Origin of the sequence: Leptospira sarikeiensis, from assembly GCF_004769615.1 — a bacterium.
Lineage (GTDB): Bacteria > Spirochaetota > Leptospiria > Leptospirales > Leptospiraceae > Leptospira_B > Leptospira_B sarikeiensis.
In genome coordinates this window covers 460,916-576,258 of record NZ_RQGF01000028.1, presented here as the reverse complement: position 1 = coordinate 576,258, position 115,343 = coordinate 460,916, and the positions used below count along the sequence as shown (strand labels likewise).

At 39.9% G+C, this 115,343-nt stretch carries 113 protein-coding genes, 1 tRNA gene and 1 rRNA gene (2 of these 115 running past the window's edge); 65 read left to right on the top strand and 50 right to left on the bottom strand.

The genetic code is table 11. The annotated features are described in order from the left end of the window. From ligA to EHQ64_RS13880, 11 genes are all read left to right on the top strand, one after another. Positions 1-1,885, top strand: the 3' portion of a protein-coding gene (ligA, locus tag EHQ64_RS13930) for an NAD-dependent DNA ligase LigA (protein WP_135650597.1). The gene continues 89 nt to the left of window position 1, outside the view; the window shows 1,885 of its 1,974 coding nt (coding positions 90-1,974); the start codon falls outside the window, past its left edge; it ends in the stop codon at positions 1,883-1,885. Positions 1,886-1,988: 103 nt separating this feature from the next. Beyond that, the gene (locus EHQ64_RS13925) at positions 1,989-2,180 is read left to right on the top strand and encodes a cysteine-rich CWC family protein (protein WP_135650188.1); all 192 of its coding nucleotides are present in this window, start codon (positions 1,989-1,991) and stop codon (positions 2,178-2,180) included. A 147-nt stretch (positions 2,181-2,327) separates the two neighbouring features. Next, positions 2,328-4,220, top strand: a complete 1,893-nt coding sequence (locus tag EHQ64_RS13920) for an AMP-dependent synthetase/ligase (RefSeq protein ID WP_135650186.1) — start codon at positions 2,328-2,330, stop codon at positions 4,218-4,220. A 20-nt stretch (positions 4,221-4,240) separates the two neighbouring features. Continuing rightward, positions 4,241-5,857, top strand: coding sequence for an acyl-CoA dehydrogenase family protein (locus EHQ64_RS13915; protein ID WP_135650184.1), 1,617 nt, complete (start codon positions 4,241-4,243; stop codon positions 5,855-5,857). 106 nt (positions 5,858-5,963) lie between these two features. After that, positions 5,964-6,395, top strand: coding sequence for a MaoC family dehydratase (locus EHQ64_RS13910; protein ID WP_135650182.1), 432 nt, complete (start codon positions 5,964-5,966; stop codon positions 6,393-6,395). An 18-nt stretch (positions 6,396-6,413) separates the two neighbouring features. Next, positions 6,414-7,952 (top strand): thiolase C-terminal domain-containing protein, encoded by a 1,539-nt coding sequence (locus EHQ64_RS13905; RefSeq protein WP_135650180.1) that lies wholly within the window; start codon positions 6,414-6,416, stop codon positions 7,950-7,952. A gap of 331 nt (positions 7,953-8,283) precedes the next feature. After that, positions 8,284-8,604, top strand: coding sequence for a hypothetical protein (locus EHQ64_RS13900; protein ID WP_135650178.1), 321 nt, complete (start codon positions 8,284-8,286; stop codon positions 8,602-8,604). A 61-nt stretch (positions 8,605-8,665) separates the two neighbouring features. Further along, entirely contained in the window at positions 8,666-8,911 is a 246-nt protein-coding gene (locus tag EHQ64_RS13895) for a hypothetical protein (RefSeq protein ID WP_135650176.1), read from the top strand. A 348-nt stretch (positions 8,912-9,259) separates the two neighbouring features. Further along, the gene (locus EHQ64_RS13890) at positions 9,260-9,514 is read left to right on the top strand and encodes a hypothetical protein (RefSeq protein ID WP_135650174.1); all 255 of its coding nucleotides are present in this window, start codon (positions 9,260-9,262) and stop codon (positions 9,512-9,514) included. Then, positions 9,511-10,629, top strand: coding sequence for a suppressor of fused domain protein (locus EHQ64_RS13885; RefSeq protein ID WP_135650172.1), 1,119 nt, complete (start codon positions 9,511-9,513; stop codon positions 10,627-10,629). The genes EHQ64_RS13890 and EHQ64_RS13885 overlap by 4 nt, the downstream gene beginning before the upstream one ends. A 52-nt stretch (positions 10,630-10,681) precedes the next feature. Beyond that, the gene (locus tag EHQ64_RS13880; RefSeq protein ID WP_425460431.1) at positions 10,682-11,317 is read left to right on the top strand and encodes a hypothetical protein; all 636 of its coding nucleotides are present in this window, start codon (positions 10,682-10,684) and stop codon (positions 11,315-11,317) included. A gap of 535 nt (positions 11,318-11,852) precedes the next feature. Here the strand turns inward: EHQ64_RS13880 and EHQ64_RS13875 are convergent. The 12 genes from EHQ64_RS13875 to EHQ64_RS13820 form a co-directional block, all read right to left on the bottom strand. After that, positions 11,853-14,213, bottom strand: coding sequence for a PP2C family protein-serine/threonine phosphatase (locus EHQ64_RS13875; protein ID WP_135650169.1), 2,361 nt, complete (start codon positions 14,211-14,213; stop codon positions 11,853-11,855). Beyond that, positions 14,210-15,409: a hypothetical protein gene (locus EHQ64_RS13870; protein WP_246048791.1), complete on the bottom strand. Its 1,200-nt coding sequence runs from the start codon at positions 15,407-15,409 to the stop codon at positions 14,210-14,212. The genes EHQ64_RS13875 and EHQ64_RS13870 overlap by 4 nt, the downstream gene beginning before the upstream one ends. 80 nt (positions 15,410-15,489) lie before the next feature. Beyond that, entirely contained in the window at positions 15,490-16,641 is a 1,152-nt protein-coding gene (gene argJ / locus EHQ64_RS13865; protein ID WP_135650165.1) for a bifunctional glutamate N-acetyltransferase/amino-acid acetyltransferase ArgJ, read from the bottom strand. A gap of 132 nt (positions 16,642-16,773) precedes the next feature. Further along, the gene (locus EHQ64_RS13860) at positions 16,774-18,165 is read right to left on the bottom strand and encodes a HAMP domain-containing sensor histidine kinase (protein WP_135650163.1); all 1,392 of its coding nucleotides are present in this window, start codon (positions 18,163-18,165) and stop codon (positions 16,774-16,776) included. Next, entirely contained in the window at positions 18,155-18,859 is a 705-nt protein-coding gene (locus tag EHQ64_RS13855) for a response regulator (protein WP_135650161.1), read from the bottom strand. Before EHQ64_RS13855 ends, EHQ64_RS13860 begins: the two co-directional genes overlap by 11 nt. Before the next feature lie 235 nt (positions 18,860-19,094). Continuing rightward, positions 19,095-19,505, bottom strand: coding sequence for a hypothetical protein (locus EHQ64_RS13845; RefSeq protein ID WP_135650157.1), 411 nt, complete (start codon positions 19,503-19,505; stop codon positions 19,095-19,097). Continuing rightward, positions 19,502-19,870 carry a hypothetical protein gene (locus EHQ64_RS13840; protein ID WP_135650155.1) on the bottom strand — a complete coding sequence of 123 codons (369 nt, stop codon included), beginning with the start codon at positions 19,868-19,870 and terminating at the stop codon, positions 19,502-19,504. The genes EHQ64_RS13845 and EHQ64_RS13840 overlap by 4 nt, the downstream gene beginning before the upstream one ends. Next, entirely contained in the window at positions 19,851-20,438 is a 588-nt protein-coding gene (locus EHQ64_RS13835) for an RNA polymerase sigma factor (protein ID WP_135650153.1), read from the bottom strand. Before EHQ64_RS13835 ends, EHQ64_RS13840 begins: the two co-directional genes overlap by 20 nt. A 51-nt stretch (positions 20,439-20,489) precedes the next feature. Next, a complete protein-coding gene (locus EHQ64_RS13830) occupies positions 20,490-20,882 on the bottom strand; it encodes a hypothetical protein (RefSeq protein ID WP_135650151.1) in 393 nt (130 codons plus the stop codon). Continuing rightward, positions 20,879-21,055, bottom strand: coding sequence for an LIMLP_16695 family PerRB-regulated protein (locus EHQ64_RS20250; RefSeq protein ID WP_167882405.1), 177 nt, complete (start codon positions 21,053-21,055; stop codon positions 20,879-20,881). Before EHQ64_RS20250 ends, EHQ64_RS13830 begins: the two co-directional genes overlap by 4 nt. Before the next feature lie 231 nt (positions 21,056-21,286). Continuing rightward, positions 21,287-21,928: an NUDIX hydrolase gene (locus EHQ64_RS13825; protein WP_135650149.1), complete on the bottom strand. Its 642-nt coding sequence runs from the start codon at positions 21,926-21,928 to the stop codon at positions 21,287-21,289. Beyond that, positions 21,921-23,090 (bottom strand): ribonuclease D, encoded by a 1,170-nt coding sequence (locus EHQ64_RS13820; protein ID WP_135650147.1) that lies wholly within the window; start codon positions 23,088-23,090, stop codon positions 21,921-21,923. Before EHQ64_RS13820 ends, EHQ64_RS13825 begins: the two co-directional genes overlap by 8 nt. Positions 23,091-23,130: 40 nt before the next feature. Between EHQ64_RS13820 and purF the strand changes: the two genes are divergently transcribed. After that, positions 23,131-24,597, top strand: a complete 1,467-nt coding sequence (purF, locus tag EHQ64_RS13815) for an amidophosphoribosyltransferase (RefSeq protein WP_135650146.1) — start codon at positions 23,131-23,133, stop codon at positions 24,595-24,597. Between the two features lie 13 nt (positions 24,598-24,610). On the opposite strand, the gene EHQ64_RS13810 is transcribed toward purF, so the two are convergent. Then, a complete protein-coding gene (locus EHQ64_RS13810; RefSeq protein WP_135650595.1) occupies positions 24,611-25,612 on the bottom strand; it encodes a hypothetical protein in 1,002 nt (333 codons plus the stop codon). Beyond that, positions 25,596-26,069, bottom strand: coding sequence for an LIC13259/LIC11441 family protein (locus tag EHQ64_RS13805; RefSeq protein WP_135650145.1), 474 nt, complete (start codon positions 26,067-26,069; stop codon positions 25,596-25,598). Before EHQ64_RS13805 ends, EHQ64_RS13810 begins: the two co-directional genes overlap by 17 nt. A 180-nt stretch (positions 26,070-26,249) precedes the next feature. On the opposite strand from EHQ64_RS13805, the gene EHQ64_RS13800 reads away from it, so the two are divergent. The 12 genes from EHQ64_RS13800 to EHQ64_RS13745 all read left to right on the top strand — a co-directional run bounded on the left by EHQ64_RS13800 (position 26,250) and on the right by EHQ64_RS13745 (position 39,307). Then, on the top strand, positions 26,250-26,570 hold the full coding sequence (locus EHQ64_RS13800) for a (2Fe-2S) ferredoxin domain-containing protein (RefSeq protein WP_135650143.1): 321 nt from the start codon (positions 26,250-26,252) through the stop codon (positions 26,568-26,570). Between the two features lie 15 nt (positions 26,571-26,585). Further along, the gene (locus EHQ64_RS13795; protein ID WP_135650142.1) at positions 26,586-27,614 is read left to right on the top strand and encodes a zinc-binding dehydrogenase; all 1,029 of its coding nucleotides are present in this window, start codon (positions 26,586-26,588) and stop codon (positions 27,612-27,614) included. Then, complete coding sequence (locus EHQ64_RS13790) at positions 27,614-28,186, top strand: LEA/WHy family protein (RefSeq protein WP_246048768.1); 573 nt, start codon at positions 27,614-27,616, stop codon at positions 28,184-28,186. The genes EHQ64_RS13795 and EHQ64_RS13790 overlap by 1 nt, the downstream gene beginning before the upstream one ends. After that, entirely contained in the window at positions 28,176-28,484 is a 309-nt protein-coding gene (locus tag EHQ64_RS13785) for an LIC13255 family lipoprotein (protein ID WP_135650138.1), read from the top strand. The genes EHQ64_RS13790 and EHQ64_RS13785 overlap by 11 nt, the downstream gene beginning before the upstream one ends. After that, positions 28,484-28,981: a hypothetical protein gene (locus EHQ64_RS13780; protein WP_135650136.1), complete on the top strand. Its 498-nt coding sequence runs from the start codon at positions 28,484-28,486 to the stop codon at positions 28,979-28,981. Before EHQ64_RS13785 ends, EHQ64_RS13780 begins: the two co-directional genes overlap by 1 nt. Before the next feature lie 3 nt (positions 28,982-28,984). Continuing rightward, positions 28,985-29,395 (top strand): DUF3293 domain-containing protein, encoded by a 411-nt coding sequence (locus tag EHQ64_RS13775; RefSeq protein WP_135650134.1) that lies wholly within the window; start codon positions 28,985-28,987, stop codon positions 29,393-29,395. A 73-nt stretch (positions 29,396-29,468) separates the two neighbouring features. Next, positions 29,469-30,410: a DUF1175 family protein gene (locus tag EHQ64_RS13770; RefSeq protein ID WP_135650132.1), complete on the top strand. Its 942-nt coding sequence runs from the start codon at positions 29,469-29,471 to the stop codon at positions 30,408-30,410. 10 nt (positions 30,411-30,420) lie between these two features. Then, the gene (locus EHQ64_RS13765; protein WP_135650130.1) at positions 30,421-35,037 is read left to right on the top strand and encodes an alpha-2-macroglobulin family protein; all 4,617 of its coding nucleotides are present in this window, start codon (positions 30,421-30,423) and stop codon (positions 35,035-35,037) included. Beyond that, positions 35,015-35,689, top strand: a complete 675-nt coding sequence (locus EHQ64_RS13760; protein WP_135650128.1) for a YfaP family protein — start codon at positions 35,015-35,017, stop codon at positions 35,687-35,689. The genes EHQ64_RS13765 and EHQ64_RS13760 overlap by 23 nt, the downstream gene beginning before the upstream one ends. A 50-nt stretch (positions 35,690-35,739) precedes the next feature. Then, complete coding sequence (locus EHQ64_RS13755) at positions 35,740-36,405, top strand: DUF2135 domain-containing protein (RefSeq protein WP_135650126.1); 666 nt, start codon at positions 35,740-35,742, stop codon at positions 36,403-36,405. 5 nt (positions 36,406-36,410) lie between these two features. Next, positions 36,411-37,505 (top strand): penicillin-binding transpeptidase domain-containing protein, encoded by a 1,095-nt coding sequence (locus EHQ64_RS13750; RefSeq protein ID WP_135650124.1) that lies wholly within the window; start codon positions 36,411-36,413, stop codon positions 37,503-37,505. Next, on the top strand, positions 37,502-39,307 hold the full coding sequence (locus tag EHQ64_RS13745; protein WP_135650123.1) for a hypothetical protein: 1,806 nt from the start codon (positions 37,502-37,504) through the stop codon (positions 39,305-39,307). The genes EHQ64_RS13750 and EHQ64_RS13745 overlap by 4 nt, the downstream gene beginning before the upstream one ends. Here EHQ64_RS13745 and EHQ64_RS13740 read toward each other — a convergent pair. The 4 genes from EHQ64_RS13740 to murA are packed head-to-tail and all read right to left on the bottom strand — an operon-like array spanning position 39,304 to position 43,158. After that, complete coding sequence (locus EHQ64_RS13740) at positions 39,304-40,023, bottom strand: hypothetical protein (RefSeq protein ID WP_135650121.1); 720 nt, start codon at positions 40,021-40,023, stop codon at positions 39,304-39,306. The two genes, EHQ64_RS13745 and EHQ64_RS13740, sit on opposite strands and share 4 nt — an antisense overlap. Further along, positions 40,020-41,201 (bottom strand): SpoIID/LytB domain-containing protein, encoded by a 1,182-nt coding sequence (locus tag EHQ64_RS13735; RefSeq protein ID WP_135650119.1) that lies wholly within the window; start codon positions 41,199-41,201, stop codon positions 40,020-40,022. The genes EHQ64_RS13740 and EHQ64_RS13735 overlap by 4 nt, the downstream gene beginning before the upstream one ends. Then, entirely contained in the window at positions 41,198-41,863 is a 666-nt protein-coding gene (locus EHQ64_RS13730) for a 4Fe-4S dicluster domain-containing protein (protein WP_135650117.1), read from the bottom strand. The genes EHQ64_RS13735 and EHQ64_RS13730 overlap by 4 nt, the downstream gene beginning before the upstream one ends. Continuing rightward, complete coding sequence (gene murA, locus EHQ64_RS13725) at positions 41,860-43,158, bottom strand: UDP-N-acetylglucosamine 1-carboxyvinyltransferase (RefSeq protein ID WP_135650115.1); 1,299 nt, start codon at positions 43,156-43,158, stop codon at positions 41,860-41,862. The genes EHQ64_RS13730 and murA overlap by 4 nt, the downstream gene beginning before the upstream one ends. 191 nt (positions 43,159-43,349) lie before the next feature. On the opposite strand from murA, the gene lnt reads away from it, so the two are divergent. Beyond that, positions 43,350-45,131, top strand: a complete 1,782-nt coding sequence (lnt, locus tag EHQ64_RS13720; protein ID WP_135650113.1) for an apolipoprotein N-acyltransferase — start codon at positions 43,350-43,352, stop codon at positions 45,129-45,131. On the opposite strand, the gene EHQ64_RS13715 is transcribed toward lnt, so the two are convergent. Together EHQ64_RS13715 and EHQ64_RS13710 are read right to left on the bottom strand one after the other, a co-directional pair. Further along, on the bottom strand, positions 45,128-46,279 hold the full coding sequence (locus tag EHQ64_RS13715) for a hypothetical protein (protein ID WP_135650112.1): 1,152 nt from the start codon (positions 46,277-46,279) through the stop codon (positions 45,128-45,130). The two genes, lnt and EHQ64_RS13715, sit on opposite strands and share 4 nt — an antisense overlap. A 122-nt stretch (positions 46,280-46,401) precedes the next feature. Then, positions 46,402-46,836, bottom strand: coding sequence for an LIC_13246 family protein (locus EHQ64_RS13710; RefSeq protein WP_135650110.1), 435 nt, complete (start codon positions 46,834-46,836; stop codon positions 46,402-46,404). Positions 46,837-47,119: 283 nt separating this feature from the next. On the opposite strand from EHQ64_RS13710, the gene EHQ64_RS13705 reads away from it, so the two are divergent. The 6 genes from EHQ64_RS13705 (at position 47,120) to EHQ64_RS13680 (ending at position 50,988) form a co-directional block, all read left to right on the top strand. Further along, positions 47,120-47,653 (top strand): RNA polymerase sigma factor, encoded by a 534-nt coding sequence (locus EHQ64_RS13705; RefSeq protein ID WP_135650108.1) that lies wholly within the window; start codon positions 47,120-47,122, stop codon positions 47,651-47,653. Between the two features lie 16 nt (positions 47,654-47,669). Next, complete coding sequence (locus EHQ64_RS13700; RefSeq protein ID WP_135650106.1) at positions 47,670-47,996, top strand: hypothetical protein; 327 nt, start codon at positions 47,670-47,672, stop codon at positions 47,994-47,996. 9 nt (positions 47,997-48,005) lie between these two features. Beyond that, the gene (locus EHQ64_RS13695; RefSeq protein WP_246048767.1) at positions 48,006-48,359 is read left to right on the top strand and encodes a VOC family protein; all 354 of its coding nucleotides are present in this window, start codon (positions 48,006-48,008) and stop codon (positions 48,357-48,359) included. Positions 48,360-48,503: 144 nt separating this feature from the next. After that, positions 48,504-49,079, top strand: coding sequence for a hypothetical protein (locus EHQ64_RS13690; RefSeq protein WP_135650102.1), 576 nt, complete (start codon positions 48,504-48,506; stop codon positions 49,077-49,079). Between the two features lie 68 nt (positions 49,080-49,147). After that, positions 49,148-50,344 (top strand): NADP-dependent isocitrate dehydrogenase, encoded by a 1,197-nt coding sequence (locus tag EHQ64_RS13685; RefSeq protein WP_100722563.1) that lies wholly within the window; start codon positions 49,148-49,150, stop codon positions 50,342-50,344. 20 nt (positions 50,345-50,364) lie between these two features. Beyond that, the gene (locus tag EHQ64_RS13680; RefSeq protein ID WP_135650100.1) at positions 50,365-50,988 is read left to right on the top strand and encodes a hypothetical protein; all 624 of its coding nucleotides are present in this window, start codon (positions 50,365-50,367) and stop codon (positions 50,986-50,988) included. 4 nt (positions 50,989-50,992) lie between these two features. On the opposite strand, the gene EHQ64_RS13675 is transcribed toward EHQ64_RS13680, so the two are convergent. Both EHQ64_RS13675 and mazG read right to left on the bottom strand, forming a co-directional pair. After that, positions 50,993-51,799: a response regulator gene (locus EHQ64_RS13675; protein WP_246048766.1), complete on the bottom strand. Its 807-nt coding sequence runs from the start codon at positions 51,797-51,799 to the stop codon at positions 50,993-50,995. Positions 51,800-51,955: 156 nt separating this feature from the next. After that, positions 51,956-53,158 (bottom strand): nucleoside triphosphate pyrophosphohydrolase, encoded by a 1,203-nt coding sequence (gene mazG / locus EHQ64_RS13670; protein ID WP_135650098.1) that lies wholly within the window; start codon positions 53,156-53,158, stop codon positions 51,956-51,958. Positions 53,159-53,329: 171 nt separating this feature from the next. Between mazG and EHQ64_RS13665 the strand changes: the two genes are divergently transcribed. After that, positions 53,330-53,848, top strand: coding sequence for a DUF6580 family putative transport protein (locus EHQ64_RS13665; protein ID WP_135650095.1), 519 nt, complete (start codon positions 53,330-53,332; stop codon positions 53,846-53,848). Between the two features lie 47 nt (positions 53,849-53,895). On the opposite strand, the gene EHQ64_RS13660 is transcribed toward EHQ64_RS13665, so the two are convergent. Beyond that, complete coding sequence (locus EHQ64_RS13660; protein ID WP_135650093.1) at positions 53,896-55,158, bottom strand: LA_2444/LA_4059 family outer membrane protein; 1,263 nt, start codon at positions 55,156-55,158, stop codon at positions 53,896-53,898. Between the two features lie 164 nt (positions 55,159-55,322). Here EHQ64_RS13660 and EHQ64_RS13655 point away from each other — a divergent pair, with 164 nt between their 5' ends. Beyond that, positions 55,323-55,649, top strand: a complete 327-nt coding sequence (locus EHQ64_RS13655; RefSeq protein WP_135650091.1) for a cation transporter dimerization domain-containing protein — start codon at positions 55,323-55,325, stop codon at positions 55,647-55,649. A gap of 54 nt (positions 55,650-55,703) precedes the next feature. Beyond that, complete coding sequence (locus EHQ64_RS13650) at positions 55,704-56,255, top strand: LOG family protein (RefSeq protein WP_135650089.1); 552 nt, start codon at positions 55,704-55,706, stop codon at positions 56,253-56,255. Positions 56,256-56,259: 4 nt separating this feature from the next. Here the strand turns inward: EHQ64_RS13650 and EHQ64_RS13645 are convergent, their stop codons facing one another. The 5 genes from EHQ64_RS13645 to EHQ64_RS13625 all read right to left on the bottom strand — a co-directional run bounded on the left by EHQ64_RS13645 (position 56,260) and on the right by EHQ64_RS13625 (position 60,340). Beyond that, positions 56,260-57,360 carry an ankyrin repeat domain-containing protein gene (locus EHQ64_RS13645; protein ID WP_135650087.1) on the bottom strand — a complete coding sequence of 367 codons (1,101 nt, stop codon included), beginning with the start codon at positions 57,358-57,360 and terminating at the stop codon, positions 56,260-56,262. After that, positions 57,330-58,352 carry an AEC family transporter gene (locus tag EHQ64_RS13640; RefSeq protein WP_135650085.1) on the bottom strand — a complete coding sequence of 341 codons (1,023 nt, stop codon included), beginning with the start codon at positions 58,350-58,352 and terminating at the stop codon, positions 57,330-57,332. The genes EHQ64_RS13645 and EHQ64_RS13640 overlap by 31 nt, the downstream gene beginning before the upstream one ends. A 34-nt stretch (positions 58,353-58,386) precedes the next feature. Further along, positions 58,387-59,571: a M23 family metallopeptidase gene (locus EHQ64_RS13635; protein WP_135650083.1), complete on the bottom strand. Its 1,185-nt coding sequence runs from the start codon at positions 59,569-59,571 to the stop codon at positions 58,387-58,389. A 37-nt stretch (positions 59,572-59,608) separates the two neighbouring features. Then, positions 59,609-59,680, bottom strand: a tRNA-Thr gene (locus EHQ64_RS13630). Positions 59,681-59,707: 27 nt separating this feature from the next. Further along, a complete protein-coding gene (locus tag EHQ64_RS13625) occupies positions 59,708-60,340 on the bottom strand; it encodes a DUF2889 domain-containing protein (RefSeq protein WP_135650081.1) in 633 nt (210 codons plus the stop codon). Between the two features lie 118 nt (positions 60,341-60,458). On the opposite strand from EHQ64_RS13625, the gene EHQ64_RS13620 reads away from it, so the two are divergent. Next, positions 60,459-61,256 (top strand): SDR family oxidoreductase, encoded by a 798-nt coding sequence (locus tag EHQ64_RS13620; RefSeq protein WP_135650079.1) that lies wholly within the window; start codon positions 60,459-60,461, stop codon positions 61,254-61,256. Positions 61,257-61,263: 7 nt separating this feature from the next. Here the strand turns inward: EHQ64_RS13620 and EHQ64_RS13615 are convergent, their stop codons facing one another. Together EHQ64_RS13615 and EHQ64_RS13610 are read right to left on the bottom strand one after the other, a co-directional pair. Then, entirely contained in the window at positions 61,264-62,580 is a 1,317-nt protein-coding gene (locus EHQ64_RS13615) for a formylglycine-generating enzyme family protein (RefSeq protein WP_135650077.1), read from the bottom strand. Positions 62,581-62,641: 61 nt separating this feature from the next. Then, a complete protein-coding gene (locus EHQ64_RS13610; RefSeq protein ID WP_135650075.1) occupies positions 62,642-65,236 on the bottom strand; it encodes a response regulator in 2,595 nt (864 codons plus the stop codon). 223 nt (positions 65,237-65,459) lie between these two features. Here EHQ64_RS13610 and EHQ64_RS13605 point away from each other — a divergent pair, with 223 nt between their 5' ends. From EHQ64_RS13605 to EHQ64_RS13580, 6 genes are all read left to right on the top strand, one after another. Continuing rightward, positions 65,460-66,164 carry a 7-carboxy-7-deazaguanine synthase QueE gene (locus tag EHQ64_RS13605; protein ID WP_135650073.1) on the top strand — a complete coding sequence of 235 codons (705 nt, stop codon included), beginning with the start codon at positions 65,460-65,462 and terminating at the stop codon, positions 66,162-66,164. Between the two features lie 2 nt (positions 66,165-66,166). Then, positions 66,167-69,004: a DEAD/DEAH box helicase gene (locus EHQ64_RS13600; RefSeq protein ID WP_167882404.1), complete on the top strand. Its 2,838-nt coding sequence runs from the start codon at positions 66,167-66,169 to the stop codon at positions 69,002-69,004. A gap of 309 nt (positions 69,005-69,313) precedes the next feature. Further along, positions 69,314-69,715 (top strand): type II toxin-antitoxin system VapC family toxin, encoded by a 402-nt coding sequence (locus EHQ64_RS13595; RefSeq protein WP_135650069.1) that lies wholly within the window; start codon positions 69,314-69,316, stop codon positions 69,713-69,715. A 126-nt stretch (positions 69,716-69,841) separates the two neighbouring features. Beyond that, positions 69,842-72,247 (top strand): phenylalanine--tRNA ligase subunit beta, encoded by a 2,406-nt coding sequence (gene pheT, locus EHQ64_RS13590; protein ID WP_135650067.1) that lies wholly within the window; start codon positions 69,842-69,844, stop codon positions 72,245-72,247. A gap of 4 nt (positions 72,248-72,251) precedes the next feature. Continuing rightward, complete coding sequence (locus tag EHQ64_RS13585) at positions 72,252-72,809, top strand: gamma carbonic anhydrase family protein (RefSeq protein WP_135650065.1); 558 nt, start codon at positions 72,252-72,254, stop codon at positions 72,807-72,809. A gap of 130 nt (positions 72,810-72,939) precedes the next feature. Continuing rightward, a complete protein-coding gene (locus tag EHQ64_RS13580; RefSeq protein WP_135650063.1) occupies positions 72,940-74,097 on the top strand; it encodes a bacteriohemerythrin in 1,158 nt (385 codons plus the stop codon). A 2-nt stretch (positions 74,098-74,099) separates the two neighbouring features. Here EHQ64_RS13580 and EHQ64_RS13575 read toward each other — a convergent pair whose 3' ends face one another. The 4 genes from EHQ64_RS13575 to EHQ64_RS13560 all read right to left on the bottom strand — a co-directional run bounded on the left by EHQ64_RS13575 (position 74,100) and on the right by EHQ64_RS13560 (position 77,178). Further along, a complete protein-coding gene (locus EHQ64_RS13575; RefSeq protein ID WP_135650061.1) occupies positions 74,100-74,765 on the bottom strand; it encodes an LIC_13215 family putative lipoprotein in 666 nt (221 codons plus the stop codon). A 30-nt stretch (positions 74,766-74,795) separates the two neighbouring features. After that, on the bottom strand, positions 74,796-75,194 hold the full coding sequence (locus EHQ64_RS13570; RefSeq protein ID WP_135650060.1) for a DUF3052 family protein: 399 nt from the start codon (positions 75,192-75,194) through the stop codon (positions 74,796-74,798). A gap of 120 nt (positions 75,195-75,314) precedes the next feature. Continuing rightward, on the bottom strand, positions 75,315-75,899 hold the full coding sequence (locus tag EHQ64_RS13565; RefSeq protein ID WP_135650059.1) for a cytochrome C oxidase subunit IV family protein: 585 nt from the start codon (positions 75,897-75,899) through the stop codon (positions 75,315-75,317). Between the two features lie 94 nt (positions 75,900-75,993). Next, entirely contained in the window at positions 75,994-77,178 is a 1,185-nt protein-coding gene (locus EHQ64_RS13560) for a hypothetical protein (RefSeq protein ID WP_135650058.1), read from the bottom strand. Positions 77,179-77,264: 86 nt separating this feature from the next. Here EHQ64_RS13560 and EHQ64_RS13555 point away from each other — a divergent pair, with 86 nt between their 5' ends. The 3 genes from EHQ64_RS13555 (at position 77,265) to EHQ64_RS13545 (ending at position 79,775) form a co-directional block, all read left to right on the top strand. Then, complete coding sequence (locus EHQ64_RS13555; RefSeq protein WP_135650057.1) at positions 77,265-78,059, top strand: LIC13212 family protein; 795 nt, start codon at positions 77,265-77,267, stop codon at positions 78,057-78,059. A 456-nt stretch (positions 78,060-78,515) separates the two neighbouring features. Next, positions 78,516-79,064: a hypothetical protein gene (locus EHQ64_RS13550; protein ID WP_135650056.1), complete on the top strand. Its 549-nt coding sequence runs from the start codon at positions 78,516-78,518 to the stop codon at positions 79,062-79,064. Between the two features lie 132 nt (positions 79,065-79,196). Next, positions 79,197-79,775: a hypothetical protein gene (locus EHQ64_RS13545; protein WP_246048765.1), complete on the top strand. Its 579-nt coding sequence runs from the start codon at positions 79,197-79,199 to the stop codon at positions 79,773-79,775. On the opposite strand, the gene EHQ64_RS13540 is transcribed toward EHQ64_RS13545, so the two are convergent. Continuing rightward, a complete protein-coding gene (locus EHQ64_RS13540) occupies positions 79,772-80,002 on the bottom strand; it encodes a hypothetical protein (protein ID WP_135650054.1) in 231 nt (76 codons plus the stop codon). The genes EHQ64_RS13545 and EHQ64_RS13540 overlap by 4 nt on opposite strands. A gap of 139 nt (positions 80,003-80,141) precedes the next feature. Then, positions 80,142-81,494 carry an MFS transporter gene (locus EHQ64_RS13535; protein WP_135650052.1) on the bottom strand — a complete coding sequence of 451 codons (1,353 nt, stop codon included), beginning with the start codon at positions 81,492-81,494 and terminating at the stop codon, positions 80,142-80,144. 194 nt (positions 81,495-81,688) lie between these two features. Here EHQ64_RS13535 and EHQ64_RS13530 point away from each other — a divergent pair, with 194 nt between their 5' ends. The 5 genes from EHQ64_RS13530 to EHQ64_RS13510 all read left to right on the top strand — a co-directional run bounded on the left by EHQ64_RS13530 (position 81,689) and on the right by EHQ64_RS13510 (position 84,731). Next, positions 81,689-81,916, top strand: a complete 228-nt coding sequence (locus tag EHQ64_RS13530; protein WP_135650050.1) for a (2Fe-2S)-binding protein — start codon at positions 81,689-81,691, stop codon at positions 81,914-81,916. Continuing rightward, positions 81,913-82,575 carry a RibD family protein gene (locus EHQ64_RS13525; RefSeq protein WP_135650048.1) on the top strand — a complete coding sequence of 221 codons (663 nt, stop codon included), beginning with the start codon at positions 81,913-81,915 and terminating at the stop codon, positions 82,573-82,575. The genes EHQ64_RS13530 and EHQ64_RS13525 overlap by 4 nt, the downstream gene beginning before the upstream one ends. A 2-nt stretch (positions 82,576-82,577) precedes the next feature. Then, on the top strand, positions 82,578-83,222 hold the full coding sequence (locus EHQ64_RS13520) for a biosynthetic peptidoglycan transglycosylase (RefSeq protein WP_135650046.1): 645 nt from the start codon (positions 82,578-82,580) through the stop codon (positions 83,220-83,222). Positions 83,223-83,353: 131 nt separating this feature from the next. Continuing rightward, positions 83,354-83,470, top strand: a 5S ribosomal RNA gene (rrf, locus tag EHQ64_RS13515). A gap of 718 nt (positions 83,471-84,188) precedes the next feature. Next, positions 84,189-84,731: a hypothetical protein gene (locus EHQ64_RS13510; protein ID WP_135650044.1), complete on the top strand. Its 543-nt coding sequence runs from the start codon at positions 84,189-84,191 to the stop codon at positions 84,729-84,731. 84 nt (positions 84,732-84,815) lie between these two features. Here EHQ64_RS13510 and gcvP read toward each other — a convergent pair whose 3' ends face one another. The 4 genes from gcvP to EHQ64_RS13490 all read right to left on the bottom strand — a co-directional run bounded on the left by gcvP (position 84,816) and on the right by EHQ64_RS13490 (position 89,866). Beyond that, positions 84,816-87,704 carry an aminomethyl-transferring glycine dehydrogenase gene (gene gcvP / locus EHQ64_RS13505; protein WP_135650042.1) on the bottom strand — a complete coding sequence of 963 codons (2,889 nt, stop codon included), beginning with the start codon at positions 87,702-87,704 and terminating at the stop codon, positions 84,816-84,818. Positions 87,705-87,713: 9 nt separating this feature from the next. Then, a complete protein-coding gene (gene gcvH, locus EHQ64_RS13500; protein ID WP_135650040.1) occupies positions 87,714-88,106 on the bottom strand; it encodes a glycine cleavage system protein GcvH in 393 nt (130 codons plus the stop codon). Between the two features lie 15 nt (positions 88,107-88,121). Beyond that, entirely contained in the window at positions 88,122-89,234 is a 1,113-nt protein-coding gene (gene gcvT / locus EHQ64_RS13495) for a glycine cleavage system aminomethyltransferase GcvT (RefSeq protein WP_135650038.1), read from the bottom strand. A 161-nt stretch (positions 89,235-89,395) separates the two neighbouring features. Continuing rightward, positions 89,396-89,866, bottom strand: a complete 471-nt coding sequence (locus EHQ64_RS13490) for a YiiD C-terminal domain-containing protein (RefSeq protein WP_135650036.1) — start codon at positions 89,864-89,866, stop codon at positions 89,396-89,398. Between the two features lie 193 nt (positions 89,867-90,059). Between EHQ64_RS13490 and EHQ64_RS13485 the strand changes: the two genes are divergently transcribed. From EHQ64_RS13485 to EHQ64_RS13470, 4 genes are all read left to right on the top strand, one after another. Next, positions 90,060-92,084 carry a neutral/alkaline non-lysosomal ceramidase N-terminal domain-containing protein gene (locus EHQ64_RS13485; RefSeq protein WP_135650034.1) on the top strand — a complete coding sequence of 675 codons (2,025 nt, stop codon included), beginning with the start codon at positions 90,060-90,062 and terminating at the stop codon, positions 92,082-92,084. A gap of 243 nt (positions 92,085-92,327) precedes the next feature. Continuing rightward, the gene (locus EHQ64_RS13480; RefSeq protein ID WP_135650032.1) at positions 92,328-92,828 is read left to right on the top strand and encodes a GlcG/HbpS family heme-binding protein; all 501 of its coding nucleotides are present in this window, start codon (positions 92,328-92,330) and stop codon (positions 92,826-92,828) included. A gap of 51 nt (positions 92,829-92,879) precedes the next feature. Further along, entirely contained in the window at positions 92,880-94,103 is a 1,224-nt protein-coding gene (locus tag EHQ64_RS13475) for a hypothetical protein (protein WP_135650030.1), read from the top strand. A 128-nt stretch (positions 94,104-94,231) separates the two neighbouring features. Next, a complete protein-coding gene (locus EHQ64_RS13470; protein ID WP_135650029.1) occupies positions 94,232-95,017 on the top strand; it encodes a dienelactone hydrolase family protein in 786 nt (261 codons plus the stop codon). A gap of 30 nt (positions 95,018-95,047) precedes the next feature. Here the strand turns inward: EHQ64_RS13470 and EHQ64_RS13465 are convergent, their stop codons facing one another. Next, entirely contained in the window at positions 95,048-95,815 is a 768-nt protein-coding gene (locus tag EHQ64_RS13465) for an LBF_0142 family lipoprotein (protein WP_135650027.1), read from the bottom strand. 102 nt (positions 95,816-95,917) lie between these two features. On the opposite strand from EHQ64_RS13465, the gene EHQ64_RS13460 reads away from it, so the two are divergent. From EHQ64_RS13460 to EHQ64_RS13450, 3 genes are read left to right on the top strand one after another with little or no spacing between them, the layout of a single operon-like run. Further along, positions 95,918-96,946, top strand: a complete 1,029-nt coding sequence (locus EHQ64_RS13460) for a synaptic vesicle VAT-1 family membrane protein (protein ID WP_135650025.1) — start codon at positions 95,918-95,920, stop codon at positions 96,944-96,946. Beyond that, positions 96,943-97,881 carry a polyprenyl synthetase family protein gene (locus tag EHQ64_RS13455; protein WP_135650023.1) on the top strand — a complete coding sequence of 313 codons (939 nt, stop codon included), beginning with the start codon at positions 96,943-96,945 and terminating at the stop codon, positions 97,879-97,881. The genes EHQ64_RS13460 and EHQ64_RS13455 overlap by 4 nt, the downstream gene beginning before the upstream one ends. Further along, a complete protein-coding gene (locus tag EHQ64_RS13450; protein WP_135650021.1) occupies positions 97,862-98,644 on the top strand; it encodes a TlyA family RNA methyltransferase in 783 nt (260 codons plus the stop codon). The genes EHQ64_RS13455 and EHQ64_RS13450 overlap by 20 nt, the downstream gene beginning before the upstream one ends. Here EHQ64_RS13450 and EHQ64_RS13445 read toward each other — a convergent pair. Next, on the bottom strand, positions 98,641-100,260 hold the full coding sequence (locus EHQ64_RS13445; protein ID WP_246048764.1) for a flavin-containing monooxygenase: 1,620 nt from the start codon (positions 100,258-100,260) through the stop codon (positions 98,641-98,643). The two genes, EHQ64_RS13450 and EHQ64_RS13445, sit on opposite strands and share 4 nt — an antisense overlap. Positions 100,261-100,502: 242 nt before the next feature. Here EHQ64_RS13445 and EHQ64_RS13440 point away from each other — a divergent pair, with 242 nt between their 5' ends. After that, a complete protein-coding gene (locus EHQ64_RS13440) occupies positions 100,503-100,967 on the top strand; it encodes an LA_3696 family protein (RefSeq protein WP_135650019.1) in 465 nt (154 codons plus the stop codon). Positions 100,968-101,035: 68 nt separating this feature from the next. Here EHQ64_RS13440 and fcpA read toward each other — a convergent pair whose 3' ends face one another. Next, complete coding sequence (fcpA, locus tag EHQ64_RS13435; protein ID WP_135650017.1) at positions 101,036-101,947, bottom strand: flagellar coiling protein FcpA; 912 nt, start codon at positions 101,945-101,947, stop codon at positions 101,036-101,038. A 355-nt stretch (positions 101,948-102,302) separates the two neighbouring features. Between fcpA and EHQ64_RS13430 the strand changes: the two genes are divergently transcribed. The 4 genes from EHQ64_RS13430 to EHQ64_RS13415 all read left to right on the top strand — a co-directional run bounded on the left by EHQ64_RS13430 (position 102,303) and on the right by EHQ64_RS13415 (position 105,652). Continuing rightward, complete coding sequence (locus EHQ64_RS13430; RefSeq protein WP_135650015.1) at positions 102,303-103,148, top strand: ATP-binding protein; 846 nt, start codon at positions 102,303-102,305, stop codon at positions 103,146-103,148. Beyond that, entirely contained in the window at positions 103,148-103,600 is a 453-nt protein-coding gene (gene folK / locus EHQ64_RS13425) for a 2-amino-4-hydroxy-6-hydroxymethyldihydropteridine diphosphokinase (protein ID WP_135650014.1), read from the top strand. Before EHQ64_RS13430 ends, folK begins: the two co-directional genes overlap by 1 nt. 1 nt (position 103,601) lies before the next feature. Then, positions 103,602-104,402 (top strand): 3-methyl-2-oxobutanoate hydroxymethyltransferase, encoded by an 801-nt coding sequence (gene panB, locus EHQ64_RS13420; RefSeq protein WP_135650012.1) that lies wholly within the window; start codon positions 103,602-103,604, stop codon positions 104,400-104,402. 107 nt (positions 104,403-104,509) lie between these two features. Further along, complete coding sequence (locus tag EHQ64_RS13415) at positions 104,510-105,652, top strand: N-acetylneuraminate synthase family protein (RefSeq protein WP_135650010.1); 1,143 nt, start codon at positions 104,510-104,512, stop codon at positions 105,650-105,652. 22 nt (positions 105,653-105,674) lie between these two features. On the opposite strand, the gene EHQ64_RS13410 is transcribed toward EHQ64_RS13415, so the two are convergent. After that, on the bottom strand, positions 105,675-106,022 hold the full coding sequence (locus EHQ64_RS13410; protein ID WP_135650008.1) for an Hpt domain-containing protein: 348 nt from the start codon (positions 106,020-106,022) through the stop codon (positions 105,675-105,677). Between the two features lie 153 nt (positions 106,023-106,175). Here EHQ64_RS13410 and lpxA point away from each other — a divergent pair, with 153 nt between their 5' ends. Then, on the top strand, positions 106,176-106,955 hold the full coding sequence (gene lpxA / locus EHQ64_RS13405; protein WP_135650006.1) for an acyl-ACP--UDP-N-acetylglucosamine O-acyltransferase: 780 nt from the start codon (positions 106,176-106,178) through the stop codon (positions 106,953-106,955). 39 nt (positions 106,956-106,994) lie between these two features. Here the strand turns inward: lpxA and EHQ64_RS13400 are convergent, their stop codons facing one another. Next, positions 106,995-107,759: a M15 family metallopeptidase gene (locus tag EHQ64_RS13400; RefSeq protein ID WP_135650004.1), complete on the bottom strand. Its 765-nt coding sequence runs from the start codon at positions 107,757-107,759 to the stop codon at positions 106,995-106,997. Between the two features lie 211 nt (positions 107,760-107,970). Between EHQ64_RS13400 and EHQ64_RS13395 the strand changes: the two genes are divergently transcribed. Continuing rightward, positions 107,971-108,309 (top strand): TIGR04452 family lipoprotein, encoded by a 339-nt coding sequence (locus EHQ64_RS13395; protein ID WP_135650002.1) that lies wholly within the window; start codon positions 107,971-107,973, stop codon positions 108,307-108,309. A 63-nt stretch (positions 108,310-108,372) separates the two neighbouring features. Here the strand turns inward: EHQ64_RS13395 and recG are convergent, their stop codons facing one another. The 5 genes from recG to EHQ64_RS13370 all read right to left on the bottom strand — a co-directional run bounded on the left by recG (position 108,373) and on the right by EHQ64_RS13370 (position 113,330). Further along, the gene (gene recG / locus EHQ64_RS13390; RefSeq protein WP_135650000.1) at positions 108,373-110,493 is read right to left on the bottom strand and encodes an ATP-dependent DNA helicase RecG; all 2,121 of its coding nucleotides are present in this window, start codon (positions 110,491-110,493) and stop codon (positions 108,373-108,375) included. Further along, complete coding sequence (locus EHQ64_RS13385; RefSeq protein ID WP_135649998.1) at positions 110,474-110,869, bottom strand: hypothetical protein; 396 nt, start codon at positions 110,867-110,869, stop codon at positions 110,474-110,476. Before EHQ64_RS13385 ends, recG begins: the two co-directional genes overlap by 20 nt. Continuing rightward, positions 110,866-111,543 (bottom strand): hypothetical protein, encoded by a 678-nt coding sequence (locus EHQ64_RS13380; RefSeq protein ID WP_135649997.1) that lies wholly within the window; start codon positions 111,541-111,543, stop codon positions 110,866-110,868. The genes EHQ64_RS13385 and EHQ64_RS13380 overlap by 4 nt, the downstream gene beginning before the upstream one ends. A gap of 4 nt (positions 111,544-111,547) precedes the next feature. Beyond that, complete coding sequence (locus EHQ64_RS13375; RefSeq protein ID WP_135649995.1) at positions 111,548-112,546, bottom strand: metallophosphoesterase family protein; 999 nt, start codon at positions 112,544-112,546, stop codon at positions 111,548-111,550. A gap of 91 nt (positions 112,547-112,637) precedes the next feature. Further along, positions 112,638-113,330: a hypothetical protein gene (locus EHQ64_RS13370; protein WP_135649993.1), complete on the bottom strand. Its 693-nt coding sequence runs from the start codon at positions 113,328-113,330 to the stop codon at positions 112,638-112,640. A gap of 166 nt (positions 113,331-113,496) precedes the next feature. Here EHQ64_RS13370 and EHQ64_RS13365 point away from each other — a divergent pair, with 166 nt between their 5' ends. After that, on the top strand, positions 113,497-114,498 hold the full coding sequence (locus tag EHQ64_RS13365; RefSeq protein ID WP_135649991.1) for an NAD(P)H-dependent glycerol-3-phosphate dehydrogenase: 1,002 nt from the start codon (positions 113,497-113,499) through the stop codon (positions 114,496-114,498). A 27-nt stretch (positions 114,499-114,525) separates the two neighbouring features. Further along, positions 114,526-115,343 carry the start of a tetratricopeptide repeat protein gene (locus tag EHQ64_RS13360; protein ID WP_135649990.1) on the top strand. Its footprint extends 1,831 nt past the window's final position, so only the first 818 of its 2,649 coding nucleotides appear in the window; its start codon is at positions 114,526-114,528; the stop codon falls past the right edge of the window.

Below are 115,343 nucleotides of genomic sequence, written 5' to 3'. Positions count from 1 at the left end.
GATGTTCAAAAGACTCCAAGCTTTTGAAGCTGCATTTCCAAATCTCGCGGATCCTGCGAGCCCTACCTTAACCGTAGGTTCCGACTTAGATAAGGATTTCGAAAAATTCACACATAAACTCCCTGTTCTTTCTTTGGAAAACACATATAACGAAGAAGAGTTAATGGAATGGGTCCAAAAGACGGATGCCGAAGGTCTGTATTCCGTAGAATGGAAAATAGACGGAGCATCTCTGATGCTATATTATGAAAACGGAATTCTTGCGAATGGTGTAACTCGGGGTACTGGAGGGGTTGGGGATGATGTTACTGAAAATGTCAGAACGATCCGTTCTATACCATTACGTTTGAGCGAACCAGTATCCATATATCTAAGAGGAGAAGTATATATGACCTTCTCCGACTTCGATGACTTTAACGAGGCTTCCGAAGGTAGATATGCGAATCCTCGAAACTTATCCTCCGGCTCTTTAAAGCAGAAAAATTCTTCGGATGTTGCGAAACGCCCTCTCCGTATTTTTACTTACGATGCATTCTTTCCCGGATCCAAAGCAAAATTCAAGACTCACCAAGAAGTAATGAAGAAGGCAGAAGATCTGAAATTCCCTCTTCCTCCTGACACTAAACTGATCAAGGGTAAAGATATTCCCGCGGCGATCAAAGATTTCAAAAAGAAAAAAGAGAAGGTTGGATTTCCTACAGACGGGCTCGTAATTAAACTGAACGACCTGGCAAAGAGAGAATCTTTAGGTTATACATCTCATTCTCCTCGTTGGGCAAGAGCTTATAAATTCGATGCTCTAATGAAAGAGAGTAAGATCGTAGGGATCGATTATGCGGTTGGAAGAACAGGCAAAATCACTCCAAGAGCGGAGATAGAGCCGATCAGTTTAGCCGGAACAACGGTAACATTCGCGACTTTACACAATCAGGATTATATAGACGAGTTAGGCGTTGGCATAGGCGCGATCGTTCGGATCTCAAAACGTGGAGAGATCATTCCCGCTGTAGAAGAAGTTGTAACTCCAGGAAAAGAAGTCTTTAAGATACCACTTCGTTGTCCTTGTTGTAATACCAAAACAGAAAAGAAAGCGGACTCTGTGGATTATTTCTGCCCCAACCCTGAATGCCCGGATCGAGTGAAGAACGGGATCATATTCTATTGTTCTCGCAAACAAATGGATATAGAAGGTTTGGGAGAGAAGCAGGTAGAATTTTTATACGATCAGAAATACATTAAAGATATAGCGGATCTTTATTCTCTCAAAGATAAAAAAGATAAGCTAATGGAAGAAGAAGGATACGGAGAGAAAAGTGTCTCGATCATTCTAAATGGGATCGAAGGATCTAAGAAAAAAGATTTTCGTTTTGTTCTTTCTTCTTTAGGTTTGAGAGAGATCGGTCCGAAAGTAGCGGAACTACTTACGGAACACGGTTATGATTCTATCGAATCCATTATTTCTGCCGCTAAAAGTCCGAAACAATTGGAAACGGTTTTGGAAATTCCGGGTATAGGCCCTTCTACAATCGAAGCGATCCAAGAAAGTTTTACGGACAAAAGGATCTTATCTCTGATCAATCGCCTTCAAAAAGCTGGATTAAAAATGAAAGCGGATCCGATCCAAAAATCGGACAAACAACCTTTTGCAGGACAGACTTGGTGTGTCTCCGGGTCTTTCGAAAACTTCCAACCTAGAGATAAAGCAATGGACTTAGTTGTTTATTACGGTGGGAAAAAAGTAGGCTCTATCTCATCTAAAACAACTCATCTTTTAGCGGGCCCAGGAGCTGGATCTAAATTGGATAAGGCTCAAGAGTTAGGGGTCCAAGTTGTTTCTGAGGAAGAGTTTCTAAAAATTCTAACTAAAAACAAAATCTCCATTTGAATATTCCGGATCTACTTCGATCTTTTCATAAGCCTATTTGAATTTTAGACTTCGTGTATAGTTTTATGAAAGATTTGAAAGTTTCTCTCTACGAGTAATACATATGACCCAGAAGAAATGTACACGATGTTCAAAAATTTTCGGATGCGGAGTTGATGAAGGCTCATGTTGGTGTTTTGAAATAAAGTTGGACTCAATTGCATTAAACAATATAAGAGAGATGTACACCGATTGTTTATGCAAAGATTGTTTAACAACTTTCGAAACGAACGTAGTTAATCATATAGAAGAATAACATTCGTTATAATTGATGAACGATAGTTCATCATATTTACCTTTTTTAGATCCAAATAAAAATCGATTGAAGCATAGGTCCTTCAAAGTAGTCTTTCCGTCCGGAAGGGAAAAATCCTAATTTTATAAGTATTCTCGGGGGAAGTTTTTGGAAACGGATCAAAAGTATTTTTACGACATGTTGGATAAGACCGCTACGAGGTTTCCAAACAAGGAAAGTTTTTCTCGTAGGACTAAAGACGGAATTAAAGGAAGAACATTTTCCGAGATCAAGTCTTTAACAGATGCATTGATCGCCGGATTGATCGCAGAAGGAATTCAGAAAGACGATAAAATATTATATCTTTGTGATTCAAGTCAGAACTGGATCATTGCTGATATCGCGATCGTAACTTCCGGAGCGGTTTCCGTTCCTCGCGGGACTGATGTGGTAGATGAAGATATTCTATACATAGTAAACCATTCTGAAAGTAAATATGCAATCGTTCAAAAAGAGAAAGATAAACAAAGATTAGTCAATTTGGGATCGAAACTCCCAACATTGAAAAAAGTTTTTGTGATCGAAGATGATATAGGCGATCTCAAGCCGGGCCAAGATACGATCTTAAGTTTGATCGAAAAGGGAAAAGAGTATCTATCTAAAAATCCTGATTCAGTTAAACAAAGAATGAAGGAAAAATCTCCGGACGAACTTGCTACCCTGATCTATACTTCAGGAACTACAGGTGCTCCGAAAGGAGTAATGCTAAATCAGACTGGTTGGATCTCTGCGGTGGAAAAAGTGATCGGTTTTGTTCAGTTAACTTCTGCAGATTCAGGAGTAAGCCTTCTTCCTCCATGGCATGCTTTTGAAAGAGCGATCGAATATTGTATCTTAGAATTAGGAGCAGGATTCCTAGTTTCAAATATTAATAATTTAAAAGAAGATCTGAAGGAATTCCAACCTACATTATTCCCTTCAGTACCTAGGATCTGGGAATCTTTATTTAACGGAATTATAAATAAGGTATCTAAAGAGTCCGCATTCAAAAGAGGGATTTTCAATTTCTGTTTGAAAATAGGGAATTTATGGGCAGTACAAAAAGGAGTTTTGTTCGGATATGATTTCCGGATCGAAAAGCCGAATTTTATTGTTGGAATATTCTCCAAATTACTAGCTCTAACATTCCTAATTCTACTTTCCCCTTTGAAATTATTGGCTATGGTCGTGTTTAAACCGATCCATAAAGCTTTGGGTGGAAAACTTAGAGTTTCCGTTTCTGCGGGGAGTGCACTTCCTTCCGTGGTGGATAAGTTCTTATCTTCGATCGGTTTAATCGTTTTAGAAGGTTATGGAATGACTGAAACTTCCGCAGTACTTTCTATTCGTAAACCGAAACAACCTTCTCCTGGAACTGTAGGAACTCCAATCCAAGGATATGAATGTATCTTAAAAGATGAGCATGGTAAGATTGTGCCTGCCGGAGGAAAGGGAAGCCTTTGGGTAAAATCGAAACAAGTTCTAATGGGATATTATAAACGCCCGGAACTAAACGATGTAGTCTTTGATAAAAATGGGTTCTTCGATACCGGGGACATCATGCGTTTTAATTATAGGAACGAATTGGTGTTTGCAGGAAGAGCGAAAGATACTATAGTGCTTGCCGGAGGAGAAAATGTGGAGCCGGTCCCAATCGAAGACCAGCTTTTAAATTCTCCGTATGTGAATCAAGTTATGGTAACTGGTCATGAAGCAAAACATTTGGTTGTTCTGATCGTTCCGGATTTCGAAAGATTAAAAGCAGAGTTTCCGGATCTTCCGGAAGATGCAAATGTCTGGAATTCTCATCCAAAAGTGAGAGAGATCTTTAAAAAAGAAGTTTCAGAAAGGATTTCCCGCAAGAACGGATTTAAATCCTTCGAGGTAATTCCTCAGAATGCTTTTTATGTGATCCCAAGACCTTTCGATCCTGATAAGGAAATGACCCGCACATTAAAGATAAAAAGAAACGAGATATTAGAAAGTTTTAAAAAAGAAGTTTCCGAGCTTACAAAAAATTAAATCGGAATCGGGAGAGATCGATGTTTTTAAATCCTTATTTAACTTCTTCTGACCTGGAGTTTTACGAAACAGTAAAAGACTTCGCGAAAGAGAAAGTGTTACCTTCCGTTGAGGACAGGGACGAACATAGTGTTTGGGGAGATGATATTTGGAAAGAAATGGGGAATATGGGCCTACTAGGCATCCCCGTTCCGGAAGAATTTGGAGGCCAAGGAGGAACTTGCCTACAATGTTGTATCGCTCAAGAGGCGTTTAACGCAGGTTCATTAGATGGTGGATTCGGTTTATCATGGGGAGCGCATATGATCATCGGCACTCTTCCTATCTTATTCCAAGGGACCGAAGCTCAAAAGAAAAAATATCTACCTAAACTTGCTTCTGGCGAATGGATTGCTGGGCTCGCATTAACTGAGCCAGATTCAGGATCCGACGCCGCCGCGATGAATACATTTGCTACGAAAGTAGATGGTGGCTTCATATTAAACGGAAGCAAACTTTATATTACGAACGGTCCTAACGGCCAGGTATTCATAGTAATGGCAAGAACTACTAAGTCCAGAGGACCGATGGGAGTTTCTGCATTTATAGTAGAATCTCATATGAAAGGTTTTCATGTGAGTAAGGTACTGAAGAAATTAGGCCATAACACTTCCATGACTGCAGAGTTATCTTTCCAAGATATGTTTGTGCCGGATGAAAATCTTTTAGGACCATTAAACTCAGGGTTCGTAAGGATCGGTAAAGGAACACTTGAATGGGAACGAACAGTTTTAGTAGCCGCAGTTCCAGGTGGAATGGAATTCGGGTTAGAACTTTCATTAGACTACGCTTGGAAACGTCATCAATTCGGAAAACCGATCTTATCTTTCTTCGGAGTTCAGGAAAAAATCGCGCGTAACTGGGCGTATCTTTGTGCTTCCAGAAGATTGATCTATTTTGTAGCAAACAAAAAAGACCAAGATCCGACTGCTAGCCTTCCATTTGAAAGTTCTGCATTAAAAGTTTTTGTAACTGAAACGGCTGAAGAAGTAGCAAGTGATGCAGTTCAAATCCACGGTGGAATGGGTTACATGAGAGAATGTCATGTAAGTCGTCAATACAGGGACGTGAGACTTGGAACGATCGGTGGTGGAACTACCGAAGTTCAAAAAAGTATCATCTCTTCTACTTATAAAGGTTTTGATAAGTTGATGGATGTCCTACAACAATCCCAACCGGAAGAGATTCGAAACAAGGCTGAAAAAATCCTAGCGAACACACCGGAAGAAAAAGTTCTCACTGCGGCAAAAGAATTGCTACGTGCAGCTGGAGAACATGCAGACAGAAAGAAAAAACAATCCTTAGAGTTCGGTTTCGCGGACCTTGCAGTATTCGTTTCTACAGTTCAACTTGGATTCTGGGACGCTGCAAATTCAACTGCAGAGTATAAATCCGAAGATAGGCTCAGAGATCTAAAGATCCTAACTTTCTATGCAGGATGTAGATTTTTCAAAAGTGTTCATTTCTTAAAAGAATTGGATGCAGAGAAGACTAAGAACCTAATGAAATTGTTCTCGGAACTTCCTTCTGTTGAAAAAGAAGTGAGTGATTGTGTTGAATTTCTGAAAAACGGAGTTCTTGGAGCTCAACTCGCTTAAAAAGATCGGCCTTTCTTTTTTTATAAAGGAAAGGCCGAACCTTTACAACCTTTCCGACACTTCTTCGGAAAGGCAAAATCCATTATAGAAAAATAAGGAAATCATAATGTACGAAAGAGGAAAAACTTACGACGAGATCCAGATCGGGGATAAGGCGAGTTTTACTAAAACTATCACAGAAACGGATATATATATATTCGCAGGAATTAGTGGTGACTTCAACCCATTGCATGTGGATGAAGAATACGCAAAAACCACTGTATTCGGGACTAGGATCGCTCACGGCGGACTTGCGGCTTCTTTACTTGCTCCAGTGCTTGGGATGAAACTTCCAGGTTTAGGAACTGTTGCTTTGGAAACTTTGACTAAATTTCGTAAACCGGTATATCCGGGTGACACGATTACTTGTACCGTAACCGTTAAGGAAAAGATCCAAAGACTCAAAGCGGTTGCGATGAACATAGAATGGACCAATCAAAAAAAAGAAACGATCGGAAAGGGAGAATGTAAAGTACTACCTCCTTCTACCGAAGCTTAAAATTTTCAGGAGTTATACATGAGTTTTCCAGTTCTTTTAGGTGTTGCGGACAGTACCACTAAAGACTTTTCGGAAGAAGAATACAAATCGTGGAACGGATCCACCAAAGTATTCAATCACTACAAAAAATCCATCAGCACTCTCCTTGATTTTATCGGAATGAAGAATGAAACTCTTGCTTCCGAGATCACCGACTTCGTAAGTATAGAAGCTGCTTCTTTAGGTAAACAAGGATACGGTCATACAGTAAGGATTGCAAACGAACTCGGTTACACTGGAATGAAAGCCCATGTAATCGATCTCGGTGGAGCAAGTGTTACCGGAGCGATCGGACAAGCTAGAACAATTTTAGTAGATAATCCGGATGCAGTCGTGTTAGTCGCTGCAGCTGATGTTCCTAAATCTGCATTTAGACAAGTATCCGATCTAAAGATGGTAAACGAAACAGTTTGTCATCCTGAATATGAGTTGGATAACGGAGCAACTCTAATCGCTATGTACGGACTTCTGATGAAAAGGATGATGTTCGAAGAAGGGATTAGTCTCCAAGACCTGACAGAGATCACGAAAAAATTCAGATCAAACGCGATCACAAATCCTAGATCCGTTTATTATAATCAGGAAATCACTGAAAAACAAATGTCTCGCCCTATCTCGGATCCGTATCCGACTCCTATGATCGCGATCGTAACGGATCATGGTTTTGCTACTCTTCTAATTTCAGAAGAGAAGGCGAATAGTTGGAAGGCGAAAGGTCTCATCCGAAAAGATTTGAATCCGATCTATCTTGCTGGAGCTTCACACGCGGCTCATAGCGAATACTTTATTTTAAAAGGTGGCTTTGCTTCTCCTTCTAAAAATGCTGCTGAAAAACTTTTTGCTCAGTCCGGTTTTCAAAGAGAAGAAGTAGATTACGCTTGGATTTATGACTGTTTTACCGGAATGGTGATCCAACAATCTTCCCAGTATTTTAAATTAGATAAGAAAGATGTGGTAAATTCACTCAAATCTTCCACATTAAAACTTTCTAATGGAAAACAGATCCCGATCAATCAGATGGGCGGTATCTTAAATTATCAAGCTGCTATGTCCATTTCTGCGGCGACAGGACTTGTAGATCTTGCAGTTCAATATGGTATCTATGCTCAAGCGGATCAAGTCGGTAAGGTGCAGGCTTATTCTCCGAAAGTATCACTCTTGGGAGGGAATGGAGGAATAGATAGTATTAACTCTGTCGCATTATTTACTACAGAGGCTCCCACGAATAGAAAATCCAGACCTCCGGAACTTTCTCCTTTAACTTTGAATCGTCCTGGAGCGGATGTTGGAGAGGTCGGAACCATTTGGTCTTCTACAACCGTGAATATGAATCCTGGATTTTCCTGGAAACCTCCGTATTCTTTAGCTCTCGTGAAATTAGGAGAGAATCGTTTCGTGATCGCAAATGTTCACGAGAAAGATGGGACAATCCGCAAAACCGGGGACGAATTGCAATACGACAGAACTCAGGTGAAAATAGAAAAAGAAGGGAGAAGATGGAAGGCGATCCTTTTATAAATCGATCGTTCGTCTTGCAAAACTAAATAGAATTTTTCTAATATTCGGATCTAAAAATCAAAAATAAATTGATTAGAATTATTTTAGGTCCGAAAACTTTTCAGTTAGCTTTGGAAAAAAATTTCCAAATTTGAAGTACGTTTCATTTCTCTTCCGTCAGATTTTTATCTTGGAAAATGAAAATGCCTTTGGGGCTGGTGGTTCTAAAACAAGTAGGGCGAAAAACCAGTCTAATACTTGAGATTGCCTAACTCCGGATAAAACCGGAAAACTGAAAAGAAAATGCGAGAAACGTTTCCAAGATTTTTTCATTGGATAGGAGACGATATTCTTGTTTATCACTGCGGAGAACATTCGGACCGGAGAAGTCAGGACTTTCCTTGGAAAGGAAAGAATTTTGGTGCCGGATTCAAAACATACGGAAGAAAACCCTTCCCTGTCTGCTCATTGGGAAATAGTGGAAGAGTGTTTGGACCTAAGAAAATACTCTAAATTTTTCTATGTCTCTGAAACGGAAGGAAAATGGGGCAGAGGGGACGAAGTTTTAATTTCTACCCAGAGGCCGGTTTCAGATAGATCCGATCCTAAGAATCTGTATTTGGATCGTTTGGATAGTTATAGGGTGTTGGGAATTTTTTTAGAAAAAGAATAAAATACGAGTAGAATAGGAATCGGGAGAAAGTAAGATACGGACCCTAAGCTTTTTAAGTACAATGGTCCAAAAAAAGAAGAAGAAGCCTGCGCCTAAAAAGAAGGCCGCAAAAAGAGCAAAATCAACCTCTCCTAGGGCAAAGAATACTCATATTCCTAGGGATAACGACGTTAAAATGAGTGAAATGGTGGATTTGGCCGCTGAAATATTCGTTCAAACCCTTGAAATCTCTACCAAGATCCCTGACAGACTTAGATCAAAACTAATTAAACAGGTAAAACAGGCCGCAAAAGAGGCCCTTTCCTAAAAAGCTCTCCAGCAGTTTGGGATTTCCTACCTAAATTTAGGAAATTTTTTTCCAAAAACATCCCGTAAACAAGGTGGGATTCCCTGTTTATGTCCGTCGAAAATTATATGGAAACGATGTTTTTAGCAACGGCCCTTTTCTTGATTCTTTTCGAACAATATAAGGAAAGAAAAACTCGAGAAAAGGTTTTTGTAGAACCTTTACGTAACTTCCTTCACCGTTAATCTACGGTCCAAGCGCCGGGCGAAAGGATGCCCCGGCCTTTGTTTTCTCCCCTCAATAAAGTTGGAACCGGCTTGAATCCTTCCGGATACCAGGGATAATGGCCTTGGGCGGATTTCAACTTCTATGAAGAACAAATTACTCACACCTATAAAAGCGGTAGATACCTTCGTAAAATGCAAAAAGGAAGGGGAACGTATTCCTATTCTTGTTTGGGATAGTCTAAGGACTTACCAAAGATGGAATCAGGTGGAGTTGACCGGGCTTTTGAATGCCAGCGCCTATTTTCCGGATATTCTTTTTGAAAAGGATATGGAGAAGAATATCCAGGATCGACTGGATGAATTTAATTCCAGGATCGTGGACATTCCGATTAAATGAATCAAACTGCTGAACCTAAAATTTTATACCAAGAAGCCAATCCTTACGGATCCTTAACCGCGTATTTAGAAGACGACGGACGATCCGTTTATCTCTACTTACAGGCAGAAGAAAGTCTGGAGTTTGCGATCAAATCCGTTTGGGTATGCAATCGAATTGATGCTCCAAAATCTAGAACGGATTTGGATCTAAGATCAGGCCTCGCACCATTCTTAACTGAAGAAGAAGTAACCGATCCAAAAGGACAACCTGAGTTTGATCCTAAAGAAATACATTTTATTTGGTCGGAAGAAGGAAACGGAGTCTCTTTATTCTATAAAGAAGAATTGATCGCGTATCTTCCTCCTTGGTCAGGTGTGAAAGGTTTTCACGGATACTCCAAGTATGCGAAAATAGATGCAATTACCGCGTATCCATTAGGAAATACCGAATACGGTGTGATCCCTGATCGGATCAGCCAGGACAGAAATTTTTGGGAATATAGATCCACGAAAGGAATTTGGAAGAATATACAAGAATCCAGACTTTCTTATCTAGAATATGTCTTCGGTAAACATGTGCAATATTGGTCTGCAGACGGTGGAAAATACCCTCAACTAGGGATCGTAAAGTTTGCTCCGAAAGAAATGCCTGGAGTTTATATTTACTCCACGATTGGAATGAGCGCACAAAATCTTCCTTCAGTAGAGCTGTATCGTAAGGATTACGAAAATTATTCTAGAGTTGAATTGATCTGCGCTGTAAAAGTTTCCGACGAAGATAGATCCGAAAGTTGGGTTCCCCACCAAATCGGAGAGATTATTCGTTATCCTTGGACCATGGGCAAATGGTTCGGACATGGGCATACAATTTCCATGAACAGAAGGGATCCGGAAGCTTTATATCTTACTTTTAGTTCTCTTGCGATCCGTGAGATCGGAAAAGAAGAAGGATTTCCGGAATTAAACGATCTAAAATCTGAAAGACAGAATCCGATCAAATTTTTGGCATTAATTCCAATTGCAGAGGAAGAAAGGGTCTTTATAGAAGCGGAAGGAGCGGATACATTCTTCTCTCTATTAGATTCATCTCAATCTAAATGGATCCACAATCCGGAAAGACAATCTGCAGTTTAATCTAGATCATTTTCAGAAGATGATATCTCAGATAATAAATAATATGGAACGTATGAATAATAAAGTCATCTTTCTTGTATTATTTCTTCTAATGATCACTGCTTTTCCTCTTCTGAATGCTCAAGGACAGGAAAAAAGCGCTTCGATCGATAAAATTTGGGAGAATATCTACTCTCAAGACTATATTTCCGCGAAAAAATTAGTCCAGAAGGAGTTACAAGGCTCTAATTCGGAGTCTCTTCAGCTTCTTTCCTTAATGGAAATCTGTTTGAACGGTCTAGAAAGATACAAACAAGCAGATGAAAGTAGGAAGAAGATCCTTTCTGTTTGGGAAAAAAACCATAAAAAGGCTTATATAGAAGAGAATTATCCCTTAAACCTTGCTACTTGGACAAGAATGGCAGTGGTTACACCGAATGTTTTGGTTTTAGGTGCGGAATATTATCTTCCTTATCCTGTGAATGCAAAGAAAGAAGGCTTCTATTATCATAAATTCACAGCGTACAATCGTTTCAGCAAGCGTGCTAGTAAGTTTTTCAAACTAGAAAACTCTCCAAAGACTGAAAAAGAATATAGATTATTCGAAATTTCGGAAGAAGGAGAGGCTACTCTGGTGAAAAATTACGGAAATACCCTGCCGGATTTCAGAGATGAGATGAAAGATGTTATGAAATATCTTAAACTCTGATCCTTCTCACAAGATTTTCTCCATTAAAGCTCAGTAAATTACGTATTTTTGAGGTAATAAACGTTCTTCACTCGAAGTGAGATCGTTTTTTCTAGACATCCATTACGTAAAACTCGTATTTAAAAGGGAAACTGTTGTATTTTTACAACAGATGGAAGGAAAAATTAGAAAAATCTTAGCCTAGAAGGGCTATAAAAGAAAAAACCCGCCTCAGAGAAGCGGGTTTTAAGCTTCATTTCTTCTATAAACAAGTATAGAAGAGATGTTGTTAAAGTTACTTATTTCTTTTTCGCAACTTTCTTCTTAGCAGCTTTTTTCTTTGCTACTTTTTTCTTAGCTGCTTTCTTGACTGCTTTCTTTTTTGCAACCATTGACGTCCTCCATGTATTAGAACTTTAATGCTCTTCATATAATATGAGAGATCAAGAAAGCTCTTGGATAGTGACATAATTAAGCAATTTACTTTTCATTGTAAAGTATTTTAATTAATTTTAGGAAAAAAATTTTAATAAGTTGATTTCAGATAAGTTGATACTTACTCGGCGACTTCTAGACAAACAAAAGAGATATCATCGCTAGGTTCTTTATAATTTCGGAACTCTTCTAGCGTTTTTTTAATTAGATCTGCTAGTGATTGAGCATCTTTATCATGATTTGAGGATAATATTCTTAAAAGATTCTCTTCTCCGAAGATTTCTTCCTGATCATCGAAGGTTTCTGTCACACCGTCCGTGAATAAAACTAATTTATCTCCGGGATTCAAATGGATCGTTAACAATCTATAATCAGTAGGTAATACACCTAAAACTCTTTGAGTTTCGCTTCTAACTTCTATTTTTCCACCTTTTCGAATACAAATCGGAGGAGTATGGCCCGCATTTACGAATGAAAATGCTCCATCGCTAGCGTTATATATTCCAGCAACCGAAGTCATGAACTCACTTCCTCTATATCTTTCGATGAGGAACAAGTTGATTGCTCTAAAAATATCAGGAAGAGAAGGAGAATTGCCCAATTGACGGCGAATAATTCCTCTTACTGCAGAAACAAGATAACCTGACCCGAGTCCATGCCCTGAAACATCTCCTAAGAATAATAACTGCTTCTTAGGTGAAAGTTTAAGAATATCTAAGTAATCTCCTGAGATTCCTACAGCAGGAAGTGTGAAATAACCTAAATCTACCGACTTTATAGTCTCTAATTCGGGTAAATGAAGGGTTTTATCAAGGACTGAAGCCATATTTAGATCTCGAACGATCCTTTTTTTCTCCACTTCATCTACTAAGAGAGCATAATTCCGGATTAGTAATGAAGCTAAACGAGTACATTCTTTTAAAAATCTTAATTCACCTAGAGTAAAATTCTTACGATTGATCTTTTCTCCGACTAAAAAGACCGCGATTACTTCTTTTCCCTTTTCAAAATTGAATAAAGGATACGCTAGTTGAACTTCCATCTGATTTAAGAACTTAAACACGGATTCTCTTATCCCTAATCCATATGCAAGGTGAGAAGTAACGGTGACTTCGGTATGATCCTCGAAATAGGTCCATATCTCGGAACCGTAAGGGATTCTGACGAAATTAATATTTCTTAGGTCAGTTCTAGGAAATTTATCCGCAGGGATCAGGATTTGAAGTTTTTTTACCTCTAATGCATCTACTAATTTGCGGATCAGACTATTGATCGTGGCTCTCATGGAGATCGGGGCTCCGATCATCACAGACAATTCTTCTAATGCGGTATGAAGTTTCGGATTATTCTTAAAGCTCCAATAATCTATCCACTTATACAATTTATTGTTTAATGATCCAAGAAAGTATGCGGATACGACTACGTAGAATAAATTCCATTCTCTCTGATGTTTCCCTAAAAATCCCGGATTCCAACGAACGAAAAATTCTAAACCGAAAAGATAGCCGAATGTTAAGATCAAAATGGAATAAATAGAAGTTAAGGAAGAACTAAACGCGATCTGAACAGGAACGAGAGAATATGTATAAGTCCCGAATACGATTAATACCGGAAATAAGATCAGCGCAACCATCAGATAAGGGCGGATCATAAAAAAACCTTTTGTAGGCCCTAATTCAGCGATTAGATAAGGAACTATTGTAATTAAGAAAAATGCTAAGACTATGCTCAGCTTTTTGAAAACTTCCTGATAATTTCCCCTATTCCTGAAAGTATGAAATACTAATTGTAAAATACAAAGTCCGGAAGCTAGAACATTGAAGTACATTCCATTTACGGATAAGAACTGAAATAGATCCGGATTTCCTTTCTGAGAAACTCCTACAAATCCCGCAACTAAGGAGAATATAACTTGAGGAGCAAACCATCTAGAAGGGATCTCTTTTCCTCTTAAGCGGAAGGAAACATCTAAGATCAAAAATCCAGTGAAGTATAAAAAGAAGAAGAACGGAAAAAGGAAATCATGGAATGCCAATAGAAAAAAATTAAATAGGAATAATGAGGATAAGGATCCGAATAATAGAAAAATATAAAGATCCCTAGTATAAAAGAAAAACCAAATAGCGACTAGAAAATAAAGTAAGGATAGGAATATATCCGGTAGGAAGTCCTTCAAAACTTCGAAAGAGGACCTCATTACCAAAGAAAGAGTTTTAACTGCACTACCTTCTTTTGCGAAAAAATGAAAAGGATGACCTGATAATCCGTAATCTGTTCCGAGTTTTCGAACAATCTCATATTCGATTAGATCAATTCTCATTCCTAACAGATCCGAATGCGCTCCGTTGGAGACTGCGATCTTTCCATTCGGATAAAAGTAAAAAGGGAGTCTTGCTTCTTTAGAATATGAATTTAGTAATCCCGAAAACAGGATTAAACTGAAGAGAATCACTGAAAGAAATACGATTAGAATATTTCTCACGGAGTAATCCCTAAATGTTGAAAAGAAATGATGTTTCGATCGTTCCAGGTTAGGAATAAAGGGTCTTTTCCAAGAGTTTCAATGTTTTCCCAACCGATAGAAGCAAGATTCCTTTCCGGGTTGGAGGCATCGAACATTTTGAAATTTTTTCCCACAAAACGAAGGGAGATCTTACCGGTTTCCTTCTCTACCATTCCAACGGAGAGATCATATCTTTCCGTCCATGAAATTTCCTTTAAGTTATCTTCTACCAACGACTTGATATGTAAAAGGTTCTTTAATTCTCCATTTAATCTGGATGCATAAAGAGTTCCTAAAATATAACAAAGCGCTAATACGGAGACTGCGTTGGTTACGCTTAAACGTAGAAATATAAAATAGAAATCTCCGTTAGGAGTTTGGAAAAATTCCAGAAGTTCGCCCGGCTCTCTGGACAATAAATCGATCTTAATATCCCCGACCATCGGAGGTTCAGGAGATTCTAAAAATTTCCGGATCTTACCCGCATTCTCCAATTCTTTTCTATATTTTTTATTTTCTGCAATTTGAGAAGATAGGATCTGATTATGAACTGCAAGAGCGCATTTTCCCGCTAAGAAGCTGAGCTCATGCCTTACATTATCCTTTGGAATATTAGAAACTGCTAAAAATCCGAAAAGTTTCTCTCTAAATACGAATGGTAGAATGAAATTCGCTCTTAAACTTACGAAGTCTTCGTTAATGATCTTATTTTGATCCGGTTCACCTATCATTGCTCCGGATCTTTTGTTCAGAATATAAGTAAGTAATGCGGCTCTAGGGTCGATACCTTCTAAGGTATGCACTTTTCTTTGTTTTTTGTGAGCGTATGTATAAAGTTCATAATGGACCAAATCGTTTTTTAGAACTGCTAATTTTCCGAAATTGCTATTTGTAAGCCTTACGAGTTCGGGAAAAACATTTTTGATCAATCCTTCTGAATCGAATCTACGATGAGCAAGTCTTGAAGATCCAGGATCGTCGCTTAAGTATTCCGAAACAAAAGAAGCTTTTAAAAAACCGGATACTTTCTCTTGGATAGGCAGGATCCCAAACACACCGAATACAAGACAGGTTAGTACTGCTATCTCGCTTACGAATTCGATTTCTTTCGGAAGAAGATAGATGCTCAATTCATACAGGCCTAAAACTACGAATACGGAAAGTAATCGTACCATTAAGGTAATCAGCGAGGAGATCAGTCTCAGATCGGAAAATAAGGTTTTCACGTTTCGGGGATTAAGATCGGTCTAAAAATTTAGGTTGTATAGTATGCGTTTTCTTTTACGTAACCTTCGGTTAAGTCGCATCCCCAAAATACCATCTCTTTGTTTCCGGTATTCAATACCACATCGACGAAGATCTCGGAATTCTTTTTTAAATATTCGGATAATTTTTTGAGAGTTTCCGGATCTGCTCCTTTGACAGGTAAACCTCCGAAATAAATTTCCAAAGATTCAAAAGGGATAGGCTCATCAAAAACTTTACCGACTGCCATTACTAATCTACCCCAGTTCGGATCTCCGCCGTATATAGCCGTTTTGATCAACGGAGAATTGAGTATTGATTTTCCGATCTTTCTTGCTTGAGACTCGTCTTTGGATTTTTTGATCCGCACTTCGATCAATTTAGATGCGCCTTCTCCGTCTCTTGCGATCTCTTTTGCAAGATCTATGCAGATTTCGAGTAACGCGGATTTGAATTCATTCGGATCCACTTTTCCTGCGAGGCCGTTCCCTAAGAGCACAACAGTATCGGAAGTAGAAGTGTCAGAATCGATCGTAATACAATTATAACTTAAGTCTGCGCAATCTTTCAGAATGGGATAAAGTTCCCCTTCGATCTCCGCATCCGTAAGAATATAAGAAAGCATGGTCGCCATATTCGGCTCGATCATGCCCGCACCTTTCGCCATTCCGAATATGACAGCGTCTCCTTTGGAAGATTTGATCTTTCTAACGGAAACTTTTTTGCGAGTGTCAGTCGTCATGATCGCTTCCGCTACTTCTTCTAAGTTACCAGGTTTTAAATTCGATTTTGCTTGAGCACATGCAGGAAGTATGACTTGCATCGGTAGAGGAACTCCGATCACTCCTGTGGAAGATGGAAGTACTGAGGTTGTTGAAATTCCTAAAGATTTAGCAATTTCCGAACAGATGAGTCTGGAGTTTTCAATACCTTTCTCTCCTGTCGCAACATTTGAGTTTTTGGAATTGATAACTACAGCTTGTAGAACTCCGTCCTTCACATGTTCTTTTCCAACGATTACTGGAGCGCCTGGAAAATTATTTTTTGTAAAAACGGCCGCGGCTTTGCACGGAATTTCGGAAAAGATGACTCCGAAATCTTTTGTTTTATCTTTTATGCCTATATTCGTTCCGAACGAAAAAAAACCCTTAGGATAATCCATTTTCTAACCTCGATCCCTTAGAGGGATCATCCGACAAGTTTCCCATCAAAACAGCGTCGGTTTTTATATAGATTCTCTATATTCGGTTTAGGGGCTTTTTAGGAAAGTCTATTCCGAGCAAAAGCTCGGATTTCAAAATTCGGAAATTTCAGAATACACTAAAGGAAGAGTGACCGAGAAGATAGTCCCGCCTTCCGGATTGTCAAACACTTTGACCGAGCCATGATGTAGACGTACAATATGTTTTACGATAGAAAGTCCAAGTCCGGTTCCGCCTTCTTTTCTGGAGCGGTTCTTATCTACACGGAAGAATCTTTCGAAAATTCTTTCCTTATCTTCGTCCTTAATTCCGATCCCTTGGTCAATCACCTGAAAATTAACCGAGTCAGGCTCGACCTTGATAATTTTTAATGTGATCGTTTTATCATCGGGAGAATAAGAAGAAGCATTCGAGATCAAGTTCAGAAGCATATGTTCCAATAGAACCCAATCCGCTGCTATGGTGAGAGAAGCGGGCATATCTACTACTAACTTTTGGCCTTTAGGAGAAATGACCCCGTCTACAGTAAAAGAAAGGTTCTCTACTAAAGACTTTAGAGTAAACTCTTCAGGTTGAGCGATTGCACTTTGATTTTCGATCCGAGTGATCGTAAGCATATCTTCTACGATCCTTACCATTCGATCCGTATTTCTGGAGATAGCGTCTAAAAATCTTTTCTCGTGACTTTCTTCTAAAAGTTTTAAACGACCGAGTAAGGTTTCAGTATAACCTTTGATGGAAGTGATCGGGGTTTTTAATTCGTGAGAAGCGTTCTGTACGAATTGTTCTCTGATCAGATAGGATTGTTTTTCTTCGGTAATGTTTCGGATCACCCCGATAAACATGAGAAGATTTCCGTTTGTTCTAAGAGGATACATTTTGATCGCGTAAAAATTTTGGCTTAGATCCAGCTCGGTTTTAGGTTCTCCCTTGCCGGAAAGATTTTTACGAATGAAGTCCAAGAGTCTTGGGTCTTTTACTGCATCTTCTACTTTTCTTGAGCCTGAATTAGGTTCGATTAAGGATGCGGGAATACTTTTGTTTTGAAATACAATAGAGCCTTCTAGATCGACTGAGAAAACTCCTTCTTTCAAGTTTTGTAATACAGAGTCGAACTTCTCTTTTTCGATCGTAAGATCCACGAACTGATGTTTTAAACGTCCGGACATCAAGTTGATGGAAACTGCGAGATCCGCCAATTCTTGGATCTCAGGAAGACTTAATTCAGAACCGAAATCCCCGGCGTTGATCTCGCCGGTTTTCATTTCAATTTGGTTTAAGGTTTGGGTAACACTTTTTGCGATGGAGAAGGACATGTAAAAAGTCCCGAACATCGCAAGAAGGATGTACGCGGAGAAAAGTAGAATCTTTAGTTCGGGGTTGATGAAGTCCTCAAGAAAGAGGACAATCCCCGCGACTGCCATGAGGAAAACGAGTAGAAGCCAGTTACTTAAGAGTAGTTTAGAAAATAAGCTACGCCTCATTAAATCTGTAACCGATCCCGCGGATGGTTTCCAACCTTTCCTTCTCTTCCCCTAGTTTATCTCGGAGTCTTTTAATATTAACATCGACAGCTCTATCCGTCACGTAAATATCCTTTCCCCAAACTTTATCTAAAAGTTTATCTCTGGTAAAAGCTACACCGGTATTGGTCATGAATAAGTAGAGGATCTTATATTCGATCAAGGTAAGATCGATCTCTTCGTTATTAATGAAAACTTTATGAGCTTTTGGGTTCAGGAAAATTTTACCGACAGTGATATTTCCTTCTTGGTCCTGCTCGTCTTCTCCTTCTCCCGATCTTCTTAAGACCGAACGAACTCTTGCAATTAGTTCGCGAGTAGAGAACGGCTTTCTGACATAATCATCAGCGCCTAATTCGAGTCCTAAAACTGCATCCGTCTCTCCGGACTTAGCTGTGACCATAATGATCGGTAGGGAATATTTCTCTTTAATTCGTTTGCAGAGATCCATACCTCCGATCCCTGGAAGCATTAGGTCTAAGACCACCAGGTCGGGTATGTTCTTTTCGATCCTAGGAAGAACTTCCAAGCCGTTCTGGCAAGTGTCTACCTGGTAACCGTTCTCTTCTAAATGAAATTTGATAAGTTCTGCGATATCCTCTTCATCATCTACAACGAGGATTTTTTGGCCTGGGCTGCCGGAAGCATTTTTCATAAATTCGCTGAAGCTCTTTCTCCTACGCCTCGGTAGATTTTTATCGTTAGTCGTCGGGGAGGAGGATCCTTGGATTTGGATAGGTTCCATCCCTCTAAATTGTCAGAAAATCGTTACAAAAGGTTTACACAAACATTACAATCGCCGGAAAAAGATTATCCTGGCCGGATTCTTATGACAACTAGTAAACAAAAAGAAGTCGTTCTTCTGGCTATAGCAGACTGGGAGGCTATTTTTAGCGATCTTTTATAATTTCGTTTAGTTCTCTAATCAGCTTTCTTTGGCGGAAGAGGACATAAAGTGTAAATCCAGAAAACAATGCGAGACCGAGAACATATACCCAGAATAGACCTTTTAGTCTGGTCTGTTCTTCTTCGATAGCTTTGATCGTGGTTAGATGTTCGACTAAGAAAAAATAATTATCTGACTGGGCCCAGGACTTTCTGGCTTCTTCCCGGATCTGAGTGATTAAAACATCCGCTTCCTGCTTACTCATATTTTGGATGAGAGGAAATACGGAGTCCAATTTCATTTCTAAGAACTCTTTCGCGGTTAATTTGGTCCCGGACGATTTTTCTTGGGCACTTAATCCGTTTCCAAAGGAAAGTAATAAAGATAAGGCGATCCCGATGCTAAAAAATCTCATTCGTCGAATCCTAACTTGTTTTTCCATTCCTTAGTATAAGGGCTTCTGTTTTGCACAAGATAAATCCCTATCAATACCGCAAAAAGCAGGAACAAAAACCCACTGGTAGCTAATATCGCATGTAGAAGCCCGGTTTGGAAAAGGAAATTCCAATCGCTAAACAATATAGCAGTTAGAGGAGAAAATGCCAGGATCAGAACCGTAATTAAAATAGTTCGGATATGTTTCAAATGGACAAGGTGAAGCATTACTTTTTTCTTAAGTAATGGGGGTACATTCTCGTTGACCTTCCCCTCGGGAGGTTTAACAAAAAAATCCAATTGTTCCCGTAATTCTTCGGGAAGTTTATCTTTTTCCGTGCTCATCGTCTTTTTTCAGCCAATCGCGTAAGATTTCTTTCCCTCGAAAAATATAACTCTTCAAAGTGTTCATTTTCAAGTTTAAATTTTCGGAAATATCTTTATAGGACATATTCTCGAAGTAGTGTAATGATATCGGTTTTCGATATAATTCGGGCAGCTTTTCCACCAAAGATCTGATTTTTTCCGAGGTCTCTTTTTCCATTACCTCGGATTCTTGAGTGGAGAAATTATCTCCCAGCTTCTCGCTGGATAACGTTTCTATAGGGGAATCTATTTCAGGGTGTTCTTTTCGATATCTACGAATGATCTCGTTTCTTGCAATGGAGAATACCCAAGTGGAGAATTTAGACCTTCCCCTAAATGTAGAAAGGCCTTCGAATGCTTTTAAGAAAACGTCTTGAGTAAAGTCTTCAGCCTCGGCTTCGTTTCGAAATGCTTTTTTGGCTTGGGAATATACCATTGCCTCGTAGTTCAATACGAGTTGTTCGAAAGCTTCGAAATCTCCGGTTAGGACTTTTTGAATGTTGGCCCAGTCCTCCGGATCACATAGGATGGGCTCTTCCGGTTTCATAAAAGGAGTATTAAACCTGTTTTAGTAAGATCGGATCTATATGGATCCGCCTCACTTTTTAGGGGACCATTTATAATAACAAAGTAGACCTAAGCCGGTTCCAAGAGGAACTAATCCCCCAAGCATGGCTAAAGATTTTCCTAATACTAAGATGAAGGTAACAGATAAGGAGATCCCTACAAAAGTTAGGATTAATCCTAAGAAGAAGGAATAAAGACGTAGATCGAATTTTTCCCTTTGATAAAGGCCTGCTTTAATGATCGCCATTCTTTGGCGATACCACCAGAAGAAGAGAAAGAATAATAATAACCATCCGAAGATAATCCCTACGATCGGGATACTGTATAGGATCGCTTTGTATTCTCCACCAAACTGATGAGTTTGGAGAGCGATCCTGATTTCTTCTAGACTGCGAAAAAGAGCTTCTTTCTCTTCCGGGGTCATCTGCTAAGAACCGCCACCCGAATAGAAGAAGTTTCTTCTTTTTTGAAGTAAGGGATTTTTTGCTCTATCCCCGGTCTACCGGCAAGAGACTCATACCAGTCTTCTTCCTTCCAGCTTTCCTTTAAATAACTAGTGCGGATGTCTGAATTAAATAGATCCTTAAATTTGCTCATTGGAATTAACCCCTATGTAAAATGCCTTTCGTGTTTCGAATACGTCCCCGGATGGGATTCAATTATGTCGTATTCAATTTCGGTCCAATTTCAAAATAACTGAAGTTGAAAACCTCGTAGGACTACATTTTTTAGAGACGTAATGGTTAGAAGAAAAATTGGAAGAAAGTGGAAAAAAAGAATCCGCTCTTTTGATTTTGCACACCTGATTTTGGTTAATACGCAAAACAATTATGGAAGTTTTAAGTCCAAGAAAGGTGCCGAACTCATATTAGGGGTTCTTAAAATCGGAGTCCTTTTGAATCCAGCATGTTCTCTTAAGAAGTCCACGATGATCCTTGCGGTCGCTCCCCATAAAAGTCCTTCTTCTATATCAAAGTAAAACACTTCTAAGAAAGGACCGTCAGGCTTTCTTCTGCCTTGGATGCTAAAAAAAGGAGCCTCCCAAAGCCGATCTAACTCGAGTATGATGATCCTTTCCACTTCTTCCAGATTGAATTCAAATGTAAAATCTCCTGAATACTTCGCTAAGAAGGGAGTGATATGAAATCCAGTATGAGTGAGTTGCCCTCTATAATTTCCGATCACGGATAATTCTTCTGTAGGAGCTCCCATCTCTTCTTTCCATTCTCTAAGAGCTGTGATTAGAAGATTATCGTCTTCAGGATCTTTGACTCCGCCTGGAAATGAAATTTGTCCCGGATGAGATGCTAGGTTCGGATTTCTTTTTTGGAGAAGAAAACCATCTTGCCCGTTTTTATGGAACACAGGCATTACAACCGAAGAATGCGCTACGTCCTCGGGTAGATTCGGTTCTCCTTCCGGCAGAAGAGGAAGTTCTTTCTTTAGTCTTTCAAGTTCTAATCTAATCAAATTTCTTTTTGATCGGGACTAAACCGGACAGAGTTGTCTCATACGGTTTAGATTGGATTGCAGCAAGAATAGAAGGCCCGTAATTTTCCACTTTCCATTGGGAGAATATCGCAAGCTCTTTTAGTTCTTCTATCGATTTAGGATTTCGTTTCGCAATCTCCGCGATATTCTTATTAGACGGCATTAAGTTGTGACCCATCCTACGAATAGACATGATTGTTTCTCTCCATTGTCTAAGTCGTTTGAATCTGTCCGCCTCTTCTCCCGATAGGTCCTCGATAGATCTTTTGAATAAGTCGTTTTTTTGGATCGGTGGGCCGCTCGGATTCTTATAAACTTGGAATAAGTTCTCTGCGTCCTTTTTTCCGATGATGTCTACGAGTTTATTCAATTCTCCTCTAGACTTCACTAGTTCTAATACTTTATCATTATTCCAAACTCTGAAAGGAGCTTTGTTCAATTTTTTGGCTTTTTCATCCCTGAAACCAAGAGTATCGTGTAATGCTCTTCTTTCGTCGGAACCTAAATCCAAAACATTGGGGAATTTTTCTAAATTGATGGAGAATCCTTCGAAAGGTTCCGGCTCTTCTTCCGCGATTTTTGCGAATTCGGAAACCGCTTCGTCTAACAATTTTCGTTTTCCGAGTTCTTCTCTCATTTTTTCCCAGATGGATTCCAGATATACTGTGTCCAGGGCCGCGTATTGGAGCTGACTTTTTTCCAAAGGGCGTTTTTCCCAGTTGGATTTTTGTTCCTTTTTCGAGAGTTTGACCTTGTGGTAATGTTCCACAAGATACAACAAAGAGTTCTGTTCTAAGTCTAATAAACGAGAGCTAAACATCGTGTCTGCGATGTTGATGAACTTGAAAGCGAAGTCTCTTTTTAGGGCTTTGATATCGTCCGAAGCGGAATGAAATATTTTTAAAATCGCAGGATTCTCAAATAGAGGTCCTAATCCGGAGAGGTCGTCCAAACGGATCGGGTCAAAAATATAATTTTTACCCTTAGAGGATATTTGGATGAGACAAACTTTGGAATAATACGTGTAGTAACCGCTAGATTCAGTATCAATTGAGAGGCAATCGGATTGAGAGAGAGTAATCAATGCCAACTGTAGGCTTCGGACGTTGTCTACGACAATATAATCGGATTGTATTTGCATCTAAAAGGCGACCTGGGAGACTAGCGTCGGAAGGGGGACCATGAGTTCGATTCCCAATACGTCCAGTCTACGGACCCTAGTCCGAGATGACAAACCAAAAGAAGAATGTGCGATCTTTGGGATTTTTAATTCTCCCGAAGCAGCCAATTTTACTTACCTCGGTCTGTACTCCATGCAGCATCGGGGCCAAGAATCGAGCGGGATCGTTTCCTCCGACGGCGAACATCTTTACCGTTACGCCGGAATGGGACTGGTCGCCAATATTTTTACCGAAGGCAAAATCCGGGAGTTAACCGGGTCCGCTGCAATCGGGCATAATCGTTATTCTACCACTGGAGCGAGCTTTTTAAGAAACGCTCAGCCACTTCGGGTCGAGTCTCATCTGGGGCCGATTGCTTTGGCTCATAATGGAAACCTGGTAAATTCCTGGGAAGTTCGCTCCCAATTGGAAAAAGAAGGTTCTATTTTCCAAACTACGATCGACTCGGAAGTGATCGTCCATCTCATGGCTCGATCCGGAGAGACAGATCTACTTTCTGCACTTTCTTCCGCTTTGAAAAAAGTTAGGGGTGCGTATTCTCTCGTTGTTCTAACCAAGAATCAACTCATTGCAGTTCGGGATCCGAATGGTTTCCGTCCGCTCGTGATGGGTAGAAGGGATGATGGTTCTATCGTTTTCGCTTCTGAAACTTGCGCATTCGACATTACAGACACAACTTACGAAAGAGATGTGGAGCCTGGAGAAATGATCGTAGTGGATCGGACTGGGACTCGTTCCTTCTATCCTTTCCCTCAAGCAAGACCTGCTCTTTGTATTTTCGAATACATTTATTTTGCAAGACCTGACTCCAATATTTTCGGCGAATCCGTTTACAAAGTCCGTAAGGCGCTCGGAAATCAGCTCGCTCAAGAACTTCCGGTTGAAGCGGATGTTGTGATCCCTGTTCCGGATTCTGCAAACATCGCAGCACTTGGATATTCGGAAGCTTCCGGAATTCCATTCCAACAAGGACTCATCCGTTCTCACTATGTAGGAAGAACTTTCATCGAGCCGGACCAAAAGATCCGAGACTTCGGGGCGAAGATCAAATACAATGTTGTGAAGAACGTTGTAGATGGAAAACGAGTAGTCATTGTGGACGACTCCATCATGAGGGGAACTACTAGTCGTAAGATCATCAAGATGATCCGAAACGCTGGTGCAACAGAAATCCACTTAAGAGTTTCTGCTCCTCCTACGGTTTCTCCATGTTATTATGGGATCGATATTCCAACTCATAAGGAATTGATCGCTGCTACTCATACGATCGAAGAAATTCGTAAGTATTTAAGAGTGGATTCTATCGCATATCTTTCCGTGGATTCTATGCATAAGGCGGTGAATGATCATCGAGGCGGCGGATTTTGCAACGCGTGTTTCACTTCGGATTATCCGGTGGAATTTCAAAGCGATATGGGAAATCAGAAGAGTTTATTCAAAGAATACGAAGTAGAAGAAAGGGTCTGAGCTTAAGACCCTTTTACTTAACTCTATAAACGGATCTTTTTCCGAATGTGATATATTCGGATTCTTCTCCTTTGATATAGGCCGACAAAAGACTTTTTTCGGAGATCCCGATATGGTTCTTTTCTTCCAACATTCCTAGGATTTCCAAGGCCGCGTCCTTGTCCAAAGTGTTCAGGTAATTTAGAACTTCCTGATGGGAGTTTTTCTTATCCGATGCTTCTATAATTCGTAAAACTTCTCTTCCTGCTTTGAGTAGACCTTTTTTCCGATCTACCAATCCTTCCATAGTGGACAGAATGATATGAATTTCGGGATCTTCTGCGAATAGTTCCAGAAGATGTGTATACATTCCGGGAAATAATATCGGGAACTCGTATAAGGATTCTTCCAATCCTCTATAAAGTTCTATTTCTTCCTCCTTAGTTAGGGAAAGATTTTCTCTTAAGGTAAGTAATGTTTCCGGAGGCATTAATCCAAGAAATCTTGCAGCGAAAATATTATCTTTTTTGTTTCGGAGGCAGTATAAAACGAATTTAGTGATCCTTTCTGGAGGAAGGCTGTTCCAAAATTGTGCTGCTTTAGAATCTAAAAAATTAGTCTCAGTTCCGAAGACCTTCTTTTCTTTTCTTAACTTTTGGAAAATCTTAAAATCTTCCTTTACGATTCTATAAAGTAGTGAGTCATCCATTTCTAGGATCGTAGACATCACTTGATCTGGAGAAGAGATAGAAAGAAAGTATCTAACTAGATCGAAACCTATCTCCGATTGTGTGGAAAAATTTTCTAAAATATCTGCGGGTGCTTGTTGGAATGCGGTGGCGCCTACGGAGAAGGAGTTCCCACCTTCTAAAAACTTTTCCAGTTTTTCAAAAGCGAAACATGACTGATCAGAAGAGTCGTCCCAATTCGAGACCCTGAAAAAATCCCTACAATTGCTGGGACAGGGTTTGAACTCGGAAACTCCCGCTAAACAGGTTCTTTCTGCCTTTTGTTTATTTTCAGGGAATAAGATCACCGCAATCACGCATATCCGGAGCGTATGGATTGAAGATCCTCATTCCGGAATATACCCATGTTTTTTTGACCATCGGACAATAGAAACGGTTTCGGCCGGATTGAAGACTTCTGACTTTCATTGTCTCCGCTAAAATTTCACTGAACTTGGAGTAGGCCTCAAAGGATACTTTTATGTCAGAGGATTTTGCTTCTTCCAAAACGGTTTTCATTTCGGAAGCGGAGGTTTCTAACCCACCTTTTGCGGACTCGAGAGAATTCAAAGAAGAAATTAACTCCGTAACGTTCGGAGAAATATTCTCCGTTGTTAAGAGAACTTGTACGATCTTATCGTTTTCCGACAAAACTTTTTCGAAAAGAGGTTTTTCGGATTCGGTTATAGGTTTTAGTTCCTTTTTTCCGCAGTAAAGAATTGTTATGAATGCGGGCAAGAGAAGAAGGATCGCAGATCGTTTCATTCTATTCTCCAAATATGAGCAAATACTCGTGTATAACGTATCTTAGACCATAAAAAAACGGATTCTTACTTCTGGCAACCGTTAGAGGCTCAAACTAATCTCGGAAAAAATGGGTTCAAAGCTTTCCCCTATGTATGAAACTAGGAAGAAAGAGGCCTCGCCTCTGTTGGAACTCCTACAATGTACTTTGATAAACATGTTTTTGTCTGCGAGAATGTCAGAGCTGAAGGAGAGCGTCCTTCCTGTGGCCCTAAAGGATCTCCTCAGTTACTCGCATATATGAAAAGAAGAGTACAAGAACTTGGTTTAAAGGGAAAGGTCCGTATCCAAAAAGCGGGATGTTTGGACCGTTGTGAGTTAGGTCCGGTTCAAGTATCTTATCCGGAAGGATTTTGGTTTTCTATCAAGACCCAAGAAGATGCGGAAGAATTTTTACAAAATCATATATTACAAAATAAACAAGACTCCATTCGACATTTGATGTTGAAGGATGAAGATTAAGAGGAAGAGAGAAAGATGGCAAAAAAATTCGAATTACCTGAATCGTATTTAGCATACGAATTAAAAGAATACAGCAATGAACCTGGAAGAGCAAAGATCGTAGAGAAACAGATCAGACCTTTAAAAAAGGGAGAAGTTTTACTCAAGGTCCATTCAGGCTCCATCAATCCGTCCGACTTAATGTTCATGAGAGGATTATACGGTATTAAGAAAAAACTTCCTGCAGTTCCAGGATTTGAAGGAAGCGGATTGGTTGTTAAAAGTGGAGGAGGTTGGAGAGCCAACTCACTTGTTGGTAAACCGGTTGCCTGTGTTGCTCCGAATAAAGGAGACGGACCTTATGCGGAATATATGATTACGGATGCGTATTCTTGTTTTGCTTTGAATAAGGACGTAACTTTGGAACAAGGCGCATGTCTTTTTGTGAACCCTTTTACAGCCTGGGCCCTCTTAGATCAAGTTATCCGAGAAAAACATAAGGCTTATGTTCAAACCGCTGCTGCTTCCGCTTTGGGAAGAATGATATTAAGACTTTCTAATAAAAAAGGGATCCCTGGAATTCATATCGTTAGAAGAAAAGAACAGGCGGATCTTCTGAAATCTTTAGGAGCGGAACATGTGTTGGATTCGAACTCTCCGAATTTTGATCGTGAATTAAGAGTTCTTTCCAATAAATTAAATGCAACGATCATGTTGGATGCAGTTGCAGGAGAAATTACAGGAAGAGCATTAGCTGCATTACCTTACGGAAGTAAATGTGTAGTTTATGGAGCATTGTCCGAAGAGCCGATCAGTTATCATGCCGGACTTGGGATTTTTCAGGATAAGAAGATAGAAGGATACTGGCTTTCTTCTTGGATGCCGCAACAAAGTCCTTTTAAAATTTGGAGAATTTCTTCCGAGATCGGATCCTTACTTGGAAAAGAATTCCAAACAGAGATCGCGGCAAAATATCCATTGAAAGAAGCGGATAAAGCGATCGAAGAATACGCTCAAAACATGACCAGAGGAAAAGTATTAATTTCCAACGGATGGGAGCTTTGATGGGGATTTCTTTTTTCTTATCTCAAAGAAAAAGGACCCTCTTATTTTGGGTCTGCATTTTCGGACCCTCTTTGTTCTTTGATTCTTGTATAGGATTAAGGGATAATGTTAAAAAATTACAGGCCTGTAAATATAGGATCTTAGAAACTAAAACGGAAAAGATTGAGATCCAATCTTTTCCTCCTTCCCCTAAAATTGTTTTAAATTCTAGTTTGGAAATAGAGAACCCGAACGATTCAGAAGTAAAAATTTATAAGTTCGATTTGGGAGTAGTGGCGGCTTCTTCCAACGGTCATGAAACAGAATTAGCAAGGGTAACTTCTGGAGAAGAGATTGAGATCCAAGCTTTTTCTAAAACAGTGGTCCAGTTAAGAATAGAAACTAGCTTTGAAAATCGCCAGGGGCCGGATAAACTATTACTAGGAATTTTAGTAGTCAGAAGCTTGCTTGCCGGAAAAGATCCGAATTTGAGAATGAAAGGAATTGTTAAATACAAAACCGTTTTCGGAGAAGTAGATCTTCCTGTTGATGAAAAGATACAAATTGCCAAGAAGCCGGAGCATGAAATTTAAGAATTTAATCTATCTTACGATCTTAACTTTCGTTTTGTTGAATTGCTCTAACAAGTCCGATGACGCGGATTTCTATACGTTTGAAGAAGCTGGAGCAAAAATATTAGTGGCATACGCTGCTAAGGACGAAGCTTGCGGTTCGAATCGCCAGATCACCTCTTTAGTTCCGGGTAGGCAGCGGAAAAAAGATGTGGATAATTGTGTGGCTTCAGTAGCTTTCGAAAAATGTAGTTTTTGGACCCAAGCAGGCGATCCTGTTCCGTTCGCATGCAAAATAATCGAGTTTAGATTGAAGTGATGGGATGGATCACAAGACATTTTGATTTCCTGATCTTTGCGGCCCTGACTTTATCGGGCCTTTCTTATCTTTATATTCTTCTCACTCGTAATAGAAGATCCGATCAAGATTCTAAATCAGTCGTACAATACAATATCCAATCGGAAGAACCTCCTAACTTCGATCCGAATGAAAAGCCCAAGAAAAAAGAACCTAAAGTAAATGTTCTAGAAGTTTTCGATTATAATGGGATTAAGATCATGCATGAGAACGGAATGTATACCGTCAATCATGCGGGCGAGATCCAAGTGTATGCCTCTTGGCAAACTCTTCCTCCTAGATACCAGGCAATGGTAAAAGAGATGGATAAATCTTCTATAGGACAAAAGAAGAAGGGAAATTATTATATGGAAGTCCTAAATGGTACTTACTATGTGATCTTTCCTGACGGCAAAAAACATAAGTATCCTAAGTTCGAAGATATTCCGGAAAAGATCAGAAAAGCTTTAGGATATTGATCCTTGGACCCGGAACTTCTTCTTTCCGAATATTTGGGATCCGAATACATCGTATTTGATCCTGAATTGATCATTAAGATCGGAGAGAAACATCCAGAATTAGATTTATTTCTCAAGCAGAAACAAGTAAGCACCTGGGCATTTATCACTGCATATAATCCCAAAAGTAAACTTTTAAGTCCTGAAGAGAACCGGCTCCGGAATCAGAACTTAGAAAAAGAAATTGCCCGGTTCGAATTCAAAAAAGGTGTAGGAAGAAAAGGAAATTGGTCGGAAGAAAGTTATCTAGTTTTGGGTGGAAGTTTGGATTTTGTTTTGAACCTGGGAAGAAAATTCGATCAAAATGCGTTTGTTTACGGTGAGATCGATTCAGAAGCTAAATTGATTTTTTGTAATTCCGGTTTTGCTCATTAATTAGATTCATATTCGATCAAAAAATCCTTTTCTATTTCCTAAAACTTCTTAAAACAAAACTTCGGCCCTTGTTTTGAAACTTCGGATTTTTTATCCTCTAATATTCGTTTTATTCTCTTGTTGTTCTTACTTCGAGTCTGTCTTGGATCCGGCAGAATTGAGAATGCCTGGAGATGGAAAATCCGTAGCGGTCTTAAAAATTACCAATCCGATCATCGGTCCTAAAGATTCTTTTTTGTGGGAAGATATAAAGCCCGAAGAATTAAAATTAATTTCGAAGGAAGAAAGTGGACGAGAGGAAATTTTACGGATCCGAGCCGGTACAGTTCCTACAAATATTACAATCCATACTCGTTTAGGTAAGACCGTTCTGATCACGATCTATAGTAGGGAAGTTGATTTTGATCAGGATGGGTTTCCGGATCCTGCGGAGCTTAGGACTGAAACGGATCGTAAAGCATTTCGGGATTGGTTTATTCGTATTGCATTGTCCCAATACTTAAAGGAGAATTCCTCCTGGAATTCAAAGGAAAGGGATTGCAGCGGTTTGATCCGTTTTGCATATAAGGAGTCTTTAAAGGCCCATACTCAGGATTGGCAAACTAAGACCGGTATCGTTTTGGATAAAAATTTACCGGATGTCCGTGAATTTCAATACCCGGATATACCCTATATTGGTAAAAACTTATTTCGGATAGGTGATGGTAAGTTCGGAGAATTTGCGGATGCAGAAAGTCTGGAAAAGTTCCATACCTTCTTTGTTTCCAGAGAGTTGGAGTCAGGTTTGGCAGGGGACATTCTTTTTTTTAGATCGGATCGTGGTGTTGGAACTAATTTCCATTCTATGATCTTGGTTGAAGGAGAAGATAAAAATCCCAAACTTCTATACCATACCGGATCGGATCGAGGGATCAAATTGATCCATGCAAAAGAGTTGGAAAGAAGCCAGTTATTTTCCCCAGAGAAGAGCAACCGAAATTTTCTCGGGGTATATAGATTTCGGATTTTAGAATAGGAATTTAAGAATGAGAACTTTCGTATTGGATCATAAAAAGATAATATTCTCTCTTCTCACAATATTCATTTCGGCGGTCGGGTTCTTTTATGTGAAACCGAACTTATTCGGAGCTCCTGCGTTCTATTTAGGAACGGATAGAAGTTTCGGTTCGGGTGAGAATGCTTATGTAAATCTGGAAGGAAGCGGATCGGTAAATTACGAATTCAGAGTGTATAAGATTTCCGATCCCCAGACATTTTTAACTAAAAAAGTTAGAGAAAGACTGGTCCAAGAGAATAATGAAGGAGTCTTTGGAAATCCGGTCGCACTTTTTACTAAAACAGCTCAGAAATTCCAAAATGATTTTCGTAAAGTAGCCAGAAAAGAATTCAATTCCAAAACAAGATCGGAATTAAGACAAACACTAGGTGTAGATTACGAAAAACCTCAGGAAGAAAAAACCTTAGCGATCCCTGCAATATTAAAAGATCAAGAACTGGTCGCTACATTCTCGGTTCCGACAGTAACTTCTCATTGGGCATATAGAAGGATTCCCGTTCCAGTCAGAGATAACGGAGTATATCTTGTGGAAGGTGTATCAGGCTCACAGTTGGCATATACAATTCTGATCAAGTCCGGTTTGAACTTCTTAGTAAAACAGGCTGATGCGGAAACTTTCGTTTATGTAGGAAGAAAGGATACTGGTGAGCCTGTCTCCGATGTGGATCTTACTCTTTTCAATTTGGAAACTGGACAAGCATTCCAAACAGGTAAAACTTCTTCCGATGGAACTTATTTTTATAAAGGAAGAAGTCCTGTAAAAGGACTCATACTTGCACAAAAGAACGGGGAATATTCGGTTTCCGATCCTGAATTTTATTCCAGTTCTTTTTATGGAGAAGGTGGCCCCCGTGCGTATCTGTATACGGATCGTCCAGTCTACAGACCAGGCGACACTGTTTACTTTAAAGGGATCGTTCGTAATTTCTCCCAAGACGATTATAAAACGATCTCAGGCGCTGGGGTTGTGGCCGTTGCGAGCGAGCAAGGAGAAACTTCTATACCAAGTGTTCCGATCAATGTGTCGGGAGATAATGGAACTTTTTCGGGAGAATTCGTAGTTCCGGATTCAGAGAATGTCACACTAGGGAATTATTCATTAATATTAAATTTTCGTGATAAAGTTTTTCAAACCGAATTCTCTGTGGAGGCTTATAAAAAGCCTACCTTCTTAGTTTCAGTTTCCATTCCCAAATCCAATTATTTACAAAAGGAAGAAGTAAGCGCGCTTGTAAAAGCGAGATATTATTACGGTCAACCGGTTGCAAATCAAGAAGTCGCGTATAGAGTATTTCGCAGGCCTAAATTCGATTATTCTCCTGTAGGAACTATAAATTTCGATGCATCTTCCGATTATCTGGAACAATCAGGGCAGAGTGATAAGCAGGAATTGGTCTTGGATGGAAAAGGAAAATTGGATCCTAAGGGCCAATATTCCATCAAATTTAAACCGGATAAGACGGATGCAGATTCGGTTTACACGGTCATTGCTTCCGTTCAATCCGAAGACATGACTTTGGACGGTTCCGCTTCTTTCTCCGTAAATCGAAGCGCTTTTTTTGTCCGTATCTCTAAAGATAATTCCGTTTATGAGCCAGGTAAAGATGCAAAACTTACAGTTAGCCTGATCCCTTATGATAAAACTTTAAGTGAAACGGATCGCCAGAAGACTGTAGGAAATCGGAATGTGGATCTTATACTTTATAACAGAGAGATCCAATACGTAAGGGAAGCGAATCGTTCCAAAATTTCTTCTTTATCCGTTATGACTTCCGCTTCCGGTATTGGGACTGCCTCCTTTACAATACCTAAAAGAGGACAATTTGTTCTCGTCGCAGAAACGAAAGATCCGAACGGGAATTTGACTAAATCGGAAACATTCTTCTGGGCATCTTCCGTTTCGGACTCTATTGAAATTCCTTTTAAAGACATCACTTTGAAACCGGGTAAGGATATTTATTCTGTAGGAGATACTGCAGAGATACTTGTATTGAGCCCGATCTCTAACGGGCATATGGTCTTAACTTTGGAAGGGAACCGTATCTTCAAAAAAGAAGTAGTGAAGATGAAAGGAAACGCGTTGAAGTATGCTGTTCCGATCACTGCGGAGATGAGCCCGAATTTCACATTATCCGCCGTTCAGTTTTCAGGAAACGATGTCTATAAAAGCCAGGTAAGAGTAGTCGCTCCTCCTGAGCAGAAGTTCCTGAAAGTGGATTTAGAGCCAAGGCATAAAGTATATCGCCCTGGAGACAAGGCAGAGATCCGTTTGAAAACTACGGGGCTCGGCGGCGGGGTTTCTGCCGAAGTTTCCCTTGCAGTAGTAGATGAGGCAATTTATCAGATCAAAGAAGAAAGGACTCCGAATATCGGAACCTTCTTCTACCATCCAAGAAGAAATAACGTGCAAACCACTCTTGCTTCCGCGTATAAGTTCTTCGGTTATTCCGAGTATAAACGATTGAAGTTGGCTTTAGGGCAAAAAGGAGACTCCGTTTATTCCGCAATGAAGAACGAGGATCAGGCTCGAGATCGTTTTAAGGATACAAGTTACTGGAATGCTAAAGTAAAAACAGGAGCGGACGGAACTGCTACGGTAAGTTTTGATCTTCCGGACAATTTAACTTCCTGGAGGATTACTGCAGTAGCGATCACTCCTGATACGAAAGTTGGAAGAGGACAAACAAGCTTTGTTACTAAAAAAGATTTGATGATCTTAGGAGGAATGCCTAGGTTCATCATCAAAGGTGAGACCCAAAAAGTTTCCGCCACTATTTCCAATCAAACTCCTAGCAAGTTGCCGATCAAAGTTTCCTTCAAAGCGGAAGGTGCTAAGATATTAGGAAATTCTGAAACTACGATCAACTTAGAACCAGGCCAAAATCAGTCCTTACATTTCGATGTTCAAACGGTCGCTGATCCTAAGATCAAATCTGCTAAGATCAGTATCTTGGCTGCTTCCGGAAATTATCAAGATCTTCTAAAATCCGAAATTCCTCTTAAGACCTGGGGATTGCCTAAAACCGTCTCGGATAGTTTAGGAATGGAAGAAGGAGCAAATTCAGGAATTCTAAATTTGGAAGCTCCTAAAGAATTGGGAGATCCTAGATTAGAAATTCGCCTTAGTCCGGCTTCTTTGCCTGCTTTGCGTCAATCATTAGAGTATCTCGCAGGCTATCCATACGGATGTGTCGAGCAAACGATGAGTAGATTCTATCCTTTATTGTCCGCTCAGAAGGCAGGGTTCATCAACGAAAGGTTGCGGAAAGAACTTCCTAAAATGATCGAGGTAGGTCTCAAAAGGGTGTCGGAACTCCAACGTGTAGACGGAGGATTCGGTTGGTTCGAAGGCGGAATAGAAAGTGATGTTTTGATGTCCGCATACGTTTATCGAGGATTGGCAATCAGCCAAAAGAACGGAGCAAAAGTTTCCGCACCGGTTTTAAACAGAGCTCGAGCTTATCTTTATGAAGTATTAGGAAAAGGAGAACTTTCTCCTAATTCTAGGGCATATGTTATATTCTCCTTAAGCGAGGGTGGAGCTGTTGAAGATTCTCTTGTGGACGGACTTGTGAAATCTTCTTCCAAGTTAAACCAGTATGGACAAGCTCTTCTTTCATTAATTTTATCTAATAAAGGTAAAAAAGCAGAGGCTTCTACTTGGTTCAAAAAAGCTGTAGAATCGAGTGGATACGGCAAAAAGCCATTCTTAAAACTCAGCTCCTACGGAAAAAATCCAAGATGGGAAGAAGATAGAATAGAGACAATTTCCACTTTATTAAGCGCTGGAGTTCGATCCGGAGAAGACAAAGTCATTCTTGCGAACCTTGCTTCTTCCCTTTTATCTAATCGAATAGAACTCGCATGGAATAATTCAAGAGACACATCTGCAGCGGTCCTTGCATTATCGGAATTTTTGGCTTCTATAAGAGAATCTGAAACTACTGCAAATGTTGAGATCGTGTTTAACGGGACTAACTTAAAAACGGTTAGCTTATCTCCTAAATCGGAGCAGGGCGAATTGTATAAGATACCGATCCCTTCCGAACTGATCCGATCCGGAAGCAATAAGGTAGAGATCTTGAAAAAGGATGGGCCAGTCCTATATGCTACCGCTTCTCTTTATTACACGGATCGAAGCAAAAAATTAAATGCTCATTCTAATGGGATCAAGGTCAAACGAACTTACTATAAATTGAAAGTGGATTCGAATGATATCTCAACTGTAGAATCTAGATCTTTCCAACCAGGAGACTTGGTCATGGTAGAGGTTTCTGTGGAAAAAGAAAACGACTCGGATTCCTATTACCAAGTAGAAGATTCCTTATTGCCTGGATTTTCCTTCCTCCAAAGAGATGCAGAATATTATTCGGGTGATCTAAAGATGGAATACCTTAGTAGGCAGGTTTATGATGATCGTGCAGTGTTCTTTGTAGGAGGTCCTACGAAGGCATTTAAAGTAAGATATTTTATCCGAGCAGAAGTCGGAGGAAAGTATAAGGCGATCCCCGCTAGAGCTTCCTTAATGTATTATTCAGAAGTATCAGGAGCAAGTTCAGACGATGAAATCAGCGTTGGTCAGTAATTTACTCCTGGGTCTGCTGTTTTTCTCCGCAGCCTCGGTTTATTCGCAATCAGTCACGATTGAATCTCCCCGCGGAGGATTTACTAGTGAACGTATACAAACCGTTTCGGGAACTGTAACCGGAAACGCTGAGAAGGCGACTATCGTAATCAATGGGATCCCTCAATTGATCCGTCTTCAAGGTGGAAGATTCTCCTTAAGTACTGTCGTTGCCCCTGGAACAAATTTGATAGAAGTTAAGGCAGGTAATGCAAGTGATCGAGTATCCTTCTTTGCAGCCGTCCCTTCTAAAGATATCAAAGTTGTTTTGACCTGGGACACTCCTACCGATGTGGATCTTTGGATCCTAGATCCAACTGGGGAAAAATGTTTTTATGCAAATAGGTCCACTAAGTCGGGCGGAAATTTGGATGTAGACGTTGTGGATGGTTACGGTCCTGAAACCTTCACAATGTCAAAGGCTTTGCCTGGAAATTATTCTATCCAAGTGCAATATTACGGTTCTTACGATAAACCGATCACAAGAGTGAATGTATACGTGGTTTTAAATGAGGGAAAACCGAACGAAAAAAGAAAACAATTTCAGTTCGTAATGACCCGTTCCCAGCAAGTATATCATATAGCGAATTTCGAAATAGATCCGGAATCTTAAGTATGTTCTCCGCTTTGCCATCTATAACAAATAGAAAAACATATTATAAAATGCGAAAGTGTTTCGTTGCTTTTTTGTTCTTATATTGTTTTTCCTTTGTTCCTTTGGCAGCGGAATCCGTTTTGATCGAGTCTCCTCGTGGGGGATTTACTACGGAGAGAATACAGACTGTTTCGGGAACAGTCACAGGGATCAATCCTGAAAAAGTAACCGTGGTATTGAACGGAATTCCTCAGATGGTTCCTCTCTATGGAGGGAAATTTTCATTTAGTACTGTCGCTTCTCCAGGAGATAATTTGGTAGAAGTGAGAGCCGGAAAAGCTTACGACAAAGTGAGCTTTTTTGCAAAAGTTCCACCAAGAGATATCAAAGTAGTTCTTACTTGGGATACTGCAAGTTATACGGATCTATGGGTGATAGATCCGAGCGGAGAAAAATGTTATTGGGCTCATACATCTACTAAAGCGGGTGGAAATCTTGTTTATGATGATTCTACTTTTGCTCCCCAAACTTTTACTATGGCTAAGGCCCTTCCAGGTAATTATGCGATACAGGCGCAATATTATGCACCTTTTAACGCTCAAGTTACCCGAGCTAAAGTGTATGTTATTTTATATGAAGGAACTCCTAGGGAAAAAAGAAAACAATATCAATTTACGATGACTCGTGCTCAGCAAGTTTATCATCTCGGAAATTTCGAGGTGGATCCGGATTGAAACCTATGGTCCAGAAAAAATATTATAAAATTGGAATTTTTTTGCTGATTTTGTTTTTAATCTCGTTTGAAACAGAAGCCGCTCCTAAATTTTCTTCTCTAGATCAGGTCGTCCAAGAATTTGAATCTCAGAATTCGAAGTCATCAGTTGTATTGATGGAGATTGATTCAGGAAAAGTAGTATATGTATACCGTCCTGAGATCGCTATTTCTAAGAAACTGCCTCCCGGTTCCCTTGTAAAAACCTTCTCCGCTTTAACCTTGTTGAAATACAAAAACCAATTCGGATATTCTCCAGAGAAAAAAATCGAATGTAGGGGACGGTTTTATCCTCCGCAAAATATAGAACCAAATAAATCGGATTTAAGTTCTTTACATTTGCCTAAGGATGAAAACGGAAAAGAATATCTAAGATGTTCTCTTGCGAAAGGGCATGGTAGAATGGATTTACGTTCTGCTTTGATCCAGTCTTGCAATGTGTATTTTCTAACTAGTGCGTCTTTAAATGCCGAATTATTTTACTCTAAATTGAATAGGGATTGGGGGCTCGGTAAATCGACTCGATCTAGATTAGATCCTTATCTGGAACCTTCCGAATCAGATCATAAACCTTCGAGTTTATTAAAAAAAGTTACCGCTTCTATTGGAGAAGGTGGAGTTCATTTAAGCCCTCTCAAAATCGCTCAATTATACGCTTCTATTTGGGATGGAGGGCCTAGGCTTTCTCCCTTTTGGAATGAAAAAGAAAAACCTTTAAGGATAGAAGAAAATCCTTTTGATGGAAGGAATCTACGTTGGATCACAAATGTTTTATCCGAGGTTCCAGAAAACGGGACTTTGAAAGGTTTAAAAAAATATAATGAAAATAGTATAGAGATAATCGGTGGGAAAACAGGCACCGGAACGAAATTTTTACATAAATATGAAACTCATGGCTGGACGGTCCTTTCTTTTCGTAAGGATAAAAGATCCTACGTAATGACCGTTTTTGTGGAAAAAGGCTCCGGAGGGAATCAGGCTAAATCTTTAGCCTCTCTTCTTCTGGATAGGATAGACTCAAACAATCGCAACGTGGCGATAAAATCAGGTAAATCGGAATGAAAAACTGCATCCAAATCTTTAAACATAAGATCCTTCCTAAGATCAAATTTTTATTTTCAAAAGAGTTCTTGGGAAATCTAAGAGTCTGGTTTAAGGAAAATATATTAAAAGATCCTAAGGTAGGAGTTCCCGCAGGGATCGGGGCTGTATTTTTAGCGATTGGATTTTATCTATCTTTTAAAAGTTATTCAATCGATTCTGCGATTAAAGATCCGATCCTTTTGATCCCTAAAAAAGCGGATCTGGTTTTGGAGATCTATCGACCTGAAGAATTTATAGAAGATGTGGAAAAAACGAATATAGGAAAAGAATTTTCGGAAGATGGGACTTTTCAAAAGATCCTCACTCTTCCGGAATTAAGAAAAGTAAGTTCCGTATTATATTTATTAGAAGCGAAGGCAGGTGTGATGACCAAACCTTCCAGGTTGGCAGCATTATTTGACGGGCCTGTTGTGGCAGCTCTATATCCTAAATCTCAATTTCTGTTAGTAGGAAGAGCAAGCACTAGTTCTAAATTAGGAGTGAGCTTGATCACTGCCTTTAAGGGGGAGAAGGTCATAGTAAAAGAAACTCCTAAGGAAGAAAAACCCCAAACTCCTCCACCTTCAGAAGGGGAAGGAGAGTATTATACTCCGACAGGTTCGGAAAAAACTCACTCTGCAGATGATTTTGCGGACCAATTTACCGCGGGCTCGGAAAAATTCGGGAACTTAGAAGCGTTTAAATACGAATTCGGTTCTGGGAAAATATTCGCAATCGTATTAGGAGATTATATTATTCTAACGGATTCTGAAGATCTGTTAGAAAATTCTCTCGATCTGGCTTCCTCTGCAAATAACGATTCTTTAGGAAATCAGCCTGGATTCGAAACGATCAAAAAGGATTCCTCTAAAAAAGAGAATAAACTTCTTCTTTATGCCGGTACTGAATCATTGATCGCTCCTCTATTAAAACCAAGTTTTGGAAATTCAGGAGCAGGATTACTTTTAGGTTGGGATATTGGAAAAAATTTAGAAGGAAAAGTATATAAGATCGGAGGAGAAAAAAATCAGGTAGTGAGTTCCGGTCCAGGCCTATCTAAAGTGATTCCTCGCGAAGCGAATCTTGTTTTTTATTCGGAAGAATTAAAACCTTCCGAAGCTTGGAGATCATTGGAGTCTTTAAACGGAGAATGGAAAAGTTTCGGAGAAGGTTTAAGTGCTTTCGGAAAAAATTCAGGAATTCATGAACAATACTTCGGATCCGACAAAGGTTTTGCTCTTAGTTTTAACGGATTAGAATATAAATCCGGAATGGTTTATCCGAGATTCGGGATCTCAGTTCCAGCTTCCGTGCCGGATGATAAACTTCTAAAAGCGATTTTTAAAGTAGGAAATCCAATAAAGGTACCTTATCAAAACGTTAGCTTAGATTCTTACCCTCTTAAAAAAGGAGGATTTTACACTCCTACGTCTTTGAAAGTCGGGAACTGGAAATATTTGGCTTCCGATAGAAAGAGTGCGGAAGAAACTGCATCGACTGGAAACGGGAATAAACCGACACAAGCGGATATTTTTTCTTCCGGGCCCGCGAAAGAATTGGCTTATTATCCTCATCATATTGTGGTTCGAGTTCCTGGGATCTTGGATGATCTAAAAAGTTTTTATCTATATGGAGCGGAAGGATCTTCAGAGTATACTTCCAAAACGATAGAAAGAGATGTGCAACCTTTCTTAAATCGATTTAGGACTTTTGAAAGGCTGGTGATATCTTTCGGTTCGGGAAAAGAAGGAGAAGACTGGGGTAAATTAAAGATATTCTAATATCTGGACTTTATAAATTGAGAATATATGGTTTGGATCTCAGGAATTTGGTTTTCTAAAAAAAATCTAAACCTTGCTTCTCCTTTGGTTTTTAATAACCAGGAACCCCAAATATAGATTTTTTGATATAAGATCCTTCTTTTTGTTTCGTTCCTGGATTTGATATCTCGGATACATTCTTCATCAAATTTTTCCCAACTATAAGGAAACTTTAAGTCCAAAGAAGAAGGTTTCGGATTGGTAGGATATAAAGATTCGCAATAAGATTCCTGCATCCATGAGGAAGTTTCTGATCTGGATCCGGGAGCAAGGAAATGACAGATCTCGTGTTGGATCACCGAATCTAAAATTCCCCTTTTAGATAAACTTTCCGGATTCTGAAAAAAGAATTGGTTCTTTTCCGGAGAATAAAAGGCAGCAGAGTAAGTCGGTTGTCCAGAATGTTTCCGAAATACGTTCGAGTCCGAGCTTACAAAAATTTTTGCATCTTGAGGGACTCTTCTCTCCAATCTATCCGATTCGGTCTTTAATTCTTTTAGAAATTTTTCGGAAAAAGAAACTAAAACACGATCTGCATGATCATTACTCGGAAATTCCTGTAGAAAGAAAAATTCGTAACCGTCTATTTTTCTTCTGGTAGTCTGAGAAAATAGGTCTTCCGAAAAGAATATTATAAAAATTATATATATAACCGATGAAATGTTAAAAGGTTTCAAGGTAGTTCTTTTAACTCCGCTCCAGGGAAATAAAAGAGAAGGATCTCATTTGCTTTAGCTCCTTGGAAAGACATCTCTCTTGCTCCGTATTGGCAAAGCCCTGTCCCATGGCCGAACCCTTTTCCTTTTAAATAAAAGCCGTTTGTGCTTTTTTCAATTTTGAAATCGTTACTTCTTGTTCGATTCCATCCGAATTTTTTTCCAATCTTAGATAGGAATTCCGAAACTTGGATATTCTTTTTTCCAGAATGATCCTGATAATTTATAGAAGAAACCCGATTTTCGGAATACTTCGCTTCTAATTCGTTGAACTGTTTTGTCTCAAAGATATTTTCTAAATCTTCCTTTGATAGAAAAGTTTCCCAGGAAGAATAGGGAGAATTTTTGCATAGGATTTCTCCGGATTTCCAGATATCGCGACCGGATCTATAATTGTTCGCGTTTCTAAAATTTTTCCAAAGAACGGAGGGAGAAGAAAGGTTTCCTCCGCAAGTGGAATGAAAAAATGTCTCTAAAGATTTTCCACCTTTATCAGTTAAAAGGATCCTTTTGGAAGAAGTTTGAATTGAATTTTCTTTTGAAAGTTTGCCTGAAAATTGTAAACAATGAGTCAGATCGCAAAGATCATGACCTTCTTTTGAGTGCCTTCCTAAATTTGATAACGCATAAGAGCGGATCATTGCAGAAGATACGGTCCAATATTCCGATTTCCAATTTTGATTAGAGATCTTTTCTTTTTTGGGATAAAATAAATCCCCGAATTCGGAAACGGTCCCGATCCGAACATACTCTTCTAACGGGACAGTTAGTATGATCTTTAATATCCCGTTCTTAGAGCTGATCTCTAAATCACCGGAATATTTTCTGATCGTATCTTCTTTTGGGATCTGTATCTCGTATTCTCCTCCTGAGAAAAGAATATGGTCATTCAAAAAATTTTCAGATCCGTTCAAGATGTGGATCTTATCTTTTTCGCTTCTTAGGATCAGAGTTTTATTTTTTTCTAAACTATTTTTGTTTCCGTATAAGATCCTAGATCCTGTGGATTGGATTCGGAGATCTCGAGGAGAATATTTGGATAAGATACCGATCTTGATCTTATTCGGATAAGATTCCGAAAAGATAGAATTGCTAATTAGAATAGTAAGAAGAAGAAATCCGAATTTTACGAATTTCATTGTACTTGGATTGCTTTAGGGAAGGTAGGACAAGAAGACACACATAAACCGCAACCTACGCAGTCTTTAGAGAAACTAGGTTTATTTCCTTTAAATTGAACTACATTCGGAATAGGACAGGTGATTGCACATGTCTCGCAGGTTTTTTCTCCGGTCCTTGAATTGATACAATGTTGGAAGAACCCTTTGGCTTTTCCGAATTTCGGTAGTTGATCTTCTTTGTATGGGATCAGGGCACCTGTCTCGCAAGCAGAGATACAAGGATAGTCCTTACATAACATACATGCATTCAGGTTCACATCCATATGAGGAAAATGTTTCCCAGTTTTATCGTCCGGAACTGGGAACAGAACTGAATAAGGACAAGCGTAGATACAATCTGCGCATGCAGTGCATTTGGAAAAGAAACGTTTTCCGGTTGCATCCGCACCTGGAGGAAATTGTAAATTTCTAAAACCTTTAAATTTACTTTTGGTAGTTTTAGGCTTAGGAACTTTGAGTTCTGATTTTTTAGGAGCCGATTCTTTTACAGAAGTTTTAGCTGTTTCTTTTTTATCTTCTTCTACAACGGACTTCCAAGTGTCTGCAACTTCGTTTACGCCTTCTTCCACAACGGAAAAAGCTTTTGCTAAGCCTTTCCGGAAGAAGTCTTTTCGGTTCATTCTTCTCCGATCCTCTCGATATGAGCACCTAAAGATCTAAGTCGAGTGTCTATGTTTTGAAATCCACGATCGATCTGTACTATATTATGGATCGAGCTGGTTCCTTCTGCACAAAGAGCAGCGATAATCATCGCCATACCAGCACGTATATCCGGACTCGCAACTTTTTGCCCGTACAAACGATTTGGTCCGATCACGATCGCTCTATGTGGATCGCATAATATGATCTGAGCTCCCATAGAAATAATATTATCTACGAAAAATAATCTAGACTCGAACATTTTTTCGTGAATGAGAACAGTTCCCTTACATTGGGTTGCGGTGACTAATGCAACTGAAGTCATGTCCGCAGGAAATCCAGGCCACGGAGAATCATCTATCTTAGGAGTGGCTCCATGATAATCCGGAATGATCTCTAATTTTTGATCAGAAGGAACTAAGATACCTCCGTCTTGAGGACGAACTTCGATACCGAGGCGAGAATAAACCATTCGGATCATTCGAATGTCTTCCAGTTCCACATCCCCGATAAAAATTTCTCCACCTGTGACTGCGGCTAAACTGATAAAACTTCCGATCTCTAAATAATCAGATCCGATCCTATGAGATTTTTCAGGAGCTTTTAAAGAACTTACACCTTCGATCGTAAGTATATTAGAACCGATCCCTGAAATTTTTGCTCCTGCAGAAACTAAAAATTTACAAAGCCTTTGCACATGAGGTTCGCTCGCCGCATGACGCAGGGTCGTAGTACCTTCGGAAAGAACAGCCGCCATGACAGCATTTTCTGTCGCGGTTACGGAAGCCTCGTCCATCAAAAGGTCCACACCTCGAAGCCTATCTCCTTTGATCTCATAACCGTCCGGAAAAACTTCGATCTGGGCACCGAGTGCTTCGAGCGCGAGAAGATGGGTATCCATTCTTCTTCGTCCGATCTTATCCCCACCAGGTCTTGGTAGGAACACTCTTCCTGTCTTTGCGAGAATAGGCCCAGCAAGTGTAACTGCACCCCTAATCTTGGAGCATAATTCCCAAGGAAGATCTGATTTTAGATTTCCATTATTTCGGAAAACGAAAGTACCTTCTCCCTTATCTTCTACTTCCATTCCCAGGTGACGTAAAACGTCCATGAGCATGAGTACGTCGGATATAAGAGGGATATTTTCTATAATAACTTCTCCCGGGATCAGACAAACGGCGCCTAAAATCGGTAACGCTTCGTTTTTGTTTCCCTGGGGCATCACAGTTCCGTGAAGAGGATTTTTACCTACAATTTTGAAATATGGAGAGCTCATGTTCCGACCGGTTTTATTGGTATCCTCATCTCTGCATGTCCTACGGCAAGCATTTCCGGATCTATCCCGAATGGTTTCGTTGGATCATTAAAAAGAATTCGATTCGTAATTTGTTTTGGAACCGTTCAGACGGATCAGGGATCGAAATCGATTGACTCAAAAGGATTTTTTTCCGATCAACGTTGGTATCCATGGATTCTTTTTTACATCGTTTTAGAGAGTTTCAAAAAACACTGTTTTTCGACCTGTTCTGTTTTTTCTGGACTGGATCTCTCTCCTTCTTAGCATTCGCTCCTTTCTATTTAAGCCATTTGGTTTGGATCGCTCCATTCGGTCTGTTTTGGATCACTCATAAATATTCCGGAAGATATTGGAGACTTACCGGATACGGATTCTTATTCGGAGTTTTCTTTTACGCGATCGCATTCCATTGGATCCATCATATGGCGGTCGTTTTTGGGAATTTTCCTTGGCCTCTCGCATTTATTATTCTACTACTCGCAGGAGTTTTGTTCGGGGCGAAGTTCCCGATCTTCTTAGTTTCTTATTCTTTCTTATCCAGAAGAGTCGGTAAACATAGCGTTTGGGTCGCAGGCGTTTGTGGAATGGCCGCAGATATGATCGGTTATCAATTATTTCCTTGGTACTGGGGAAATTTGGCCGCAGGAAATATCATACTCGCTCAAACGGTAGAGATTACCGGAGTTTACGGGCTTTCATTCTTAGTATTCGTAATTTCTTATACACTTTTCGAAACGAATCTTCTACATCTCCCTGAGATCTTAAGATCAAAAGAGAAAAGATCCCATTTTATAAAATTCTGGACCCTACCATTCGCGTTACTTCTTCTTTTCGTGATTGTAGGAACTTCCTTATATTTCAAATGGAAGAGTGTGGTTCCGGTCAAAACATTAGAAGTGTTGGTGGTCCAACCGGATGCTCCGATGAGTATCAGGGATTCGAGGGGGAGATCTCCTAGAGAAGTGATCGAAGATCTAATGGGCAGAATGGACAAGATGGTAGAAGCCGCCGTCCAAAGAGCAGGGAAAAACCCTGATCTAATCGTATTACCTGAAGCAGGAATTCCATACTTCTCCGCAAACGAAGAACTTTTAAAGATCAGAATGGGAGATCGGATCTATTGGCCTAGGTTCGATTCTTTAATGGCATCTTTTGCAAATAGATACAAGGCTACAGTATTTTTTAACGAGATAGATGCTGCGTATAAAACCAAAAGTTCCGGAAAAGAATATCTTAGATACTTTAATAATAACGTAGTATATGATCCGAATGGTATCAGAAGACAAGCATATCAAAAACAATATTTGGTAATGTTCGGTGAAACAATGCCTTTCGAATTTATGTATGATCTAAGTCCTCAAACCGGAAGGTTCGATCCGGGAGAATCTTTCGATCTACTTCATTATTATTCTGCGATCCCGAAAGAAAATCCTACAACTGTTCTTCCCGTAACCTGGGAGAAGACAGAAGGGATCACTGCAGATTTTGTAAGAAATTATTATGCACCGACCCAAGGCGAATTAAAAGACGAAGGTTTATTTCTTCCTTTAATTTGTTACGAAGTGATCGTTCCGGAATTCGTACGAAAATTTAAGGATTCAGGCAATCCTCAGTTCATCGCAAATCTTACGAACGATAAATGGTACGGTACTACAACGGAGAGTGATCAACATTTCGAATTGGGAAGATTAAGAGCGATCGAATGGAGAAGATGGCTTGTCCGTTCTACAAATTCAGGCGTCTCCGGATACGTGGATCATCTTGGAAATTTTATAGAAGGTAAATCCACTTCTTTAATGCAAGCTGAGACTAGTTGGCAACAGATCCAAGTGATCGATTCTCCTCCTGGATTTTATGTATTGTACGGAAATCTGATCCCTTGGATCATGATCGTTCTTACTGCAGCATATTACGGAAATCTACTTCTTCGAAATAAGAAATCTGTTGCTTAAGGATTGATCAGATAATAGGAAAAAATTCCCCGGAAATTCGGATCTTTAGGAAGGGTCCCACCGGGGAATTGCGCGCATTCCAATTTGGAATTCGTAACATAGTATAGCTGATACGGTTTGGTAAAGAATAAGCGTACAAAAAACCTGAGTACGGCAGATATATTCGAAAGAACGTAAATTTGACCGACAGTATGTTTTCTGGAAATAGTCAGACTGCAGGTTTGATTTTCATCTAAATAAAACTTCTCTTTGATCGGAAGATCGTAGCCTGAAAAAGGTTCCGTCTCCGATTCTAAAACTTCCGATTTTAATACCTTAGCAGAGAATAACATTTTTCCGGAAGAATCCATTGCACTTACGGTCCTGACCTCTTCACCCGGAAAGTTCTCATTCCCTATAAATCCTCCGGTAAATAATCGATCGCCTGTGCTGTTCATAGAACGGTATAATTCCCAACGTCTACTGTACTTATACACTTCGTAGTTGGTGAGAAGATGTTCCATTCCTCCTCTTCCATTCAACTCCATTCGATTTCCGTTTAGGACCAAATAACCTTTTACCGGAACGGAAGAAAAAGCCATATCCGCCTGCACAAAACTATCTTTTTCTGGGAGATGGATTTTGCCCCCAGAAAGAGAAACTGCTCTAGACCAACCTGTTTTGTAACTTAAAACAAGTTCTGCAGTATCAGTGATCATTTTGATCTCAGGGCCTGCTTCTCCTTTAATGACTGAACTATCATAAATTTCTAATTCTAGATTTCCGTTCTCTGCTTTTAGTTCATCTTTAGAATACTCTCGAACAGAAAATTGTGTACCGTTCGTTTTATCATAAATTACAAGACTGACTCCGCAGTTCTTTGTACCAGGTCCAAGATTACTTACGATAAAGGTTGCGAAGATCCAAGTGTTTTCATCCGTAAAAGAATAATTCCAAGCTTGGAAATAACCTTCTTGAATATAAGGATGGAATCCCATTTCATGTTTACTTGTTTTTCTTGCCTGGATTTTTGTTTCGTCTGCATTTATCCTCCATTCTCCTAAAAGAGAAAAAAGAAGTAAGAAGACCAGGATCGGCTTTTTAGATCTGTATTTTATTTTTTTAAAAGAACGAACGTTCGCCGAAAGATTTTCGGAATGAAAAAACATGGGGATCAATTCCTAACTCTGGTTTTTTTCTTCGGCAAGCAATTCTTGTCGGCGGATACCAAATTTTCGGAATTTTTCGTCCAAGAAAATATGTAAAGAACCGCCAACAAATTTTGAAAGATTTAAGCAAAATCGGAATCGATCCTATCTTCTTCTGCTTTTGTTGCTCGAGTGCAGGAAGTTTCGAAAATATCACTTAAACAACGAATTTCGTAGGAAGGATGATTTCTTACTCCTTTCGCTTTCATTTTGTCCCTTTCCATTCTGATCCCATCCACATGGACCCAAGTGTCCGATTCTGAATTTCCGTTGGATTCTATTCTCGCATAGATCAGATATTCATAATCTCCGAATTTTTTTAGAAAGATATGTGATTTTCTGAAATCGGTCCTTACAAGTTTTTTTCTAAAATATCTAAGCTCTTTCGATTGGGAACCTTGGATCCCATCGTAAAATCGATTTATAGAATGAACGATCCCCAAAAATCCTAACTGGTCCGTATTTAATTTCATCCAACCGAACTCTTCTTCAGATTCAATATTTCTATTGGCTTTCATATTTTCCTCCGAAGAAACGGGTTTCGAGAGGAAGAGATCGCGTTAAAAAAATTCGAACTTTTTGGAAAAAAATGGGACCTAATAGAAATCGGAACTTTCTTATTTGGGACCTTTGTATCGAACTTAAGGAGTTTTTATGCAGAGCATTTTAAATTCGAATGGGTTCTGGTCCGGAATACTTCCTTTTTGGATCATTTTTTTTCCATTTCAAACCAATTCTTAGTAAAAAAATCCAAGGAAAATCCCTCGGCTACAACTACTTCTCTAAGGAAAGAGAAACACATTGGGATCCTTGGACGCAATATACAGACGGGAAAGAGATAAAATCCTAGCTTGGGTTCGTTCCAAGGTTGCGGATCCGGAAGAAGCGGAAGATCTTCTTCAGGAATCTTTTTTAACTGCGGTGACCGAATTGGATTCCGCAGGATCGATAGAATATCTTTTGGCTTATGTGTATGCGGTTCTCCGAAATAAAGTAGGGGACTGGTACAGAGTTAAAAAAGCGGGAAAGTATTCTAGCGCTCGTCTGGAACAAGAGTTTGTCTTGGAAGAAGCACTTCCTGATCAAGCAGCAGGGCCTGAGAAGGAATTCTATAGAAGTCTAGTACTTCAAGAATTAGCGATCGCCATAGAGGAACTACCGGAAGAGCAAAAATTCGCCTTTGTGAGTAACGTATTCGAAGAGAGATCTTTTCGGGAAATTTCGGAAGCCACCGGAATTCCGGAAGGAACACTCTCTGCTCGAAAATCTTACGCAAAGGATTTTTTAGCCAAACGTTTGAAGGACCTGAAGGTTTTCTTTCTGGAAGAGTTTTAAGTTTTGGAGGAAGACCATGCACGATAGGGATGAGATTAAATTTAGATTAGGAAAATTGTTCCTGATCTTATTCGCAATTCCGGCATTTTTTTTCGGTATGGCGTATGCAGTTTGGCAGTTATGGAACTGGCTACTTCCGGATATTTTCGGGTTTAAGCAGATCAATTACTGGCAGGCATTAGGTTTATTCGTTCTTTCACATCTGCTTTTTAAAGGCGGTCAATGGTTTGGTCCAGGTCATCATCACGGTGGCAGAAGACATTGGAAACGTAGAATGAAAGAAAAGATGAGAGAAAGATTACAGGCGAAACTAGATCAGATTGATCGCGAGTTAAAGGAGTAAACTATGTTTATGGAAGTAAATCATATCGGGATCACTTCTCGTGATCCTGAAGTAAGCGCAAATTTCTATCGCGAAATTTTCGGCCTCTCCCAAGAGGAAGAGACCGAAAGGGCAGCGAAAGTTTTAGGGATCGGAAAATCGAATTTAGCGATTTATGGAGAGAAGGAAGATCATTCCATTTCCGTATTAAACTCAGGATGCGATTTCGCATTCAGAGTGGATCCGGAAAGTTTCCGTAAGATCGAAGAAAGATTATTTTCCCAAAGATTGGAATACGGAGTTCGTAAATCTGCGAAGACCTTATTCTTAAATTTCCAAGATCCGGATGGATATCTGGTGGAGCTAATTTGCGAAGAAGATTGAGTTCTATTTCTTCCGGAACGGCATATTCCTTGGGTGCTAATCATTTAGAACCTAAAATCTATAAGAGGGATATAAGAACCGGAATCCAAGCCCAACATAAAGATTGCCAAAAAAGGCAGAGTAAAAAATGTAATCTTTACCTACATGGAAACGGAATTACTGGGCCTGTTCTGGACGGAAAAGATCAAGCTCAGCCAGTACACTATCCAAATCGTAAAAGATCTAAGCGAAGAGCAATTAGATCATACGGACGCGTTGGGCGAAACGATCAGAAGATACTTAAATTCGATCGTAGCCTCAGACTTCCTATTCCGTCTTTCCCTTCCGGTATCCGTAGGGATCAGTTCCATTCTTCCAATCCCGAGACAAACAGAATCCGAGGTCGAAAAAGACCTGGTCAAGGTAAGGGATTTATTCGGTTCTCCAGGACTTCCCAGCAATCTAAAAGAAGTCATTGTTAGTTCTGCTTCTGACCTGTATTTCGAAGGTTGTAATCCTTCTATCCTTCCTACATTAGAACGTTGGAAAAAAATCCTACTTCGTTTGGAAAAGTCCATCGTGGGTCTGGCTGATAAGGATCCTTTAAAATATCGTTATTTTTCAGTCCTAGGCATCGTATCCTTGCCGGTCGCGATCAATTATTTCTCCACCCAAAACCTCTACTATCTCCGAAACGGAATCTTGAAAATTAAGGAGAATCCTTCTTTCCCGAAGTCGTAAGTCCTTAGAAGATGGAAAAACCTAAGGTTTAAACCTGCAATCCATCTGACATTCTAAGGAGAATTCCAATGGCTAAAATTAAGGTGAAAACTCCTCTCGTCGAACTCGACGGGGACGAGATGACACGTATAATTTGGAAAGAAATTAAGGATCGTTTCATTCATCCTTATCTTGATATTGAATTAGATTATTATGATCTAGGGGTAGAATACCGGGACAAAACGGACGATAAAGTTACCGTAGATTCCGCTAATGCTATTTTAAAATACGGAGTCGGCGTTAAATGTGCGACTATCACTCCGAACCAAGATCGAGTTGTTGAATACAAACTCAAAAAAGAATGGAAGTCCCCGAACGGAACGATTCGTTCCATTTTGGACGGAACCGTTTTCCGTAAACCGATCATCGTAAATAATATTCCTTCCGGAGTTAGATCCTGGGAGAAGCCGATCGTAGTAGGTCGTCACGCTTTCGGTGACTTATACAAAGATACCGAACTTTATATTCCGGAAGCTGGAAAAGTAGAGATCGTATTTACTACAAAAGACGGAAAAGAAAAAGAAAGAGTAACCATCAACGATTTCGACGGACCAGGTGTTGTGATGGGACAGTTCAACTTGGACAAGTCTATCTACAGTTTTGCAGAAGCTTGTTTCAACTATGCGATCTCCGAAAAGATAAACGTTTGGTTTGCAACTAAGGATACTATTTCTAAAAAATATCACGCTCGTTTCCGTGCGATCTTCGACGAAGTTTCCACAAAAAGAGCGGCAGAATTAAAAGCTGCAGGTATCGAATACTGGTATTACTTGATCGACGACGCAGTTGCTCAGATCGTTAAGAACCCAGGCGGAATGCTTTGGGCTCTAATGAACTATGACGGAGACGTGATGTCCGATATGGTTGCATCCGGATTCGGATCATTAGGACTAATGACTTCCGTTCTTGTTTCTCCGGACGGTAAATTCGAATACGAAGCGGCTCACGGAACTGTGACTCGTCACTATCGTCAGTACCAAAAAGGTGAAACCACTTCTACCAACTCTGTAGCTTCTATCTTTGCATGGACTGGAGCTCTTGCTAAGAGGGGAGAATTGGACGGAACTCCGGATGTGGTTGCTTTCGCTCAAAAATTAGAGAAGGCAGTTATCGATACCATCCAAGCTGGAGAGATGACCAAGGACTTGGTTCTACTTACCACAACCAAAGGCCCGAAACAATTAGATACCTTCCAGTTCATGGAGGCTATCCAAAAACGCCTTTAGGAAGATTGGGATTTTATTCCATGAAATCTAAGTTTCAAATCGGAAGGAGCCTTTTACGGCTCCTTCTTTTTTGTTTTCTAACCGGATCCATTTTCGGTCAGAAAATCCCTTTGCCCAAAGAGCCCTCTCTTCCGAACGAACCCGGTTTGGATGCAAGAGGTGATTCTCCTAATTCTTCTTCCAATAATCAAAATGCCGGCCCGAATGTGAAGGCATACTTTTGCGATGGAAGAACGATTACGGGAATCTGGAGATTGGCACCTAAAGAATTCTCTTTTAAACATGTAAGAGAAAATGTTCAATATTCGAAAACTTTAAAGTTCGAAGATATCTCTCGAGTTTTGCTCAAGGCTTGGAAATTGATCCCTGGAAAACCGAATACGCAAGGAACTCCTTATAAAGCTGAACCTTGGGAGATCCATTACAAAACTAAATCGGGCGAGACCTTTGAAAGGATCGGAGAATTAAAAAAAGATTTTTCTGAACTAAAGATCCAAAACGAATTAGGAGAAGCGAATTTGTTCTTCTATTGGATCGATCTAATGTTTGAGAATAAAACCTGGTTCTCTAAATTGCCTAAGATAGAAGGGGATATCAGAAAAGAATGCCATCCGGACGTGATCGTCGGGATCGAATTTTTGTGAAGAGTTACTGTAAAAAATTACAGATCATATCCAGATTATAAGGTTTGGAAAAAAATTCCACTCCGTCAGGGACTCTATCCGTCGCTAATGAAAATTCTCCAGCTGCAGAAGTAATCCCAAGTTTTATATTCGATAGTTTCGGATTGATTTGGACTATCTTACAAAGTTCGTTTCCATTCATTCCGGGCATATACATGTCCGTAAATATTGCGGAAAAATCTCCCGCTCTTTCTTCTAAGATCTGAAGTGCGTGGACTCCTGAGATTGCAGTCTGGACTTCCGCACCTTTGGATTCTAATAATCTTCGGAACAATACCAGATTTAATTCTGAATCGTCTACGATCAGGATTTTACGTTGTTTTAAGCTAGGATTCTCTTTGGAGGTGTTTCTTTTTTCTTCGATCAAATCTTTTAGGATTTCAGCGATCGTGGATTGAAAGGAACTAAGCTCCGAGGTTTTTTCTAGGAAGCCGTTAGCTCCCGCATCGTGAGCGATCATTCTATTCTCATCCGTAAAGTCGGAGGTTACGAATAAGATCCTCGCAGCAGCGGATGCATGTTTTTCCTTTTTACCTTTTCCTCGGATCTCTCTACAAAGCTCGAAACCTGTTCCACCTTCTAAATGGATCCCAAGAGTGATCAGATCGAACTTTTCTTCTTTTGTGAGTTTGGATGATTCCGTTACGTTAGAGACTTCTTTTACTTCAAATCCCGGTGAAGAAAATTCAGAGGCGATAATTTTACGGATTACCTTGCTGGTATCTACGATCAGTATTTTCAACCTATCGTTATGCAAAACAGGAATATCCATCTTTAGACTACCTTGAAAAGATATTTCCTTGTTTGCTTCCATAGATATGGAGACGGATTGGATCCGAGATCAAGATTGGAAAATTCATGTCTTAATTAAGGAAATTTATTACCTATTTTAAATTATTATAAAGAGTTCCTAACGGTCCTTTAAAGGCTAAATTGGTTCGCTTCCGGCTAATGCTTTTTTGTAAGAACGGATGGACCCCAAAATTGCCTCATGAATATCCTCCCCGGTTTTATAGGAATTTCCAGACAAATCTTCCCAAATCCTTGCATTTGGATCGGATAAATTCAAATAAAAAATAGGCTGAGCCTTTCTTCCCCAAGGATCCGAATTCGGGAGTAATGTCATAGAACCGAATGCTGAAAATACTAAAGAATATTCTGCGGATTGAAAAGTGAATAAGAAAGCCTTAGGCCATTCCGCTTCTTTGGATGGTTTCCAAACTATAAAAGAAGATAATACTCGGATCAGATCGGAAGTTATGGATTGTTTTTCTTCTAAAGGATTTGAAGAGGTTTTGTTCTGAACTTGTTTTGCTTGGTTCCAAAGAATATCCAGATCTTCTAACGGAGTTTCTGAAAATTTTCGATCCGATTCTTGCAAACGAGTTTCGATATATTCGATCCTATTTTTAAATTTAGAATTGGTTCGAGTGAGCGCAGACTCGGCGGATACTCCTAATTTTCTCCCAAGATTTACGATCGTAAATAGTAGATCTCCAAGCTCTTCTTCTATCCTGATCTGATTGGAAGAAGGGTCTTTGATCCCACGGATCTCTTCTAGGAATTCGTTTAATTCTTCCGTTAGTTTTTCTTCTACCCCTTTGATATCATTCCAATCGAAACCTGCTTTAGAGGCTTTTTTCTGGAATTTTTCTGCTTTTAAAAGAGAAGGGAAAGTTTCCGGAACTTCGGATAAGATGGATTTGGTCTTCTCGGTTTTTTGTCTGAGTTGTTTTTCTTTTTCTTTGAAACGGTCCCAGTTTGCTAACACTTCATCTGCAGAAGACAATTGTTCATTTTCAGGATCGAAAACATGAGGATGTCGAAGCACAAGTTTTTCTGCTACGTCTTTCGCAACCGCATCCAGATCGAAAGATCTTCTTTCGGACGCGATTTGAGAATGTAGAACTACTTGGAAAAGTAAATCTCCCAATTCTTCTTTCATATGCTCCTCATTTTCTTTGAGGATCGCTTCCACTACTTCCTGAGATTCTTCGATCAAATAAGGGACGAGGGTAGAATGGGTTTGCTCCTTATCCCAAGGACAACCTTCCGGCCCTCTTAGTTTGGAAGTTATGTCTTGAAGAAATGCCATCGAGTTCGGATAGTCTTTCGGATCGGGAGCTTTCATTAAGTACTAGGCTCGATTCTCAATCCCGAATTCCCAGCCTTTTTCCCGGAAATGAAGATTGACTGGGGAATTTCCCATCTCATGCTATCCGAAAATCCCGATGTGAACCTAAGTGCTTTTCAAACTTTGGTTCTTATGATAGAATCGGGTTAAAAGGATCCCAGAAAGAACATGTCACTATCTAGAAATTTGGTAGCTTTCGCATTACTCGTGCTTGCGGTTCTCAGTCGTTTTCTTCCTCATTTGCCGAACTTTACACCGGTTCTGGCGATTTCCATTTTCGGTGGGGTTTATTTTTCTAATCGTTTGGTAGCGATCGTTCTTCCTTTAGGAATCATGCTACTTAGCGATCTGTTCATCGGCTTTCATGAACTGATGCCTGTGATTTACGGTTTATTTATCGTTTATACGATCGTAGGGATGAAGATCAAAGATAGTCTTGGACTCGGAAGCCTTGCAATTGCAGGTCTTGCTGGAGCGGTTTCTTTCTTTGTGATCACAAACTTCTTCGTATGGGTTACTTCAGGTATGTATTCTTTGGACGCACAAGGATTCGCTCAATGTTATATTGCTGCTCTTCCTTTCTTTAAATACAGTCTACTCGGAGACTTTACTTATATCTCCGTTCTTTTCGGATCCTATTATCTTTTAGAAAGAAAAGGATTCGTTTCTGCTCCTCAAGCGGCTTAATTCTTAAGTCGTGCAAAAGCGCCGAGAATTCTCTCGGCGTTTTCTTCCTAAATAGTCAAAGTCAAACTTAAGTATATTCCATAGAACTTATCATGTACTTCTTTCTGCAAGGCTGAGCCTGTGGAAAATTGGTCTAAAGGTTTAGAGATCTGATTTAAGTATAGGACGTCTGCAGGAGAGCCGGGGAAAACTGTAGGATTAAAATTATAACCGGAAACTTTAGAGATCAATTCCGTATATTGGAATCCGATCGTGTACTTCAGCCATCTACTTCTGATCAAAGACAAACCGAAATCCACTTCATATCCTGTCCTACTCAGAACATTTTCTTTTAAACCGCCAGGAGGAGAAGTATCTAAAATATAAGGCCCGTTGATCCCGTTCAGAATTCCTTGCGTATTTCTATTATAATGTCCTAATGTTCTAAAATAATCCGCCTTAAAATGCCCCAAAAGAAACGCATTGAAGTTTTTGAAGATCCGAACTCCGATCTGAGGCCCGAGTCCTCCTGCCTTTTCTTCCAATCTTCCGAAACCGTAATTTCCAGGGATCACTCCGTATTCGCTGGAGATGATATCTAAGTTACGAGCTCCTACTGCAACCCCGATCCTTCCAGTGGCTGTTTGTAAATACCAGGCGAAGTTTAAGGAATAATCCAATCTTCTATACTGAACAGAATGGAATTGAACAGGCGCGTTTGCAGCCAAGGCAGACGCATTGTCTAAAGTGGTGTAAGACGGTTTGATCTTAAGGTCTAAGTAATTGAATTCGATCCCGAAAGTTTTTGCAGTATTAAAATAAGAAAGTTTGATCGGGAATGCTGTCTTGGTATTTCCTTGAGGGCTTGAATAACCTGTAACACTATCGTTCAATAAGTTCGGATTTACTCCCGCATTATTCGCAGAAGTTTGCGCGGTTTGATAAGCTCCGTTTGCAGAGAGAAACGTATTATAATTATTTACTCCGATGTTTTTATGGCGAGCTAATACCTCCGATTCCCAGGTAGATTGTAAGGCGGCAAATTGGACCTCCAACGTGGGGCGATTGTAAGGTTTAGATAATTCTCTATCGTGCAATTCGTTTCGGATCTCAGAAGCTTGTCTTCTTTTTTCTTGGGCTTGTAACGCGAGTCTTCGTCTATCTGCTTGGACTTGTGACTTACCTGCTTGGTATTCCAGTTCATCCGCTTCTCTTTCTAATTGATCCGGGTCAGGCAATTTTTGGTTCGAACCTTGAGCAAAGCCAGGGCTAGAAAAAAGTAATCCTACCCCGAGGAATAAAACTGCTACAAATTTTAGAAACGTACCCAAGATTGCACCTCGTTGATTTTCGCGTATACTTAAGCCTTCTCACTGATCTGGAAAAGGATTGATAACGAAAGAATAAGTAGGTTGGACGCAAAGACTCCAATTCTTTTTTAGAGATGGAATGAAAAAAGGGAGGAAGTATTCTATAAAAGTCCGATTTTTGGGGTATGGCTTCCAGCCTTTCGAATCCGAGTCCAGTTTCCCGTTTTTTATTCGGCCTTAGAAAGTTTTTCGGACTTTCTTCCGGTCAGGATTTTTCGGAGGAATACCAAGAAACCGTTCAAAAAATTCTTTCCGAGCGCTTCTCTCAAGTATCCGGGATTTCCGATCTAAAAGCTCGTTCTAAAGGGGAGAGGAAATTTCTTGAGTTCCGATTGGAATTCAAAAAGGAAACTCCCAGTTCCGAACATTCCAATATTTTAGGATCCATATTGGATGATCTAAAAGAAGAATTTCCTTATACGGAAATTATCATTTATCCTGAAGTTAAATAAGTCCTTCTTTTAATCAGGTTGCAAAAGCTTCTTCATAATTGATCCTGTCTCTTAATGAAACCAGCCATATGCGTATTTTGCGGATCTCGTCCGGGTAAAGAGCCTCGTTATTTGCAGGCTGCGGTCTTTCTAGGTCATCTTATGGCTTCGGAAGGGATCGGTTTGGTTTATGGGGGAGCTACCTCGGGTCTTATGGGCGCGGTAGCAGATTCAGTATTGGAAAAGGGCGGTTCTGTAATCGGTGTTCTACCGGAATTTCTTTCCAGTAAAGAGATTGCTCATAACGGGATCAGCGAACTTATCCTTGTCCCAACAATGCATGAGAGAAAACTTCTTATGTATGAAAAATCAATCGCATTCATAGCACTTCCAGGTGGGATCGGGACTTTGGAAGAATTAGTAGAAGTAACTTCTTGGAACCAGTTAGGAGTTCTTTCTAAACCGATAGGTATTCTGAATGTGAACGGTTTTTTTGATCCTCTTCTGCAACAATTAGATCATATGGTAGAGGAAGGTTTTTTAGATTCTCAAACAAGAGAATGGATCGAAGTAAGTGCTGATCCAGAAAATCTTTTGGAAAAGATCCTAAAAAGAAGTAGGATCTGATCTCTTAAGATTTTCCTTCTTCCGGATCTAAGAATTGTTTGAATATCTGATGAAGAGCAGGGCTTTCCGAAGCTTCCACCAAAGCTAATGGAGAATTTCCTTCCTTATCCGTAGAGTAAGGAGAGGCTCCGTTTTTTACCAATAATTCTACTAGATCCGTTTTGCCGGATTTAACTGCTAAAAGTAATGGAGTGCGGCCGAGCATGTCTCTGACTTCCGCTTCGTAACCATTACTCAAGATCCTTTCCACTAAATCCGTTTTTCCTTCGGAACATGCACGGAATAAAAGTGTAAGAGTAGCCTTATCTATAACTTTTAAGCTATGATGGAATTTCATTCTATAGGCTTCTTCTTTAGCTGTTTTATCGCTTAGGTTTCTGGCCAAAGGATCCGCGCCTAGATTCAATAATCTTTCTAAACATTCTACGCTATCATATAATGCGGAAAGAAGAAGAGGGGTGTTTCCATCCTGATCTCGATTTTCCAAAAGAGAACGAACTTCTTTATTCTCGGAGAATAGATCTAATATTTCATAATCGTTATGAAGCGCGGTTAAATGTAGAATGGTCCGTCCTTCTGAATTCTTCTTTTTAGGATCTGCACCTTTTGCGAGTATATACTCTGCAATCTCTAAATGGCCCATATCTACAGCGAGTAAAAGAGGAGAATAACCTTCTCCATTCCTGGATTCTATATCAGGAGGATGATTTGGTAGATCGAACAAGATCTCTACGAGTTCTAATTTTCCGGAACTGATCGCTCTGGTTAATGGAGTGTTCCCGTCCATATCTCTTAATTCAGGATCTGCACCGTAATCTAAGAGTATGGTAGTAAGTTCCGCGTTTTCGGATTCTAGCGCGAGAAGAAGAGCAGTTTCTCCTCTTGAACTTGTTTCATTCGGATCGGAGCCGTATTCTACAAGCAGATTGGTTGCTTCTTTATTTCCTTCTTTGATGGCCCAATATAAAAGTCCACAACCATAGGAATCCCTGAGTTCAGGAAATTCTTCCGCGAACCCATCTCTGACTGCTGCCTCGGATAATAAGGCGCGCAGAGTTCCGTTGTTACCTGTTTTTACTGCCCGAAAAAGATCGTTCCAGTCCACGCCTGATTCTCCAGGAGGTAATACAATCCCATGGTCGTTAGAAAAGAAAGCGGTATTCCAATTCCGACTAAGGAAACAGCTAGTCTAGGAGCAAGTCCCCATTCTGCAGCTAAAAGACTACCGGTAATCATAGGAGCCATCGCTGATTCCATGATTAGGATCTTAAAGTTTCGAATAAAATCCAGGTCCGGCTTTTTCTCGGAGTAATGAAAGAATGTTCCGAAACAGATCCATACTAAGATAGGACCTAAAAATAATTTAAATAATAAGCCGAATAACAATGGGATCCTTATTCGAGAAGAATCCTCTTCTTCTCTCTTGGGATTTTCGGCATTTGAAGCTTCGGAATTGACGAGTACCGTTCCGGGAAGTTGGTATCCAACTGAAAAAAGAGCAAGAGGAATGAGCGTGTCTCCTATCCTTGAAATCGCTGATTCGAGTTCAGGAGGGATCCAGAATGGACGAGATGCGAAAGAGACGAGCAATGCTAAAAATGGAGGAAAGCTAAACAATGTCTTCCAAAGTGACGGTTTGTTTTTCTCTGAAGAAATGGAATGTCTCGCTTTTGTTCCAAGATATGTTCCCGGGATGGCAAGAGTAAGAAATGTTCCGAGCTGATCTATGATCAGAACTGTAGGAAGTCCCTCTTTCGAGTAGTAGGATTCGATCAACGGGATCCCTAAAAAAGAAGTATTTCCCAAACCTGCAGATAGGCAGAGACATACTATAATACTTTCCCTCCAACCGAAAAGTTTTCCGAGCCAATGGAAAAATAAAAATCCTGATCCGAATAAGATCCAAGGCATGACCGCATATGTTAGAAAATTACTATCTAGAGATGCGTGACGCAAGGGGCCGAATTCCATACAAGGAAGAGAAACGGTAATGATGAATGAATTAATAACCTTATGAGAATCGTTAGGAAATTTTCCTTTTGTTCTTATCCATATCCCGAATAAAAAACAAAGTCCGATTACTATAAAATTAGACATGGATCGAACCTTTTCACCCGAATGCGGATTTAGGTCAAGGAAGGATTTGTAAGGACTTCTCTCCGATCTCTTTTTCTTCTAAATAGAATTTTGCCTTATACTTTCCAGGAGCCAAATCCGTTTGTATTTCCCAAGCCTGAAAATTGATCCCGCCTGGGATTTTTTCCTCCAGTTTAAAAACTGCGGCTTTGGTTTTTCCGGAAATAAGTTCCGCTTTAAAAAGGTAAGGCCCCGATTTAAAGATCGGGATAGAAAGATAGAAGGTTTGTTTCGCCTTTATCTTGTACTGGCAGACTTCAAGTTTATCCGGATTCGGGACCGAATTACCTATGCATATTTCTTCCAAATTGGTCATCGGAAATCCTGGAGGAGTTTTTCCGTCCGGGCTCCAATATGCGTTCTCTTCACTCAAATATTCTTTTTCTTCGGATTCAGTTTTGAATAGGGTGGCAAAACTTCTTTTCTTACGATTCTCTTCAGGTTTATATACTTCAAAATGAAGATGAGGTCCGGTGCTAAATCCTGTATTTCCTGCGAGTCCTATCTTTTGTCCTGCGAGAACTTTCTCTCCTGTTTTGACCAAAACTCCTTTAGGCTGAAGATGCCCGTAAATAGCGACAGTTCCGTCCGAATGTTCTATGACTACACGGTTGGCCTTATCTATCAGTTTCGGATCTTTTCTCCCCTCAGTATAAGAGTCTTCCGTTTCTACTACGATCCCGTCCCTTGCGGCTAAAATAGAAGCTCCCTCTTTCAATACGAAGTCCAGAGAATAAGCTCCTCCTCCTCTATGTTCTTCTCCGCTATTATAGCCAACCGAGATCCAAGATTTTCCCTCGTATGGTAAAGTATAAATATAAGTGTCATTATGAACTGCAGTTAGATTTCCATAATAAGCAACTGCAAGAACTGAGATAGAGCCGGAAGATTGGCTATTTTCCTTTTTCTTAATAGTTAGCGCCTTCTTTTTTTCGGAGCTATCCAACACGAAAGAGATAGGGCTAGGGGGATCTGTTTCTATATTCGAACCTTCTATCGAAAGATAGACGGTCATATGAGTCCCTGGAATTAAGTTTTTTGCTTGGAGATAAAGTGAGTTTTCGTTGTTCTCGGATTCTATCCAAGAGCAGATATTTTTTTTATCACAGTTTTGATTTGCCTGTGAAAAGATCGGGCTTCCAAGAATGAGTAAAACGATTGTTGTAAAAACTCGGATCATCTTATTTATAAGATCGGAATTTTTAGGGGAATAAGATAGCCCGCTGCCGGAATTGAACCGGCGACCTTTTCATTACGAGGGAAATGCTCTACCCCTGAGCTAAGCGGGCAAAATCGAATTAACCTTTTTACGCCGACTACCGATCTGATCTGGCGTTTCGGAATTCTTTTACCATCAAACTTGTGATGCTGTCAAGAGGTTTCACCTGCTGTTTCAGATCTTGGGTTTCGTGGCGATCCGAGAAACTATAACAGGAATTTCTAACTCCTTTATCTTTCATCCACCAATGACGGCCGATCTCCCTTCTGGATTTAGCGTCTAATTTTCCCTCATACATTCTGTATTCGTCCCATTCCGCAGGGAAATTTCTTTCCTTTAAGAAGAATGCATATGCAGAAGAAAAACTTTGAGCGGCATTTTGTAGAAGTTCGTTTATATGAAGACAGCCGATCGTTTTATCTTCCGGGAATTTTCTCATGATCTTATTGTATGAGATATCTTCTCCTATCAAATAAGAATAACTTTTGATCGCGTGAGGACATGTTTCGTATGGAACACGATCTTCCTCTACGTCCAGGTCTATAATTTTCATGGTGGCTAAGTTTACGAGCATGTACAATGTCATGTCGTGATAAGGATCTCTTTGGCTGACTTCTATCAAGCAGCTTGGTGGGCTTTCTTCCGGGAACCAATAGTATCTACTTTCATATCTACGTTGAAAACCACAATCTTTGTATCTTATCTTTTGTTTTAATTGGGAAAGCGCCATACATTCTCCTGGTTCCTTTTTTTTCCCAAGAGAAGAACCTGAAAGGATTTTACTACGTTTTGATTTGCTTTTTTACGGTTCTTACCTATTCTTCTACCTACTTTTACGGAAGTTTGGAATGGGGTTATTTTTTCAGGATAAGGTCTTTTTAGTCACCGGTGCAAGTTCCGGAATTGGTAGAGCTTTGGCAATCGAGTTGGAGAAGGAAGGAGCCTATGTGGGAGTGATCGCTCGCAGAAAAGAGGCTCTGAAAGATTTGAAACTTTCCGCTTCCAATCCGGATAAAATTTTTGTCATGCAAGCGGATGTAATGTCCGAGTCCGATCTGAAAAAAGCGGTAGAAGAATTCCGTAAAAAATTCAAAAGGATCGACGGCTTTATTCATAACGCAGGAATTTCTATGAGAGGGACTGCTGCGGAAACGGATCTGAAAATTTTCAGAGCGATCATGGACACGAATTATTTTCCTTTGGTCCATTTGTACCGCCTTTTGGAATCAGATCTTCGCCAAAGTGAAGGTCATGTGATAGCCGTCTCTTCTATACAGGGAAAGTATGCCACTCAATTGAGATCCGGATACGCAGCAAGCAAACACGCGATGCAAGGATTTATGGATAGTATCCGTTTGGAAAACTCGAAGACAGGGATCCATGTGATGAGCGTTTGTCCAGGTTTTGTAAAAACGGAAATTTCGATTAAGGCTTTAGGAGGAGATGGAACTCCTCATGGGATCATGGACGAAGGCCAGAAAAACGGATTGGAACCCAAGGTAGTAGCCAAAAAGATCTTGAAGGCGATCGAGAAAAGAAAACGAGAGATCATTCCTTCTAAGTTAAAGGAGAAGTTCGGTTATTTTCTGAGTAGGATCTCTCCTAAAACTTTGGATAAAATTTTAGTAAGAGTTAGGATCTCTTAATGGAGATTTAGTTTTTTACTTCGGTGATCAGTCTGATCCCAGCTTTTCTATCGTTCAATAGATTTGGGATCCCACCAAAATCCCTTGCAAAAACTTTTGCATCTTCCTTTGTTCCCGAATAAGAACCGCCTCGGATCACTTTTAAATGTTTTCCGAATCTGCCTGAGATCGGTCTATGACCCGGATAAGGCACGTAGGGGGAACTCGTCCATTCTGCAACATTTCCGCACATTCCGATTGCACCATACGGACTTTGCCCTTTGGAAGGAAGTTCGTATACGGAAACAGTTCCTTTGCTTCCGCTTTCTTTCGTATTACAAAGTGCCGAGTCGAAATCGTTTCCGAAAGGGTATTCTTTTGGCTGCGAGATAAATTCGTAACTTTCATCTTTTAAGAGTCTCCAAATTAGACCTGTCCCTCTGGCTGCCTTTTCCCATTGCCATTCGCTTGGGATTTTCTTGCCTACCCACTTGGAATAAACTTCCGCTTCTCTATAAGTAAGATTTGTGACCGGATGATATTCTTTTCCTCTGGGATACATTCCGTTTTCCCAATGTGGAGGGGATAATGTGCCTGTTTCTTTTAAGAATTTATAATATTCTTTGTTTGTGACTTCGTATTTGTCTATATAGAAGGAAGGAACTTCTTCTAGGCTACCTCTATCCGGAACGCCGAATTTAGGGTTATAACTATCGTCTCCAGGATCGGAACCTTGTCCGTATAGAAAGTATCCCATATGTTCGTATAAAATTTTACCGTTGGATTCGTATCCGGTATGCACTAGAACCATCTCTTTTCCGTCTTTAGGATGGACGATCGATTTAACCAATCTATTTCGGACTACATCTGTGGCATCGAAACGGGCAGGATCTTGATAGAATGTTTCTTCTCCATATGCCCCGATCAACAAACCTACACTCACTAATCTTGCAGGTTTACCTTCCGCTAAAGAAAAACTTCCTCTCAGTTCTATAGAGATCGGTTTTGTGAGTTTTCCCACCTTGCCAAATTCGATCTCTACATTCTCTAATTCGAAGGAACCTATCTCATCCATTTTAGGTTTTCTGAATAAAGGTAAGGAAGTTTTCTCGCTGAAGATCCCTCGGATTTCTTCTTCAGAACGTTCCGAAAAATAGGAGTTTCTTTGTATTTTTATCTTTGCTTTTCCTTTATTTCTATAAACGGATAGGACTTCGCCGGTCCAAAGGATGGTTTTTCTAGTGTCCGATGATTGGCTTTCAGTGGCTTCTTGACCGATTCCGGATTCGGAAAATAGAAAAAGAAGGCCCAAACAAAAAATGATCAGTACTTTAACTCGGGACATGGGAAGAGAAGATCCTATATGGTTTAAAGATCGGCAAAATCTCCGATTCTTGGAAGGTTTTTTAGGCCTTGGATTTAGGGAAAAGAGTGTTTCCTGCCTTTCTCATCACATGGACCAATTCTTCGAAAACGATCGGTTTAGAAATATAATCGTTCATTCCGGCCCTTAAACAAAGATCTCGGTCTCCCTGCATTGCCGCCGCTGTCATCGCAATGATATAAGGTTGGGACTCTACAGGCCAAGTATTTCGGATCACTTGAGTAGCTTGTAAACCGTCCATTTCTGGCATATGAACGTCCATGAAGATGAGGTCGATTTTTTTCTCTCTTAATTGGATCAATGCCTCTTTTCCATTTGGAACGATCAAAGCTTCATAACCTAATTTTTGGATGATCCTTTTTGCGAGTGTTTGATTGATCTCGTTATCTTCTGCGACCATGATCTTAAAAGGGAATTGTGAACTTAAGATCTCTTTCTGGCTGGCTAAGTAGGAAGATCTCGTATTTGCTTTTGCCTTAGTTCCGCCTTCCGCTAAAATTTCAGTTACGATCCTTTCGATGTCTTTTTTCTTTACCGGTTTACTTAATTCTCCAGCGAATAATTCTGCTGCGATTTCCTTGTCCTTAGGATCTAAAAAGGAAGAGGAAAGAAGAACTAAAGGAAAATGGAAATTTCTTTTACGGATCTCTTGAGCGATCTCAAGCCCGGTATTTCCAGGAAGATTATAATCCAAGATCCCTAGATCCGGCATAATATCCAGATCCAATAAATTTAATGCTTCATCTTTTGTTTTGGCCGAGAAAGTGATCAGCCCTAGGATCTGCAATTGATACGCCAAGATCCTAAGGTTTGTAGGATTATCGTCTAGTATTAGGACTTTTTTGTTTTCCAGTTCGGAGTTTGCAGCCTTCTCTTTGATCTTGGCTTGATTATTACCTTCTACCTGGATATAGAATGAGAATGTTGTCCCTATATTCAGTTCGCTTTCTACCCAGATGACCCCTCCCATCATTTCTATCAAACGAGAAGAAATGGAAAGTCCGAGCCCCGTTCCTCCATACCTTCTTGTGGAAGAAGTGTCTACTTGGTAGAAAGGTTGGAAAAGTTCCTTTTGTTTGTCTGAGGGAATCCCGATCCCAGTATCTCTGATCGCAAATAGGATCGTATATAAGTTTCCTTCCAATTTTGAAACTTCTGCAGAAAGGAAAATTTCACCTTGTTCCGTGAACTTTAATGCATTCCCGATCAAATTGATAAAGATCTGTTTTAGACGAAGGCTATCGCAAAGGATCCTATCCGGCACATTTGGATCTAGATAATAGACGAGATCGATCTGTTTTTGAGCGGCTCTGGATCTGAATAAGTCCAACACTTCTTCGATTGTTTCGATCACAGAGAATTCTTTGATCTCTAAAGAAAGTGTCCCGGATTCTATCTTTGAATAATCTAAGATATCGTTGATGATGTTTAAGAGACTTTCCCCACTTTTTTGGATAATCTCTGCGTATTCTTTTTGTTCAGAATTTAGCTCAGAGTCGATCAAAAGTTCGGTCATCCCTACAACTCCATTCATAGGAGTTCTGATCTCATGGCTCATCATTGCCAAGAACTCTGACTTAGCTCTATTCGCTTTCTCAGCTTCTTCTTTTGCTTTTTTCAGATCGTGTTCGTAGTTTTTGCGGACAGAAATATCTGTGAAGAGTCCGCAAACAGAATAAACTTCTCCTTCTAGATCCACTAAAGGAACGATCACGCTATAAAATGTTTTTTCCTCATCGTTTACATCCAGATCCAATTCGAAGTCGGTAGAGCCTTGTTTGTCCAAAGATTTCGAGATGGCAGCAGAAATAAATGCAGCCTTCTCTGTCCCGAAAAGGTTTACAATCGACATGTCTTTTCTTTTGTCTTTTGTTTCTAGAAATCGGTTAGCGAATACCTGATTATGGAACAGGACTCTTCCATCCAAATCCATCATACAGAAAGCGGAAGGAAGATTATCTAAGATCGATAAAAGCCTTGATTCACTTTCTATCAGTCGATCCGTAATCCTTCTTTTTTCTTTGATATCTTTTTGGACTGCATAAGATCCGTAACCCACTACTAAGAAGGAAAGAACAACCAATGTAAGTAGGGAATAAGCGACTCTAGTTCCCTTAGAAGAATTTACTGAGTTCCTACCGTTTAAGAGTCGGAGTTCTTCTTCTTGCATATTATTGAGAAGTTCTGCGATCTCGATGAGTATGATCCCTTTTTTAGATTCAAATGATTCAGGTTGTTTTTCCGCGTTTGCGATCAGATTGGAAACACCCTGGATCCGTACCTGTTGGATCTGATTATCTTTAGTGAGATTTTGTAGGATCTTAATCTCACTTTTTAGGTTAGAGAATAGGGAGCGTGCATTTTCCCCGGCATCATCTTCATGATACGCTTGAGTGAGGCCAATCTCTCTAGTGATACTTTTGCACTGGTCGATCTCTTCGATGATCGTAAATGTATGTTCTATCCAAGTTCCGGAATCTTTGAGCTCTATGATGCTGTATAAACTGATCAAACTTGCAATGATCAAGAGGAATGTAAGAGAGAAAAAGCCTACGAGTACTTTCCATTGAAGAAATTGGGATTTTTCTCTGATTTTTTCTAAAATGGAAAATTTCATGAAGGATATTCTTATCTTTTTAAACCGGAAAAAAATTTAAAAAAAGCTCCCAAATTTATTACACGGAGTAAGCACTTTGAACAAGCTTTTTTCAGGATTTTCAAGCCCGCATCTTGACTGGATCGGGCCAAAAATCATTCTGGTATTCTAATAAACGGTTTTTTCTGGATTCTAGACTGAAAAGCCGGTAAAACTCTTGTACCTTGGAGAGTGATTCCTTACTATGAAATCCGTCGTTCATGAAATTTATCTCTCTGTTTCTGGGGAAGGAATTTCAACAGGTTTGCCAACGATTTTTGTCCGTTTTGCAGGATGCAGTTTAAGATGCGGAATGGACGGAAACCGTAAGCTATGGTGCGATACTCCGTATGCGCTTTCTTCCAAGGCGGGGAAATCGATGGATCTGGAAGAGGTAATTTCCGAAATAGGCAACCTTTCTCGGACTCCTGTACAAATACTCTTAACAGGCGGAGAACCATTAGAAAATTCGAATAGGATTTTCAGTCTGGCCTTGGCGGAAAAATTGAAACAAGCCAGGGAAACTTCTGGAATTTATACAAGGGTGAGGGTGGAAACGAACGGAGCGGAACCGATCGGTGATTTGGATAATATGGTATTCACTTTGGATTACAAGCTCCCAGGTTCCGGGATGGAAGATAAAATGATCTCGGACAATCTGAAATTCGTTCGGGATCGTAAAGAACCTTTGGACGAAGTCAAATTCGTTATCCGAGATCGTAAAGATTTCGAAAGGACCTTGGAAGTAGTGGATACTTTCGGATTAAAAGGAAACCTTCTCGCTTCTCCAGTATTTGGAGAATTACATCCGGAAACTTTGGTAGATTGGATCAAAGAAAATAACAGAACAGATCTGCGCCTTTCTTTACAGACACATAAATATATTTGGGGAGAAAAAAGGGGAGTTTGATCTTGGACTCTACTTTGCAGCTCAGTCTAGATTTCGAATCCGATTCTTCCAGCGGGTTCAGGGGGGATTCTTGCTATCTCAAGGATGAACCTGAATTAGGGATCGGAAGAATAGAAAGTTCCGATTCCGGGAAATTCATTATTTATTTTCCAAAAACGGATTCCAGAAGAACTGTTTCCGAAAATTCAAATCGACTAAAAATTATTGGAGCTTATCCAACCGCTTTTACTGAATCTTTTGCAGATCCTGAATTATTAGATCTGAGCCTTCAAGCATTCGAGCTCAAACTCACTCATGCATACGATAAACTTTCGGCGCTGTCTAATTCAAGAACAAGGCTTCTTCCCCATCAGATAGAATCCACTTTCGTAGTAGTAAATTCACTTAGGCCAAGGTTCATCCTCGCTGACGAAGTAGGTTTGGGAAAAACGATCGAGGCTGCACTCGTAATGAAAGAGCTGATCTTTCGTCGCGGCTATAAAAAAGTCCTGGTCGTCGCGCCTTCTCCTTTGCTAGTACAATGGAAACAGGAATTGAAGAATAAGTTTAACGAAGACTTTGAGATCGTTAAACGTAAGAACTTCGTCGCTTCCGGAGAAAAGAATTGGAAGAACTTCAAACATGTGATCACTTCCGTTGACTTCATCAAAAATCCGAAGTATGCGGAAGAGATCCTGAAAACGAAATGGGATATCGTAGTATTTGATGAGGCCCATCGTTTAAGAAGGGATTATCATAAAGTCACTCGAGCTTATTTATTCGCTGAGAAGATCGCAAAAAAATGCGAATGTCTTCTTCTTCTCACAGCAACTCCTTTTCGAGGAAAATTGGAAGAGTTGTATTATTTAGTCCATCTAGTAGATCCGAATCTTCTTGGGCCTTACCATACATTCATAAACGATTATGTAGTCGGAAACAAAAACGGTCTCAAGGAAAAGATCTCCAAAGTACTTTTACGACGTAGGAAAGTAGAAGTAGGCGGATTTACCAAACGATTTGCAAAAACCGTTAAGATAGAATTATCCAATACCGAAAGGCAATTTTACGACGAGACCACTGAGTATGTTCGTCGAGAATATAATCTTGCAATGCGCACTCAAAACAGAGCCATCGGTTTTGTGATGATCGTATTCCAGAAACTTCTGGATTCTTCTGTATTTGCTCTTCTCTCTGCGCTATCTAAACGTAAATTTATGTTAGAAAATAGGCTCCATCGTTTGCAAGCAATAGGAGCTAAGCTGGAAGATTGGGATTTGGATGAGACGGAAGGTGTCGAGGACTTCGTTTCAGATCTGGATGAATCCGCTCCTTCCGATCTAGCAAATTTAAGAAGAGAATTATTGTCCCTGAATCGATTGATCCTTTTGGGAAAGAAGATCAAGGAAGATCGGAAAAGCCAAAAGTTAAAGGAAACGATCGCTAAGCTTAAAAAAGAAGGCCATCCTAAATTTATTATATTTACCCAGTTTAGAAGCACCCAGGACTTCCTGGCTTCTATCTTATCCGAATACAAGGTAACCTTATTTCACGGATCTTTAAGCGCGGATGCAAAAGAGGATGCAATTTCCGAATTCAGAAAGACTTCCGAGATCTTGATTTGTACAGAAGCAGGTGGAGAAGGTCGGAACTTACAATTTGCAAACGTTCTATTCAATTACGATCTTCCTTGGAGCCCTTTAAAGATAGAACAACGGATCGGAAGGATCCATAGATTTGGGCAGAAAGACAACGTATTCATTTTTAATTTTGCCTCTAAGGATACTGTCGCGGAGAGAATACTTGAAGTACTTTCCAATAAGATCCGTCTTTTTGAAGAATCCATCGGAAATTCGGATGAACTACTCGGCGCAATCGAGGACGAGCTGGATTTTCATTCCAGCTTCATGAAATTTGTGACTGGAAATAAGAAGTTAGGCGAAGTAGAAGAAGAGATGGATCAACGGATCCGGATCGCTAAAAAAGGATTCGAAAAATTAGGATCTTTGGTCACTCCAAAATTATTGGATTTCAATTTAGAGGATTATTATAAAACAACTCTTCAAGAAAGATCTTTTACGAATCAACATTTGGAGACTTTCTTCGTTAGATACGCAAAAAAATATTCGGACAGACTCAGTTTTAAAATGAAAAGTCTGAAACCTCAGATCTATGAGTTGGATGGAAATTCGTATAAAGGAAAGAAGGCTACTTTTAATTCCGAACTCGCACTTGCAGACGACGGATTGGAATTTTTGGCATTCGGACATCCTTTGATCGAAGAAGCGGTTCAATCCTTTTTGAAAGATAGATCCGGATGGAAAATAGGTTTTTATAGAACGAACAGCAATTTTATATACTTCGTATTTATTGTAGAGTTCAAGTTTTCCTTAGATCGAAAAGAGTTGTTTGTTGTTGAAGTGAATCGCAGAAGCGGTAATTCTAAAATTTTGGAAAATCTTCCCGAAACTGTTCGAGATACTATTTTCAGATCTTCTGAAACGGAACTGCCTGAAGATACGGAAAAGTTTTTTATCCAAGCATGCGAAACTCTTGAATTCGCTTTAGAAGATAGAAAAAAAGCGCTGTATGAACAGACCAAAGATCTTTTCCAAAAAGAAGAATATAAGATCCGCAATAGTAATCAAAACACTCTTCGCCAATTAGAAGAAAAACTAATGAGGCAAGAAGCCGCTTTCAAATGGGAAGGCCGACCGGAGAAAAAATCCGCGATGAATCGAACCAAAAATGAGATCCAGAAAGTGAAAGAGGATTTCGAAGTAGAGTTGAGAAAGGTAAAGGTTGGAAAAGAAATTCACCATCGTTTTGAACTTTTTCAAGCCTATCTTCCCGGTTCCGAATAATATAAATCCAAATTTTGGAATCAATATTCCGTTTATTGAATATAAATATTATTGATTTTAATAAAATGATTTGCTAAGCTCCGGGAATGGCATCAAAAAACTTCGTTAAAAATAATTCCAAGAATATTCATTCCGGCTCTACTTTTAATTCGCAGGATGCTATCCGGTCCAAAACAAAGACCCAAAAGCTCCCGAGTATTCTACCAATGTCTTTGAATCGGGAGAAATTCAAAATTTTAAATCAACTAAAAGATACGGTCATTGAACATACGGATTTAATCATGCCAACAATTGCGGATTAAAAATAGGATGATCTTAATAGATACGCATATTTGGATTTGGTGGGTCTCAGGATCGGAGCAATTAAAACTCTCGGAAAAAAGAGAATTAGATAAATTATTAGAGCCACCTTGTATCGTTGCGGTATCTCTCTGGGAATTATCTCTACTTTTCCAATTAGAAAGGATCTCTTTTAAAATACCGATTTTCGAATGGTTGGAATTGGCAACGAACCCCTCCCTAGTTCGGATATTGGATTGTACTCCTGAAATTGCTAAGGAGCTTATTAAATTGCCAAAGGCTATGCACCGAGATCCGGCAGATCGATTGATTCTGGCGACGGCCAAAGCTAATGATTTGGTTCTGATGACTCGAGACAAAAATTTAGATCGACTCTGTAAAATGAACTCCTTACGAATTCAAAACTTATAGTACGGAGATCGATCATCCTTAAATAGGTATTCTTTTTACTGGCTTTTTCCTGCTGGACACAACCCCCCTCTCTCCGCTTTTGTTAAACTACTCCGCCAAATTTTCCGGCCATAGGAGATTGTTTACGTGAAATTATCCTTAGATTGGATGAACGATTTTACCCCGATAAAGGATGTTCCCTTAGAGGACATTCTCAAAAAAATTGCAGCTTCCATTTGCGAAGTAGACGGGGTAGAGGACTATTTCTCTCATTTAGAGAAGGTCGTTATTGTTAGGATCGAATCCTTAGAGAAACATCCACAAGCAGATAAACTACAAGTTGCCCAAGTTACCGACGGTAAAAATAAGATCCAAATCGTTTCCGGAGCTCCCAATTTAAAAGTAGGGGATTTGGTTCCTCTCGCAATTCCTGGTGCAGAGTTAGGGGACAAAAAAATATTAGAGTCTGAACTAAGAGGAGTAAAAAGTTCCGGAATGCTTTGTTCTGAAAAAGAACTTGGCCTATCCGAAGAGGATGCAGGAGTCATGATCATAAATGATGAGGATGCAAAACCGGGACTTGTATTACGTGAATTTTTAGGATTTAGAGATTTAATTTTCGATATAGATAATAAATCGATTACACATCGTCCGGACCTTTGGAGTCATTTCGGTTTCGCGAGAGAGTTGGCTGCTCAATTAGGGTTGCAGATAAAATTTAATCCTCTGGAGACTAATTGGGAATTCTCAAAAGATATTTCTTCTCCTAAAGTTAAAGAGACCGAATACGCACATTCATATTATTCTTCTGCTATAGAAGGAATACAGATTAAAACTTCTAATGCAAAGGTCCGTTCCCGTTTGAAAAAATGCGGGGTTCGCGTTATCAATAACGTAGTCGATGTGTCTAACTATTTACTTTTAGAAGCAGGACAACCCACACATTTTTTTGATTCGGATAAGTTACAAGCTCAAGGTGGGATTGAGCTGGAAGTAGACTATGCTAAGAAGGACGAATCTTTTCCTCTCTTAGATGAAACTTCTCCAAAGTTAGATCCTGAAATTCTGATCATTCGTAATTCCAAAAAAGGTGTGGCGATCGCAGGAGTTATGGGTGGAGCGGAAACCGCTGTGGATCCTTCTAGTAAAAAAGTGATCTTGGAATCCGCAGTTTTCCCTCGTGAATTCGTAAGAAAGTCTATCAGAAAAACGGGAATTCGTTCTGAGTCTTCCGTGAGATATGAGAAAGGGTTAGAAGCGACTACAACTCTTCCGATCATTAAACGTTCTTTGAACTTATTAAAAGAGAATGGTTGTCCTGATATAAAAGCGAGCTTACCTTCAGGATACATTCACACTGCAGATAAAAAAGTCCAAATAGAAGTAAGTTTGGATTTCTTGAATAGAAAACTCGGAACGGAAATAGATAAATCGGTTTCAGATAGTATCTTAAAACAACTTTCTTTTTCTACAGAATGGAAGGGTGATACTGTTACTGTATCCGTTCCTAAATACAGGCATAATTACGATATCACTATCCCTGAGGATATTGTAGAAGAGATCGGTAGGACTCTCGGATATGCTTCCATTCCTGTGCGTCCTTTGGTTTCGGATGTAAGGCCTCCTACACGGAATTTTTCCAGAGAGTTGGAAAAAAATCTGAAAAGAGCTTTCTCTCAAATTTTGGGATATAACGAAGTATTTAATTATTCTTATGCATCTTCCAAAGACAATTCTTTTGAAGAAGAAACAAAGGACTCGATTAAGATCCTGAACGCAATGCCTGATGAGCAGGCTTATTTGAGAACTTCGATCTATCCTTCGCTTTTGAAAAATGTGAGATTGAATTCGGATCGATTCGAAAAACTGAAAATTTTCGAATTCGGTAGAACTTATAAAAAAGCGGAAGAACCATTGAACGAATCCAAATGGTTCGTTTGGGCTGCCTCTTTCGGTAGGAAATCCAACGAAAAAGATCTGAATGTGTTAGAAACAGACTTTCTGGAAATCAGATCCGGAGTGGAAAAAGTTTTAAGACATTTGAATCTCCGGGAATTTGAATGGAAGATAGAAGGGAAATCCTATTTCCATCCGAAAGCTTCTCTCGCTATACTCGTTTCTGGAAAAAAAGTAGGCGAGCTTGGTTACGCTCATCCTGCTGCGTTGGATTCTGCAGATATTAAGAAAAGAGTTATCCTCGGAAAATTTGATTTTGGATCCCTTTTAGAAGTTTGGACCCAAGATAGGAATAAGAATTATTTTATTCCTCCTTCTCATTTTCCACAGACTGAGATTGATCTTTCTTTGGTAATGGATATCGGAGAATCTTCTTCCAAATTTTCGGAATTAGCGATCCAGGAAAAATTCCCTGAATTACAGGATGTTCGAGTTACGGTTGTCTTCACTGGAGGAAATCTTTCGGAAGATAAAAAATCCGTTTCTTACAGATTTAAGCTCTTAGGTCAGGACAAAAACCTGACTCAGGACAGGATCAAAGAGATCACGGATCGTTTGATCCAAATCGCAAACTCCGCAGGATATCCTCTTCGTTAAAAATATGAAAATCCACGAAACTGCCTTCATTCATCCTGCTGCGACTGCCTTTGGAATGTTGGAGATGGGACCATTATCTTCTCTCTGGCCTGGAGCGGTTGCTCGAGCGGATCTAAATGAGATCAAATTGGGAGAAGGCGTAAATATTCAGGATAATAGCACCTTACATACAGACTCTACCGGAAGTCTTATCATAGATGATTATACATTAGTAGGTCATAATACGATGTTGCACGGATGTAAGATCGGAAAGGGTTGTCTGATCGGTATCGGCGCTATTATTTTGGATGATGCTGAGATCGGGGATGGAGCGATGATCCTTGCAGGTTGTATGATCCGAGGCGGTAAAAAAATCCCGCCAAGAGCGATGGTAATACCTAAGAACGGAGATATAGTTATCTACGAAAAAAAAGCGAAACCTGAAATGAGTATCGCAGGCTGTTTGGAGTACATTCAACTTTCTAAAAGATTTAAGGAAAATGTTTTCAAACCATTCACAAAAGAAGAAGAAGCAAGTTTTGTGGAAGAAGCAAAACAAATAATCAAAAAATACGGGATCTAAATTTTCCCTTTTCTCTCCTAAACTTATTTTGATATAAATCAATTCTTTTCATTTGATTTCTGGTTCGTTCAGAGATCTTACCCTAAATCCTTGCAATAGTTTGGCGGGAACTTTCGCAAGGGAAGGGATCATGTTCGATCAAAGAGTTATAGAAAAAATACGTGGGATCTGGAAAACCTTCGATTTATCATTAGGAATTCCTGAAATAGACAAACAACATCTTTGGCTGATCGGGATTTTAGCGGATTTAGAGGATAAATTAGAATCCGGAACTAAATCCGAATTGGAAGTCACATTCAATTCCGCTATAAACAAAACTTTGGATTATGCCTCTGAACATTTTGCTTTAGAGGAAAAATTATTAGAAAGTATCGGATATACTAAACTAGGCCAACATAGATTACAACATATGCGGTTTATCACTGCACTTAGGAATCGGGCCAGAAAAAGTTTTGAAGATGATTTCGAACATGCAGTTTCGGAACTCGTAAAGAACCTCAAAAAATGGCTGTTTAGACATATTCTGAGCGAGGATCGTCAATATGTGGATTCCGCGCAAATCCATATCAGCGACCAAATTACTGATTGGATGCAAAGACATTTGCAAGCTTCTTCTTATGCGGATGAGATAGAGAAATTATATGATATAGTCGTTCATTCCGGAAAGCAGGAAGTTTCTTCAGAGTTCAAAAGTTTGGGAGAAGAGAATCTAAAACTGATCTCTGATCTATGGTATCGTTATAAATTGAAGACTGGAATTGCGATCGTAGACATACAACATCTTTGGCTTCTGCAATTATTAGTTAAAACAGATAAACTTTATAAACAAAGATTAAAACAGGAAATCAATGCGGATGATTTGAGTTTCCAACTGAAAGAAGCGATCCATGAAACTATAGAATATGTCAGAGAACATTTTAATACTGAAGAAGCGATCATGCATAATTTCCACTATATAGGTGAAAAATCCCATCAAAAGCAGCATGAAAGATTTAATATTCTAATTAACGATATTATAGATAGAAGTGAGAAGGAAGAATTGGAATCTCTCGCTATTTTGATCCAGGATTTAAAGGATTGGTTGGTAAGCCATATCGCAATAGAAGATAAAAAACTATTTTATTTTTTTAGATCCAGATTACCTGAAGTAAACGAATACGTCAGGAATTTAAATCGGGAAGGTAGGATCCATATTTGGAAAGATGCGGTAGCTATTTATAAACTTTTAGTGGATTACGAAGATATAACCGTGGAAAAATCCCATCAAAACCGTTCACCCAAACATTAAAATCAGGGCTTTCCATTTTTATCAGATAATGTTTGGATCGTGTTTAGGATCTTTTTGCCTTTTTCGGAAACTTCGGATTCAGGTGAGGTTCCTGTAAAAATATATACGAACCCTTCCTTAAAAAAGATCCACTGAAGAGTTCTGATCTCTTTTTTGGGCCCGGGATTCGGTAAAACAAATTTAGATTCTAAAAAAATACATTTTTCTTTTCCGAAATTACATTTCTGAGGAACGGAAAGAATTTCATAATCTCTATATAAGTTCGAATAAAGCCCACTTATGGAAGCAACATAGTCTTCTAAGGTCGCTTGTGAATATTTTGCAGGAATCGGCTCGGAAACGAAACTTATGTTAGTCCTGATATCTGAATCTTTATTATGGTCCGGTTCGAATAAATAAAAGATGATATTAACATTTTTATCGTTTTTAGTTTCCTTTTTATTTTTTGATCTTGGATCGGAGGTTTCTCGATTCGGATCGTATTCTTCATAGATCCAACCTTCGTAGTTTAAAATTAATCCTAGTTCGGAAATCTCGATCGTCTTTTTTACTTCAGGGACTTTTTCTAAACAGGATACAAACGATATAACTATAAGGAAATTAAGAAGGATTTCTTTTGAAGGAAGAGATAATTCTATATTTAAGTCTTTTATATTTCTGTAAGACATCTAAGTTTTTCCGAGATCTATGCGAGAAGTTTAACTTTTTCTTCTTCTAAAAAGTAAACCAGACCAAGTCGAATCAATTGCGCAGACTTTAACGTCCACAAGTCCCGTCTTCAAGCCAATTTCTCTGATCGTATCCTCTTTTAAGTCGGTTTTCACGCCAGAACTCATTTTAGGCCAGGAGATCCAAACCATTCCTTTATCTGCAAGATGATCCGGGAACTTGGGAAAGTTTTTGGAAAGTTCATCTTTGGTCTTACAGAAAAAATGAATATAGTCGAAATCTCCTCCCAACTTCTTCTTAAATACTATACTCGGAGGAAGATCCTCTAATAAATCCCTAAATTCTTTTGGTTCGTTTAACAGAATTGCAATTTGCCCTTCTTTAAAACCGAGCTTTTTGACTAATGGAGTTCCTGAGTATCCTGCCATATTCCAAACCTTATAACTTAGATCCGAGGGATAAAAAAGCCCGAGTGAATTACTCGGGATACAAAAAAACCGGCTCGTCGCCGGTTCTTTGAAATACTTGGAGAGTATTTAACTAAGATCTTAGTAAGGAAAACCCGCTAAAATTTTAGCTCTTGTATAGATGTCCGCTACTGAGAATCCGAAAAGGAGTAATAAGAACAGAAACCCGGATCCGAAGATCACTCTGTTCATTACGTTATCATATTTTAAATGCATGAAGTATGCTAATACAAGAGAAGCTTTGATAGTAGCTACTAACATTGCGATTACAGTATTTAAAGCACCGAAATCCACTTGTGCTACTAATACGGTGATCACAGTTCCAACGATTAGCGCTGCAAACACAAGTGAGTATGTTTGAACGGAAATCAGATGGTGACCGTCATGGCCATGCTCTTCTGCATGGGAACTAACTGCAGAAGGTTGCAGTTTTGTTTTTCCTGTTTCGACTGCCTTGATCAAGGCTTGGCCGATCATAGTAGACTTATTCTGTTCAAGATAAGACTTAAGTTTATCCTCTTCGATAATTTGAGCCAAGATGTTGACGGCGAATCCGGCAACGGTTGCGTTTACGATCGCTCCGGCTCCAACAACAAATCCTGTGAAGGGGATCAAGAATCCGATACTTACAATAATATACAGCGCGTAATTGAGAAACAGTTCCATCTCTTTTCCTAAAGCCTGAAAAAGCAAAGCAGGCTAAATTCCCTGAAGGGATTGGAACCAGTCTCCCGGGCAGGTAAAGAATCTCAAGTACATTTCAGCTACAAAGCAGGCGTATACCGCTTTCGGAAGCGATTTTGGCAGATTCCCAGGGATCGGACTGCATTTCAGCAGGGAGTCGGAACCAGACCAGATTTTTCGGATTTTTTCCGCCGGTTTTTGAAAAGAATGGAGAAAGAGGATAAATTTCCCAGCCCGTCTCCTTCTCCAAGATCTTACATTGTTTATATGGATCTGAGTGTGTGACTTTCGGAAGAAAAAGAAGAAGTTCATTTCCTTGTTTTGGGAAATTTCTACTGAGCTCCAAAACAAGTCTGCCCATAGTCCATCTGAAGTTGATTTCCGAAACTTTACGTAAAGTAACTGAATCGAATGAGTCATAAAAGAAGGAATCGATCGAACCGAATCCTTGGTAGTTTGGATGGAATTCTTTGATCCTTGAAAAAGTTTCAGACATTCTATATAGATAATCCTCTATCTCGGAAAATTTCCCTAACCAAGTTCCTGAATATTTTCCTTTTAGATCGTTTAAAAGAACTGTTCCTGCTTCGATCTGAAATTCCCCGTCATTTGCAGAAAATAGTAAGCTGAAGTCCTTGGTTCGACGCACGAAAGGTTCTGCTAAAAATGCTTCTTTTCTAATTTTCAAAAAGTAATCTGCAGTATCCGAAAGCAGGGAAAAACTTTTGATCTTGTGAGTTCCTGCAAAACCGTTTTCCGGTTTGAACATCAATCTTTCGAGCTTGGAAATTCTCTGATTTTCTTTTTCTAAGAACGATTTCCAATCTTCAAAATTGCGGATCGAATAGGAAAAAAAATCTGGGTAAGACTCGGTATTCCATTCGTTTTGTTCCAATTTGGAGATATGGGTCCTAGCTGATGATAGAAGATCCGGATCTATTTCTAATCCGCTGTCGGAATTCCAACGGGAAATTTTTCCCCATTCTTCAATATCTACTCTGTCTTTGTTTTGAATAAATTTGTTTAGATCGGAAAGATAGATTGGGCTTTGTATATGGATCCCTTTTTCCTTCCAATACCGAATCCAGTCTTCTCTTGGTCTGGAATGAGATAAAATCTCCCCGAATTCTTTTTGTATTGATCCTAAGACTAAAAAAGCGGATTCTAAGACTGCATTTCTGGATTCTAACTCCTTAGGAAATAATTTCCCTTGCTTCACTTCTTCTTCGAAATAAGCGTTAGGTCGGAAGATTCGAGGCATAATTAGGAAAGAACCCTTGAAAAAATCCTTTTTAGGATCAAGAATAGGGTATAGTCTTTTCGATATTTAGAATGAAGGCAGTTCTAATGAAAACCCTTATCTTTCTTCTTTTATCTCTTTTGGCAGTATTCGTCCAGATCGATGCGGCTCCTAAAATCCTAACTATGGAAGAAAGGGAAGTTGAACGCCAGATCGAAGCGATCCGTAAGGCGGGATTCTCTGATATCGAGATAGATAATTTGCATGCGTCCATTTCTCAGAATATCCATCAGATCAATAAGATCCTACAAATGGATACGACCAAAAAGGCCTTAAGATATATCGGCGACGAGCCTCAGGAATTGCCTCAATTCTTAAAAACAGATCGCGACAATAAACCATATTTAGAAATAGATATGGGCTCCGGAGAATCTTTCTGGGATTTTCCAAAAACCTATTTATACAATGCTCGTATATTCATCTATCCTGGAACTAATCCGGAAAAATTAGATAAGATCATTATGCAATTCAAACGTACGAACTCAAACGGAGAGATTTTCGTAAGAGAGATGAGAAGAGTGATCAATATAGACCCTAAAGGTCCTCAGATCGGGAATGAAGGAAAAAGGACTCCGAATAATAATAAGGATATCAAATTAGAATATTATTCCAGTTATGATACTGATTTTATCTGGCCGGACACGCCTGTTCAATCTATTGCTGCGAGTGTGGAGACAAAACTTCACGAAGAGACAAATCCTCTTCCTTATAATAAACAAAAACAGATTATTGTAACGTATAAGAAATATTTGCGAAAGGTGGATAAGAACGTCCGCCACAAGTTAAGAGATCTGGAATTGAACCAAAAAAGATTGGTCTCTAAAATGTTGGAATTCCAATAAACAATAGTTCAGTTTAAGATACGGAGAAAAGGCGGGAACTTTGGTTTCCGCCTTTTTATTATAAGCCTCATAGTATACTCTATCACGTCGGAAGCAGAAAAAGGAAATTCTGTGGCAAAATTAGCAAGATCTTTTGTCGTAAAGATATACCAAAGATATAAATTATAGATAGATGACGTTAGATCTTTCGCATTGGATAACGATTGTTATTTCCACAAGTGATCTTGCTCCCTTGAACAGGCTAACAAGTTTAAACTTTATACTTCATATAAGATACTTTGAAAGACAAAGATGTATCTTTTAATCTTGGGACCGACTCATGACTACGTATAAGTACATAGTTTCTAAGAAGTGTATAAATGAATAAATTCGGTCTTCCAATCAAATGCATGTTGGAACAAAAATTGTTTCGGTTTCTCGCTTGCCTTTTATTAGCGAAAAGTATTCTATTTACCGATGGCCATCCATTCCGTATTCGGTAAATTGCAATTCAAACCTGGCGAAGGGGAGATTTGTGTTTTATCTTCTCCTTATGAGTTCGAACCCGCTTTATCCAGCTTGGGAGCTCCCGTGGATCGGGCTTTGAGATCCGGAAAGAGGTATAGATTAATTCTGGCCTTTGTCCAAACGGAAGTGGAGATCAGAAATATAGCTTCTATGGTGCCTACCACTCTGATCGAAGACGGGCTATTATGGTTGGCTTATCCTAAAAAAACTTCAAGGAAGTATAATGTATCTATTCATCGGGATGCCGGTTGGGATCCTCTTGGAAAGATCAATTTTGAAGGTGTTCGATTGATCTCGATCGATGATGATTGGTCCGCCCTTAGGTTCAGACATTCTTCTCTTATTAAAAACTTGGAAAGGGATCCTAGTTTGACTAGTAGCGAAGAGGGGAAGAAAAGGGCCGTAGCTAAGAAAAAACCTGTTAAAAAGAAAACCGTTCCTAAAAAAGCCTCCCCTAAGAAAAAAGTAGCTCCAAAGAAAAAGACCAAAAAGAAATAAGAAGGATTTGATTTTATAGAATCCGGAATTTTTCTTAGATTCCTTTAGCTCTTTTCCCAAAAGTAAGTCTTTCTTTGTCCATCTATGGATAGAGATTTTAGATAAGACTTCTTTATAGAGCGACGGATAATCATGCTAAATCGTTTTTTATGTAAACCCGCGAGTTTTGCTTTTTGTAATATAATTTGTATACTCACATGTTTTACATTTTGTAGTCCTTCCGTTGACAAAACCCCTTATAAAGAACTGAGAGAACTCGCATTCGAAACGGAATACGACGATATCGGTATTAAAAACCCGAAAGGAAAAACCCTTGTTTACGGTATCATTATGGATTGGCCGACCCAAAGGGAATTGGTAACTTTAGCTACGTTTGTTTCCGGTGATGCGAGTTTATTCCTAACTTCGGGTGCTTCTTTTATAGGCGGAGGGGGAAGAGAGAGTATTCAGAAGAGTTCCGTCAGATTGATCCGCAAATATGCTTATTTGTGGAAACAGGGCAAAAAGGTAAGATGGACTCCCAATCCTGATTTGAACCAAGTCCGATTTTTTTTCTTAACAACCCAGGGAACATACTATTTAGAAGACACCGTTGAAGAAATAGAATCGGATACTTCTACATTAACTCCTATTTTCGATGAGGCCCAAGCCGTAATATCCGAAATTAAGATAGAAGCCGAAAAGGCAAAAGACGATGACGAAGAGGATTAATTTCCCGAGTCTCTACGAACGATCAAATCGCTGATCACTTTTTCTTCGGTTAGATATTTTCTATTTAAATAAGAGATCGCGTAATTTAAAAATTTAGGGATTTCTTTGCCTGCGTCTAGTAAATCCAATTTAGTCTGGGTTAGTTCGTCCATAGTTGCCAACGCCAATTTTCTTTGGCTTTGATGGGATTCGAACTCGTCCTCTGTATGAAATTCAGTACCGGCCACAGCAATATTATAAATTAAATTTTTTGAATTTCAAGCAAAGTCTTACCTCAAAGACGGAAAGATCTTCAAAGAAGAAATCCCGAATAAAAAAGGCGGATCTAACTCCGCCTTTCGGTTTAGTGGAAGGATCAGATGCGACTTAATGTCCTCCGTTCTTCTCCCATTCTTTTGCTTTTTCGATCCCTCGTTTTTCATTCACGAAAGTATTGATGATCAAAGATATAAAGAAGAATACCGCAACCACTAAGAATGCATTTCTGAGATCGAAAATTTTCTGCAATATACCGATCGCAAAAACTCCGATAGCAGCAGCCAGTTTTCCGGAAAGGCCCCAAAGCCCGAAGAACTCTCCGGATTTGGACTCAGGAGAGAAAATCCCTACGATCGCACGGCTCGCAGATTGGGTGGAACCAACTCCTGAACCTGCGAGAGTTCCTAAGATCACGAAAACCCACTGTACTGAAATATCTACACCGAGTCCGTTTACAAAACTTGTAAGTTCTCTCACGAAATAGATTCCTAGCAAACAAAAGATCCAGAAGACCAAAGTAATATTGAATGTCTTTTTCGCTCCGATCTTATCCTGAACAAATCCGAAGAAGATCGCTCCGATCATTGCAAAAAATTGAAGCAATATAAAGAGGGCTTTTTCTTGTCCTGGGGTAATTTTGATCTCTTGGTTTCCATACAAGAATGCGAAAGCGATTACGATCGCAAGTGCGGCCATGGAAAAAAATAATGAGATCAGATAAATGACTAGGTCTCTAAAATAGCCTACAGACTTAAGAGTACCGATTAATTGTTTGAAACCGATTACTATATAACTTTGTCCTTCCGGCTTTTTAGAGATCGGTTGATATTCTTTCAAAAGTAGGAATGTTGGAATTCCACCAAGTAAAAAGAAAAGTGCGGTTAGAGGTCCAACATATCTGAGAGAAGGATAAACCTCAGGGCTAATAGACGGAACCACTAAAGTCTGGACAAGGAAAACTGATAATAAGCCTCCCATATATCCGACTCCCCATGCGTAACCGGAAATTTTACCTAGTTCTTCTTTAGGACCTAAATGGGGTAGAAATGAAGATGCGAAATTTTCTCCGGATGCGAAGAAGAAGTTGGAGAGAATGATCAATCCGAAGCCTAGCTCCCAGGAGCCAGGAGTTGCCACTAACCAAAGGGCTGCTGTGCTGATTATACAACTTACATAACTCCAGAATAGGAATGCTTTCTTCTTAGCCGAAAAATCAGAGATAGCCCCGAATAATGGCCCGGTTAAGACTACAAAAATATAAGAGATACATAATGCGAGGCCGAAGAGAAAATTTCCGTCTTCGTATGGATTTGCCGGATTGGAGGAGGTTGGAACGATCACTTCCGCGAAAATTCTGCAGTAGATGACTGTTATAATTACCGTAGTATAACTTGAATTGGCAAAATCGAACATGCACCATCCGAAAATTTCTCTTAGGGGAGCTCGTTTGGTTACTTGCATTCTTTGTAAGTTTCCTTCATGGAATTTTTCCGAATGAGGATGAGCCGGAAACCCCCCTTGTCAACGAGAAATATCGGGTCTGGAAGGCGTTATAATAGCCCGTCAGGAAAGAAAAAAATTCTCTTGATTCGAGTGTTCTAATGTTTAGCTTGAGTGAAGGTTTTGCTTTCAGCGTCCAATAAATAGAAGCCCTAATGAATTCTTCCGACTTTAGTCAAATAGACCTCAACGCGCTGATGCGGCCCAGAAAGGTTTGCGTATGCAACCAAGTTTCCGAAGAGGAAATTACAAGTTCTATCCGCAGAGGCAACGACAGTTTGGGTAAATTGATGAGAGATACGAATTGTTGTACTGGCTGTGGTACATGCAGAGGAAGAGTTCTTAAATTGCTTTCCGAAACTCTGGCTGCCAAGCCCGAATGAGTTCCATTCACTTATCCGTAAACATGGCCATGACCATGGATGGCAAGGTATGTCGCCCCGACGGGAAATGGTATGGCCTTTCTTCCAGAAATGATAAAAGAAGAATGGACCAGATCCGTTCTCAAACCGATGCACTTATCCTAGGGAAAAATAGCATATTAAACGATGACCCTGTCACACATTTGAGATACGTGGAATCGGAAACGGAACCTAGGGCTATCTTACTCGTTCGCAGTGGCACCATTCCTTCAGATAGAAAAGTATTTCATTTTTCTAAAGTGAAACCTTTGTTATTCTGCACTTCAAAAAATGAAGAAGAAGTTCGATCCAATCTTTCCGAACTTGCGGAGATTGTCCCGTTGAGCGGAGATGATCTGTCTCCGGATATTATTCTGAATGAGTTAGCCTTAAGAGGACATTCCAATATCTTGTTGGAAGGGGGACCTAGGTTGAATGATTCCTTTTTTAGAAAAGGGCTCGTAGACCGATTGTATGTAACAATCGTCCCTTTTATGATCGGGCAATCGGATCTTCCTTCCATTACCGGAGGAAAAACTTCTTATCCAGATTTCGATCGTGAAAACTGGAAGCTGGTTTCTTCAGAACATATAGACCAAGAGATCTTTCTTGTATATGATCGAAAGACTGACTCGAACTAAAGATGAGAGAGCAGGATCATTTTTTACATAAATGGTTTTTTCTGGGAGTTCGAAGCCTTCTGGTCCTTCTTTTCCTCCTGATCATTTACTATCAAACTTTTCCGGACAAAAGGATCCTTTTTAAAGAAAACAAATTAGTTTATCTGCCTGAAAATTTGGAATCTGTTCCTTTGGAAAATGATTGGGTCCGTTTAGAAGAATTACCTTCCGGAAGTTTAGAATACTTGGTCGAGGTCGAGGACTATCGTTTTTATAGACATAGAGGATATTCTCTCGCGGATATCCAATCTTCTCTTCTCCAAGCGATCTTACTATTTAGAAGATTGAGAGGCGCAAGTACGATCGATCAACAATTGGCCAGGACATTATTCCTTTCCAGAGATAAGACGCTGACTCGCAAATTAAGGGAGATCAGGATTGCTCAAGCATTGGATGAAGAGCTTGGAAAAAAAGGAGTACTAGAGTATTACTTAAATCTTGTCTATTGGGGAAGAGGCTTAAACGGGATCCATAAATCATCCAAATACTATTTTAGTAAACATCCCAGAAAATTGGTGCCTGGAGAATTTAAGGCATTGATCCAAATATTAAAAAAACCGGATGCATATACCAAAGAAGAGGTTCGTTCCCTCGCTTTGGAATATTAAACTTCGTTGTTTAGCCGAAAATCCGGCGTTTTAAACATCTTCTAATCCGGAAATTTCCCTTAAAAAAATACGTCCTTTTCTATGAAAAAGGATCGACGTCCGGGTTCAGTTTGGAATACTGACTGTAGATTCTCGGTGATTATAGAGAGAGGGTCACACCCGTTCCCATCCCGAACACGGAAGTTAAGCCTCTCATCGCTGATGGTACTGCATGGTTCGCTGTGTGGGAGAGTAGGACGTTGCCGGGTTTCTAACAGCAATTATATAAGGCCGGACTTAAAACTCCGGCCTTTTTTATTTCTGCCCACCTCGGTTTGTCTCATTCTATTTTATATTTTGTAGCTACTTCTTTTTTTATAACAGCTTTCATCTTCTGAAACCTACCATTACAAATAGTGAATATGCTTTTTAAGTAATCTAAAGGATATCGAGTGTTCGAAAAAAGTGGAAATTTTTTTCCAAAAATTGACACAGTTTTATTTTGTCCGCTTGACTAGTTGGAGTCTCGATAGTAGAATGCGGACCGCTCTGAAGGTATGGACCCGGGGAGTTAATGTTAGATTAGATGGGCATTTTGATCCGAAATACGGGTTCCAGTTGATGTACTATGGCGGTTGATTCCTGACTGTGCTTGGTCGGGAGGAATTCCCCTCCCGACCCACCTTTTTAAAACGATTCTAATATAAGAATTTCCAAATATAGGAAATCAGTTTCGTTTTATTGGACTATTTTATACTCAAACCTTTGCTTCTTCTATTTCATTTCTTTATCTCTTTTGAAATCGGATCTCAAGTCGAAAGGTATTCATCTCAGAGATACTTTGAACCTAAACTTGTTTGTAAGATATTCGAAAATTTATGTAGCAAAAACTTATGAAATTATTTTTTGCGAACGAGTATTTCAGGATCGCAAATTCTTTCCGAACTGACAATCTTGCCGAACTATTTCGATTTAGGAGTCGATAGAATGTATCGTAAGCCGATATATCTTTTTAAACTTATCACTAGCCTCGTATTTGTAGGTTTACTTCTTTTCAGCGGCGTATCTGTTTCTGCGGAATCCCAATGCCAAGGTCTATCTAAAGGCCAATGTGAATCGGATTCGGATTGTACTTGGGTATCCGGTTATACAAAACAAGACGGAACAAATGTAGACGCATATTGTAGGGCGAAACCTGGAAAGGCTTCCGATAGCGGAGACGCGCCTAAAAAGTCGAAAGTCAAAAAGTCCAAAGAGAAAGAGGACGATGACGACGATAAAGACGAGCCTAAGAAAAAGAAAAAGGCTAAAAAAGAAAAGGACGAGGATGATGATAAAGAATCCAAGAAGTCCAAGAAAGACAAAGACGACGATGATGACAAAGATTCTAAGAAGTCCAAAAAGGATAAGGACGATGACGATGATAAAAAATCTAAAAAGTCAAAGAAGTCTAAAAAAGACAAAGACGACGATGATGACAAAGATTCAAAGAAGTCCAAAAAATCTAAAAAGAAGAAGAAAGACGATTAACTCTTATCTTTAATCCTTTTTAAAACAAAAAGACCGGAGAACATCCGGTCTTTTTTTATCTGAACTGTATGTAGGAACTTTGAATTAGAGATAAGCTTCCGGAGGCAAACAAGAACACACTAGGTTCCTGTCTCCGTATACATTATCAATTCTTCCTACATACGGCCAGAACTTATGCTCTTTTGTCCAAGGAGCAGGATAGGCAGCTTTTTCTCTAGAATATGTATGATCCCACGAATCTGAAATCACCATTGCTGAAGTGTGAGGTGCGTTTTTCAAAGCGTTATCTTTAGGATCGGCTTTCCCTTCTTCTATTTCCTTGATCTCTTCATGAATTAAGATCATTGCTTCACAGAAACGATCCAATTCTTCCTGAGATTCCGATTCCGTCGGTTCTATCATTAGAGTTCCGGGAACTGGGAAAGACATTGTAGGTGCGTGGAATCCATAATCCATCAAACGTTTTGCGATATCTTCTACTTCGACACCGCTTGTTTTTTTGAAAGGCCTTACGTCTACGATGCACTCGTGAGCGACGAATCCGTTTTTTCCTTTGTAGAGGACAGGGAAATAATTCTCTAAACGTTTTGCGATATAGTTCGCGTTTAAGATCGCAGCCTTGGTTGCATTTTCTAATCCTTCGGTTCCTAATAGAGCGATATAGACCCAAGAGATCAAAACGATACTTGCACTTCCCCAAGGAGCAGCAGATACGGCGCCATGTTCGTTTCCGGTTCCATTATTTACGAGTGGGTGGCCAGGTAGGAAAGGTTTCAGATGTTCTGCGACTCCAATCGGTCCAACCCCTGGCCCTCCTCCTCCGTGAGGAATACAGAAAGTTTTGTGTAAGTTCAAATGGCAAACATCTGCACCAATATTTGCAGGTCTTGTGATCCCTACTTGGGCGTTCATGTTTGCTCCGTCCATATAGACCTGACCGCCATTCTCATGAACGATTGCACAGATCTCTTTGATCGGTTCTTCATACACTCCATGAGTGGAAGGGTAGGTGATCATCAGAGCGGCTAAATTTTTAGAATGTTCCTTTGCCTTTGCTTTTAGATCGTCCAGATCTACGTTTCCTTCTGAATCGCAAGCAACTACTACCACTTTAAAACCTACCATTGCAGCAGAAGCTGGATTGGTTCCGTGAGCGGAGATTGGGATCAAGCAGATATTTCTGTCTTGGTCGCCTCGGCTAATATGATAATTTCTGATCGCCAAAAGTCCTGCGTATTCTCCTTGAGAACCTGCATTCGGTTGCAAGGAGATCCCTGGAAATCCTGTGACTTGAGATAACCAAGACTCTAATTGAGAAAAGACAGTGAGGTAACCTTCCGTTTGGTTTGCAGGTGCGAAAGGGTGAATATTGGAAAATTCAGGCCATGTAACCGGGAACATTTCCACGGTCGCATTCAATTTCATTGTGCAAGAACCAAGAGGGATCATGGATGTTGTAAGAGAAAGATCTCTAGATTCCAGCTTCCGAATATATCGAAGCATCTTAGTTTCTGTATGATGAGAATTGAATACTGGATGAGAAAGATACTCGGATATTCTTTCGAATTCTTTCGGGATAGAAATTCCTTCTAAGGAAAGATCTATCTTAGATATCCCGAATACGGAAAGAATATCTTCTAAATCGGAAACTTCTACAGTTTCATCCAAAGCGATTGCAATTTTTCCGGAGCCAAGATCTCTGAAGTTGATCCCTTTCTTATTTGCTGCATCTAAGTAGGACTGAACTTTTGCTCCAAGATCCAAAACGATCGTATCGAAGAATGTTTTATTGGAGATATTGAAGTTGGCTTTCTCCAGATTTTTTGCCAGAGTTTCGGTCAATCTATGGACTCTAAGGGCGATCTCTTTTAAACCTTTAGGTCCGTGATATACTGCATACATGGAAGAAAGTACTGCTAATAAAACTTGGGCAGTGCAAATATTAGAAGTAGCCTTATCTCTTCGGATATGTTGTTCTCTTGTTTGGAGAGAAAGCCTTAGTCCTGGATTTCCTTGGCTGTCTTTAGAAACTCCAACCAGTCTTCCAGGCATGTTTCTTTTGAATTCGTCTTTGGTTGCGAAATACCCTGCATGAGGCCCGCCAAATCCGTAAGGAAGCCCGAATCTTTGGGAACTTCCTACAGCCATATCCGCTCCGAATTCTCCGGGAGCTTTTAATACAGTAAGAGCTAATAGATCCGCAGCACAGATTGTATGAGCTCCAACATTATGAGCGAGTTGAAAGAAACTTTCGTAATTATAGATCGTTCCTTCCGTTCCAGGGTATTGAACTAAAACTGCAAAATAGTCTTCGTTCAGTTCTGCTTGTAGATGATTTCCTACTTTTACTTCGATTCCGAGCGGGATCGCTCTAGTACGGACCACGTCAATGGTTTGAGGATGGCATAACTCGGAGATGAATAATAATTTAGAAGTTTCATTCTTCCTGATCCCGAATGCTAAAAAAACCGCTTCTGCAGCTGCAGTAGCTTCATCCAATAGAGAAGCGTTTGCGATTTCCATTCCGGTCAAGTCCATGATCATGGTTTGGAAATTTAAAAGTGCCTCGAGCCTTCCTTGGGAAATTTCTGCTTGGTAAGGAGTGTAAGCAGTATACCAGCCTGGATTTTCTAGAATATTTCTTTGGATAACTCCAGGCATTACGCTTGCTTGGTAACCGGATCCGATATAGGAACGATAAACTTTATTTTTAGAAGCGATCTCTTTCAGATCTTTTAAGATCTTTCTTTCGGTAGAGGCTTTTGGAAGATCTAATGCTTTGTCCAAGCGGATCCCTTCCGGAATTGCTTTAGCAATCAATTCTTCTAAACCGGACAATCCTAGAGCGGAAAGCATGTCCTTGATTTGATCTTCGTCAGGGCCGATATGGCGTCTTGGGAAAGTATCTAAAGGGTCTAGAGTATTCTTCATTTCAGTCTGTTTGCCGGATTCGTTCCAAGTTGCCGTACTCATTCTATTTTCCTAATCCAGTTTGCTTACAAGTTCTCTATATGATTCAGGGTCCAAAAGTTTTTCCACCTCGGAAGAACTGATCCCTTTGATACGGATCATCCAAGAACCGAAAGGATTTGAATTCACTTCCGCAGGATTTTTGGAGAGGTTCCCATTTACTTCGACTACTTCTCCGCTGATCGGAGCATATAAATCTTCCGCGGCTTTTACCGACTCGATAGTTCCGAATGAATCGAATTGTTTGATCGATTTTCCTACTTTAGGAAGATCCACGAAAACGATGTCTCCAAGGGCCGCTTGGGCATAATCGGAAATACCGATCAATGCGGTGTCTCCTTCTACTTTTACCCATTCGTGTTTTTCTGTGAACTTGTACCCTGGAGGTGCGTTAGTTACTGCCATTTGAAAATCCTTAGTTTAATTTTTCCGAATGCTTCCCGGAATGAAAGATTGGGTGAATACGATTGCAGATTTTGCCTGACCACGGATCTCGATTTGGATCGATTCTCCATGTTTGATCTTTTCAGAGTCGATCAATGCGAGTCCGATCCCCTTTTTTAAGGAAGGGGAGAAGGTACCGGAAGTTGTGATCCCTATATTTTTTCCTTCTGGATCCAAGACAGGCATGTTTTCTCTTGGAACCCCTGCCTCTTGTAATTCGAATGCTACGATCCTTTGTTTAGGTCCTTGTTTTTTTTCGGAGATAATTTTATCGTAATGTGGAAAAGGAACATTCTTTTCTTTTACGATCCAGCCGATCCCGGATTGGATCGGGCTTCTGGAGTCGTCTAGCTCATGGCCGTATAAAGGATATTTTGCTTCGATACGAAGTGTGTCTCTTGCTCCAAGACCTACTGGAAGAAGCCCGTCCTTCTTACCGAATTCCAAAAGTTCTTTCCAGAGTTTTACACCTAGTTTGTTGGAACTATAGATCTCGAATCCGTCTTCACCAGTATAGCCTGTTCTGGAAAGAATGATCTCTTCTCCCTCAAAAGGGAATAACGAGAATTTATAATATCCGATCTTGCTTAGATCCGATTTTAGATAAGATGAAAGAATAGTATCCGCTTTGGGACCTTGGATCGCTATCTGATGCCAGTTTGCACTTTGGTTCTCGAGTTTTAAGGAACTAGGAACATATTTTTTGAGATACTCGTAAACGGAATCCACATTGGATGCATTGGCACAGATCATGTATTTTTGATCGTTAAACTTGTATAGAGTGATATCGTCTACGAGTCCGCCTTGCTCGTTGATGATTGCGTTGTACTGAACTTGTCCGTTTGCTAAGGAAGAAACGGAGTTACAGGTCACGGATTCTAAGAAGCCCAGAATATTTTGAGCTTCTCCTTCGATAAAAATTTCTCCCATATGAGAAACGTCGAATAAACCGGCAGCTTCTCTAGTCGCGGTATGCTCCGCGATGATTCCGGAATATTGTACAGGCATGTCCCAACCGCCGAAAGGGATCATCTTTGCGCCTAAAGATTTATGTTCCTCGTACAGAGGGGTCGTTTTCCATTGGGACATAAGCGTTTGGGGCCATCATTTCACCCGAGTTTATGGGGAAAAACAATTTTAGGGACCCTTTGGAAAGATTTGCGTACTCTTGCTTGGAATCATTCTGCCAAGCAAGCTCTTAAGAGATATTCGATCCGAGTTCGAATATAGTGACGAAATTTGGGCGGTTTCTATTCTTTCAGTTTTCTTCTGACGTAAATTACCTTATCTACTTCCGCGATAAGTTTTCCAGTCTTAACGTCAACGATCTGAGCCGTAAAAGTAACGTCTATTTTCCTTTTACGATCCACTTCTTCTTTTATCTCTTGGATCTTCTCTTTTGGGATCGTGAACTCTGCTTTTACTTTTCCTTCTCCCGGTTTGAGAAATCGTATAGTCGCGGCTTTGTCCCAAACCAAATATGCAGATCCTAAATGTTCCATTAAGATAAACATATAGAATGGATCACACATGGAATAAAGAGATCCACCGAATTGTGTACCGACGTAGTTTTTATTTAAAAGGGTAAGTTTCATTGAACTTTCGAAAGATGTTCCTTCTTTGTTCAACGCTCTTACTTTAATTCCTGCTCCGAGGTAAGGAGGGTAATAGTTGAAAAAACGAAATTTAAGTCTTTGTAGGATGTCCGACAGGGACGGCATATTTGATTCCTGAATATATTTCTTATTTTATCCCAAACTAATAGGAGGCCTAAAAATCCGAGCGATTTTTGGAGAATATAATTGGTTTGTAAGACCGATCGATATCATACTTACATCCGAAAATTCTTGCTAAGAAGTATTCCTTCTGATAGCAAGTAGAGGCTAAAAAAACCAGAGAATTCCCGGAGGGGGAATGAAACCGAAACAAATTGTGAAGAAAATTCAACCGTATCTAATCTCGATCCTTCTGATCTTAGCGACGATGTCCTGCGGCACTGTCGCCGAATACAAGATCTCCTATAAAAAACCAGAAATCGCTTCCAAGACCAAAGGTCTGGTTGCAGGAATTTCCAAGGTGGACTTAACACCTCCTCCTGGTTTACCTTTGGCTGGTTATTCTAAAATGGCCGAAACCGAAAAAGGATTTCGTACACGTATTTATGCCAGGATCTTCTATATTAGAAAAGATGCAAATGAACCTGTTGTATTGATCCAAAGCGATCTCCTTTCCGGATCACTTTTGATCCATCATTTGCTCGCAGAACGTTTAGCAGCTAAAACCGATATTTCATTCGGCGGGATCGTATTTGCAGGAACTCATACACATTCCGCTCCTGCGAACTTCTACGATAATAATTTTTATAACGAGTTTGCATCTAATAAACCAGGCTTTGACAAGGGTTGGACAGACTTCGTTTTGGATCGCTTGACTGTAGGCGTAGAAGAGGCTTATAAATCCGCAAAACCTGCGAAGATCGCTTCCGGAAAAACTGCAATTTGGGGACTGACAAGAAATAGATCCTTGGATGCGTATAGGGCGAATAAGAACTCAGGTTTCGAAGATTTAAAACCTGAGATCCAATACCAAGCAATCAATCCTGATCTAGTAATGATCCGTATTGATGCTCAAGATAAAGACGGAAGATATAAACCTCTCGGTGCTTTTTCTACATTCTCAGTGCATGGAACTACTGTGCCTGATTCTAATGATGTAGCGAATGCGGATGTATTCGCGTATCCTACAAGAATTCTGGAAAAAAAGATTCGCAAAGATTTTAAACCTAGCTGGGATCCGATCCATGCATTGAACAACTCAACTCATGGAGATAACTCTCCTGATTATAGAGAAGACATGCAAGGTTTCATCGAATCCAGAAGGATCGGAGAAGCAATTGGAGAAGAGGCGGCAAAACTTTTTGATTCCCTCCAAAACTCCCTGAGCGGAGATGCAAATCTTTCTTTTAATACTAGAGAAGTGGATCTATATGAAAACCAAAAGATAGGCGAAGTAGAGATTTGCGATCGTCCTTATGTAGGAACAGCTTTGACTGGCGGTGCAGAAGATGGTCTGACTCCAGTGTTGAATTGGCTTCCATTCTTTGCAGAAGGTTGGCCTCGTTGGTTCTTAACCGGAGGATGCCAAGGTCATAAAAGAATCGTAGGTTTTAAATATCTACAACCGATCGTTCTTCCAAAATCCAAATTCCCTCATAAACTTCTTCTACAATCCGTGAAAATTGCGGACACACTTCTTCTTCCTGTTCCTTTCGAAGTAACGAAAGAATCCGGAAAAAGATTCGTAGAAGACGCATTAAAATCCAGTTCTCAACCGATCAAAAATGCTTCCGTGATCAGTTGTGCAAATGGTTACTTCGGATACGTTACTACTCCGGAAGAATACACTCGTCAGCATTATGAAGGAGGTCATACATTGTATGGACCTGCAACTCAGCCTTTCTTACAGGCTCATCTCGCAGACCTTACAAAAAATCTTCCTGCAGCAGGCGGTAAAGAGGCTTTCCCGGCTTCTTGGACATACGAGTTAGATCGTTCTGATAGATTTCCTGAACCTGAAAAATCGGAAGGAACTAGAGAATTAGTCGAGTCTCCGGAATTGATCCTTGCAGAAGAGAATCTGGAAAAACATTGGGTCTTCCGTTATAAAGATGTTGGTGTTTCTGAAATTTCTCTTCACGAATCTTTGGTTTCGATCGAATACAAAGAAGGTTCCGGCGATTGGAAGGAGCTTATCCAAGACGGAGAACCTGTAGACGACAAGGGAGTAGATATCGAAGTGAAAAAAACTTCGAACACTGGAAAAGGAATGGCGGTTTATCAAGTTCGTTGGTTCAACCCGGAACAAAACGCAAAACGTAAATATAGATTTGCGATCCGTCCTCGTTCTGGTCAGGTAAAATTCCACTCACCAGAGTTCTAAGATCCCAAAAAGGAGAAGAATTTCTTTTTTCTTGACAAAGAGATTCTTTTCATTCAAATTATAAAGGTTGCCGGAGCTCTTTCGGCGACCTCTTAACTTACAAAAGACGAGTATTCGTTTTTTGTCCTACCTTCATCAGTCTTGCATTCACCGGTTCGGCCCAAGACAAAAATCCAAAACTAAAATACCAGGCCCCATCTTCGATTATTCGAAGTGAGAGTTCCTACGTTTAAGGAGAATTTTTTGAAAACCAATTATTTGAATAAGATACGTACAACAATTTTGTGTTTCGCATTTTTTGGAGGGATCGGAGTGACCCAGGCACAGACTTTAACTTACGGACAAAATATCAATTTAGAACAGGCAAAAAAGGTGATCGCTGCCGCAGAAGCCGAAGCGAAGAAGAACCAATGGAATATGGCAATCGCGGTAGTAGATACCGGAGGAAATCTAGTGTTATTCCAAAAGATGGACAACACACAGGTTGGCTCAATCGAGATCGCAAAGGGAAAGGCGTCGACTGCAAATAACTTTAAACGACCTAGCAGGGCTTTGGAAGAAGCTATTGAAAAAGGCGGGATCGGCTTAAGACTTCTTTCCGTTCCTGGAGTGTTTCCTTTGGAAGGAGGAGAATTGATCCTTCTGGATGGAAAGATCATCGGAGCCATCGGGGTTTCAGGAGCACAATCCACTCAGGATGGACAAGTTGCGAAGGCAGGAGTTGCGGCCTTAAGTTCTAAATAGACTTTTTACTTTTTCCCTTTCCCGGAGAATTGATTTTGAAAGAGTAACTCTATGGATTGGAAATTTCCTAAGTTTAAAGCGGGGCAACCTCGTAGGTGGGAATTCCTACTTCCGCCAGGTTCTGCAAAAGAGACCGAGTCCGTTTTAGCAGGGATCATTTCCGATCCATTTCTTCCTAGAAATCATACTCCGGAGTTCAAAGTTTTTCCGGAGAAGTTTATATTAGAAAAAACGAATTTTCGACAAGCCTTAGAGGTTTTGGTCCGAGTTCCTTGGGCCCGAGATTTTCGTTTGAATTTAGGAAAATTCCCTTTTACCCAAAAGTTTTCTTTTTCCGGTTTACTCGAAAAATTAAAAGAATCCGGACTTTTGCCTCCAGGGTGGGAAGTGAATTTTCATCCTCAGGTTCGTGGGAGAACTGACGTTTCCAGAGAGGAATTGCAATCTCTATGGGAAGAGTCTTATTCAGAACCTTCTGAAAATAATCCAAAAAGAACAGAATTGAATGCGCTTGCTTTGGGAGAAGATCTGATCCTTTCCTTAAGTTTAGCAGGCTCGCCTTTATTCAAAAGAGGAAATTTTAAACCTCTCTCCAAGTCCGCTCCTGTTCGGGAAGATACTGCAGTTTTCCTCTTGCATCTATTAGAAAAGAAAATGTCAAATCCGGATGCAGTCTTTGTTCCGTTTGCGGGTTCTGGGACTTTTATTTGGGAATCTTCTTCTTTGATCCATAGGATCGGATTTCCGCATTTGGATCGGAATTATATGTTTCAGGATCTGGAAGATTTTCCCGGACCTAGTTGGGACTTTTTAAGAAAGAAAATCATTTCTATGGGCAAAACAGGATCTTTGCGAATTTGGTTCAATGATTCAGAACCTGAAGTTTTTTCTTATCTTAAGGAAAGAAATGAAGAATATCAGGATTTTCTAAATAACTTAGAACCTGAAAAAGAAATCAATGTCCAAGGTTCTGAAGGTGACTTTTTCTCTTTTTCTTCCAAAGATGTTTGGGAAAAAACAGGCAAACCCGGAAAGATTTGGATGCCTCTCAATCCACCGTATGGTTTGCGGATCCAGAACGGTTCCAACTCAGGTTTGTACAGAAAAATCGCAGAAGTTTTGAAGGACTGGTGGGAACTCCCGACAGAGATCTCAGGTTTCGTCCTATGTCCTGACGAAGAGTCATGGTCTTCTTTCTTGAAAGGGGTTCATTCCAAATTACATACCGTTCATATCACTCACGGCGGTTTGGATCTAAGAGTTGTCTATTTCTAACTCGGATTTAAACTTTTAGTTAGAGAATGTAATTCTTTACATACTTAATTTGTTTTTCGCTTTCTATTTAGAGCGATTGAATTATCTATTTTCATTTTTATACGGGATGATTCCCGAGGAATAAAAGAATGAAAAAAATTATTTGGTTCAGTATAGCGTTTCTTATAGCGACGAACGCATTATCTGCGAAGGTCAAATCACAGATCGTAGAGTATAAACAAGGGGACACTGTTTTAGAAGGTTTTGTTGCTTATCCGGAAGGAGCAAAGAAGGCTCCTGGAATCGTACTCGTTCATGATTGGATGGGATTGGGAGAAAATACCAAGGCACGTGCAGAACAATTGGCGGAATTAGGTTACGTTGCTTTTGCCGCAGATATTTACGGAAAAGGTGCTCGCCCTAAATCAATGGAAGAAGCTTCCAAATTAGCCGCATCCTTTAGAGAAGGGGATCGTAAATTACTCAGAGCGAGAGGCCAAGCTGCATTAGACACTCTTAAATCTCAACCAGGTGTAGATCAGAATAGTGTAGCGATCTTAGGATATTGTTTCGGTGGGACGGCCGCTCTGGAACTTGCCAGAAGTGGAGCTCCTTTAAAAGGAACGATTAGTTTTCACGGAGGACTTTCCACTCCAAAAGCGGACGATGCTAAGAACATTAAAGGTAAGGTCCTGGCTCTTCATGGAGCGGATGATCCTTTCGTAAAACCCGACGAAGTTTCTGCATTCCAAGAAGAAATGAGAAAAGCTGGAGTTGACTGGCAATTCGTTTCTTACGGTGGGGCAGTTCATTCTTTTACGATCAAAGAAGCTGGAAATGATAACTCTAAGGGCGCAGCTTATAATGAAAAAGCGGATAAACGTTCTTGGTTGGAGTTAAAAAGTTTCTTAAAAGAAATTTTCCCTTCTAAGTAAGATATTATTGCGGGAGTAAAAATCTCCCGCTTATTCTCTGGCTAACTTTGAAATTTCGATTTTATGAACGAAGTCCTTTGATCCTAAAGAATCTCTTATATAGATCTCTCTCGGCATAGATACGCCATTTACTTCGGTTTCTCCTACATATTCTAAAAATCCGATATAACTCTTAGAAACTTCTCTATATGTGAATTGAATGTATTTGATGCGTTTTTCTTTTTTCTCAATATAAAATACGTATTGATTACTGTTTACGGATGGTTGAATAACTTCTTCGGAAGCGAATATTAGGTCAAATTCTTGCTGATCCAATTTTTGAGACCCTATATAAGAAAGAATGGGGAACTTAGAAATAATATAAGGTAATCGAATATAAAGTGCAAATGATCCTAAATAGATAGAAGTCAATCCTGATGTTTGGATCTCCTTCCCATCATCAGTTTTCTCAAAATATGTATTTCCGATCTTCCTGAAAGTCTTTCTATCTTTGCCCATGAATTCCAGATCTAAATCTCCCGTATTCAAATCTAGCCAAGCTCGATAATATTGCTCATTTTCTGAGACAGGGGTGAATAAACGGATAAAATCTGAATTCCAAATATCTTTTCCTCGGATCGCTACTTTCAGGTCCTTTGGAATATTGATCTCAGATACAAGGGCTTTCGCCTTCCTTTGATTGTATTCTTGGATAGGGAAAGAAGGATCTCTGAGATCGGACAAACTGCAATTCCATATAACTAAACAAAGGGGAATTGCGAATAGTTCCATTTTTAGAAAGAGAAATTGGCGTTTCATATATTCCTTCGGAGTTTAGACTATTTCTTTTGATCAGGAAAGAATTCTCAAAAAAAACATTTTTTCCTTTTAGGAACGGAATTAAAAGAGCAGAATGCCCTCATGATTCGCTCCGTATATAGAGTCGATACCAAAGGATCTTTGGATTCCCTTGAAAGAAAAGAAGAGGAATTATCTCCTCCTCAAGACAATGAAGTAACCGTTGAAATTAAGGCGATCGGTCTGAATTTTGCGGACATTTTTGCGATCCAAGGATTGTATAGCGCCACTCCAAAAGGATCTTTTATTCCCGGTTTGGAATACTCAGGAAAAATTATCGCTGTAGGAAAGAAGGTTAAAAACTTCAAAAAGAATGATAAGGTCATGGGAGTGACCCGCTTTGGGGCTTATACGGATCATTTAAATATAGATGCTCGTTATATTTTTCCTCTTCCATCCAAATGGAGTTACGAACAAGGAGCAGGGTTTTTAGTTCAAGGACTTACTGCTTATTATGCTCTTCTACCTTTAGGAGATTTAAGAAAGGGACAAAACGTTTTGATCCATAGCGCTGCAGGCGGGGTCGGAATTTATGCGAACAGGATCGCGAAGAAGTTCGGGGCTTGGACCTTAGGTTCCGTAGGTAATCATTCTAAAATTTCACTTTTGGAAAAAGAAGGATATGATGCTTGGATCATTCGATCTTCTCGTTTTCCGGAAGAATTAAAAACCGCCTTAGGTGGAAGAGAATTACATTTGGTTTTAGAATGTATCGGCGGTAAAATTTTCAAATCCAGTTACGAAACTTTAGCTCCTATGGGGAGAATGGTTGTATACGGTTCCGCTTCTTTTATGAGCCAAGGGGACAAAGTGAATTGGCTGACTTTGGCTTGGAGATATTTGACAAGACCTAAAGTGGATACTCTGGAAATTGTTTCTGATAATAAGGCTGTTATGGGTTTTAATCTGATCTGGTTGTATGAAAAAATAGATGAGCTTACGACCCATCTTAAAGCACTTTTAAAATTAAACTTAGATCCTCCACATATCGGTTCGGTATATCCTTTCGTGGATCTTCCGGATGCAGTAAGACATTTTCAAACCGGAAATACTACCGGCAAAGTGGTGATCACGGTCGAATCAGGAAAATGACAAACCAAACGGAAAGAAACGAACTTTCTTCTATATTAAAACGTTCTAAAGATCGTTTTGAAGATTATTTAGAAAACGTTTATCGTGTATTTCAAAAAGAATCCGCTCCTGAACTTGCGGACGCTATGGAATATAGTTTAAGAGCTGGCGGTAAAAGACTTCGTCCTATTTTGGCATTTGCATCTTTCGGAAAGATAGACGAGGATTCTCTTTGTATTGGAGCAGCATTAGAATTTGTTCATACCTATAGTTTGATCCATGATGATCTTCCTAGTATGGATGATGATGATTTTAGAAGAGGCAAACCTTCTCTTCATAAACAATTTTCCGAAGCGACCGCTATCCTTGCGGGAGATGCTTTGCAAGCGTATGCATTCGATTGGCTGACCAAGATCCGTTCTTCCGACCCGAATTTACATAAAGACTTGGTAAGTCTTTTGGCAAAAGGGGCCGGAGCGCAAGGAATGGTTTCCGGGCAAATGTATGATCTCCTACTAGAAAGGAATCCTTCTTCTTTGCAAGGAACAAAGGAAGAATTACTTTCTTTGACCCATCGACTGAAAACGGGAGCATTGATCCAAGCTTCCTTTCTGATGGGAAATCGTTTGAGATCCGATTATAAAATTAGATCCGCGACTATTGCAGAATACGGTGCCAAGCTAGGGTTATTATTTCAGATCACGGATGATATTCTAGATATAGAGGGAACCAAAGAGGATCTAGGAAAAACTCCGGGCAAAGATGGTAAGTCCGGAAAGATCACTTATCCATCTTTATATGGAATGGATGTTTGCAAAAGAATGGTTTCAGAATTAGTTTCTGAATTAGAAGGATTAGGTTCCGAATTGGATCTTCCCTCTTCTGAAACTGGAAATTCCGAATTCGCGGATTTTTTTAAATCCTTACCTTCCAACATTGGCAAAAGAAAAAATTAGATTAGATGAATTAGTTTTGAAGAAGGGTCTTGCAGAAGATCTTTCCAAGGCTAGAAGTCTGATCTTATCCGGTTCTGTGCTCGTAAATGATAGAATATCCGATAAAGTAGGCGTCTTGGTAAATGAGTCTTCCGAAGTCAGGATACGAGAGATTATTCCTAAATATGTAAGTAGGGGAGCCTACAAACTAAAAGAAGCATTCAAAAAATGGAATATTTCTCTTCAGGGAAAACTTTGTCTGGATTGGGGAGCTTCTACCGGAGGATTCACTCAAGTTTTATTGGAAGAAGGGGCTGAGTTCGTTTTTGCATTCGATGTTGGTTACGGGCAGATGGCTTCTAAGATCGCAATGGACCCTAAGGTTTCCGTTCGAGATCGTTTTCATATTCGAGACACGAGTTGGGCTCTTCTTTCTTCTATGTGGAGAGAAAAGACGGATCGGAAGTTTCCGAATGAAATGTTTTTGGTGATGGATCTGAGTTTTATTTCCTTGAGAGTTGTTCTTCCTACAGTTTCCGAACTGAAAAAAGAAAACCCGACGATCGATTGGAAAATCGTAAGTTTATTCAAGCCTCAATTCGAGACAGAAGCTAGGTATTTAGAAAAAGGAGTTTTGAAAGACCCTTGGATCCGATGGAAAACGATCCGGTCTTTTTTGATCTTTTTGAAAAATGAGATCGGTGCGAAAGAGATCCGATTAGAGGAGTCCCCGATTACCGGGAGAGACGGCAATCGGGAAATTTTGGTGTACTGGGCGATTTAACCGAAAGTCGCGTTCAAAGCCATTGAGAATCTAGAACCAATCCCTGGGCGTTTTGCCTTTCCATCTACACGAACAAACTCATAATCTTTTGGACTAAGGAAGAATGTTCTAGCTTTAAATTCGAAAGTGAATCCTGGCCAAAGAGTTGTATTCCGTCCGGTACTAGTGTTGTACCAGCTTACACATCCCCCGGTTAACCAGACGGATTTACTCAAACGTTTTTGGATCTCGGTATTGTATTTGTCCTGAATGTCCTTACGCACATCGATAAACTTTATGTTTTTCTTACGTAGGTAACGGATCCCTTGTAAGGTATATTGGACTTGGGATTCGATCATCAGGATCATGGAACTGTGACCTAATCCGGTATTTGGTCCTACGATCATGAATAAATTCGGAAAACCGGAAACTGTGGTCCCTAAATAAGCTTCTGCTCCATCTTCCCAAACATCCGCTAAAAGTTTTCCGTCTCTTCCTCTAATTTCAAAAGGAGAGACTGCTTCTGCCGCCTGGAACCCGGTTGCGAATATGATCGCGTCTACTTTATGTTCTTTTCCATCCTTGGTTTTTACTCCGGAAGAAGTGATCTCCTGGATACCATCCGTGATCAGATCCACATTCTCCCGATTTAGAGCAGGATAATAATCATTGGAAAGAAGGATACGTTTACAACCGATCGTATAATTCGGAGTGAGTTTTTGTTGAAGCTCTTCACTATGAATACTTTTCTTAATGAAACTTTTAGCGAACTTCTCGAAAATTTTCATCAGTTTCGGATTGATCGCGAAAGCTAATACTCCGATCTCATTCAGCCAATAGATCGCTTTTCTAAATAACCAACGTAGAGGAGGGATAAACTTAAAGATCCCTTTTACGGATCCCGCAATATTGCTATCGGGTTTTGGAATGATCCATGCTGGAGTTCTTTGGAAAAGTTTCAGGTTTCCGACTAATGGGGCGATTGTTGGAACAATCTGAATTGCACTTGCTCCAGTACCGATGACTGCGACCGTTTTCCCTTGGATATCGTAACTATGGTCCCATTTCGCAGAGTGAAATTTAGCACCTTTAAAAGTATCTATTCCCTTAATGTTCGGTAGAACGGGTCTACTCAAGCCACCAGTTCCACTTACGACTGCTTTCGCTTTATAAGTTGTTCCTTCTTTTGTGCTGATTTCCCATATGCCGTCTTTTTCGTCGAACCAAGCGCCGCTTACTTCGCTATTCGTACGAATATGAGAACGGATCCCGAACTGGTCCGTACAATCATTCATATACTGTAAAATTTCTTTTTGAGGACCGAATAGTCTGGACCAGTTTGATTTCGGGGCAAATGAAAAAGAATATAGATGGGATTGTACATCGCAGGCTGCCCCTGGATATGTATTATCTCTCCAAGTTCCTCCAATGCCGTTTCCTTTTTCTAGGATCACAAAAGAATCGATCCCTGATTTTTTTAAACGGATCCCCATACATAAACCTGCGAATCCTGTCCCGATGATAACAGCATCATATACTTTCTGTGCTTCAGAACTCCGATTTACGTTCGGCTTTTCTAAGGTTTGAGCTACCATTTCGTTTTTCTCTCCTTCTTCTCCGGGTGTTAACCCGGTCATTTTGCTTACTTACAGAATACTTCGTTTTTCCAAAAGGATCGTCCGATCTTAGGATTTGCGACCGGGAAATGCTGGTAAATTTCGGAATGTATCAGGTTTTTCTTTTATTCTAAAAGTCGTTTGAAATCAATATTCCAGCTTTCTTGCAAAACAATCTTAAAAAAATGTGAACCACTTTTCTCACCCAAAGACCCGTTTCTTGCGCAATGAAACTTGCAAAAAGAAAAAGTCAGAGGTACGCTATGTCAACAGAACCAATATTACTAGTTCCGAAAGCACTCAGAAATAGTTTGGGCGAAGAAGGTGCCGAGGCCTTGGTCGGATTGATCAATCAGGCAAATGCAGGAGGGAGGAAGTTTATGGAAGAGTTTGTGTCTGAAAGATTTGAAAAGCGGTTAATGGAGGAAACTGGCAAACTCCGCTTGGAACTCAAAGAGGAGACCGGAAAACTAAGATTAGAGATCAAAGAAGAAACAGGTAAGTTATGGATCGCGATCGCGGAGCTTAGAGCCGAGATGCACGCTGGATTTATGGGTATACAGGAACAATTCAAGGATGTCTATAAGGAGATCGCAAAATTACATGCTGCGATTTCGGATGTTCATAAGTCGATTTCTGTCCAAACCAGATGGATGATAGGTACTACAATTGCAGCTGTGTTCCCGATCTATTTAGCCTTATTCAAACTTGTTTTTGCTGTAAAATAATCTAGATATAAAAAAACCCCGGACTATTTCAGCCGGGGTTTTTTCCTACATTGAATGAAAAGAGAGGATTAAGGGCGAACCGAAATCACTTCGTCTTTGTTAATCAAAGCAACGATGTGTTTGTATTCCGGAGAATCCTTTCCATATTTCAGCTCGGTAGCGCGGAGAAGGTGGATGTTTTTCTTGTGACGGAATTTAAACATCTGGTCTTCGCTAGCTCCACCGTATTTTTTGATCATGTTTTCTTCGAAAGCGTAGCAGCTTGCAAGATACTTGTGAGCTGGGTATTCTTTCTCATTATCATTAACCTCGATGTAGAGTTCCAATATAGGAATACACTGAGGTAAGTTTTGTAGATCGTATTCAGTGACAATCCAAGATCTATAAACATCGGAAAGAAGTCTTTTGAACTCGGCACGTTCACGTAGATCCGGGTTCTTGATCTCATCCAAATGGTTGATTGCCTTGGTGAAATAATTCAATGCTTGTTGTTTTGCTTCCAGTTTTTGACGGGAAACGACACGATCCTCACGAGCTTTACGGTCGACCTTTTGCCAGTACCATTTCTCGTCTAGACGTTTCTTTTCCGCCTCTTCTTTACGGTATTGCTCAACAGCTTCCCTCATCTTGAGGACGGTATTCACTCCGGATTGATAGCTAGTCAGGGCCAGGCGGAACTTGTTGTTCGCGAAAGCCTTAGAAAGCTGATGGAGTTCTTGGAAGTTCTTGTCGTAACCTTTGAAGTCAGGGTTCTTCCAGATCGCTTCCTGCTCCTGGATTTCTTTTTTACGTTTCTTAGCTTCTTCCGTTAGATTCTTGTCGTCGTCTTCCGGAACCAGCTCACCTTTCAGCAGTTCGTCGATCTTATCAGCTGCCGCCTTGGCATCTGTCGTATCCTGCCCCCCTTGGTTCTGTGCGAACAAGGAGAGGTTGAGTCCGACCACGGCCAGAAGAACGAATATAGTCTTCATCACCTTCATAGTGCTCACACCTGTGCCTTCTCTTTCAAAGATAGGATTTAGAAAAAGGACGGCAAAGTCCTTTTCTTCTGTTTAACTATCGGTCAGGGACCTTTAGATATAAACCTGGAATGGAAAAAATTTACTATTTTTCCTCCCATACGGGACATAAATATAAAGCTTTTTTCCAACCATCCATTAGCGAAATCAAATAGATCCTCGCAGAATGGGTATCTCGAATCCGTTCAAAATACTCCTCCAGTATCCTTTCCAAAGCGGAACTTGTCAGCAGATTTTTAGTAATTCTTGGGAAATGCGAGGTCTTGCGATTTCTTTCTTTCTCTTACTTCCGGCTCTTTCAGTCTGGATAAAGACCATGAATTTAAAGAATTTAACCCCGATCCGAGAAGGTTCCCCGACTTGTAAATTCTGCGAGGGAGTAGGTTTTCTTTTGGAGGAAAACGTAAAGAACTCCAGTTCAGGAGTTTTGCTACTTTGTTCCTGTGTAGGAGAATCTTGTCCCTGTAAGGGAAAGGCTCCTTATATGGTCTATGACGAAAGCCAAAACCGCATGCTTCCTTGTGTTTGTCATAACGCTAGGATCGAATTAGGCAAAGTTGAGTATTTGGTGAAGAAGGCGGGTATCCCTTCTAAATATAAGTATCGCACTTTAAAAGGTATGGATACTACACATCTTTCGTTTCTCGCCGCATATGATTGGGCAGAAACATTGGTTAATAAATGGAATAATTCCGGAACCATTAGACAAGGTTTATATTTATGGGGAGCAACCGGCTCAGGAAAAACGCTTCTTGCTTGCGGTATCTTGAACGAGTTGATCCTACGTTACGGAACTGAATGTAGATATGCTAAAATCAATCGAGACTTTCTTTCCACCATTCGAGACAGTTATCAGAAAGAAAGTGAACTCCATGGAATGGAGCAGACGATTAAAAAACAATTCACCGATGTGGAAGTTTTGGTTTTAGACGACTTCGGGGCAAATAAAGAATCTGATTGGGCTAATTCTCAATTATACGATCTGATTGATGCGAGATATGAAGAAGAAAAAGTTACAATACTTACTTCAAATATTGAAGCCAAAGACTGGAAGGATAAAGCAGAAGGGCGTATTTATTCTAGGTTATTGGAAATGGCGGAAATAATTCATCTTGATTGCCCTGATTATCGAGAGAGTCATAGCGCTTTCGGAACTCATTGATGGATAAAAATTTTCATACAGCATTTCTTTGCCTCGGAACGAATCTGGGAGATAGAGAAAGTTATCTTTCGAATGCGATCCATAGAATAGGATCCGATCCCAAAATTCAGATCTTAAAGAAAGGAACTCCTTTGAATACCGCTGCATTGGAAGTAGTAGATCAACCGGATTTTCTGAATCAACTCATCCAAGTCTCCACGAGTTTTTCTCCTCGCGAACTTTTGGATTTTGTTCTTGGAATTGAAAATGAAATGGGTAGAATCAGAACAAAAGATAAGGGACCAAGGGTGATCGATATTGATATCCTTTCTTTCGGAGATATGAAAATCCATGAAAAGGGTTTACATCTTCCTCATCATAGTCTATTCACTCGCCCTTTTATATTAGAACTTTTAAATGAACTCGGAGAAGGTTCCTTGATCCAAGCTTTTGGCGAGCCTTCGGAGGGATGACATGAGGGATGTTAGTAAATTATTTCCAAGAGGGCCAAAACCCTTAGAAAGAAAGATAACCGTTTTAACCTGTTACGATTTTATGTTCGCAAGGATCTTAGAAGATTCCGGTGTGGATTGTATTCTTGTGGGCGACACCTTGGGAGTCGTATACCAAGGTCAGCCGACTACTTTACCAGTTACTTTGGACGAAATGATCTATCATGCGAAAGCGGTCCGCAGAGGAGCGCCGAATACTTTTATCGTAGTGGATCTTCCATTTTTAAGTTATCAAGTTTCTTTAGAAGAGGGAATCCGATCCGCAGGAAAAGTAATGAAAGAAAGCGGGTGCGACGCAGTTAAATTCGAAGGCGGCGGCCCCGAAATGTTGGAGCTTATCTATAAATTGGAAAGGATCGGCATTCCAGTTATGGGACATATCGGTCTCACTCCCCAATCTGTGAATGTTTTCGGAGGCCATAAAATCCAAGGAAAGGCGGAAGAAGATAAGGCCAGATTGATAAGCGAAGCCAAAGGAATTTCGGACGCCGGGGCTTTCTCCATTGTTTTTGAGCTAATTCCTTCTGCATTGGCCAAAGAAATTTCAGAATCGATCCCGGTTCCTACGATCGGGATAGGCGCCGGAGCTTCCACTGACGGACAAGTATTGGTAATTTACGATTTTCTTGGATTGAATAAGGGATTTAAGCCTAAGTTTTTAAAAACTTTCATGAATGGATACGAAGATGTCTCGAGCGCAGTCAAAAATTATATTCAGGAAGTGAGAAACGGAAGTTTTCCAGGTCCCGGACATTCGCATTAAACTTCTTTTCTCTGCGGATTTCTTGACGTTCCGTGTGTGAAGTAAAGCCTGGAGAGAGAATCAATCCTGATTGGAAAATCAAAGAAAGATAGGACGGAAAGATACACGTGGACATAGTCGAACTGGAGAAGGGATATCCGGAAACCGAAGCAAAAATAAAGGCTCTGGCCTCCGAGTGCGGGAACGCGACCGAAATTATTCGCGGAGCCGTCGTATCGGATACCATTCATTTTATCGGGGACACTCGTAAGATCTCCGACAAGGAAGGTTACGTAAAAGAACTTCCTGGTGTGACTAGAATTTGGAATGTATCATTGCCTTATAAAAATATCGCGCGCACTGCTGCCGGTAAAAACGGTGAAGTTGTACATCGTGAAAATAGGATCGTGGAAGTTCACGGTAAAGACGGGTTAGTCCGTAAATTCGGGACTGGAAAACATATCTTCCTAGTCGGTCCTGATTCTCCTCAGACTTATGAGCAAACTGTTACTATTGCAAAACAAGCGGTAGAGATCGGTAAAAAATTCGGGATCTTAGATCGTATCATTTTTAGAGGTGGTGCCTTCAAACCTAGAACTCGTCCGACTGATTGGAGAGGAATGGGTTGGGACGGAATTAAATTACTCGATCAAGTAAAAGAAGAAACCGGTCTTCCTTACGTGACTGAAGTAATGGATCATACCATGGCGGAAGAAGTTTCCAAACACGCGGACATGATCCAGATCGGAACAAGAAACGCTCAGGACTTCGAACTTCTGGAAGCAGTGGGCCGCACTGGTAAACCTGTTATCTTAAAAAGAGGTTTCGGGAACGAAGCAATCGAATGGTTCTCTGCAGCAGAGTATATCGCTAATCAAGGGAATTTGAATATAGTTCTTTGTGAAAGGGGAGTAAAAACCTTATTCATTAAAGAAGGATACTGCCGTAATACTCCGGATTTGAATGTAATCACTCATGCTAAGAATCAAACGATCCTTCCCGTGATATTCGACCCGAGTCATGTTGCAGGAGACGATAAGATCGTTGTTTCCAATCTTTTAGCTTCTCTTCCTTTCAATCCTGACGGATCTATTACTGAAACTTTACATGTAGAAGAATTCCGTAAGGATCAGATGTGTGATGCTGCTCAGGCTCTTCTCATGTCCTTGTATGAGAAAACTGTAGAAGCTATTTTGACGTACGAAGAGAAGATTAAACCTTTAACGGATAAAGTAGATTCTTATTTTTTGGAACGTAAGGGAAAGAAATAAGAACTCGAAAGAATTCCGTATTTTATTCCGGAAATTTGGGAGCTAATTCTTTTTTGGTTTGTTCCCAAAGGCCCGGAAGTTCCGCGCAAAGAGATATGCAGGCTTCCAAGTTTCCTTCTTTTAATTTTAGCTCTGCGTCCGTTACGTTTTTTTGAACCGCAGCTAATCCGAAGTTTGCCGCGACACCTTTTGTTTGGTGGAGTTCTGCTTGTAGCTCTGTGCCTTTCTTTTCGTCTGCAAAAACTTTGATATTCTCTAAACGGCTGTTCATGTTCTTTCTGAGAGAACGAACCATTTCTTCCAGCCAAAGTATATCATCTTCATCGTCTCCTTGTTTGAGAGAATCCAGACGAGACCAATCCACTAGCATAGAATACTCCTTTCCGAACCGCGTTTGGCAAATATTGCAGGCACCAAAAATTCGACGAAGCTGGAAACCCTTTGCCGACCACAATTATTTATAGCTTGAATAAAAAATCCACGTCGATTTTCGTATTATCGAAGATTTAAGAGGCGAAACTTAATGAAAATTCACCCAACAGCCATCGTCGATTCGAAAGCGGAACTTCACGAATCCGTCGAAGTCGGTGCGTATACAATTATAGAAAGAGATGTGGTAATCGGCGAAGGAACTGTGATAGAAACCGGAGCCAGAATTTTTGCAGGTACTAAATTAGGTAAGTTCAACAAAGTATATCACGGAGCTGTGATCGGAGTAGGCCCTCAGGATTTGGGTTTTGATCCGAATACTCCTACGAAAACGATTATCGGAGATAATAATACTTTTAAGGAATATTCCAATATTCACAGGGGAACCAAGGTCGATTCTCCTACAATTATCGGTAACAGGAACTATGTGATGGGAAATGCTCACGTAGGACATGATTGTATTTTAGGAGATGATAATATCCTGACTCACGGACTCGTTCTCGCCGGTCACGTAACTGTAGGAAACAAAGCTTTTATTTCAGGTCTGGTTGCTGTGCATCAGTTTTGTTTCGTGGGCGATTATGCAATGATAGCAGGTTGTTCCAAAGTAGTTCAGGACGTTCCTCCATTCGCGACTGCAGATGGAAATCCTTGTACGATTATCGGTTTGAACACAGTAGGCTTAAAACGTGGAGGATTTTCTCCTGAAACTAGATCTGCAATTAAGAATGCGTATAAAGTAATCTATCATTCTGGATTAAATTATAGGACTGCTTTGGATCAGTTGGAGAAGGAATCAGGTCATCCGCCTGAAGTTCTGGAGATCATCAAGTTTTTCAGAAATAGCGATCGTGGAGTAATGAACCACAGATAATCAAATATTAGGGGATCTCAATCCGGATCCCCTGATCCTTTAATTTATCCTTAGACATTCCTGGTTGATGGAAGTCACATACTCCAAGGGTAGATTCCCTAAATGATCCGATCCTTGGAATTTCCCTACGAATTTTAATCTTCCTTTCTTATATTCTTCTACCCAAGCTTGTTGAAATTTATTGGCTAATGGGGCATAGGACCAATGCCATTTCTCCTCATTATAACCTTTTCCTCCTCTTTCTGTTTTAGGGGAATAAGGTTGGCAGAATCCGAATTTGTAAGCGTTCTTTTTCATCCAATTATAGAATGTTTCGCCTCTTCCACCCTTTTCGAAATAGGAATTTTCCAAGGCATTGATATCTATATCTGTTCCCCAATGGTGGCGAGAAGTTCCTGGGGCGCTGGAAAATTCTAAGATCAAAGAGATAATCTCGGCAGGAGTTTTGTCCTTTACCGGCTCTCTCATCTTCTTCTTGCCCGAATATTTTTCTTCCCAAATGGATTTTTGATCGGAGAAGGATCTATGAGCTGATATTAAAAAAGGCTCCTGTCTTTCTTGAGGATTTGCCTTTTTATATTCTTCTTTTAATTTCAAAAATGCTGCCTTGGTTTCTTTTCTTAGAAAGAATTGGCGGCTATCACCTGGATTTGTGAAAGGAACGAGTGCCTTTTCTTTTTGAAAATCTCCGATCAAATACGAGATTTCAGGCACTCCTTGATAAGTTTCCTCGACGGATTCCGGAAATACGGACACAAGGCCGAAGAATAAGAATAATAGAAAAGAACGAAATTGGACAGGCATATTTCCATATTCTCCTTCTCCGACTTATAGAAAAGGGATTTTCTGAAGTGATCATTTCTTCTTTCACAGACTGGACCACAGAAATTTCCGGATCTATATACAGGAACAGGATCTAAAAGCCGTAAAATTGTATTGCTTTCCAAAGGAAATTCGGTTGAAGTTAGGCTCTAATTGGAAATTTCTTGTAAAAAACAAATTGGGAGAACCCTGGATGAAAAAAATCATCACTCTTCTTCTGCCCCTGGTATTGACATTCAATTGTGTTCTATTCGATACAATCGGCCTATCCTATCCGGATACCGTTGACGGAAAAGAAGCAAAAAGTATCATTCTGACTAGTGCTGTAATTGGATCTGCCGTTAGTGGTTTTGAAATTCTATCGATCCTTGCCCCTCAATTGGCAAAAGTCGAAGAAGACAAATTCTATAACAAATCAGATGTGGACGATTGTGCGAACGAGGCGTTGATTATCAACTTGCTGACTGTGGATCTCGGAGGATTTACCTGCGATTTGAATCCTAGACCGACAATCATTCCGTTTATCTATTAATTTTTAAGAATGAGATATGTTTTTTGGTCGGTTAAATTTTTGACCGGCCGGGAAACATTTTTACTAATTCGAAAATAACAAGGCCCCTTCCGAAAACCTGGAAACAATCTCCGATTTTTCCAAATCTCCTAAATTTCCAAACTGCATCGCATCTTCTCTTGTAATCTCTATCCACTGACTATCTTCTCTTAGATCGGCGATCTTGAAATCAGGGAGACCACTTTGCCTTACACCTAAAAGTTCTCCTGGACCTCTTAATTTTAAGTCGGCCTCCGATAAGAAGAAACCGTCATCCGAATCTACTAATGCTTGGAGTCTATATCTTGCTTCTTCCGTTACTTTTGCATCTGAGATCAGAATACAAAAACTCTCATGTTTTCCTCGACCAACCCTTCCTCGAAGCTGGTGGAGCTGAGAGATCCCGAATCTATCCGAATGTTCTATGACCATTACGGAAGCGTTCGGAACGTCCACTCCGACTTCTATCACTGTGGTGCTAACTAAGATCTGGATCTCGTTTTGTTGGAACAGTTTCATGGTCCGATCTTTTTCGGAGGTATCCATTTTTCCGTGAAGAAGCCCTACGTTAAACTGAGGAAAAACATCTTTTTTTAATGTTTCATATGCTTCGATACAGGATTTTAGATCTGACTTTTCGGATTCTTCTACAAGAGGATAAACGATATAACATTGTCTACCTTGGGTTACGTATTTCTGTATGGATTTATATACCCCGGCCCTCCTATCTTCAGTAAACCACATTGTTTTGATCGGGATCCTTCCCGCGGGTCGATGTTTTAAGGTTACTAATTCAAGATCTCCGTACAAGGTGAGACAAAGTGTTCTTGGGATCGGTGTCGCGGTCATTGCGAGTATATCCGGATTTTTTCCTTTTGATCTAAGAGTTTCTCTTTGTTCTACTCCGAATTTATGTTGTTCGTCTATGATCGCAAGTCCCAGATCTTTAAACTCTACATCTTCTTGGAAAACGCTATGAGTTCCGATGACAAATAAGGATTCTCCGGTTTTGATCCTGAAAATTTTCTCCGCACGGTTCTTTTTAGGTTCTTTGCCCACTAGTAGTTCTATACCTAAAAAAGGCATGTTTCCTAGAAAGTTCATTATAGTTTGATAATGTTGTCTGGCCAAAATTTCGGTCGGGGCAACCATACATACTTGAACTTGATTATCCGTGTACCTAAGAGCAGTTAAAAGTGCTACTAATGTCTTTCCTGAACCTACATCTCCTTGTAATAAGATCGCGGCAGGGGTATCCGATTTAGTCCATTCGGTTATCTTCGAAATACTTTCTTTTTGGTCCGGAGTAAGTTCAAAAGGAAGATTTTTGATCAGATTAACTGCTGTTTTAGACTCAGGCAATGGCCATAAAACCCTAGGGATCTTTGCTCTTTGAGATCTTTTGTATTCTATAAGGAGATTAAAATAATACAGTTCTTCGTATTTAAATCTTGTTCTCGCCTTTCCTAGATCATCATCTTCCGTCGGAAAATGGATCTCATTATATGCAACTGCTCGATCTATTAGATTTCTTTTTTTAATTACTTGGTCAGGAAGGATCTCTTGTATTTTTCCATCCAAGGTTTTAAGAGCAAAATGGATCAGCTTTCTGAGTTCTCTGGAATTTATATGTTCGTCCCTCATTGCCTCAGTAGTAGGATAAAGAGGAATAATCCGTCCGGTATGAATACTCTCGGGTAAATCTTCTTCTGAGATGTCGGAGTTCCCACCGTAAGATAGAACTTCGTAGTCCGGATGCATGAGCTGGAATCCTCGGAAATATTCTAATTTGCCTGTTACAGCAACAAGAATACCGGGCTGGAAGACCCTGCGGAAAAATTGGATCCCTCTAAAGAAGACTAAACTGATCGGCTCGTTATTTTTGGTTTTTGCAGAAACGACTAGTCTGGATTTTTTTCCATGAGCTAAATAGGAATCGATGACTTCTAAGATGAGAGTAACCGATTCCCCTTGTTTCAATAATATATTCTCGGTTAAATTCCTATCTAAATATCTGCGCGGGAACCAATCCAATAGATCTTGTAAGGTTTTGATCCCAACGGATTCCAAGACTTCTTGTTTTTTGGGACCTACACCTTTTAGAACTCCGATGGAGCTGGTTAGGGAGACACTTGTATTTTTTTTATCAGAGGCCGAGTTCTTCATCCTGGACTGGTTTCGGCGGAGGAGAATTTTGTATTACTCCTTCCGGAGCCGAACTCGAATCATCCAATCCCAGGTAACAATATCGGCAACCATAAATCCGAGCCTGTCTTTTAGCTCCGGGTGTTGCCGGTTCAAAAAGTACAGCATATAAATATTCCTGTTTGTCCAAGAATCTTCCACAAACTGGACAAAGTCTAGGACGAGGTACATTCGGGTCCCAATTTCCACCGTATACTTTTCTGGGATCACCGTAGTCTTTATCTTTAGGACGTTTTGCGTCTTTTTTATCTAAACGTTTTGTATCTACTGTATATAGAACATGGAAGAAGATCGCCGCTGCGGCAAGGCAAGCGACTAAGGTAAGAAAGGTTGTCATTGTTTAAGATAATCCTTTATTTTCTCCGCCATCGATCCGGGTAAATGGATCCCTTTATCGGCCAAACGTCCTGCATATTTATGGAAAGAGTAAGTATGTTGAGAAGACTTAATGATCCCTTCGAAACATTCTTCTAAAGATCCGGAAATACTTTCCCAAAGCGGAAGATTATCGGAGATCATATTTTCATATTTATGCAAAAGCCTTCGATTTATACCTCTGCATATGGATCTATAAAAACAGAAACGGACGAGAAGTGCGGACTCCGCATTCTTATCTTTTATATCCTTCTCTAATTGGTTCAGATTGATACAATCCACGATCTCTAATTTGTAAGCCTGGGAATTATGTTCGAAGGTGACCAGATTCAAGAACATATGTTTGAATAATGCGATCTTATTGCAGTTTTCCAGTCCGCATTCTCCCATTTTACCTTCTTCACATCTGGTATACATTACTATATCAGTATCAGAATCCGTGGTTGCTTGGCCGAAATTTAAGGAACCCAAGATATCGAAAGCGACTTCATCGCCTCCGTAATTGATCAGTTTATTAAATTTTTTGAAATCTTCTATTCGTTCTCTGGAAACACCGGTCTCGTGGGATCTGAAAAATTTTTTCAAACCTACGAATTTGATTATATTGGAATTCGTCCTGAGTTTTGGAAGGGTCATAAAACTATCGGATAAAATCTTCCGCCGCAACTTCGGAATCGTTACTTTGGTGCACAAGTTCAAGCTTGTTCCCAGAGCAATCGATTTCCATAAGGTGGCGAATTGAGTGATCCGATAGTCTATTCAGTTTTACGTTTTTTACAAGATCGTTTTCTAATTCTATTTCGGAGAAGAAGCCGCCGGGTTGAAATCCGAACACCGAATCCACTGGTCCGAAATTAGAAGGATTCAAAAATACCGTTTTTCCTTTTTTTACGATCCCTTGGTCTTCATGAACATGGCCGGAAACTACTAAGGAAGGGGAATAATCGTCCAAATATCTTCGGATCCCTTGAGAGCCTACATGTCCGAAGCTCGGGATCTTATCTAAAAATCCATAGGCAGGATTATGGATCACTACGATATCCGGATTTTCTTCTTTTAAAAAGTCTTCGGGCTCGCTGTAATTTTTTCCGTTACGAGTGTATTCATGGAATTTCACTGCTAACTTTTCAGGAATTCCGGAGGTGATAACTGGGGCTCCTCCGTATCCTGCGAATTTTAAACCACCCATATCGAAAGTTTTTCTGTGTAAGTCTCTTTCGTATAAGGCGGAGTATTGTAGATCGATATCATAGTTGCCTGGCAATAACCAGACAGGCGCCTTTGCATATTTTTGTATAATGATCTCGATGAGTTCGTATTTTTCTTTCATCGTTTTTGCTGCTTGATGAAAGAGCCTTCTATAATCGTGGGATTTTTCCACTACATTGGGTTGGTATTTTTCCGGGAAACGAACCGCTCGAGTCGCATAATCGTAAGGATTAATCTCTTCAGTAATATCCTCAGTAATACGATACATTTCCTCTTGGAGGGTTACGAATTCTATGATACGTTCCGGATTAAAAAAGGCTTTGTAGATTATATCGCCGGAGAATAGGTACAGGTCGCATTCGGTTCCTAGTAGGACTTCCTTCAATCCTCTGAGTCCGTCATGGATGTCGGTGAGGTAAATTATCCTCATTTGGACCTATCCTAATTTTTGCTAAACGACTAATGCCGTTCGACCCTTTCTATACTGATTCTCTGAAAACCCGCGATAATGTCCAATCTTTCTAATCCCTCCAAAGCATGAGCATGCTATCCTCGTTTTCGGAAATCGGTTCTATTCTCAGATAATCCGGTCCGAAAAAATCCAAAAGCGGTTTTAGGATCGTGTTCGATCTCACGAATAAGAATACATTTCCTTTTTCCGGTATTACTTTTTGGACTGTAACGGCTCCTGCAACTTCCGGAATTTCCGCCATGAAATAATTTAGATCGACCCTGATCTCATTTTTTATTTCCGTAAGGGATAATATTTCAGGAATTTCTTCAACGATCTCTTCGAGTATTAGTTTACGATGGAATTTGAAAACTTTGGAGAAGATGCGGATCGGATCTATAGACCTTGGATTATGATCATAGAGTCGAAATGCTTCTATACGAAATACTACTCTATTGCCGTCGACTTTCACCGGTCTAAGAGAAAGTTTATAACGGATATGATCCGTTCTTAATAGTTTGGACCAAGCGAGTCCTTGGATGGAGTAATGCCCTGAAAGATATAAAACTCCTCGTCCAGAATCCATTACTAAGGATTCAAGATCCTCAGTTCCCTCCACGACCTTTTTTTGGAGAACCTTATTCAAAGAATGTAATAATACAGCGATCCGATAATTACTTTTTAGAGACTTTTCTTCTATGGAATTTTTTCCAGTGAGAAAATCTAAAAGATTGAATCCCGAAAGTTTTCGCAAATCGAGCATGGAAGAACAAAGTTAATCCTTCGGATTTGGTCGGTAAACTTCATTTCTATTTTACTCTAAAATAAGAGGACAGGGGAGCAGTTTTTCCGATCCTTTTTTTTCTTGCCGTTTAGGGTTTCCGGACTAGGATCATCACTCCTTAGGGTAGTTAGGGAAAGGATATTTCATGCAAATCGGTGTTATCGGATCTGGAAGTTTCGGTTCTTCTTTAGGCGTTCTTTTAGCGGATAAAGGATATGATGTCACCGTTTGGGGAAGAAATTCGGATCTGATCCGTGAAATAAATCAGAACCATCGGAACGAAAAATATCTACCCGGGATCGAACTACCTAAAAATCTGAAGGGTAGTACTAACTTAGAAGACGCAGTCAGAGACAAGGACATGATCGTTTCTGCTCCTCCGTCTCATGCAATCACCGATATACTGAAAGAAATTAAATCTTATCTGCCGGAAAAGGCACCGATCGTTTCCGCAAGTAAAGGGATCGAAAACGGAAGTCTAAGATTAGTTTCGGAAATTTTCGAAGCCGAACTTCCTGGAAAATTTCACAGTCGTTTATCTTATCTTTCAGGGCCTAGCTTTGCAAAAGAATTGGTGAAACGAGTTCCTACTATCGTGAGTATCGCTTCTAAAAATGAAGCAACTGCGAGAAAGGTTCAGGAGATATTTAGTTTTACTTATTTTAGGACCTATTGGACTCCCGATGTGGTCGGAGTAGAAGTAGGCGGTTCTTTAAAAAATGTGATCGCCATCGCAGCAGGGGTCTCCGATGGACTCGGCTTCGGGCAGAATACTAGAGCCGCTTTGATCACAAGAGGTTTGACCGAGATCTCCAGATTGGGTGTAAAATTGGGAGCAGATCCTCTTACATTTTTAGGGCCTTCCGGAATGGGAGATTTAATTCTAACATGCTGTGGAGACGCATCCAGAAATAGGACCGTAGGTTTCAGATTAGGGAAGGGTGAGAGTCTCGACTCAATTCTGGGTGGTATGGTGGAAGTGGCAGAAGGTGTGAAAACCGCAAAAAGTGGATACGAGTTATCCCAGAAATTAGGAATAGAAATGGCCATTACGACCGAAGTGTATAAAATGCTTTACGAACATAAGAATCCGAAGGAGGTTGTAAGAGATTTAATGGGCCGTGACTTAAAAAGAGAAGGTCTGTAAACCGGACTTAAATCGCGATCGATTCCCTTGCAAAATGCAATTTTAAATATTCGTAAAGTAGTCGGATTAAGTCTGGCTTTTAGATATATTCCGTTTTTATTAATTTCCTTCTGTTCTTTTTGCCAAACCCTTTCCGCGCAGTCTAGAAATGATTACGGCTGGACTGGTTCTCCAGGGAATTTTTATCTATTGATCGACGGCAAGACAGTTCTGAATAAAGAAACTGATTTTACTTCTTTTCCGGAAGGATTAAACGGGATCCAAAAGTCCGAGTTTGCTCTTTTAGCCGGGGAGTATTTGCTCCTAAACAAGGATTCCGGTAAATTCTCCAATTTAATCAATGCGATCCGAAAGGAAAAAGATCTAGGTCTTGCGGAAGTTCTTCTGCTGTATTTTCAGGATGTGTATTTCTCTAAGAAAACAAATGGAGAAAGTTTTCTAAAAGCCTGGAGTCCTCCCGGCGGTGACACGTATCAAAAAGAACTGATCGAATCCACTCGTAACGTTTTATTGAATAAAAAGCCTGCGGAGAAAATAAAATGTTCTCCAAAGAAACAATACTACTCTTTGTGCAGGGCTCTTCGCCTCGGAAGTTACATGTCGGACTTTAAACTTTCCGATCCGAATCACGATAGGGAATATACTAATCTACAAAGAATTCTTTCTCCTTTTCCAGGAGTTTCTGATCCTGAAGAAAAGGAATTAAAACATATTCCTTTCTTATCCAATTTCCTTCCGAATATCGCTGATTATCTTTCCGAGTTAGGATTTGCAAGAGATGCAATCCAATTTTCTAAAATAGGGATCGTGTCCGAGAATTTGGGTGGGCGGATGCTTCCTCATTC

Coding starts and splice junctions, on each gene's coding strand:
- EHQ64_RS13925 (WP_135650188.1), top strand. CDS start 1,989: ATGACCCAGAAGAAATGTACACGATGTTCAAAAATTTTCGGATGCGGA.
- EHQ64_RS13915 (WP_135650184.1), top strand. CDS start 4,241: ATGTTTTTAAATCCTTATTTAACTTCTTCTGACCTGGAGTTTTACGAA.
- EHQ64_RS13910 (WP_135650182.1), top strand. CDS start 5,964: ATGTACGAAAGAGGAAAAACTTACGACGAGATCCAGATCGGGGATAAG.
- EHQ64_RS13905 (WP_135650180.1), top strand. CDS start 6,414: ATGAGTTTTCCAGTTCTTTTAGGTGTTGCGGACAGTACCACTAAAGAC.
- EHQ64_RS13895 (WP_135650176.1), top strand. CDS start 8,666: ATGGTCCAAAAAAAGAAGAAGAAGCCTGCGCCTAAAAAGAAGGCCGCA.
- EHQ64_RS13890 (WP_135650174.1), top strand. CDS start 9,260: ATGAAGAACAAATTACTCACACCTATAAAAGCGGTAGATACCTTCGTA.
- EHQ64_RS13885 (WP_135650172.1), top strand. CDS start 9,511: ATGAATCAAACTGCTGAACCTAAAATTTTATACCAAGAAGCCAATCCT.
- EHQ64_RS13880 (WP_425460431.1), top strand. CDS start 10,682: ATGAATAATAAAGTCATCTTTCTTGTATTATTTCTTCTAATGATCACT.
- EHQ64_RS13870 (WP_246048791.1), bottom strand. CDS start 15,409: ATGGTACGATTACTTTCCGTATTCGTAGTTTTAGGCCTGTATGAATTG.
- argJ (WP_135650165.1), bottom strand. CDS start 16,641: ATGGATTATCCTAAGGGTTTTTTTTCGTTCGGAACGAATATAGGCATA.
- EHQ64_RS13860 (WP_135650163.1), bottom strand. CDS start 18,165: ATGAGGCGTAGCTTATTTTCTAAACTACTCTTAAGTAACTGGCTTCTA.
- EHQ64_RS13855 (WP_135650161.1), bottom strand. CDS start 18,859: ATGAAAAATGCTTCCGGCAGCCCAGGCCAAAAAATCCTCGTTGTAGAT.
- EHQ64_RS13845 (WP_135650157.1), bottom strand. CDS start 19,505: ATGAGATTTTTTAGCATCGGGATCGCCTTATCTTTATTACTTTCCTTT.
- EHQ64_RS13840 (WP_135650155.1), bottom strand. CDS start 19,870: ATGAGCACGGAAAAAGATAAACTTCCCGAAGAATTACGGGAACAATTG.
- EHQ64_RS13835 (WP_135650153.1), bottom strand. CDS start 20,438: ATGAAACCGGAAGAGCCCATCCTATGTGATCCGGAGGACTGGGCCAAC.
- EHQ64_RS13830 (WP_135650151.1), bottom strand. CDS start 20,882: ATGACCCCGGAAGAGAAAGAAGCTCTTTTTCGCAGTCTAGAAGAAATC.
- EHQ64_RS20250 (WP_167882405.1), bottom strand. CDS start 21,055: ATGAGCAAATTTAAGGATCTATTTAATTCAGACATCCGCACTAGTTAT.
- EHQ64_RS13820 (WP_135650147.1), bottom strand. CDS start 23,090: ATGCAAATACAATCCGATTATATTGTCGTAGACAACGTCCGAAGCCTA.
- purF (WP_135650146.1), top strand. CDS start 23,131: ATGAGTTCGATTCCCAATACGTCCAGTCTACGGACCCTAGTCCGAGAT.
- EHQ64_RS13805 (WP_135650145.1), bottom strand. CDS start 26,069: ATGAAACGATCTGCGATCCTTCTTCTCTTGCCCGCATTCATAACAATT.
- EHQ64_RS13800 (WP_135650143.1), top strand. CDS start 26,250: ATGTACTTTGATAAACATGTTTTTGTCTGCGAGAATGTCAGAGCTGAA.
- EHQ64_RS13795 (WP_135650142.1), top strand. CDS start 26,586: ATGGCAAAAAAATTCGAATTACCTGAATCGTATTTAGCATACGAATTA.
- EHQ64_RS13790 (WP_246048768.1), top strand. CDS start 27,614: ATGGGGATTTCTTTTTTCTTATCTCAAAGAAAAAGGACCCTCTTATTT.
- EHQ64_RS13785 (WP_135650138.1), top strand. CDS start 28,176: ATGAAATTTAAGAATTTAATCTATCTTACGATCTTAACTTTCGTTTTG.
- EHQ64_RS13780 (WP_135650136.1), top strand. CDS start 28,484: ATGGGATGGATCACAAGACATTTTGATTTCCTGATCTTTGCGGCCCTG.
- EHQ64_RS13765 (WP_135650130.1), top strand. CDS start 30,421: ATGAGAACTTTCGTATTGGATCATAAAAAGATAATATTCTCTCTTCTC.
- EHQ64_RS13760 (WP_135650128.1), top strand. CDS start 35,015: ATGAAATCAGCGTTGGTCAGTAATTTACTCCTGGGTCTGCTGTTTTTC.
- EHQ64_RS13755 (WP_135650126.1), top strand. CDS start 35,740: ATGCGAAAGTGTTTCGTTGCTTTTTTGTTCTTATATTGTTTTTCCTTT.
- EHQ64_RS13750 (WP_135650124.1), top strand. CDS start 36,411: ATGGTCCAGAAAAAATATTATAAAATTGGAATTTTTTTGCTGATTTTG.
- EHQ64_RS13745 (WP_135650123.1), top strand. CDS start 37,502: ATGAAAAACTGCATCCAAATCTTTAAACATAAGATCCTTCCTAAGATC.
- EHQ64_RS13735 (WP_135650119.1), bottom strand. CDS start 41,201: ATGAAATTCGTAAAATTCGGATTTCTTCTTCTTACTATTCTAATTAGC.
- EHQ64_RS13730 (WP_135650117.1), bottom strand. CDS start 41,863: ATGAACCGAAAAGACTTCTTCCGGAAAGGCTTAGCAAAAGCTTTTTCC.
- murA (WP_135650115.1), bottom strand. CDS start 43,158: ATGAGCTCTCCATATTTCAAAATTGTAGGTAAAAATCCTCTTCACGGA.
- lnt (WP_135650113.1), top strand. CDS start 43,350: ATGGATTCTTTTTTACATCGTTTTAGAGAGTTTCAAAAAACACTGTTT.
- EHQ64_RS13715 (WP_135650112.1), bottom strand. CDS start 46,279: ATGTTTTTTCATTCCGAAAATCTTTCGGCGAACGTTCGTTCTTTTAAA.
- EHQ64_RS13710 (WP_135650110.1), bottom strand. CDS start 46,836: ATGAAAGCCAATAGAAATATTGAATCTGAAGAAGAGTTCGGTTGGATG.
- EHQ64_RS13700 (WP_135650106.1), top strand. CDS start 47,670: ATGCACGATAGGGATGAGATTAAATTTAGATTAGGAAAATTGTTCCTG.
- EHQ64_RS13695 (WP_246048767.1), top strand. CDS start 48,006: ATGGAAGTAAATCATATCGGGATCACTTCTCGTGATCCTGAAGTAAGC.
- EHQ64_RS13690 (WP_135650102.1), top strand. CDS start 48,504: ATGGAAACGGAATTACTGGGCCTGTTCTGGACGGAAAAGATCAAGCTC.
- EHQ64_RS13685 (WP_100722563.1), top strand. CDS start 49,148: ATGGCTAAAATTAAGGTGAAAACTCCTCTCGTCGAACTCGACGGGGAC.
- EHQ64_RS13680 (WP_135650100.1), top strand. CDS start 50,365: ATGAAATCTAAGTTTCAAATCGGAAGGAGCCTTTTACGGCTCCTTCTT.
- EHQ64_RS13675 (WP_246048766.1), bottom strand. CDS start 51,799: ATGGATATTCCTGTTTTGCATAACGATAGGTTGAAAATACTGATCGTA.
- mazG (WP_135650098.1), bottom strand. CDS start 53,158: ATGAAAGCTCCCGATCCGAAAGACTATCCGAACTCGATGGCATTTCTT.
- EHQ64_RS13665 (WP_135650095.1), top strand. CDS start 53,330: ATGTCACTATCTAGAAATTTGGTAGCTTTCGCATTACTCGTGCTTGCG.
- EHQ64_RS13655 (WP_135650091.1), top strand. CDS start 55,323: ATGGCTTCCAGCCTTTCGAATCCGAGTCCAGTTTCCCGTTTTTTATTC.
- EHQ64_RS13650 (WP_135650089.1), top strand. CDS start 55,704: ATGAAACCAGCCATATGCGTATTTTGCGGATCTCGTCCGGGTAAAGAG.
- EHQ64_RS13640 (WP_135650085.1), bottom strand. CDS start 58,352: ATGTCTAATTTTATAGTAATCGGACTTTGTTTTTTATTCGGGATATGG.
- EHQ64_RS13635 (WP_135650083.1), bottom strand. CDS start 59,571: ATGATCCGAGTTTTTACAACAATCGTTTTACTCATTCTTGGAAGCCCG.
- EHQ64_RS13625 (WP_135650081.1), bottom strand. CDS start 60,340: ATGGCGCTTTCCCAATTAAAACAAAAGATAAGATACAAAGATTGTGGT.
- EHQ64_RS13620 (WP_135650079.1), top strand. CDS start 60,459: ATGGGGTTATTTTTTCAGGATAAGGTCTTTTTAGTCACCGGTGCAAGT.
- EHQ64_RS13615 (WP_135650077.1), bottom strand. CDS start 62,580: ATGTCCCGAGTTAAAGTACTGATCATTTTTTGTTTGGGCCTTCTTTTT.
- EHQ64_RS13610 (WP_135650075.1), bottom strand. CDS start 65,236: ATGAAATTTTCCATTTTAGAAAAAATCAGAGAAAAATCCCAATTTCTT.
- EHQ64_RS13605 (WP_135650073.1), top strand. CDS start 65,460: ATGAAATCCGTCGTTCATGAAATTTATCTCTCTGTTTCTGGGGAAGGA.
- EHQ64_RS13595 (WP_135650069.1), top strand. CDS start 69,314: ATGATCTTAATAGATACGCATATTTGGATTTGGTGGGTCTCAGGATCG.
- EHQ64_RS13585 (WP_135650065.1), top strand. CDS start 72,252: ATGAAAATCCACGAAACTGCCTTCATTCATCCTGCTGCGACTGCCTTT.
- EHQ64_RS13580 (WP_135650063.1), top strand. CDS start 72,940: ATGTTCGATCAAAGAGTTATAGAAAAAATACGTGGGATCTGGAAAACC.
- EHQ64_RS13575 (WP_135650061.1), bottom strand. CDS start 74,765: ATGTCTTACAGAAATATAAAAGACTTAAATATAGAATTATCTCTTCCT.
- EHQ64_RS13570 (WP_135650060.1), bottom strand. CDS start 75,194: ATGGCAGGATACTCAGGAACTCCATTAGTCAAAAAGCTCGGTTTTAAA.
- EHQ64_RS13565 (WP_135650059.1), bottom strand. CDS start 75,899: ATGGAACTGTTTCTCAATTACGCGCTGTATATTATTGTAAGTATCGGA.
- EHQ64_RS13560 (WP_135650058.1), bottom strand. CDS start 77,178: ATGCCTCGAATCTTCCGACCTAACGCTTATTTCGAAGAAGAAGTGAAG.
- EHQ64_RS13555 (WP_135650057.1), top strand. CDS start 77,265: ATGAAAACCCTTATCTTTCTTCTTTTATCTCTTTTGGCAGTATTCGTC.
- EHQ64_RS13550 (WP_135650056.1), top strand. CDS start 78,516: ATGGCCATCCATTCCGTATTCGGTAAATTGCAATTCAAACCTGGCGAA.
- EHQ64_RS13545 (WP_246048765.1), top strand. CDS start 79,197: ATGCTAAATCGTTTTTTATGTAAACCCGCGAGTTTTGCTTTTTGTAAT.
- EHQ64_RS13535 (WP_135650052.1), bottom strand. CDS start 81,494: ATGCAAGTAACCAAACGAGCTCCCCTAAGAGAAATTTTCGGATGGTGC.
- EHQ64_RS13530 (WP_135650050.1), top strand. CDS start 81,689: ATGAATTCTTCCGACTTTAGTCAAATAGACCTCAACGCGCTGATGCGG.
- EHQ64_RS13525 (WP_135650048.1), top strand. CDS start 81,913: ATGAGTTCCATTCACTTATCCGTAAACATGGCCATGACCATGGATGGC.
- EHQ64_RS13520 (WP_135650046.1), top strand. CDS start 82,578: ATGAGAGAGCAGGATCATTTTTTACATAAATGGTTTTTTCTGGGAGTT.
- EHQ64_RS13510 (WP_135650044.1), top strand. CDS start 84,189: ATGTATCGTAAGCCGATATATCTTTTTAAACTTATCACTAGCCTCGTA.
- gcvP (WP_135650042.1), bottom strand. CDS start 87,704: ATGAGTACGGCAACTTGGAACGAATCCGGCAAACAGACTGAAATGAAG.
- gcvH (WP_135650040.1), bottom strand. CDS start 88,106: ATGGCAGTAACTAACGCACCTCCAGGGTACAAGTTCACAGAAAAACAC.
- gcvT (WP_135650038.1), bottom strand. CDS start 89,234: ATGTCCCAATGGAAAACGACCCCTCTGTACGAGGAACATAAATCTTTA.
- EHQ64_RS13490 (WP_135650036.1), bottom strand. CDS start 89,866: ATGCCGTCCCTGTCGGACATCCTACAAAGACTTAAATTTCGTTTTTTC.
- EHQ64_RS13485 (WP_135650034.1), top strand. CDS start 90,060: ATGAAACCGAAACAAATTGTGAAGAAAATTCAACCGTATCTAATCTCG.
- EHQ64_RS13475 (WP_135650030.1), top strand. CDS start 92,880: ATGGATTGGAAATTTCCTAAGTTTAAAGCGGGGCAACCTCGTAGGTGG.
- EHQ64_RS13470 (WP_135650029.1), top strand. CDS start 94,232: ATGAAAAAAATTATTTGGTTCAGTATAGCGTTTCTTATAGCGACGAAC.
- EHQ64_RS13465 (WP_135650027.1), bottom strand. CDS start 95,815: ATGAAACGCCAATTTCTCTTTCTAAAAATGGAACTATTCGCAATTCCC.
- EHQ64_RS13460 (WP_135650025.1), top strand. CDS start 95,918: ATGATTCGCTCCGTATATAGAGTCGATACCAAAGGATCTTTGGATTCC.
- EHQ64_RS13455 (WP_135650023.1), top strand. CDS start 96,943: ATGACAAACCAAACGGAAAGAAACGAACTTTCTTCTATATTAAAACGT.
- EHQ64_RS13445 (WP_246048764.1), bottom strand. CDS start 100,260: ATGACCGGGTTAACACCCGGAGAAGAAGGAGAGAAAAACGAAATGGTA.
- EHQ64_RS13440 (WP_135650019.1), top strand. CDS start 100,503: ATGTCAACAGAACCAATATTACTAGTTCCGAAAGCACTCAGAAATAGT.
- fcpA (WP_135650017.1), bottom strand. CDS start 101,947: ATGAAGGTGATGAAGACTATATTCGTTCTTCTGGCCGTGGTCGGACTC.
- EHQ64_RS13430 (WP_135650015.1), top strand. CDS start 102,303: ATGAATTTAAAGAATTTAACCCCGATCCGAGAAGGTTCCCCGACTTGT.
- folK (WP_135650014.1), top strand. CDS start 103,148: ATGGATAAAAATTTTCATACAGCATTTCTTTGCCTCGGAACGAATCTG.
- panB (WP_135650012.1), top strand. CDS start 103,602: ATGAGGGATGTTAGTAAATTATTTCCAAGAGGGCCAAAACCCTTAGAA.
- EHQ64_RS13410 (WP_135650008.1), bottom strand. CDS start 106,022: ATGCTAGTGGATTGGTCTCGTCTGGATTCTCTCAAACAAGGAGACGAT.
- lpxA (WP_135650006.1), top strand. CDS start 106,176: ATGAAAATTCACCCAACAGCCATCGTCGATTCGAAAGCGGAACTTCAC.
- EHQ64_RS13400 (WP_135650004.1), bottom strand. CDS start 107,759: ATGCCTGTCCAATTTCGTTCTTTTCTATTATTCTTATTCTTCGGCCTT.
- EHQ64_RS13395 (WP_135650002.1), top strand. CDS start 107,971: ATGAAAAAAATCATCACTCTTCTTCTGCCCCTGGTATTGACATTCAAT.
- recG (WP_135650000.1), bottom strand. CDS start 110,493: ATGAAGAACTCGGCCTCTGATAAAAAAAATACAAGTGTCTCCCTAACC.
- EHQ64_RS13385 (WP_135649998.1), bottom strand. CDS start 110,869: ATGACAACCTTTCTTACCTTAGTCGCTTGCCTTGCCGCAGCGGCGATC.
- EHQ64_RS13380 (WP_135649997.1), bottom strand. CDS start 111,543: ATGACCCTTCCAAAACTCAGGACGAATTCCAATATAATCAAATTCGTA.
- EHQ64_RS13375 (WP_135649995.1), bottom strand. CDS start 112,546: ATGAGGATAATTTACCTCACCGACATCCATGACGGACTCAGAGGATTG.
- EHQ64_RS13370 (WP_135649993.1), bottom strand. CDS start 113,330: ATGCTCGATTTGCGAAAACTTTCGGGATTCAATCTTTTAGATTTTCTC.
- EHQ64_RS13365 (WP_135649991.1), top strand. CDS start 113,497: ATGCAAATCGGTGTTATCGGATCTGGAAGTTTCGGTTCTTCTTTAGGC.